Raw genomic sequence first — 103,259 nt, 5'->3', positions numbered from 1 at the left:
GCCCCAATCACTGCGAATATCGCCATCGCTATCTGGATTGAACAGGCGTGAACTCTGATCGAGACTGGCATCTGCAAAACGTTGACCATTTTTGATATCGTCACCGATGGCCTTCAGGCGAGACTCGCTCGAATCGTTGTTCCGGCCCGCCACCAAGCTACTGCCCAGCGCATTGCCGAATGTATCGACGTCAAACTCTCCGGCCCTGCCCTTCGCCAATAGATGATGTGCAGTCGCCTCGTCAGTCAGATCCTTTCCACCCTGCTTCGAATATCGGGAATTACTACCATCGTCCGCTTGATGCGCCGCCACATCTATATATCCTCGCTCCGCATCCCAGCCAGTCTTTATACCATCGCTGATCGCCTCAAGCGCCACCATCGCATAGTTGACCTTGCCTGGCGACAGCAGGGCCGTGGTCATCCGTCCTGCCAACCCAGCCATGGTGCCGCGCCTGAACCCTTCGTCAAAATCACCGGGGATCGTCGGAGACGAACCTGCTGGCGCTTTGGGCTTCATATCCTGATTCACCGCCGCATTCACAGCCGCCCCAGCCACTGCTGCCCAGCTAAAACTCTTCTGCATCCCCGTGGCAATCGATAAGCCCTGAATGAAAACGTTATTAACCACCGCATTGCCCACGGCACTTTTTGTCAGATCCGATCCGCCCAAGGCGCCAGAGACAGCGCCTATGCCGACGCTCTTCCATTCGATACCATCTTTTTTGCCAGCTGCTACAGAAGTGACTTCTGTAGCCAAGCTGGTCGCAGCACCAATGATAGCGCCCGAGATGATCGGTGCGGCAACGCTCGTCGTCCCCACCAGCGCAGTCGCCACGTTTGCCGCAAACGGTGTGACGATGTAGACCGCCACCAGCACGACGAAAACCAGCAACATTGCGAAACCGTAATCCTTGGGCGTCGGCGGAGCCGGCAAGTTCGGCGACAGATTGCCGATCAGCTTACCATTGTTGAAAGTCAGCTTGCTGTCGATATCGGTCGCCGTCGCTGGCGTCACCAGCACCTGCCCGCCTTTCAGCACCGTCCCGAAACCGAGATTATTGGCGTCGGCCAGCAAATGCCAGTCGTCGGCATTGCCGTAAACGCGCAAGGCCACGGCGCTCAGCGTCTCGCCTTCCATCGCTTCCACCGCACCGCCGCTGGCCGCGCTCTCGCCCGATGGACGCAAGCCATGCGGCGTCAGCGCACTCTGGCTGGTGTCCTTGTCATAGATGTTCCAGAAGAAGTCTTTGATCTCGTCTTCGACATCCTTATGGAAGGAACCCACGTCCCTGCTGTAGCGCAGTTGCAAGTCGCCGCCGCTCAGGATCTGGCGCTGCTCCAGGTCGGGCGACTGGTGGTAGCCCTCGCGGCTGACCAGTATCGCCCCGCGCGCATCGGTAACGAACGATTTCTTCCAGATGCCCGTCGTTGGCTGCAGCCCGTTATTTTTGTACGTCAGCCCGATCAGCACGCCGTTCGCGTCGTAAATCGAGGTGTTGCTGGACGTGTCTCCCAGTTTGCCGGCCAGGTCGCCCGTGATCATGCGCAAGAAACCCGAAGAGGTGTCGATCACCAGGCCATTGGCGGTCATGCGGTACGTGTTGGTATAGGTGCTCAACACATGATCGCCCACCAGCGAGTCGACGTGATAGTTCTTCACGTTGCCGACGTGGTCGAAGCTATCGTTGGACACCTGGTTCTTGACGTGCCCGCTGTCCTGCAGCGCCTGCTCCTTGATCAGGCGCCCGAATGAATCGAACATGCGCAGATGGCGCTCGTAGCCGCTGGCGGCGCGCTGGACCTCGTAAATTGCCTTGTAGATAATCCCCTGCTTCTTGTGACTCTCCAGATCCTTCTCATAGGCTTTCAGCGCAACCTCGTACGCCTTGCGGCTGACCTCATACTGTTGCATCGCCTCCGGCGAACTGCCCGCTGGCGGCGCTGACGGAGGAAGCGGCGCCAGCGGTGCTGCCGGCCCCATGTCGATGGTCACTGGTGTATGCGGCTGTTCGGCATCGGCCACAGTGCGCCCCCAGCGGTCGTAGCTGGTGTTGAACGCCAGGACGTTGTTCACCTTGGTGGCGACCAGACGATTCATGGCATCGTAGTCGTAGATCTCGGTGCGCGCGCCGATGGTGGACGATGCCAGGTTGCCGGCGCTGTCGAAGGTGCGCCGGATCGATGTACTGTCCAGCCCACCGGCGGCATTGGTGGCATTCGTGACGATCGTGCGGTTGAGCGCGTCGAACATGAAGTAGCCGTCTTCATTGTGCTGTTTATCCTTACCCGGCGCGCTCGATGTGAAGCGGCTACGGTTGCCGAAGCCATCGTATTCGTACGACAGGGTCTGATGCAGACCCGCGTGATCGTCCGCAACCACACTCAGCAGGTGACGATACACATCGAAGCGCTGCAGGTTGTCCTGGAACGTCACGCCGTCGACCATGGTACGTTCCACTGTGCGGTTGCCCACCAGGTCGTACTCGTAGATGGACAGCTTGCTGTAGGCAGGCAACGCTTTCGGACCGGACACAATCTCGCTGATCACCGTCATCTGGCCGATCGCGTCGTAGTCATACGTGATGACCTGCCCATTGAAGGCCTTGGTTGCGCTGATCAGCTGGCCCGCGTTGTCGTACGCAAAAACCGTGGTCGAATTGTCGCGGTTGTTCGACGTGGCAATGCGGCCGTAGCTGTCGTAAGTCCAGCCCGAAATCGTGCCGTTCCCGTCTTGCTCATAGTACTTCTTGCCGGCGTTGTTCCAGCGGGTGGTCGCCAGTGTCTTGCCGGGCGCCTTCGTTTGCTCCACATTGCCCCGGATATCATGCAGGTAGGTGGTGACCTCGCCCGCTGTATTGGTAGCGCTGACCACGTAGCCTAAGGAATCGTACGTGTAGCTTTCCGTCATTGCACGGCTCCCCAAGCTCACCAACTCGAGCGGGGGGAACGATGGGCCCAGGTTAAACAGCCGGTCGAACATCGTATTGCCCTGCTTCGGGGTACCTTCCACGACCGTGAATACTTCCACCGGAAGATGCGTGACGGTTTTCACATGACCGAGCAGGTCGTAGGTGTAGATCGTCATCTTCGACGGATCGAGTTCGTCGGTGCGTAACTGGTCGAAACTGTCGTAGGTGTGCCGCTCTTTCATCAAACCATTGGTGACCGAGGTGAGCAGTTTGCCGGCCGGCGTATACGTGTCGTTCGTCACGCGCCAGCGCGCGTGCATGGCGTCGTTGGCGGACGGACCGGTAACGTCGGCGCTTTCGCGGTCGACCGTCTGGCGCCCCACCAGCGTGCCCTGCATACCGAAGGTGTAGGTGTAATCGCGCACCCGGCCGCCCGCGCTGCCGTCGGCGCGCGAATTGCGCTCGCTGGTCATGCGGTTCTGCATGTCGTAGGCATAGGTCGTGGTCGGCCCCGCCGCAGCGGTCGGCCCCGGTTCGGTCTTGCTGAGCAGGTTGCCCCAGCGGTCGAACTGCTGCGTCACGCGCGCGCGTCCGGCCGGAGTCTCCGGCATCAGGGTCTCGATCATGCGCCCGGCAGCGTCGTAGCGGTACTCGATGCGGCGCAGGTCGGCGTACTGCAAGGTGTCGGCGGCGCTGGCGATGGTGGTCAGGTCGCGGTCGCCATGTCCCTTGCCGCCGCTGTTGATCGCCTGGACCATGCGGCCCTGCAGATCGTACAGGCGGATCTGGTAGGCCCCCTTTTCATTGGTGCGCCACATGTGGCCGGCGTTGTCGTACTCGTAGGTGGTGACATGGTTGCCCACCGTTTTGCGTACTACTTCGCCGAACGCGTTGTAATCCAGCTGTTCGCCCGTTTCATTGTCGACGGACAAGCGGCTAAACAGGTCGTAACCATTGCCGGCGCCGTTGTGAGGGTAGGTCGCCTCACTCCCCGGAGCGGGCTTCTTCATGTGCGATTGCCAGCTAAGATTGCCGCGCGAATCATAGGTAAAGTCGTGCCGGTTACCTTCGGCATCGATCACGCGGATCGGCTTGCCCTGCTGGTTGTATTCGCTCAGGGTGATGCGGTCTTCCGGGTCCGGCTGCGCCGGCACCGGGCTGGGGCGGCTTTGCGAACCCTTCGCAAACCGGGTTTCCAGCGTGACGTTGCCATACATATCGTACTGGAAGGTGGTCAGGCCGAGCCCGTTGCCGATCACGCGGCTGCCATCGAGCACCGCCGTCACGCGCCCGAGCACGTCGTAGAACATGCGCGACGGCGAATCCGAATCGCTGGCGCCCGGCCCCCACGACTTGACCGAGGTCACCCGGCCAAGGGTGTCGTACTCGTTGACGCTGACGTGCGCGTTGCCGGCGCCATCGGCCCTGGTCTCGCTCAGCACCAGGTTGGCCTTGTTGTAGGTCCTGGTAACGATGCGGTCGCGCGCATCAAGCTGGGCCTGCGGCGCCTGCTCTTCCTTGCCGGTCCAGCCGGCTACTGCCACGGCGGACTCCACCGTCGTCGTCAGATTGCCCGCGAAATCGTAGTCGTGCGTGGTCAGGTAACCGCTGGCGTCGACGGTGGCGAGCAGCTGGCCGCGCTGGTCGTAGTAATTGTTCACCACGCTCCACTGGCCGGTCACAGGATTGACCAGGGTGGCGACGCGCGTGGCTTCGCCGAAACTGTTGTAGGTATTGCGCGTGACTGCGCCGGCGACGAAGCTGCGCTGGGCGGGGTCGCTGGCGGCCGCATCGATCACATATGCGGACGGCTGGGTCACTTCCAGTACCCGGCCGGCGTGATCGTAACTGGTGACGATGCTGCGGTCCTGGCTGTGATCGCGGCCGGCCAGCAGCGCTTCCATGTCGGCCGCGCTTGGCCGTATGTACTGGTCGAACGTGATCGGCTGGGCGTAGCGCGTCAGGCGCGTCACCTCGCCGAACGCATTGCGCTCGTAGCCGGTGACGTAGCCCTTGACATCGATCTCGAAGCGCAGCATGCCGCTGGCGTCATACATGCTGTTGCTGACCGAATTGAAGATGTCGGTCTTCTTGATCGCCTGGCCCAGGCCGTTGTACTCGATCTTGCTCTTGCCGACCGGATCGTTCTGCTTTTCAACCCAGGTGACATACCTGATGCTGCCACCAAAATTGATCTCGACCTGTCGTCCAAAGTTGTCGTAGGTGTAGCGCGTATCGCGCGGCGCACCACCGCCAGTCTCCCGGCGGATCAGCACACGACCGAGACCATCGTGCCACGTCGTCACTACTCGTTGGTATGGCCCGTCCGGTCCCTCTACCGTCGGTCCGGTTTCGGTGTTCAGATAGCCATTGCCATCCCAGGTATAGGTCCACAGGCCGCCGTGCTTGTCGAGCAGGGTGACTTTCTGGCCGGAGTTGTTATAGGTCGTCGTTTCAGTGGCGCCCAGCGCATCCTGGTGCCATACCACGCCGCCCATCGGACCGTAGCGGAACAGTTCGGTGCGATCCTTGCCTTCGTCGGCGACGACCAGCTTGTCCAGCGCCGCCTGGCTGAAGTCGTTGCCCTTGTATGGCGTGGCGAACTGGGTGGTCGATTCCAAGTTGCCGAACAGATCGTAGATGTTTTTCTGCACATGGCCGAGCGCATCGATGCTGTAGGCAAGCCGGTTGCGCGCGTCGAACGCCTGGTGGCTGCTGCGGTCCTCGGCCGCGTTGGCCAGGGCTTGCGCCCGGTGGGCCACGCTGCCAAGGTCGTAGTCACCCGCCAGTGCCAGGGCCGCCACATCGATCCGCTTGGCAAACAGCGTCACGCCGGTCATGTTGCCGTAGGCGTCGAACTGCTGGTGACGCAGCACGCCTTCGGGGTCGATCGAATAGATCAGCTGCCTGTCCTGGTTGTAGGCCATCAGGCTGACGCGGTCGTCCGGACTGCTGGTCACGGTAGCCGGGTCGGCCCCCGGGGCGATCCTGGTGGCGTACTGGATCTGCTTGGCCAGGTTGCCAGCGCCATCGTAGCCGTAGCCGGTGACGACGCCGCCGCCGTCCACGCTGGAGATGAGGTGGTTCAGCTCATCGTACACATAGCGCACACGCAAGTCGTTGTGTTTTCCGGCTTGCACGGTAAAGGCAACCAGGGCCTTTTCGTTGATCGGCGTGTTGGCCGGGAAGGGCCGTTCATAGGTGATGCGTTCGATCACATTGCCGCGCGCGTCGAAGCGCTGCTCGACCACATTCTCGTAGTTGTCGATGGTGAAGATCGGGCGATAGGCGGCGTCGAAAATGGTGCGCAAGCCGACATCGCTATCCAGACCGCCATCCGGGGCGTTGTACCAGTTGGAGGCGCCACTGCCGGACGGCCGGTTCACGGTAACGATGACCTTGCCATTGGCATCGTAGCTGACGGCACTGTCCGCGCCGCGCGAGCTGTGCGTGGTTGTCAGGCGTCCATCGGTATCGTAGGCCTGCAAGACATGGTTGCCGTCCGGCGTGATGCGTTCGATCTGGTTGCCGTGCGGATCATAGGTGTAGCGGGTCACACCGCCGTTGGCATTGGTCGACGTCGCCATGCGGCCGCTGCCGTCGTAGGTTTCGCGCACGTAGTTGTCGCGCGCCACATCGGCCACCTTGGCCGCCGCCTCGCTCAGCGCGGCCACCGTCAGCGCGGTATCGGCGCCGATGGCGACTGCGTAGGCGATCCGTTCGACCACATTGTCCTTGTAGCGCCAGGCGATCAGGGCGCCGTTCTGGTCCAGGCGGAACAGTTCGCGCCCGAAGTTGTCGAACACGCTGCGCACCAGCTTGTCGCGCGCGGCATCGGCGGCCGGCATGACGAAGCCGGCATCCAACGCGGCACTGCGGGCGTGCGGACGCGCCACGCGGTTGGCGTAGCTGGCCTGCTCGACCAGGCGGCCGCGTGCGTCGTAGACCATGCGGCTGACGTAGCCGTCGCCATCGACCGTGAGCACCGGCCGGCGCTCGGCATCGTAGGCGGTCAGGGTGACCCGGTCCTGTGCCGACTCGGCCACGCTTTGCGGCGCGGCGCCGATCGCTACAGGAATGCCATAGCGTACCTGCTTGATCAGCTTGCCCTCGGCGTCGTAGCTGTACGAGCTCACCATGCCGGCGGTATCGGTCTCCCAGGCCAGGCGGTTGAACGCGTCGAACACGCGCACGCTGCGCGCATCGCGTCTTGCGTCGGCGCGCACGGCGGCGCTGACCGCGGCCGTGGTGGGCGCGGTCGCCGGATCGATCGGCGTGGCGTACGCCAGGCGTTCGATCACGTTGTCGTACATATCGTACTTCAGCGCCACCACGTTGCCGTTGTTGTCGACGGTGAAAACCGGCCGGTTGCGCGCGTCGAACATGGTGTGCAGGATGCTGTCGCTGTCGAAGTCGGGAGTAAACGCCGTGCTGGCCTGACTTGGCGCGCTCCACTGAGGCTCCTGCCCGTAGTGCCAGGCCGTTGCCATGTGGCCGTTACTGACCACTTTATCGGCCAGGTTACCCTTGCCGTCGTACCGGTATTGCATGATCAGGCCGGTACCGTCGACGGTCACGGCAAGGCGATTGGCCGCATCGTAGACGTAGTCGTAGCGGGCGTCATAGACCTTCTGGAACAGGATGCTGTTGAGCTTGTCGGTTGTCAGCTCGACGCCCGGCTCGACCTTGCGCATGTACGTCAGCAGCGTCGACAGCTTGCCTGCCGTGGTGTAGGCGTAACTGTTCACGTCGCCCGCCGCGTTCACGCTCCATTCGAGCAAGCCGGACGCATTGTAGGCGTAGCGCACATGGTCGTCGCTGGCGGCATTGGCGACCAGCGCCACCGCGGCCGCAACCGATGCTGTATCCGGCACCGCAGGCACGGCAATACTGGCCGCATACGTGATCTTGTCGGTCATATTGCCGCGCGCATCGTACTGGCGCACGGTGGCCCGGCCCAGCGCATCGATGCTGACAGTCTCGCGGTCGGCGGCATCGTACAGGCTGAACGACATCTGGTCGTTGGCGCCGTCGGGCTTGACCAGGGCGGCGATGGCCGCGCCGGTGGCGCTGCTGCCGGCCACTGGACGCGCGGCCAGCGCGTTGTAGCTGATGCGCTTGGTGATATTGTCGTGCGCGTCGTAGAACAGCTGCGTGATCTGGCCGTGCTCGTCCACCTTGTATTTGAGGCGGTTGTCGGCATCGTAGCACATCAGGCTGACGCGGTCCGAAGCGCTGGTCTGGACGCTGTCGAGCGCGGCGCCTGGGCCGATCGGCGCGCTGTAGCGCACCTGGCGCACCAGGTTGCCCTGCACATCGTACAGATAGGCTTCGACGAAGCCGAAGCTGTCCGCTTGCAGCGCCACCCGTCCGGCGCTGTCGTAGGCATAGCGTTCGTGCATGTCACGCACGCTGTCGGGTTTGAGCGCGGCATTGATTGCCGCGGCCGTGGCGGCGGTCGACAGCGCAATCGGTTCGGCGTAGCGCAGCTTGTCGCTGACCTTGCCGTTGCTGGCGTAGGCGTAGCGCACCACCATGCCAGTGCCGTCCACGCTGAGCACAATCCGGCCGGCGGCGTCGTAGACGCTGCGCTGCACGCTGTCGCGCGCGGCATCGGCCACCACCGCCGGGGCGGAACCGATGGCCCACTTGCTGCGGTCGATGCGGTTGGCGTAGCTGGTCTGCTCGATGACCTGGCCGTTACCGTCGTAGCCGAAATGCACCACGCCGCCGTTGCCGTCGATGGTCCATTCCAGGCGATTGGCGGCGTCGTAGATGCGATAGCTGGCGATATCGCGGTCGTACGTATACGTCGATGGCACGAACTTGCCTTGGAAGCGCGACAGGTCGAGGCGTTTGTTCGACAATACACTTGAGGTCAGGTTGCCCTTCACGTCGTAGTGGAACTCGGTCAGCGCGCCAGTGCCGTCGTAGGTCCACAGCAGTTGGTTCTGCTTGTCGTAGACGCGCACTTCCTTGCCGTCGGCGCCTGCGGCGGCGGCAAGCGCCGCCGCACTCAAGGTCGTGTGGTTGTACTGCGCAAGGCTGGCCGGAAGGGCCTTGGCGTACTCGGTGCGGCCAAGCAGCTCGCCCATGTGGCCGTAGCTGTAAGCGGTGAGGTTGCCCTCGCCTTCCACGCTCCATTGCACCAGGCCGTTGGCGTCGTACACGAAACGCGCGTGATTGTCGCGTTTGGCATCCTTGAGCAGCGCCACCGCCGCACCGAGGTCGGCGGCGGTCATCTTGACCGAGGCCGCCACTGGTGTCGCGTAGACAATGCGCTCTGTCACATGGCCGCTGGCGTCGTAATGCTGTTCAGTGACGGCGCCGACGCTGTCGACGCGGTACAGTTCGCGGCCGATGGCGTCGTACACGCTCCGTACGGTCTGGTCGCGCGCCGCGTCGGGGACGACGGTGGCGGCCAGCGTCACTGCATCGGCCGGGACCTTGCCCGCCGCCGGCATGGCGACGCTGTTGGCGTAAATGGTGCGGCTGACCACCTTGCCGGCGCGGTCGACGCTCTGGCGCGTGACTTGCCCGGCCTGGTCTATCTGCACCACCATGCGGTGGGCGGCGTCGTAACCCATCAGGGTGACGCGGTCGCCCGCGCCGCCCTGCACTGCCGACGGCAAGGCGCCGGCGGCCAGCGGCCTCGCGTAGCGGATCTGGCGCAGCAGGTTGCCGGTGCGGTCGTAGCTGTAGCCGGTGACCTGGCCCAGCCCGTCGACTTCCCAGGCCAGGCGCCCGGCCTTGTCGTAGGTGTAGCGCACATGGATGTCGCGCGCGGCATCGGCACGCGTCTGCAAGGCCTGGCGCAAGCCGGTGACGGTGAGCGCGACAAACGAAGGCATCGCAGCGGCATAGCCGATCCGCTCGCTGACCTGGCCGTTGCCGTCGTAGCGCAATTCGCTCAGCGCACCGGTGCCGTCGATCGTAAACATCGGGCGGTTCGAGCTGTCGTAGACCGTGCGCAGGCTCTGGTCGCGCAGTGCATCGACGACCACGGGCGGTACCGTGCCCGGCACCCACTTCGACATCACGATGCGGGTGGCATAGGTGGTACGCTGCCCGACGTTGCCGTTGGCGTCGTAGGCGAAGGCGGTCACGCCGCCCAGGCCGTCGACGTCGAAGGCCAGGCGGCCATCCTTGTCGTACAGGTGGTGCACCAGCGTATCCTCGGCGGGCAAGGCCACCTTCTCGACCAGGGCCCTGATGGCCTCGAGGCTGGCATCGCTGCCGAGCTTGACAGACTTGACGTAGTTCACGGTGCGCGTCAGCCGCCCTTCGGCGTCATAGCTCTGCTGCGTGACGTAGCCGAGCGGATCGACCGTGTACACCGGACGGTCCAGCTTGTCGTAGGCAACTTGCGTGCGGTTGCCGCCCGTATCGACTTTGGAGACCAGGTTGTCGTTGCTGTCGTACTGATAGGTTTCGGTCAGCTTCAGCCCGTCAGGGTCGACCACGCTGGACGTGCGGCGGCCTAGGGCATCGTAGGTATGCACGGTGACCACGCCGGCGGCGTCGGTCACGCTCAGGGCGGCGCCGCGCGCATCATGGGTGTAGCGGGTGACCAGCTTGAGCCCTTGCGGATCGACGGTCTGGGTCAGCACCTGGCCGAGCAGGTCGAACTCGGTGAGCGTCACGGTGCCGGCGGCATCGGTGGCGCTCACGCGCTGGCCCTTGGCGTCGTAGCTGTAGCGGGTCACCAGCGCCAGGCCGTCCTGGTCCTGGGTGCGGGTGAGGATGCGGTTGACGGCGTCGTAGGTATAGTTGACCTCGTTGCCTGCGGCATCCTTGGTGTGCGCCAGGCGCCCGGCGGCATCGTAGTCGCGCGTGCTGTGGCCGGACGGCGTGATGGTGTCGGCCAGCTTACCGTCGGCGTCGTAATGGAAAGTGGTAGTGTTGCCTTTGCCATCGGTAAGGCTGTGGACCTGGCCGTGCGCATTCTGGCGCGTGACCGACTCGACCTTCTCGGCGGTGCGCACGGTGGTGCTGCGCGTGGCCGTGTCGTAGCTGTACTGGGTAATGTTGTTCAGCGCATCGGTAACACTCAAGGTGCGTCCGAACGCATCGTAGGACTGCTGGCGCACGCCATTGGCGGCATCGGTGGTCTTGACGACCTGGCCCATGCGGTCGTAGGCGAGCGTGGTGACGTTGCCGTTGCCGTCCACCGAACGGGTCAGGCGCCCGAACAGGTCGTAGGCCTGGCTCTCCCGGATATACAGCTTGTCGCCGCTGCGTGCCACGGTCAGCTGGCGGCCCATGTGGTCGTAGGTCGTGGTGGTGACGGTCGCGCCGTGGCCGGCGGTCGCCGGCGCGGTGAGGCTGGCCACGGCGCCGAACGCGTCGTAGCTGGCGCGCGTGGCGGCGCCGAGCGCGTCGGTCGTTTGCACGACCTGGCCGCGCACGTCGTAGCGCATGCGCGTGACGCTGTTGTCGGCCGGCCGGGCGTTGGCCGCCGTGACCAGTGCCGCCACGTCCGCCATGTTCGCCACCGACGCGATCAGGCCGCCGCGCAGGGCGGCGCGCGCTGCGGGCGGGAGCGCCGTGGCGTAGCGCAGCACGGCGTCGAGCCGGCCCTGGGTATCGTACTGGTTTTCGGTCACGCCGCCTTCGGCATCGACCGTGTAGCGCACCCGTCCGCCCTCGTCGTGGAAGAATACGGCACGGTGACCGAGCGCATCGGTGCTGCTGGTGCGCTGGCCCGCCGCGTCGTAGGTGTAGGCGGTGGCGTGGGCGGCCCAGATGGCGTCGACCTCGGCGGCACTCTGCTGGCCCGTGATCAGGGCGCTGCCGATGCCGCTCAGTTCGGCCTTGACGCGGCCCTGGACGTCGAAGCGGCGCAAGACCGTGCGCGCTTCGCTGGTGTCGCGCGCGCTGGTGCTGGCGACCATGCGCCCTTCGCTGTCGTAGGTGTAGGACGTGATGGTGCCGTCGGCGCCGGTCTGGCTCAGCAGGCGGTCCTTCAGATCCCAGCTGCGGCTGGTGCTCTGGTCGGCTGGATGAACGGCGGGACGCAGCGCCGCGACGGTCGATTGTGGCGTGACCGGGGTGCGCGCGGGCGTCGCATAACGCGTGCTGCCGGTCAGTCGTCCAGCGGCGTCATAGGTGTATTCCGACAAGTAGCCTTCGCCATTGACCTCGGCGATCTTCTGCCCCAGGCTGTCGTAGTACATATAGGTATGCACATCGGTCGCGGACGGACGCGGCAGCCAGCCGGTGATGTTGGCATACTGATTCGCCACGCCCTCGACTTCGCTCCTGAGCACCATCATCATGCCTTGCATGGGGTCGGCAAATGCAATTGTCTTCACCATCCGGTTGGCGGCATCGTAGAAGTACTCGATATAGCCGCCCTCTGCATCCAGGGTGGCGCGCACATTGCCGTCGCTATCCATGAACTGGCGCGTCTTGCGATCGGCGTCGCTAACCCCGACGACGACCGATTTGACGCCGGCCTGAACGATCTGCTGGAGCGGCGCCGAGAGTGCGGGCGGATTGTCCGCATCGCCGGCAAACGAGGCGGAGACGGCCATCGTGCCGATGTCGAAGGCGTTGCTGGCCAAGGTCAGGGTCGCCACGCCATCGGTCACGCGCGCGGTCCCCAGCACGGTTTTACCACTCAGAAAAGTAACCATGCCGCTCGGCAGCTTGCCTGTGACGGTCGCCCGGAAGGTGACCGACGCACCCTGGCGCACCGGTCCCGACCCGCTCAGTGCGACGCCGACCACGGTGCCTGGCACCTCCTGGTGCACCACCGCCGACATGCTCGACGCCGACAGCGCATCGCCCAGATAGACCGCTACCAGGCGGTTGGCCCCGGCCGGCAGCGACGCCAGCTTGAGCGAGGCGTTGCCGTTGACCGCGTCGACGGTGCCAAGCAGCACCGAGCCGCTGTAGAAAGCCACCTTGCCGGGCGACTGGCCCGTACCGGCAACGGTTGCCGCCAGCACGATGCCGTCGGCAGTGCTGCGCACGGCCAGTCCCGTGCCGGTCGGGGCCAGCGGCGCAGCCACGCCGTGTTTGGTGATGCGGGCGCTGTTGTTCGCATCGCCGGCATACTCGGCGCTGACGCCAGCCAGACCGCCAGCCGGATCGGCGATGGTCAGACTGGAGCGTCCGGCCAGCATCACGCTCACGCCAAGAATGTTGCCGTAGCTATCCTTGAAAGTAATGCTGCCGTCCGGGTTGTTGCCTTTGACGACCGCCTGCAAGATCACCATGCCGGCCGCGGCCGGGCTGCTGGTCAGGCTCAGCGTGGCCGCCTCGGGTACGATGACATCGCCGCCGACAATGGCAGGAAGAGTGTACATGAGCGGTTTGCCCGCTGCGTTGTAGGCGTCGCCGGAGTACACGACGCTCACCGTGTTGTTGCCGGAGCGCAAGGCGGTGAGCGGCACGAGGACGACGGCCACGCCGTCGACCACCGTGCCGGAGCCAAGGCGCAGGCCGGGGTCGGCACCGAACAAGGCGACGGTACCGGACGGCGCCGTGCCGTTGACCTTGATGGTGATGCGGGCAAAGCGCGCCAGCTTGGCCTGCTGGTCGGTCAGTTCCTTGCCTGCCGCATCGACCAGCACGCTTTTGCCTTCAAGAATTGCGGGCGGATTGTTGACTGTGTAGAGAAGCACTTCCGAGCTCGACGCTGCGATCCAGCTGCCCGGGTTATCCGAGTACTCGGCGCGGAACTGGTGCGTTCCGGCAGGCAGGAAATCGAGCACCAGCTTGGCGCCCCACACGTCGGGCTCTACGCTGCCAAGCAACACATTTCCGTCGAAGAAGCTGATGGTACCGCCCGCCATCGACTTCGGAAAGCTATTTCCCGGAACTGTGGCCGTCAGCGTCACGGGGAGGCCGCCCGGTGTCTTCGCACTGCTTGTCAGGGAGACCGGCATGGTGGAGCTGTCGGGCAAGGTGATAGCCAGCGCTACGGAAGTGCCACCCATCTTTTTATAGCTGCCGTCGTCGTAGACGGCCGTGAGGTTACCGCTCTTCAAACCGAAGACGTCCAATCCGCGGAGCATCGCAATGCCATCTTTTACTTCAACCCGTTGTGGCCCCTTGCCATCAAAATGGAACGTGACGAACGTGTTTCTATTACCCTCAAGCAACTTTGCAGCGCTCCCCTGAGGATAATTTATGATCGCCAACAAATCGATAACCGGCTTGTTGTCCACCATGCGCACCACTGCCGACACCAGCGGATCGACGGTGATGCGTTCGAACACAACCGGCAACTTGGTCACGTCGACCATACTGGTCGGCGCATTGGCGTCGTCGCCCGAATAGACCGCGTACACGTTTTCGGCGACGTCCGAGCGGTTCGACCAGTCCAGGGTCGCGACCCCGTCGATCAGTTGGGCACTGCCCAGCAAATCGCGGTCGTTATAAAAAATCACTGCCCCACGCGGTGCCTTGGAGCCGGGCGCTCCCTTCACCGTCGCCGTGAGACGGATGGCGTCGCCGAATGCAACCTTCGGCGGCGTGGCGGAGAGCGACAGGCTCGATGGCGTAGTGACCGGCGCCGGCACCGGTGGCGCGGCCGGATTTTCCGATACGCTCAGGGTCAACTTGCTGCGCAGGCCGCTCGTGCCGGCATTGCGTGCGTCGCCCGAATACACCGCATACACCTCGACACTGCTTGCGGTGGGAACCCGGTAGGTCAGCCGAGCGACGCCGTCGATCAGCATGGCGGTGCCCAGAACGCCCTTGTCGTTGACGAAGGTGACCAGCCCACCGGGGCCGACTCCGGCGTTGCCGCTGACGCTGGCGGTGAAGATCACCTCGTCGCCGCGGCGCGCGCTGGTGCGCGACATCGACAGCGCAATGCTGGTCGGAAGCGGCGCTTGCCTCACTGTCAGGGCAATCGCATCGGAGCGTGCCGCGCGGTTATTGGCGTCGCCATCGTAACGCGCGCTGAGCACGTGGCCGCCAGAGGCCAGATTTTTCATCGTGAGCAGTGCCACCCCGTTGAACAGGGTGGCACTGCCGATGGCGGTGGCGCCGTCATAGAAGGTGACCGTGCCGCCCGGATAGCCGCCGCCAAGGTGCTCGACGTTGGCAGTCAGGATCAAGGGCGTTCCTTCATCGACCGTAGCGCCATTGGTACTGAGCGTGGTCGCGGTCTGGGCCTGGGCCACGTCCTGCACCAGGCTAGCCACTTCCATGGCATGCCCTTGGTCACCCTGATAAACCGCGGAAATGGTGCGCTGGCCGGCAGGGAGGTCGTCCACGACCAGGCGCGCGACGCCATCGACAACCTTGGCCGAGCCCAGGAACTTACCTGCATCACTGAAGAACCTGATCACGCCCTGGGCCTGGCTGTCGCCGAGCGTCGCGCTCAGCGTCAGCGCCGTGCCGAACGACACCGAGGCCGGCGAGCCAAGCAGGGCCAGCGAGGTGCGCTGTCCCGGCACGGCGGCTGGGCCGGCAACGCTGACGGCGTTACTGGCATCGCCGCTGTAACTGGCGCTGACCACTCCCCTGCCCTCGACATAGCCGTCCAGCGTCAGGACGGCCCGGCCCAGGCTGAGCGAATCGCTGTCGCTGATAGTGGCGATCCCCAGCACGGTGCCGAACTGGTCGAAGAAGGTGACGCGTCCACCGGGACGGACCCCGGTCACGGTGGCCGTGACGATCTGGGTGGCGCCGCCCGCGCTCTGCACGATGCGGCTGTCCAGCGCCGTGGTGGTGGCAACGGCAACCGTACGTCCGTTCGGTTTATCGCTGGTGGCCGAGACATCCTTCGATGCATTGTTGTTGGCATCGCCCGAATAATACGCGCGCACCACGCGATTGCCCTGGGTGGTGCTGCGCGTCACCAGGGTGGCGACCCCGTCGACAACCAGTGCCGATCCGAGCAACTCGCCGTTCTCGTAGAATTCCACCACGCCGCCAGGATGGTCACCGCTCACGCTGGCAATGAGCGCGACCTCGGTGCCGATCAGCGCTACCGGCGGCTCGGGGCGCACGACCGTGCTGGTCTTGGCCGCAGCCCGCACCATCACCACTGTATTGCTGGCGCTTCTGGCCAGGTCGTTTTCGGCCACGAACTGGGCTTCGAACCGATGTGGGCCCGAGGTCATGACCGGAGTGCTCCACGTGAATGTGCCAAAGCCACCGGAGGAGAACGAGCGTCCGACGTTGACGCCGTCGCAGAACATTTCGACCCAGCCGGTACGGTACGCGCCGTGGACGGTGAATTTGATCGAAAGCTGCCCGCCGCTGACGAAATTTTCAGGCGCGCTCAGCAGCACCTCGGCGTCGGCATACGGCGCCTGCGTTGCCAGCGCTTCGCCGCTCGATGGCGCATGCAGCGCGTCGCCGGAGTAACTGGCGGACAAGCTTGCCAGGCGACTGTTCGGCACCGGCACGCTCAACTCGGCGACACCATTGACGACTCGTGCACTGCCGAGCAGGACTTGCTTGTCGAAAAAGCTGATGGTACCCGACGCGGCTGGATCGCCGATCCTGGCACGGATGATCAGACGATTGCCGAAGGGCGTCGCCAGCGTCGAGGTGCTCAGCACCGGCAAGCTCACCGGCCGGGTATCGGAGGCACGCACGCCGTCGGCATTAATGTACGGTCCATTAGCTTGGACCGAAGGCGCGTTGGCGGCATCGCCCGAATAGCTCAGGCTGACGTAGCCGGTCGCCTTGCCTATGTCGTTGCCCGACAGAACCAGGGTTGCCACGCCATTGAGTACCTTGGCCGTCCCCAGCGTGCGCAAGCTGTTGCCAAGCATGAAGCTGACGACGCCGGAAGGGTTGCTGCCGCCGGCGACCGTTGCAGTGAGTGTGATGCTGCCACTGCCATTGGCGTTAAGCGTCCCGCCGCTTGGCGCCATCGCCAGGGTGGTGGCCTGGAGCTGGGGCGGAACCACAACATTGAACGCCACCGGCGTGGCCGGTAGGCCATGGTAAGAGTCGCTGGCATAGCGCGCGCTGATGCTGTGGGCGCCGGCAGACAAGCGGGTAAGCAGGCGCGCCGAACCATCGACGCCGAGTTCGCTCGTGCCGATCAAGGTAGTGCCTTCGTACCACTCCACCTTGCCGGCGAGGGCCGCATTGCCGTTCGGCGTGACCTGGGCCGAGAGGATGGTATTGTTACCGTTTGAGACTGTGGTCTGCGCGGCATTGACCAGCAAGCTCGCCTGGCCGGGCGACACCGTGTGGATGATGGCCGGCGACACCGCCGGGGTGTTAAAGCCGTCGCCCAGGTAACTTGCGCGAATCGTGTAGCTGTCGGGAATCAGCGCAAGCGGCACCACCAGGGTCGCGACGCCGTCGACCACCGGTACCGGTATTAGCTTGTAGAATTCGTAGCGACCTCCCGAGAAGGAAAAGACCACCATGCCGCCAGGCTGATTGCCGCTGACCGCGACTCGCACGGTCAGCGGGTCGCCATAGGTGGTGGCCGGCGTGGCACTCATGCTGATGCTGGTGTTGACCGCAAGTAAATTCAGTGCGACGGTCGCGGAGACACTGGCCGCAGCCTTGCCGTCGCCGTCGTACACGGCGCGCACATCGGCGCTGCTGGCCACCAGGCGATCGAGGCTGAGCCATGCCTGTCCGTCGACCAGGCTGGCGGTTCCGATCAGCAGATTACCGCTCATGAACTTGACCGTACCGGTAGCGCCTGGCTCTGCCATGGTCACGTTCAGGCGCAAAGGCGAGGCAATGTTGCCCTGGCCGCCGTTCGAGATCAGCACCATGCCGCTGGCGGGACGGGTGACCGACTGCGCCAGGACGGCGGAGGCGGCCTGGCGATTGTTGACGTCCCCGCAATATAGGGCTGTCAAGCGGCGCGCGCCGACCTGCACATTGTCGACTTGCAAAGTTGCAAGGCCATTGATCACATTTGCGCTGCCGAGCAACAGCTCGCCATCGAAGAAATTGACCGTGCCGTGCGGGGTGGAACCGTTCACCCGGGCGCTGAGCCGCAGCGGTGCGCCCACGACGCTCGCGGCGGCGGCGGAGCTCAGATCGACCGTGACGGAATCGTTGAACACCAGCGCGCCCAGGTTGTCCGCGACGCTGGCGGCACTGGCGGCGTCGCCGGCATACTCCGCGCGCAGGCTGGCAGGACCGCCGGCCAGGGTTGCGTCGAGCCTGGCGACACCATTGACCAGCGCAGCCTGCCCGACCAATGTGTTGCCGTTATAGAACTTAACGATGCCGGTGGTAAGCAAGGTGCCGGTCACTTGGGCGATCAGGGCGTAGCGGTCCTTGGATGCGCCCGGCAAAGGCTGTGCGCTCAGCAAGGTGGTGCTGGCAGCGGCGCGCACGGTCACGCCGTGTGCGACCGACTCGCTCTGGCCTGCCTCGCCGTAGCCGGAGTAGACTGCGCTGAAGGCATAGTCTCCCACCGGCAGTTTGCCCAATTGAAGATAGGCGTCGCCGGAGCGGTAGTCGGCCACGCCGATCAGCTGGCTGCCGCTATAGAAGGACACAGTACCGTACTGGACGCCCTCGCCGCTGACCTTCACGTGCAGGGTCAATGGCTGGTCGGTGCCGGCAAGGTTCGTCTCGACGCTGCCGCGCTCCAGCAAGAGCACGGTCTTGCTCGGCTTGCCCTGCTTGATGGCAGGCGGATTGCTCACCGCAGTGACGTTGACGGCCACCGTATTGGTCGCAGCCTGATTGTCCACCTGCCCGGAGTACGGGCTGGAGCGAACGAAGACCGCTTGCACCGGCGTCACGCCCACGCTGGCCAGACTGGTGGCCAGCGTGGCCACCCCCACCACCGTACTGGCATAACCCAGGTAGGTCTTGCCGCTATAAAAATACACGTTACCATTGAGCAGTTCCGGCTTGTTCAGGCCGTCGGCAGTGCCGATCCTGGCAGTCAGAGTCAGGCTCGCCCCCTGGGCAACCGTGGCGGCACTGGCCGTGATCTGGGCGACCGGAATCGAGGCCGGTGCCTGCTGGACGTTCAGATTGCCGCTGTGCGTCGAAGCGGCGTAATGCTGGTCGCCTTTGTAGCGCGCCCCGATCGACTTGGTGCTCGCATAGGAGTCGAATTGCGCGCCCATCGAGGCCACGCCATTGACCAGCTTGACCGTGCCGATGATCTTGCCGGTGGCCGATTCGACAAACTCGACCTCGCCGCTTGGCGTAACGCCGGGATTGCCGGTCACTTTCGTCGTCAGTACCACGGTCTGGCCTGTCAACGCCTTCCCGTCTGTAATGTTGTTGAGTGTCAGTACCGTGGTGCTATTGGCTGGCGATACCTTGAGCGCCATTTGCGACGCTGCGGCCGTATTCGTGGCGTCCCCCGAGTACAGCACGGTCAAGGTATTGGCGCCAGCTGGCAGAGGATAATTCTTGATGTTGAACGTAATCGATTTCGCCGCCGGCACCTGGCGGATCAAGCGCCCCTGCGCATCGATCAGCGAGACCGTACCGCCCGGATTGACCGCCGCCAGGGTGTAGATAATCTCGGCTTCGCCAAACGCGGTCATTTCCTTGGTGGCACTGGTGAGCGTCAGAACCGCAGCCTGGCGCGGGTACGGGAATACGCGCGCGACGCTGTCGGCATTGTTGGCATCGCCCGCATACACCGCCAGCACCTGCTCGCCGGTGACTGTCGGATTAACCAGATACAAGGTGGCCAAGCCCTGCACCACGGTCGCGCGGCCAAGCAGCACATTGTTCGCATCGAAAAAACTGACCTGGCCGGTCGGACTGAAGCCGCGCACTTCCGCGACCAGGCTGAGCGCCGTGGCGGTCCCGCTGGTGGTGGTGTTGGCAAACAGGGTGGTCTGGCTCAGCGCGCCGGCGACCGGCGCGGACAACACTGCTGAGGTGCTCCCCGCATTGTTCGGGTCGCCCGAGTACACGGCTTTCAGTTCAGCGGTGCCGGTGGCCAGGTTGAGCACCACCAGGGTCGCCACCCCATTGATGACCATCGCGCTGCCGAGCAATTGGTCGTTGCGGTCGTAGAAGCTGACCGTGCCGCCAGGGCGGTAAGCCTGCACCGTCGCGCTGAGCGTGACTTGATCGCCGGTGCTCGGGTGCAGGTCCGACGCGCTCAGCACGACCGAGGTCGGCGCGATCGCGACCGCCTGTTCCAGTACCACCGAGGTGCTGGCGGCGTTCACATCGTCGCCCAGGTAGGCCACGCTCAGGCGGTTGGCGCCGAGCGGCAGCGACGGCAAGGCCAGGGTGGCCACGCCATTGACGACCGACGCATGGCCGAGCAGGCTCGTGCCGTTGTAGAAGGCCACCATGCCGGACGGATTGACCCCACTGACGCTGGCGCGCAGGGTGGCGGCGGAGCCGACCACGGGCTTGGCCAGATCGAGCGCCAGGGTGACCGCGCTCGGCGCGCCCGGCAGCACGTCGGCGCCGATCTCGTTCGAATTGCTGCCGACGTTGGCGGCGTCGCCCGAGTACACGGCCGTGATCTGGTGGTGCCCGGCCAGCATGCTGCCGGTGGTGAAACTGGCGGTATTGTTGACCAGGGCCGCACTGCCTAACAACATGCCGTCGGCGAAGAAACTGACGGTGCCGCTGAGCGCGCGCGCGGCGTCAGCCGCGCTGGCCACCGCCACGAAGGTGCGCGGACTGTGCGGACCGGCGGGGACGCCGCTTTCGCTCAGTCGCACGGTGGTGCTGCTACCAGCCAGGCGCAGCATGACCGCGCTGCCGTCGCCCAGCAAGGCAGTATCGAGCGGAGTCGCCAGGCGATTGGTGGCGTACTGTTTGCCGGTGGCGTCATACAAGGTCTGGGTGGCATAGCCGAGCGCATCGACCTGCCATGCCGGGCGCCCCGCGGCGTCGTAGATACTCCAGGTCCTGGCGTCCTGCGCTGTGGCGCCCGGACGCAATCCGTCCAGACCCAAGCCCAGCAAGCTATGCAGAGAGGCGGCATTGGCGGCCACGCTCAGATCGCGCGATGCGCTCATGGCGACGCCGGCATCGACCCGGGCGGCATAGGCGATGCTCTGGGTACGGCGCCCGCCGAGATCGTAACGATACTCGCGCAAGGCTCCACTGGAATCGAGATCGGCGATCTGGTTCCCGGCGCCGTCGTACCACAGCATGGTTTTGGCGCCGTTGGCGTTTTGCGTCAGACGCAGGCGTCCGCCGGCGTCGTACCAGAAGCGGGTCTCCCCCAGCGCCGCGCCTGCGCCGGTGTCGATCCTGGCAATCAGTTCACCGGCTCGATTGAATACCGTGGTGCTGACCATGCCGCTGCTGAGGGTGGTGCGCACGGCATTGCCAGCATCGTCATAGACATTGATCGCCGCCATACCGGCATTGTCGTGGACGTTGAGCGTGCGGCCCAGGCCATCGTAGGCATAGCTGGTCACCAGGCCGGCGACGCTGATGCTTTGCAGCAGTTGCCCGCGCTGGTCGTACACCATCTGCGTGACTTGCTGAAAGCCATCAGCAACTCCGGCACCGCTGCTGTCGAGCGCTCTCCAGGCGATCGTCTTGCTGACTTGGCTGCGGAAATCGTAGCTGATATCGGTACGCTGGCTGCGCGACTTGTCGGCGATGCCCGCAGCCCAGCTCATGAAAGCCGCTTCGTTATTGGCGCCGCTGAACAAATCGACGCTGTAGTCGATCACGCTGGTGCGGTTGCCGAAGCCATCGTAACGAAACTCGGTGACCCTGCCGTCCGGGCTCCGGGTGAAGCGCAGGCGTCCCGCGCTGTCGTGCGCATAAGAGGTTTCACGATTGGAATTTGAGCTCGCGCCACTCCACGATGCCGTTTCCTTGATCAGCAGATTGTTCTCGCTGAAGTAATGGTTGAAAAGATTACCGAGCTCGTCGTAAGTTTTGATCAGATTGCCGCGCGCGTCGTATTCGTAGCGGCTGACGTTGCCCGCGCCATCTGTCCGCGAACTCACACTGCCGCTGGCGTCGTAGGTAAACCGCACGCCGCTCGAGACGCCGCCGACGGCCGGGCCATCGGCCGCGACCAGTCGGCCAGCGCTGTCGCTGGTGATGGTCGTGACGTTACCGAGCGCATCTGTAATGCGGGTTTGCGCACCCGAGGCCGGCGCCTGGGCATAGTGCAAGATCGCCGGAACATTGGCGAGCTGGGCACCTGCCAGCAGCACCTGGCCACCGAGGAGAGTACGCAGCGCCTCGGCGGCGCCGGCATCGCTGGTGCCGTACAGGGCCGCCGTGACGCTGGCCCAGGTATCGCCTTCGCGCACGCGGTAGTAGGGTGCCACCGGCACCCCGGTGGCGGTAACGTCGTAATGCAGGGTGGCGGGCACACCGGCCAGCTTGACTCCCGCGGCAAGCACCGGATTGCCGAGCGCGCCGCGCAAGGCGGCAACGGCGTTGCGGTCGTCCGTGCCGAACAGGGACAGCGCGATGGCGGCCCAGGTATCGCCTGCCTTGACCACGTAGGTGGCGTCGAGCTTGACAGTGGTAGTGGTACTGTAATTGACGGTCGACGGCAGATTGCGCAGCGTCTTGCCCGGCGTGAGTGCATCGGCCGCGTAGCCTGCCTTGACGCGTTGGACCAGACCCGCATCGTCGCTACGGTACAGCGCCAGCACAATGCTGCTCCAGGTATCGCCGCTGCGCACCACGTAATATGGCGCGACCGGCGTGATGACGTCGAAAGCGAGCTTGGCCGGCAGACCGGTCAGCTTGGCGCCCGGCACCAGTTCCGGATTGCCCAATGCGAGGCGCAAGGCATCGCCGCTCGCCGGCTCATTTGTGTTGTAAAGCAAGGTCGCGATGGAGAACCACGTCGCTCCTTGAGGAATACGGTAGTAGGCAGGTACCGTTACCGCACCGATCGTGTAATTGATTCCGCCCGGAAGCGATTCTAGCTTGGCTCCGGGAACCAGCGCCACATTGCCCATGGCCGACTGCAAGGCCTTGGCGCCTTCGGCTTCGGTCCTGCCATACAAGGCGGCAAAGATGCTGGCCCAGGTGTCGCCGCTCTGGATGCGGTAATACGGCGTCACCGCCACGGTGGTTGTGGTGTAGGCCAGGCTGGACGGCAAGCCGGGCAGCTTGGTGCCCGGCATCAACGCCGGATCTCCCAGCAGAGCCCGCAGCGCGGCCCCCGCTTCCGGCGCGCTGGTGCCATACAGCCTCTGCGCAATGCGGATCCAGGTATCGCCGCTGCGGATCCGGTAGTAGGCCGGTACCGCCACTGTCACCTGGTAATCGAGCGTTGCCGGCAGCTTGCCCAAGGTGGCATCGGTCAGCAAAGTCGGGTTGCCCATGGCCGCACGCAGAGCCGCGACCGCATCGGCATCGCTGGTGCCGTACAGCTTCTGGGTGATCGCGCTCCAGCTGTCGCCCAGCACGATGCGGTAGTACGGCGCTACCGTCTGCGTTGTCTTGACGTCATAGCCGAGCGTCGAGGGGAGAGCGGACAGGGTCGCGCCTGCGCTCAGGGTCGCGTTGCCCATCGCCGCCTGCAGCGCAAGCGCCGCCTCGGGGTAGGCGCTGCCGTACAGGCGGCTCGACAGGCTGGCCCAGGTGTCGCCGGCCTTTACCAGATAGGTGGCCGGGCTCTGGGTCGTCAGCGCGGAGCTGACCAGGGCGGCGCTACGCCGGTCGACCTGGGTGGTCGTGGTCGACAGCTTGGCGGCATCGAGCGCCAGGCTGTTGGTGTCGCCTTGCGCTTCCCTGAGATCGAGCGCCGAGGTATCGAGCGCGGCCTGGTGATCGGCGATCAGCGCTTCCATGCTCGTCAGGCTCGCCTGCTTGAGCGACGCGTAGCCGGCGCTGGTCGGCGTTTCGCTGGTGGAGAGGCGGTCGGTGAGGATGCTGGCGCTGCGCGGCTCGGTCAGCGTATCGATTGTCACCAGCTTGCCGTTATCGATGCTGGCATTGTTGTTCGTGACAACCGTCTCGCTGGTCGTCAGGCGCGACGGATCGAGCGGCGCGCTGGTGCCGATCACCTTGTCGCCGATCGTATCGAGCTTGCTTTCATCGACCTGCGCACTGGCGGGCAAGGCATTGTTCAGGTCGGCGTAATCGAAGCGCGTGGTGCGCGCTAGGCCATCGACCGTCTGGCTCATGCTGGCGATCTGCCAGCTCGCGCCAACCTGCTTGTAAGTGAAGCTCGCGTGGGTGCCGTCGCTCTCGAGGACGCTGGCGAGGCGCTTGCTGTCGCCATCGTAGCCATAGGTGGTGACGTAGCTGCGGCCGTCGGCGATGCTGTTGTCTTCCGGGCTCAGGTCGACCGTCACGCTGCTCAAGCGCCCAAGGGCATCGTAACTGTAGCGAGTGCGGGTCTGGATCGCGCCGCCGCGAGCTTCGGTATGAATCTGGCGCAGCTTGCCATCGGCATAGTCGAGCACCATTTTCTCGCCATCCTGGTCGGTCACCGCGACCAGGCGCTCGCCGTCGTACGTGAAATCGATGAAATTGCCGCTGCGGTCGGCCTGGCGGATCATCTTGCCCTTGCCGGATGTCCAGTCATAGGTCTCGACCGCCCTGGTATCCCCATCGATCCAGGTAAGCCGCTTGCTGGTTTCGTCGTATTTGAGCAGGTCGTACGCGCCCGCACCTTCGCGATGGACGTAGGCTTTCAGGTTGCCGTCGTACAGATATACCGTCTGAGCGCCATCGCCATCGGTGCGCGTGATCGCGCCATCCGTGTTGAAGGTCCCGGTCACGTTGCCTACGCTGCGGTAGAACCCGATACGCCAGTTATCGGCGCTGCCTTCCCCCTGAAAATTGCCTTGGCTGTTATAGCTGCGCACGACGGTAGCGTCCAGCCCCTGCCCCATCAGGCGATCGTCACGGTTCTGCAACACCAGGTTGCCGTTGGCACTGTTCACATACACCTGCTGGCCATTGCGGCCGAGTGCGGAGGACCCGCTGCTGCCGTTTTGGCCCAGGGTCGACAGTGAGGTAAGGCTCAAACCCAGAGTGTTGCCGCTGACGATCGCTACCATATTAGATGTATACCTTGCGTTTGGATGGCCATCACCGGATAGCCGAAAATTTTGGACGGAGGTGGTCGTTTGCATTGCCAACAAATCAATCGGCGGCTTCGTTGCCCGCTATGGCACGTATTGACAAGCATTCGACTTACGGCTCAACACACCGCTTCTACCAATACATCTGAGGAATGGCGCGAAAGTTTAGGACTTTTTAGGAAATTTCTGACTTTGTATCGATACGTCGCGGCCGGCATGCGGCTTCGAGCAGGGGTTCAGCGATTGCGACCTGGTATGTAGCGTGAATCGCTGTCAGCCACGATATGCCGAACCGTCTACGTCAACTGGCAGGAACCAATCAACACGGTTCACCGGGTGATCGGCATATGGAATACCTGCTCTCGACCGACGTGACGGCGGCGCGCCGGCACGAGGCCAACCTGAAGACGCTAGCCCATACCGACACCCTGACCGGCCTGCCGAACCGGCGCAGCTACGAAGCCGAACTGGAAGCGGCCCTGGGCCGCAGTGTGCGCAACCGCAGCGGCATGGCGCTGATGTTCCTCGATATCGACCGCTTCAAGCAGATCAACGATACGCTCGGCCACGCCGGCGGCGACGAGGTGCTGCGCGAATTCGCCCGGCGCCTGCTGCGCACCGTGCGCAAGACCGACACGGTATCGCGCCTGGCGGGCGACGAATTCACCATCATTCTGGAATGCGTGCGCTCGCCCGAGGAAAGCGCCAGGGTCGGCGCCAAGATCGTCGAGGCCATGCGGCCGCTGTTTTCGGTGGGCGAGATGGCGCGCCAGGTCTCGACCAGCATCGGCATCGCCTGGACCAACAGCGCCGCCCACGATGCGCGCGCCTTGTCGACCCGGGCCGATGCGGCCCTGTACCAGGCCAAGGAGGCCGGACGCAATCAGTTCTGCGTGGCGGCGGCGCCCAAATAGACGCGGATGCTGCGGCCCAGCCTGTGCGGTGCGGCGCATTCGATGAAGCCGGGCGTCGAGCAAAAGATCGAGGCCAGGTTCGCGCGATTGCGCTCGATCAAAAGAAAATCCCGCTACGGGCAAACGCCTGTAGCGGGATTGATGACGATCACGACACTAACGTGAAAACTGAACTAACCCTTCGTCGCCACCGTCGCGCCATCGCTTGCCTGCCAGCCGCCGCCAAGCACCTTGTACAAGGTGACCCGGCTGGTCTGCTCGGCCAGTCTGACCGAAATCAGGCCCTGCTGCGCCGCATACAGCGCGCGCTGGGCGATCAACGCATTCTGGAAGGTATCGGCGCCGTTTTTATAGCGCGCCTCGTAGATGCGGTAGCTCTTGTCGGACGCTTCCACCAGTTGCTGCTGGGCGTTCAGGCGCTCGTCGACCGTGCCGCGCTGGGCCAGCGCATCGGCCACTTCGCGAAACGCCACCTGGATGGTTTTCTCGTACTGCGCCACCCCGATGTCGCGGCTGACCTTGGCCACTTCCAGGTTGGCGCGGTTGGCGCCGCCATTGAAGATCGGCAGGCTGATCGAGGGCGCAAAACTCCACGCGCCCGAGCCGCTGTCGAACAGGCCCGACAGGCTGTTGCTGGCGCTGCCGGCCTGCCCGGTCAGGGTAATGCGCGGGAAAAACGCCGCGCGCGCCGCGCCGATATTGGCGTTACTCGCTTGCAGGGTGCGTTCGGCGGCCAGCACGTCCGGCCGGCGGTACAGCAAGTCGGACGGCAAGCCGGCGCCGACCTCAAGCAGCGCGGTCACGCCGGTCAGGCCGGACGGCGGCAGCAGCTCTACCGGGATGGCGGCACCGGCCAGCAGGGTCAGCGCGTTCCGGTCCTGCGCCACCTGCGCCGAGTAGGCGGCCGCATCGGCGCGCGCCGTTTCCACGGTGGTGCGCGCCTGGTACAGGTCCAGCCCGGCCGCGGCGCCGGCCTTGACCCGGCTCTCGCTCAGTTCGAGCGAACGCTGCTGGCTCGACAAGGTCTGGCGCGCCAGGGCCAGCCGTTCCTGGTCGGCCATCAGGGTCAGGTAGGCGCTGGCCACCTCGGCCACCAGCGCAATCTGCACGCTGGCGCGCGCTTCCTCGGTGCCCAGGTAGGTTTGCAGCGCCACTTCCGACAGGCTGCGCACGCGCCCGAACAGGTCGACCTCCCACGCGGCCACGCCCAGGTTGACGCCGTATTGCCGGCTGACGCCGCCCTGCCCGCCCACGCTCAGATTATCGGCCGAACGCTGGGCGTTCTGGCTGGCGCCCAGCGCCACCGACGGCAGCAGCGCGGCGCGCTCGATGCGGTACTGGGCGCGCGCCTTGTCGATATTGAGCGCCGATACGCGCAGATCGCGGTTGTTGGCCAGGGCCAGGGCGATCAGTTTTTTCAGGCGCTCGTCGGCGAAGTAATCGCGCCAGGCGATCTCCGCCGCAGGCGTACCCTGGGCGCCCTGCGCCGGAGTCGCCGTGCCGGTAGGCCAAGCCGCAGCGACCGGGCTTACCGGCTGCTGGTACTTGGGCATCATTGTGCAGCCGCTGATCACGGCTGCGAGTACGGTCAGTGTCAGGGTCGAACCCATCACGCTTGTCATCACACTCGTCCATTGCTTGTTCATCTTAATGGCCTTCCACGGTAGCGGCGGCAGGCACGGGCGCCGCCTTGTTTTTGCGGACCACGAACGCGCGGACCACCACGAAGAACACCGGCACGAAGAAGATGCCCAGGAAGGTCGCGCTCAGCATCCCGCCCAGCACGCCGATGCCGATGGCGTTCTGGCTGGCCGAACCGGCGCCGCTGCTGATCGCCAGCGGCAACACGCCAAGGCCGAAGGCGATCGAGGTCATCAGGATTGGACGCAGGCGCAGGTGCACCGCTTCCAGGGTCGCTTTCTTCACGTCCATGCCGCCGTCTTCCAGTTCCTTGGCAAACTCGACAATCAGAATCGCGTTCTTGGCGGCCAGGCCGACCACCGTCAGCAGTGCGACCTGGAAATACACATCGTTCGACATGCCGAACACCATCGTGCCGAGCACGGTACCGAGCACGCCCAGCGGCACGACCAGCAGCACCGAGAACGGAATCGACCAGCTTTCATACAGCGCGGCCAGGCACAGGAACACGATCAGCAGCGACATCGCGTACAGCATGGTGGTCTGCGAACCGGCGGCGCGCTCTTCGATCGAGACGCCGTTCCACTCGTAGCCGATGCCCGGCGGCAACTTGGCCACCAGCGTTTCCATTTCCAGCATGGCGTCGCCCGAACTGAAGCCGGGTGCCGCCTCGCCCTGGATGTTCAGCGACGGCGTCCCGTTGTAGCGTTCCAGGCGCGGCGAGGCGTTGATCCACTTGCCGGTGGCAAAGCTCGAGAACGAGACCATCTCGCCTTTGGCGTTGCGCGCGTACCATTTGCCGATGTCTTCCGGCGCCATGCGCGCGTCCGGGATACCCTGCATGTAGACTTTCTTCACGCGGCCGCGGTCGATGAAGTCGTTCACATACGCGCCGCCCCACGAGGTCGACAGCACGCTGTTGATATCGGCCACCGACAAGCCCAGCGCGCTGGCTTTTTCCTGGTCCACTTCCAGCTTGTACTGCGGCGAGTCTTCCAGGCCGTTGGGACGGACCTGGGTGACGATCTTGCTTTGCGCGGCCATGCCGAGCAACTGGTTACGCGCGCCCATCAGCGCGTCGTGGCCGAGGCCGCCTTCATCCTTGAGCATCAGATCGAAGCCGTTGGCGTTACCAAGCTCCATCACGGCAGGCGGGGCGATCGCGAACACCATCGCATCCTTGATCTGCATGAAGCGGCCCATGGCCTTGCCGACCACGGCCGGCGCGCGCAGGCTGTCGTTGCCGCGCTCGTCGAAGTCCTTGAGCTTGACAAACGCCATGGCCGCGTTCTGGCCGTTACCGGCAAAGCTGAAGCCGGCCACCGAAAACACCGATTCCACCGCGTCCTTCTGGTCGTTCAGATAATGCTGCTCGACTTGCTCGACCACCTTGAGCGTGCGCTCCTGGGTAGCGCCGACCGGCAGTTGTACCAGGGTGTACAGGATGCCCTGGTCTTCCGCCGGCAGGAACGAGGTCGGCAGGCGCAGGAAGCCGACCGCCATCACCAGCGCCAGGATGGCGTACACGACCAAGGTGCGGCCGGTGCGCGCGATCAGCGTGCCGACCCAGCCCTGGTAGCGCCGGCTGCCCTTGTCGAAACTGCGGTTGAACCAGCCGAAAAAGCCGGTGGAAGCGGCCTTGTGGCCTTTTTCGACCGGCTGCAACAAGGTGGCGCACAGGGCCGGCGTGAAGACCATCGCCACCAGCACCGACAACACCATCGCCGAGACGATCGTGATCGAGAACTGGCGGTAAATCACGCCGGTCGACCCGCTGAAGAAGGCCATCGGCACGAACACGGCAGACAATACCAGCGCGATGCCGACCAGGGCGCCGGTGATCTGGCCCATCGATTTCCTGGTCGCTTCCTTGGGCGAGAGCCCTTCTTCGCTCATGATGCGTTCGACGTTTTCGACAACGACGATGGCGTCATCGACCAACAGGCCGATCGCCAGCACCATGGCGAACATGGTGAGCGTATTGATCGAATAGCCGAGAATGCTGAGCACACCGAAAGTACCGAGCAGCACGACCGGCACGGCCATGGTGGGAATCAGGGTGGCGCGGAAATTCTGCAGGAACAGGTACATCACCAAAAAGACCAGCACGATTGCTTCGACCAGGGTCTTGACCACTTCCTCGATCGACAGCTTGACAAACGGCGAGGTGTCGAAGGCAACCACGGCTTTCATCCCGGCCGGGAAGTTCTTTTCCATCTCCGCCATGCGGGCCTTGACCTTGGTGGCGGTATCGAGCGCGTTGCCGCCGGTGGCGAGCTTGATGGCCACGCCGGCCGCCGACTTGCCATTGAAGCGCGCCACGATGCTGTAATTCTCGCTGCCGAGTTCCATCGTGGCCACGTCGCGCAGGCGCACCACGGCGCCGTCGGCCCGGGTTTTCAGCAAAATGGCGCCGAACTGTTCCTTCGTTTGCAGGCGGCTCTGGGCCGACACGGTGGCGTTCAGCTGCTGGCCGGGACGCGATGGCGCGCCGCCCAGTTCGCCAGCCGACACCTCGGCATTCTGGGCGCGGATGGCGTTGCTGACGTCATCGGGTACCAGCTGGTAGCTGAGCAACTTGGCCGGATCGAGCCAGATGCGCATCGCGTACTGGGAGCCGAACTGGGTCACTTCACCCACGCCATCGACCCGGCTGAGCGAATCGACCACGCTCGACGCCACGTAGTCGCCCAGGTCGGCTTCGCTCATGGCGCCGTTTTCCGAAACGAAACCGAGCACCATCAGGAAGTTCATGGTGGCCTTGCTCACCACCAAACCCTGCTGCGTGACAGCGGCCGGCAGCAGCGGCGTTGCCAGTTGCAGCTTGTTCTGCACCTGGACCTGGGCGATGTCGGGATCGGTGCCGTTCTTGAAGGTCAGCGTGATGCCGATGGCGCCACTCGAATCGCTACTCGACGACATGTATTGCAGGCCGTCGATCCCCTTCATTTTTTGTTCGATGACCTGGGTCACGGCGTCTTCCACCGTCTTGGCGGACGCGCCCGGATAACTGCCGCTGATCGAAATCGACGGTGGCGCAATGCTCGGGTACTGCGACACCGGCAAGCCGAAGATGGCCAGCACGCCGCCCAGCATGATCACCAGCGCAATGACCCACGCGAAGATCGGACGGTCGATAAAGAAACGGGCCATGGTTATGCTCCCGCCGGGGTGGTGCCGCCATCCGTGCCGGCGCCAGCGGGGGCGCCGGCTGCTGCTGCGCCGCGTGCCGGAGCGGCCGGGGGGACGGCCACGGCGGGCGCGCCCGGCTGCACTTGCTGCAAGCCTTCGACGATCACGCGCTCACCCGGCGCCAGGCCGGCGTTGACCACCCAACGGTCGCCCACGGCCGCGCCCGTGCTCAGCACGCGCTGCTCGACCTTGTTTTCCTTGTTCAATACCAGGGCGGTCGCTTCGCCGCGCTGGTTGCGCGTCACCCCCACCTGCGGCACGGTGATGGCCTTTTCGTCGAGCCCACTATCGAGCACGGCGCGCACATACATGCCGGGCATCAGTTCGCCTTTGGGATTCGGGAACAGCGCGCGCAAAGTGACGTTGCCTGTGCCGGCATCGACACTCACGTCGGCGAACTGCAGCTTGCCCTGGGCGGCGTACTTGCTGCCGTCGGCCAGCAGCAGGCTGACCGAGGCCTGGCCGCCATCGGCCTGTTTCAGTTTGCCCGATTCGAAACGGCGGCGCAGCGCCAGCAGTTCGGTGCTGGACTGGGTCACGTCCACATAGATCGGGTCGAGCTGCTGGACGGTGGTCAGCGCGCCGGCCTGGCCGGCGGTCACGAGGGCCCCGGCGGTCACATTCGAGCGGCTGATATGGCCGCTGATCGGCGCATACACATTGGTGTACTTCAGGTTGATATTGGCGACGTCGAGCGCGGCCTTGGCCGCTTCGACATCGGCGCGCGCCTGGGCGGCGCTCGCCAGCGCGTCTTCGTAATCCTGCTTGCTCACCCCTTCGATGGCCAGCAGGTCCTTGTAGCGTGCCGCTTTCGGCTCGGCCGCCAGTGCGCGCGCCCTGGCGCTGGCCAGGCTCGCCTTGGCCGAGTTCACCGACGCGACAAAACTGGCCGCATCGATCTGGTACAGCGCCGTACCGGCCTTGACGGTGGAGCCTTCCACGAACAGGCGCTTGAGAATCAAGCCGCCGACCTGGGGCCGCACTTCGGCCACCTGGTAAGCCGAGGTGCGCCCGGCCAGCTCGGTGGTGACCGTCATCGCTTGGGCCACGACCGTGTGCACCACGACTTGCGGCGGGCCTGGCGGTGGCGGTGCGGGCGGGGCTTTTTTGCCGCAGGCGGCCAGCAGGACGGCTATACCAAGGGCGAGAGCGACGCCGGCGGCTGGCTTCTCGCGGCGGAGAAATTGGTTCGATTGCATGTGGACTTTCTTTCGTTGAACGGTTGGTGCCTGTCGCGATCGCCTGAACTGCCGCTGGCGGCACCAAACAAGTGTTTCAAACAAGCGTTTAATACGACTGTATCAAACACCTGTTTAGTTGTCAACCAGAAAGTGCAGCGTGATAATGCGGCATGCCCGGCGCGCCAGCGGAAACGCATGGACAAGCCAGGGGCTGCTATGTACAATTCAAAAATCAGAAATTAAACACACGTTTAATTCGAAAAAACCAGGAGTGCCCTGAAACATGAAAGCTGACGACAACGATGTCCGCAATCGCATTATCACTGCGGCCACCGAGTGCTTTGCCGAGAGCGGCTTCAAGGCGACGTCGGTGCGCAAGATCTGCGAGCGTGCCGGCGCCAACCTGGCGATGGTCAACTATTACTTTGGGAGCAAGGACGGGCTGTACGTGGCGATCATCGACCGCGAAGGCGGCGCCGAGGAAATGGACGAGCTGACGGTGCCGGCACGCGACCAGTCGGTTCCCGCAGCGCGCCGCCTGGGCGACCTGATCGAGCGCCTGATGGTCGACATGATGACCGCCGGTCCGCACTCGCTCATTTCCAGGCTGATCAGCTGGGAACTCGTGGCGCCAACGCCCGCCCTGCGCCACATCGTCGACACCCTGATCCTGCCGCTGCAGGTGGTGATGCTCGAACTGGTGCGCGAACTCGCGCCGCCGGGCACGCGCGATATCGAGATCCGCAACAATCTGTTCAGCATCCTCGGTCAGTTGTTGTATTACGACCATTCGCGGCCGGTCAATGAACTGCTGGCGCCCGAGATGGTGTACGACGAAGCCGGCATCCGCACCATCGCGCGCCATGTGACCGCGTTTTCGCTGCGCGCGCTGGGCGCGGCCGATGGGGATCATGGAACACCTTGACGCCGCCAGCCTGCGGCAGCGCCCGGCGCCCGCCGCCAACACGCGCTTGCACCAGACGCACGCCACCGGCTCGCACACGCGCAAGCGCCTGCTGCTGGTCGCGCTCAAGCTGTTCGGCGAGCGCGGCTACGCCAACACCTCCACCCGCGCCATAGCGCAGGCGGCGCGCGTGAACATCGCCTCGATCAGCTACTACTTCGACAGCAAGGAAGGCCTGTACTGCGCCGCGCTCGACCAGCTGGTGTTCGCATCAAGGCTGGACGTGTCGGCATTGACCGCGCCCGGCCAGTCCATCGGCACCCTGCTGCACGATTTGTTTTCATCCCTCCTGGCTCCCTTGCGCAAAGGCCGCACGGCCGGCTTTGCCGTGCGCCTGTGCCTGCACGAACTGATCGCGCCGACGCCCGTGTGCCGCGACAAGATCGCCCCCGTGATCCGCGACAGCCACCAGGCGCTGATCGGCGTGCTGCGCAGCCACATCGGCGCCAGCGATGCGCACGAGGATGTATCACGCCTGGCGTTTACGATTCTGGGCATGGCGATCCAGCCCCTGATGATGCGCGACGTGATCGACGGCATTCATCCCGGTTTGCTGCAATCGGATGCGGCACTGGATAGTTGGATCGCGCGCATGGTGGAAGGTTCCACGGCGATGATCGCCGCCGAACAGCGCAGGCTGGCGATGTTGTCGGGGACATGACAGCGGAGCTCCCGCCCCGCCCTCTTGTTACGCCTCACAGCAGTTGCTCGGACCCCAGCACATGCACACCTGGCGTGGCACTGACGGCCGCTTCCAGCAAGGCCGCGGCAATCGCCGCCGCCGGATTGAGGCGGCAGCGGCGCGGCAGCACGGGGCCGAACAGCGCCAGCGAGTGCATCATCAGCCACTCGCCCGCACGCACCGTCTCGCGCGCGCCGCCGATCAGGCCCGGACGCGCGCAGGTCAGCGAGGCGAAGCCGAGGCTGGCCAGTTCGCGCTCCAGCTCCCCTTTGACCCGGTTGTAGAAGAAGCGCGACGACGGGTCCGCGCCGATCGCCGAATTCAACACATATGTGCGCGTGCCCGCCCCGGCAGCCAGGCGCGCCACGGCCAGCGGATAGTCGTAGTCGACGCGCCGGAACGCATCCTCGCTTCCGGCCTGCTTCATGGTGGTGCCGAGCGTGCAGATGACGGCGTCGGCGCGCCACCAGGGCGCGTCCGGCGGCAGATGGGCAAAATCGGCCATCGGCGCCGACAGTTTGGGATGCGGCGCCAATGCCCGCCGCGTTGGCGCCACAACGGACGCAACGCGCGCATCGTCCAGCGCCAGCCGCAGCACATGCCCGCCGACCAAGCCGCTTGCACCGGCAAGAAGTAGCTTCATCGTCCGTTCCCGATCATCGCAGCCCGCCGCACGCCGTCAATCCCACGCCAGTTGCGCATGCGGCCTCCGGCTCACTCTTTTACGTCAAGATATTGACCATTCCATCGCGCGCGTTCGAGCCAGGCGACATAGATGTCCATATATTCCGGGAAGCTGTTCGCCAGCAGGCGCTTGACATCCTCATCCCGGCCGAAGGCGATGACTTGCCCCGGCTGCCCGAGCAGATCGGGATCAAGATCGAGACCGACGTGATTGCCACCATAATCATGGGTCAGCGCAATCCAGGCGGGATTGGTGTACATGGGTTTGATGGTCCCGGCGGGCTCCGACCCCATCGAATCGGCGCAGTCGGCGTTCATCGCCTCTTCGTCGAGCTCACGCCAGCCATCCCACTGCTGTTGAATGCCGGCGATGGACAGCAGCGTATAGCCGTCAACCAGCCCGGTACCATCTTGCCCATCGTGAATGGCGAGAAAGCGTTTCACCGGATCGGGCAAGACGACGCCGAGATGCCGCTCAAGCTGCGCAATGGCTTGCGGGTCCGCTCCCGGACGCAAGGCCATCTTGTCCAGGCAGCCGAGTTCGGCCAGACGGCGCTCGATGCGCGCCCATAGTTGTTCCATCGTCATTCCCCAATGTGTGTGCCGGTAGTGAACAAGCGCAGCGATGCCGCAATTGCCAATTGGCCATTGTATCTTAGCGGTACGGATCAACAACAAAGTCAGGCGCCCCGATTTCCCGTCCCGCGCAGGAGATGAATGTATGACGACCCGCGTCCGGCCGCCTTGCTCAGCCGAGGATATGGTAGCCGGCATCGACGTACAGCGTGTTGCCCGTCATCGCGCTGGACCCGTCGCCGGCCAGGAACGCGCACAACGCGCCGACGTCGGCGATGTCGACCAGGCGCCGCATCGGCGCACGCTGCGCCGCCTGCGCAAGCAGCGCGTCGAAATGCGGTATGCCCGAGGCCGCGCGGGTGGCCAGCGGGCCTGGGGAGACGGCGTTGACCCGGATGCCCCCGGGGCCCAGTTCGGCAGCGAGGTAGCGCACGCTGGCCTCCAGCGCCGCCTTTACCGGCCCCATCAGGCCATAGTCGGAAATGACCTCTTCCGCGCCCACATAACTCATCGTCATCAGGCTGCCCCCCTCCTTCATCAGCGGCTGGGCCAGCCGCGCCATGCGCGCAAACGAGTGGCACGAGATATCCATGGCGCGCGCGAAGCCCTCGCGCGAGCTGTCGACTACGCGGCCGTGCAGGTCGCTTTTGGGCGCGAAGGCGATCGAGTGCAGCAGGAAATCGAGGCGCCCCCAGCGCGCGCCGATGGCGTCGAACACCGCCTCGAGCTGGCCAGGCTGCTCCACATCCAGTGCCAGCACGATGCCGGCGTCCACTTCCCGCGCCAGCGGCTCGACGTACGGACGCGCCTTGTCGTTAAACCAGGTGACGGCCAGTTCGGCCCCGGCCGCGTGGAACGCGCGCGCGCAGCCCTACGCGATGCTGTGCTCGTTCGCAATACCAACGACCAGGCCTTTTTTCCCCTTGAGCGAGAGCGCTTCGGTCATCTTGATTCCTTCCATTGTTAGTTGCAAACATTCAAGCAGGCGCGCATCGGGCTGCGCCTTCATCGTATACGACCGCTGTCCGGCATGCCGGTTCGGCACGGCGGCGCCGGTATTGTGCGCGTCATCGCTGCGAATGGCGTGCGGCTTGATGCACATCAAGTGGCAATTCCGATGGCAGGGCGTAAATTCGATCGAGTGACCTATTCACTTTCCAAGGAGCTGACGATGTACAAAACCATTCTGGTCCATGTCGATGGCAATGCCCGCTCGGCCGCGCGCGTGGAGTTCGCCGCGCGCTTCGCCCTCGCCAACGACGCCCATCTGGTGGGCCTTGCGCCGACCGGACTGTCGGCGTTGATGTATCCCCTCAGCGCCATGGGCGCGGCCATGCCACCGGTCGCGTTCCCGATCGACGAGATCCGTGACAGCGCCGAGCGTTCGCTGGACCTGTTCGACAGCCGCGCGCGCCAGCTGGGGGTGGCTTCGCCGGAGCGGCGGCTGGTCGACGAGGAGACCGGAGACGGCCTATGCCTGCAGGCCAGGTACGCCGACCTGGTGGTCATCAGCGCGCCGACGGCCGGCGACGCGGTCCTCTTCATGCGTCCCGATTACACCGAGTACGTCCTGCTCAACTGCGCCCGGCCGGTGCTGGTGCTGCCGGCCGCCGGCGCCGGCGGCGCGATCGGAAAACGCGTGACCGTGGCATGGAACGGCAGCGTGGAGGCGGTGCGCGCCATCAGCGGCGCGCTCGCCCTGCTGCAGGGTGCGGCGCAAGTGGACCTGGTCGTGGTCGGCAAGAACGACCAGCAAGACCTGCGAGGCGAACAGCCCGGCGCCGACATCGCGCTCTACCTGGCGCGGCACGGGATCAAGGTCGACCTGAGCACCGTCCACGGCGGTGGCGACGACGGCGAGGCGCTGTTGTCGTTCGCGGCCGAAAAAGGTTCCGACCTGATTGTCATGGGCGCCTTCGGCCACTCGCGATTGCGCGAATTCGTGCTCGGCGGCGTGAGCCGCACGGCACTGCGCTCGTCGCCGATACCGTTGTGGATGGCGCATTGAACAGCGGCGCGCGGCCGCCTGCCGCGCCTGCGCACCCCGGCCGCCCTACAAGCGCAGGCGGATCTGCTTCTCGATTTCGACGATGGCAAACAGGGCGATGCCCACGCCGACAATGAGCACGCCGTCGGCCACGCCGATGGCGCGCGTTCCGAACAGCGCTTGCATGGGCGCCAGATAGGTAATGCCGAACTGCGCCACGGTGACGATGGCGATCGTGATCCACACCGCCCTGGTGCCGCGCAGGGCCTTCCAGGTCAGCGAGGTTCCGTAAATGTTGCGAATGAAGAAGAGGTGGAAAATCTCCATCACCACCAGGGTGTTGAGCGCCATGGTACGGGCCAGTTCGATCGGATAGCCGCGCGCGAGCGCGTAGCTGAAGATACTGAACACCCCCGCCAGGAACAGCAGCGCGACGAGCACGATGTGCCATGCCAGCGCCGCTCCGATGAGCGACTCGCTGCGCCGGCGCGGGGGCCGGCGCATGGTGTTTTCCTCGGTCGGCTCGAATGCCAGCGCGACCCCGAGCGTGGAGGCGGTGATCAGGTTGACCCACAGGATCTGGATCGGCGTCACCGGCAGTGTCATGCCGAACAGGAGCGCGACGACGATGGTGGCGGCCTCGCCGGCGTTGGTCGGCAGGGTCCAGCTGATGACTTTCTTGATATTGTCGTAGACGGTCCGCCCTTCCCGCACCGCCGCCACGATGGAGGCGAAGTTATCGTCGGCCAGCACCAGCTGGGCCGCTTCCTTGGCCGCCTCGCTGCCTTTGCGTCCCATCGCGATGCCGGCGTCGGCGCGCTTGAGCGCGGGTGCGTCGTTGACCCCGTCGCCGGTCATGGCCACGCTCATGCCTTGCGCCTGCAGCGCCATCACCAGGCGCAGTTTATGTTCCGGACTGGTGCGCGCAAAAATATCGCAGGCCAGGACCGCGCCGCGCAGCGCGGCGTCGTCCATGCGATCGAGGTCGGCGCCGGTGAGCACCGCGCTGTGATGCACCAGCCCCACTTGCCTGCCGATGGCAGCCGCGGTTTTCGCATGGTCGCCCGTGATCATTTTCACGGCGATGCCGGCCAGGTGGCATTGCGCGATCGCGGCGACCGCTTCGGGGCGCGGCGGATCGATCATCCCGACCATCCCGAGCATGGTGAGCGCGCCCTCGACATCGGCATGCGCGAGCACCGTCTTGTCGTCCGCTACGGCCAGCGCGGCAAATGCCAGCACCCGTTGTCCGCACCCGGCAATCGCCTCGGCCCGGCCTTCCCAGTAGGCCCGGTCCAGCGCCTCGCTGGCGCCGCCGGCTGCGCGCTGGGCGCGGCACATCCCGAGAATGCGCTCCGGTGCGCCTTTCACGTACACCGAGGCGTGCTGCGCGTGATCATGCTGCAGGGTCGCCATGAAGCGGTGCCTGGCATCGAAGGCGATCGCATCGGTACGGCGCCAGGCGCGCCGCGCGGCGCGCCCCTCGACCCCGAGCTTGCCCGCGAACGCCAGCAAGGCCCCTTCCATCGGGTCCCCTTCCACCGTCCAGGCATCGTCGCGGCAAGCCAGTTCGGCGTCGTTGCACAGCGCCGCGGCCATGGCCAGTTCATCGAGGACGGCATACTCGGCGGCGTCGACCTGCGCCGTATCGAGCCGCAACACGCCCGCCGGCGCGTAGCCGTCGCCGTCCACGGTCAGCACGTGCCGGTCCGTGACGACCGTGGCCACCACCATCTCGTTGCGCGTCAGGGTGCCGGTCTTGTCGGTGCAAATGACCGAGACCGAGCCGATCGCTTCGATGGCCGGCAGGCGCCGCACGATGGCGTTGCGGCGCGCCATCGACTGCACTCCGAGCGCCAGGGTAATCGTCATCACGGCCGGCAAACCCTCGGGAATGGCCGCCACCGACAAGCCCACCACCACCATGAAAATCTCGCCGAAAGCCTGGCCGCCGACGACATAGCCGTACAACAGCAGCAAGCTGGCGACCAGCAGGATCAGGGCGGTCAGCCACCTGGAGAGCACGCTCATCTGTTCCACGAGGGGCGTGGCCGGCTGCTCGACCGCGCCGAGCATGCCGCCGATATGGCCGATCTGGGTGGCCGTCCCGGTGGCCACCACCACCCCGTGGCCCTGGCCGGTGGCGACGATAGTGCCGGAAAACAGCATGCAGCTGCGCTCGCCCAGAGCCGCGCCGGCGGCCACCGGGCCGCACTGCTTGTCGACCGTCGCCGATTCGCCCGTCAGGACCGCTTCCTGCACCGACACGCCGTGGGCCGTGAGCAGGCGCAGGTCGGCGGGCACCTTGTCGCCCGCTTCCACCAGCACGATGTCGCCGGCGACCAGCGCGTCCCCGGGCACGCTCATGCGCTCGCCGCCGCGCAGCACGGTCGCCACCGGCGCGAGCATCCGGCGGATCGCGTCCATCGCCTTTTCGGTCTTGCCTTCCTGGGCGAAGCCGATGACCGCGTTGACCAGCACCACCGCGACGATGACAGCGCTGTCGATCCAGTGCTGCAGCAAGGCGGTGATCGCGGCGCAGGCGATCAGCACATAGATCAGGGCGTTGTTGAACTGGCGCAGGAACACCATCAAGCGGCCTGGCCTGGCGGGGGCAGGCATGCGGTTCGGCCCGCACCGCGCTTGCCTGCGCGCCGCCTCTTCGATGCCCAGCCCGGCCGGGCCGGCGTGTAATTCCTCAAGAACCGCGGCCGTGGACATGGCGTGCCACTGTTTATCGGCGGGCAATGTCATCGTGGACTCCCTGGGTTGTGGTGCGGGCGCGCATGGCGCACACTCATCGGCGGCATCGGCCTGTTTTTACTGGGCATGTGGCTCATGACCGATGGCATGAAAACCGATGCCGGCCCCGCCCCGGACGAACTGCCCTGGGAGTCCGCGCCGGCATGCCGTCATGGCGTGCGTGCGGCGCCATCCGGCCCGGCGCCGGCGCCGGTCCAGCGCCAGTCCAGGATCTCCGGCAGGTCGATGCCGTATTGCTCGATATGGCGCCGGTGCGCGTCGAGCCGCTCGGCCACGAAACGGCGCGCCGCCGCGCGCGCCGGCGCCAGCGCCGCCACCCGCTCGACGATGGCGCCGAACAGGTGGAAGCGGTCGAGCCCGTTGAGCACCGTCATGTCGAACGGGGTAGTGGTGCTGCCCTCCTCGCGGAATCCGTGCACATGCAGGTTGGCGTGATTGGTGCGGCGGTAGGTGAGCCGGTGGATCAGCGCCGGATAGCCGTGATAGGCGAACACGACCGGCTTGTCGGCGCTGAACAGCGCGTCGAACTCCGGGTCCGGCAAGCCGTGCGGATGGGCGTGCGGCGGCTGCAGGGTCATCAGGTCGACGACATTGATCACGCGCAGCCTGAGCGCCGGGAAATGCTGGTACAGCAGTTGCGCCGCCGCCAGCGCCTCGAGCGTGGGAACGTCGCCGGCGCAGGCCAGCACCGCGTCCGGTTCCCCGGCGCCGGCGCTGCCGGCCCACTCCCACACCCCGATGCCGCGCCGGCAATGCGCGATGGCGGCGTCCATGGCGAGCCATTGCTCGGCCGGATGCTTGCCGGCCACGATCACATTGATCAGGTTGCGGCTGCGCAGGCAATGATCGGTCACGGCCAGCAAGGTATTGGCGTCGGGCGGCAGATACACCCGCACGATCTCGGCTTTCTTGTTGACGACATGGTCGATGAAGCCGGGATCCTGGTGGCTGGCACCGTTGTGGTCCTGGCGCCAGACGTGCGACGAGAGCAGGTAATTGAGCGAGGCGACCGGCCGGCGCCAGGCGATGCCGTTGGCCGCCTTGAGCCACTTGGCGTGCTGGTTGAGCATCGAATCGACGATGTGGATGAAGGCTTCGTAGCAGGAAAACATGCCGTGCCGCCCGCTCAGCAGATAACCCTCGAGCCAGCCCTGGCACTGGTGTTCGCTCAGCATTTCCATCACGCGCCCGTCGGGTGCGATGTACTCGTCGCCCGGAACGATCTCGGCCACCGAACAGCGCGGGCTCGCCTCCAGCACCGCATCCCAGCGGTTGGAAGTGGTTTCGTCGGGACTGAACAGGCGGAAATTGTGCATGTTTGCGCGCATCACCTCGCGCAGGTACTGTCCCTGCACCCGGGTCGACTCGGCGCGCAGCGCGCCCGGGCCGGCCAGGCTCAGGGCGAAGCGCGCCGGATCGGGCAGCACCAGGTCGCGCAGCAGCGCGCCGCCGTTGGCGCACGGGTTGGCGCTCATGCGGCGCGTGCCGGCCGGCGCCAGCGCGCGCAGCGCCGGGCGCGGCGCGCCGGCGGCGTCGAACAGCGCGGCCGGCGCGTAGCTTTGCAGCCATTGTTCGAGCAGCGCCAGATGCCCGGGGCGCGCCATGTCGGCGATCGGCACCTGGTGCGAACGCCAGCTGCCCTCGCTCGGCTTGCCGTCGACCTGGCGCGGGCCGGTCCAGCCCTTGGGCGAGCGCAGCACGATCATGGGCCAGCGCGGGCGAGCGCCGAAGCCGTGCGTGCGCGCCTCGTGCCGGATGGCGCGAATGCGCGCGAACACCGTATCGAGCGTGTCCGCCATCAGGCGGTGCATGGCGGGTGGATCGTCGCCCTCGACGAAGAAAGGCTCGTAGCCGTAGCCGGTCATGAGCGCGGCCAGCTCGGCGCGCGGTATGCGCGCCAGCACGGTCGGACCGGCGATCTTGTAGCCGTTCAGGTGCAGGATCGGCAGCACCGCGCCGTCATGCACCGGGTTGAGGAACTTGTTGGCGTGCCAGCTGGTCGCCAGCGGCCCGGTTTCGGCTTCGCCGTCGCCGACCACGCAAGCGACGACCAGGTCCGGATTATCGAAGGCGGCGCCGAAGGCGTGCGCCAGCGAATACCCCAGTTCGCCCCCCTCGTGGATCGAGCCCGGTGTCTCGGGCGCCGCATGGCTGGGAATGCCGCCAGGGAAGGAAAACTGCTTGAACAGCCGGCGCATGCCTTCGGCATCCTGGGCGATGGCCGGATAGACTTCGCTGTAGGTGCCTTCCAGCCAGGCGTTGGCCACCAGGCCGGGGCCGCCGTGGCCGGGACCGGCGACATACAGCACCGACAGGTCGTGCGCCAGGATGGCGCGGTTCAGGTGCGCATAGATGAAGTTCAGGCCGGGCGTGGTGCCCCAGTGCCCGAGCAGGCGCGGCTTGAGGTGGGCCGGCGCCAGCGGCACCCGCAGCAGGGGATTGTCGAGCAGGTAGATCTGTCCGGCCGACAGGTAATTGGCAGCCCGCCACCAGGCGTCGACGCCGTCCAGGGTGGCCGCGCGGGTGGCGGCGCCGATGTCAGTCATGGCCAGCCTCCCCGCGCCCGGCGGCGGCGCCCAGCCAGGCGCACGCTTCATCGGCCAGCATCGCTTCTTCGTCGGTGCGCATGACGCGCACGCTCACCCTGCCCGACGCGGCCGAGATGAGCGCCGCGCCGGCCTCGTTGGCGCCGGCGTCGAGCGCCACGCCCAGATGCGACAGGCCGGCGCACACGCGCGCGCGCACCTCGGCCGCGTGCTCGCCGACCGCGCCGGCGAAAATGAGGGTGTCCACGCCATCGATGGCGCCCGCCATCGCGCAGATGGTCTTGCGCGCCTGGTAGCAGAACATGGCGACCGCTTCGGCGGCGCGGCTGTCGTGCGCGGCGCTGGCGAGCAGCACGCGCAGGTCGGCGCTGGTGCCGGAAATGCCGAGCAGGCCGGACTGGTGATTGACCATGTGGTTGAAGCTTGCGGGACTCATCTGCTCGGTGCGGGCCAGCTGCCAGGCCAGCCCGGGATCGAGATCGCCCGCGCGTTTGCCCATCATCATGCCGCCGGCCGGCGTGAGCCCCATGCTGGTATCGCGGCTCAGTCCGTTCTCGACGGCGGTCACGCTCGCCCCGCCGCCAAGATGGGCGATGAGCACCTTGCCGGCCGCCGCCTGCGCTCCGGCCACGCGCGCCAGTTCGCCCATCAGCCAGGCACAGGACAGGCCGTGGAAGCCGTGGCGCTTCATGCCAAGTGCCTGGTAGCGGCGCGGAATCGGCAAGGTGGCGGCCACCGCCGGCATGCTCGCGTGAAAGTCACTGTCGAAACAGGCAATGTGCGCGCTGTCCGGATAATGGCGGCGCAATCGCTCGATCAGGTGCAGTTCCTGCGGCAGATGGCCCGATTCGCTCGACGTGGCCGCGTACAGGCCGGCCAGCGTGGCCGCGTCGAGCGCGCGCGTGGCCGTTGGGTCGGGTCCGCCGCAGACCACCCGGTGAGCGATCGCTCGCAGCGCCGCCGGGGGCAGGCGCCCGAGCAGCCATTCGACCAGGACATTGGCCGCGGTGACGTGATCGGGAATGGCGAAGCGGCGCTCGAAGCTGTCGCGCGCGCCGCCCTTGACGGCAAAGACGCTGGCGCTGGTGCCGATATCGCTGAGCGCCCCGCGGAACAGCAGCTCGCGTGCCGGGGTGGACTGAAACAGGGCGAACTTGATGCTGGACGTGCCGGCATTGATTGCCAGCAAGTGGGCGTTGTCGGGGGAAGCCATGCTGCTCCTCGGTTTGATGGATGCGGCGGCGGGCGCGGCGGCTGCGCCGTCCCGGCATGGCCCATCATAGGACGGAACGTTTTTCCCATTCTTTGATATACATCAAAACCGTACTAGCCAGCCGTTCCCTGCGGACAGACTTCCCACCGCACTCCCGACGCCAGCGCTACCGAGGCAGACAGCAAAATTGCACCCTGTGCGCCGGGGCGTGCTGCGCTGCGGGAGAAAACGCGCTTACTTCAGCAGAATCGCCTTGCGGTACGGCGCCATCGGCGGACGCGGGAACTGCACGCCGGTGTACGCGCTGCGGAAGCACGCTGCCTTGGCGTTCTCGACATCGGTCATGGTTTTGGTGACCTTGCCTTCGGCGTCGAGCACCAGCACGATCGTGACCGGATATTTCGACTTGCCGTGGCAATTGCCTTTTTGATCGAGCTTGCGCTCGTTGTTGAAGGCGATCGATTCGTTTTCGTACTTGGTCGCCTTGGCGTTCGGGAACTGGGCGTCGAACTTGGACATCTCGCCGGCAAAATCAGGATTCTTCGGCGACGGCGCTTCCACCGCGTTCGGGTCGGCCTGCTTGGTGCCGGTGGTTTCGCAACCTGCCATCAGTACCGCGGCGCACAGCATTGAAATTTTGATTAAGTGATTACGCAAGTTGTTTCTCCGGTGGTGATAGTGGAATCAACTGGGCTGATGCAGCCGCATGTTGTCGAATCGCTATTGTAGCCGTAAGTCATTTTTGCGATATTTTGATTCCCGCACGGAAACTATTCGGGCGTCACCCTGCCCTGCCGCGCCCGCATCGCCGCCGTGGCATGCACCCGGCCCTGGGCGTCGATCAGCATCACCTCGGACAGGCCCATCCGCGCGGCCATCGCTTGCCAGCCGGCCGGGCCGGTGATGAACATCGGTTTCGAGTTGCCGTCCGAACGCAGTCCGGCGTCCGTCCCGCCCGCCGTGATGATGGTGACCGAGGCCACCAGGTCGATCGGATAGCCGCTGCGCGGGTCGATGATGTGCGGGTGGCGCTTGCCGTCTTTCATGAAATAGCGCTGGTAGTCGCCGCTGGTGCCCATGGCTTCGTTGTCGCGCAGTTCCACCTGGGCCACGGCGCCGGCCGCGCGCGGGTCCTTGATGCCGACCCGCCATGGCCGCCCGCCCGGCTGGCCGATGGCGATCAGGTTGCCGCCCACATTCACCAGCGCCGCCTCGACCCCGCCGCGGCGCAAGATCAGCGCGGCGCGGTCGAGCGCGTAGCCCTTGGCGTAGCCGCCCAGGTCGATCATGACCGCCTTGTTGGTGCTCGACACCGTGTTGCCCTGGTAGCGCAGGTGCGCCATGCGCGGACGCGCGTCGAGCCAGCGCCGGATCTCGGCCGCCGGCGGCGCCTGGGGCGCGATGTCGCTGCTCTGGAAGCCCCACAGACGGATCAGGCGCCCGATGGCCGGGTTGAACAGGTTGCCGGAACGCTCGGCCAGCACAGTCGCCGATTGCAGCAGGCCGACCATTTCGGCGTCGGCGGCGAAGGGCTCGCCGCGCGCGATGGCGTCGTTGAGCGAGGTGAGCATGCTCGGCTGCCACGAATGGTACTTGTGATGCAGGCGGTCGAATTCGTTGAGTACCTCGCCGCTGAGCGCGGCCGCGCGCTCGGGCGAGCCGCCGTAGATGCTGATCTCGACCTTTGTACCGAACACGTGGCCGCGCGTGCGGTGCACGGTGCCGGCGCGCTGGCAGGCGGCCAGTCCCAGCAGGCACAGCGCCGCCAGGAACAACAATCGTTGAAAGGTGCGCATGGCGCTCTCCGTGACAGGGCGGCAGCGCCGCCCGGGGCGATCAGTGCGCCTTGCTGACCATGAAATCGACCACCGACTTGATTTCCTCATCCTTGAGGGCGGCGTTGCCGCCGCGCGCCGGCATCATGTTCAGGCCATTCGTGGCGTTGGTGTACAGCACGTCGATGCCCTTGGCGATGCGCGGCGTCCAGGAGGGCTTGTCGCCCAGTTTCGGCGCGCCCATGACCGCCGCGGCGTGGCACGAAGCGCACGAGGCGGTGTAGATCTTTTCGCCGGCGGCCAGCACGTCTGCGCTGGGAGCGGCGGGGGCCGGCGCAGTCGCCGCAGCAGGCGCGGGAGCGGGAGCGGGAGCGGGAGCGGGAGCGACGGCCGGTGCCGGGGCGACGGCCGTCGCGGCGGTATCGGGCGCAGGCGCCTTGTCGCCGCACGCGGCCAGCGCCGCAACCATCAGCAGGGAAAGCAAAGTCGTAGTTTTCATGATGTAGTTCCAGTCGTTAAAAAACGGACGGTCAATGGCGCATGTCGCCGCCGGCATGGCCGGTGTCGAGCATGGACGCCGTGATCTGGCTGTAGGGCAACACCTTGCCGCCCTCGGCTTTGGCGAAGGCGGCCGCCTGGGCGGGATCCGAGAAAGATCCGAAGGTCGGCCCCATCGAGCCCTGCTTCTTGCTGCCGACCACATACAGCGCCTCCTTGGCCGCGATCCAGGCGCCGCTCGGCTTGTCCCACGCCGTCTTGCCCATGTCCTGCACGAAGGCGCCGGCGATGCGGCGCTTGTGCTCGGGCGCGAGCAGGACCGTGAACAGTTCCATCAGGTCGCAATAATGATCGGCCTTGCCTTCGGCGTAATGGATCTGCGCCTTGGGTCCGGGAAAGTCGAGCAGCACCATGCCGTCCAGCGCGCAGGCGGTGTCCGCGCCAGGCTCCTGGGCGGTGGCGGTCAGGGCCGGCTCGCTGCACGCGGCCAGCAGGCCGGCGGTGGCCAGCGCCGCCAGCAGGCGGCTCATCTTGAGGGACATTTGAAACTCCAGTTGGCAAGTAAGAAGGGAAGCACGACCCACGCGGCCATGATCGCCAGCAGCGCGGCCGGCTCAAGCAAGCCGCCCGGCATGACGGTGGCCAGTCCGTACAGGCTCTGCGCCTGTTCCGAACTGAAAATATTGAGCAGCCGGAACACGTCGGCCGGATTGAGCATCAGCAGCGCCGCGAAGGTGTTGCTGCCCAGGCTGCCCTGGCTGAGCACCAGCGCACCCATCAGCAGCAAGTCGAAAATCAGCACGAAAAAGAACCACAGGCCGATCGCCACCCCGCTGGCGCGCACGCGGTCGAGCGCGAGCACCGACACCAGCATCGAGATGCTCAGGAAGGCCATGCCCATCAAAATCGCGCTACCCACGAAACCGGCGTAGTGGTAGCCGTCGCGCACGGTCAGTTCGGCCGCCAGCGGCAGCAGGCCGGCGCCAAAACCGAGCACGGTGGAGCTGGCCAGCGCGGCGGACAAGCCGCAATACTTACCCAGCAAAATCTCGAAGCGGGTGATCGGCATCGACAGCATCAGTTCCAGCGACCCGCGCTCGCGCTCGCCGACGATGGCGTCGTAACCGAGAATGAGTGCGATCAGCGGCACCAGGTAGATCACCAGGCTGACCAGGCTGGCCACCGTGACGTCGATGCTGCGAAAGCCCACCTCGCCCTGCTGCGACGCGCCGAAGTAGGCGATCGCCAGCGCGAACAGGGCGAAGATGACGGCCACGGCCACCACCCAGCGGTTGCGGATGCGGTCGCGGAATTCCTTGGCGGCGATCACGCGCACCTGGCCCCACTCAATGCGCGCGTGCATGCTGGCCTCCGTAACCGAGAAACAGGTCTTCCAGCGACGGTTCGCGGATAGTCACATCAAGCAGCATCGGGGCCAGCGCGGCCAGTACCGGCGCCTTGAGCGCGGCGGCGCAGGCGATGCTGGCGCAGTCGCCATCGACGATGATGGTCAGCCCGGCCAGGTGCGCCAGCGCCGGCCCGGCCCGGTCGCCGCAGCCGGGCAGCAGCCGCGCCTCGATGTGCGAGGGCAGCACCTGGCGCGCGCGCAGCTCGGCCAGGGTGCCGAGCGCGGCCACCTTGCCGGCGTCGAGAATGACCAGGCGGTCGACCCGGTCCTGGATTTCGGCCAGGATGTGCGAGGTGATCACGATGGTGGCGCCGCGCCCCTGCGCCTCGCGCAGGATGCTGTAGAAATCGGCGATGCCTTCCGGGTCGAGCCCGTTGGTCGGTTCGTCGAGGAAGATCAGTTCCGGGTCGCCCAGCAGCACTTGCGCAAAGCCGAGCCGCTGGCGCATGCCTTTCGAATACGTGTGCAGGCGGCGCCCGCAAGCGTCGGCCAGGCCGACCCGGCGCAGCACCCGGCCGCATTCGGCGCGCGCAACCCGCTTGAGGTCGGCGAACAGGTGCAGCACTTCCAGGCCGGTCAGGTTGTCGTAGCTGACAAAACTCTCCGGCAGATAGCCGATGCGGCGCCGCACCTGGCGAAACTGCGCGCTGGAGGTTGCCACGCCGTTCATGCGCACCGCGCCGGCGCTGGCCGGCAGCAGGCCGAGCATCAGCTTGAACAGAGTGCTCTTGCCGGCGCCGTTGTGGCCGATCAGGCCGAACATCTCGCCCTGGCCGATGGTCAGCGAGACATTCCGGATCGCCTCGACCGGGCCGAAGGATTTGCTCACGGCCTCAAGTTCAATGGACATGTTTGTCATTCCAACGTTGCCATTCAAGATTATTTGGCCGCATGCGCGGATGCTTGTCGACCACGCTGGGCGCGCGCAGCACGGGAAACTGGCGCGCCACGAAGCGCAAGGTGCTCACCGACGGACTGGAGAGGAGCAGCTTGACCAGCGGGTATTGCCAGTTGAGGCGGTCGACCAGGTCGTTCGCTTCGTAGGGCACGTCGCCGGCGCCGTCGCCGCCCTGGTCCCAGCCGTTGTAGCCGCTCCAGTAATTGCCGCGCGTGCGGCCCCATGCCACATCGCGCGCGGCCACGAACTTGACCGCCTCTTCGTTGCCGATGAAGTCGTTGCCATCGACCGCGTTGTTCGACGATCCGGCCGACAGGTGCACGCCGGTGCGGTTGTTGATGACCACGTTGTTGCGCAGCACGTTGTACTCGGCGTCGTAGATGAAAAAACCGCGCCCGTTGGCCGCCACGACATTGTTTTCGATCACGGAATCCTGGATGGTGCGCAGCATGATGCCGTGGTCCTCGTTGCCCCAGGCCACGTTGTTGCGCACCACCAGGTTGCGCACTTCCATCAGCGCCAGTCCGCCCCGGTTCTGGTAGGACTCGTTGTTTTCCCAGGTGCTGTGGTTGGTGTTCATGTAGTGGGTGCCGTAGCGCAGGTGGTGGATCTTGTTGCCACGGAACAGGGCGTGACGCGAGAGGTCGACGTAGATGCCGTCGCGCGCGTAGCTGATGTTGTTGTCGATCACGTCCACATGGGCGCTGTTGTAGACCTGGATGCCGTTGCCGCGCGCGGCCGATTGCAGGTCGCGCTTGCCGGTGATGGTGTTGCCGCTCAGCGTGGAATGGTCCGATTTATCCAGAAAGACGCCGAACAGGGTGTAGCTGAGCACGCAGTTGCGCAGGACCAAGCGGTCGGAACCCGGCAGCACGTGCACGCCCGCGTTCTGGCGGTCGAGATCGGCGCCGCTGTCGCGCAGGATCAGGCCGTCGATGGTGACATCGCTGCTGGCGACCCGGATCACGTCGCCGCTGTTCTGGGCGCTGATGGTGGGACGCTCCTGGCCGCGCAGGGTCAGCGGCTTGTCGATCAGCAGGCGCTCGTTGTAGAGGCCGCGCGCGATCAGAATGGTATCGCCCGCCGCCGCCGCCCGCACGGCGGCGCCGATCGACTCGCCCGCGCGCACTTGCAGCACGGCGGCGCAGGCGCTGCCGGCGCACAGGGCCAGCAGCAAACCGAAGGCGGCGCGCATCATCACGGCTTGTCCTCGTGCGACGCCGCCCTGGCCTTGAGCGCACCGCGCACCGAATCGAGCGAGATGAAGTAGCCGGCCGCATTGATCGGCGTGAGCGCATCGCCATTCTTTTCGCGCAGCTTGCGTTCCTTGACCAGCGGCGGGCAGGCGTGGTCGTCGTAGTACAGGATCATGCAGTCGAGACAGAGCATGCATTCCATCTGGTCGATGCGGCCGGCGCTGTCGATCGCATGCGAGCCGCAGCCGGCGGCGCAGGCGTGGCAGGTCTGGCATTCAGCCTTGCGCTTGAGTCCGAACAGGCGGAACTTGCCGGGAATGGCCAGCCCGGCGCCAAGCGGGCACAGGTACTTGCAATACGGCCGCTCGCTCAGGAACGACCAGCCCAGGATCGCCCCGATGAACACCCAGAACGGCCAGGTGCGGTTCCACACGCCAACGATGAAGGTGGTCTTGAACGGTTCCACCTCGGCCAGTTGCTCGGCCATTTCCATGGAATAGAACGACACTCCCAGCAGAATCGCGAAGATCGCGTACTTGATCCACTTGAGCTTGTCGTGCAGCGGTTTCGGCAACAGCTTCTGGAAGCGCGCCAGTCCGACCGCCTTGCCAAGGCTCAGCGCCAGTTGCTGCAAGGAGCCGAACGGGCACAGCCATCCACAGAACACCCCCCTGCCCCACACCAGCACGCTGGCGATAATGAACCACCAGAACAGGAAAATGAAGGGGTCGGACAGGAACAGTTCCCATTTCCACTGATGCAGCAAGGAATGGAACCATGTCAACACCTGGGTGATGCTGGGCTGGGCCTTGAGGTAGAAGCCGAGGAACACCACGCTGACCAGCCACAGCACATGGCGCGGCCGCGAAATCCAGGGCTTGTGCTTGCGTCTGGAGGCGCGCACCAGCCTGTCGCGCTGCGAATACATGACTGCGGTAAAGGCCAGCACCAGCAGGAACAGTCCGATCTGGACCATCTTGCTTTTCCAGATGGCACGCCAGCTCGCCTCGGGCTGGACGATGTGCGGACGCCCGCCTTCCAGGTAGCGCGCAGGCAGCCAGTATGGGGCGTTGAAGTGGACGAAGGTCTTGGCGCCGCTCTGCGGATCCGCCTTGTTGGCAAGAAAAGTCAGCTGCCACGGCCAGGCCGGATTGAAGTTGGCCGAGCGCACGATGAACACGGCCGACTCGGTGAACGCCGGTGCACCGGGCGCGTGCACGCCGTACAGGTTCAGGTAATCGGTATCGCGGAAGGTGAAACTTTGCGGGTCCTGGCGCACCTGGATGCGGTCGTAGATGCCGCCGCGCACGAATCCCGATCCCTTGAACGAGGCTTCACCGTTGGCGATGATGAAAATGGCTTGCTCGTCCGGCTTGAGGTCGGCCATCAGGCGCCGGTACACCGGCTCGCCCAGCAGGCTGATGCCGACCGTGGGCACGTTCAGGTGGCCGAAATACATGTCGATGTAGGTGGCGTCGCCCGTCAGTCCCACGTCCTTGCGCTGCAAGGGGAAGCGCATCACGCTGCCTTCGTCCAGCAATTGCTGCCAGCTCAGGCGCTCATCTAACGGGGTGTAGCGCGGCGGCGGCCGCACTTCGCCCTTGAAAATGCCGACCTGGCGCCCGATCTCGTAGGCGCTGCGCGAGATGACCTGGTTTTCGGCGATGACGGTGACGGTGGCGCCGCTGATCGCATCCAGCCCCACCGTGCCGCCCGCTTCGTCGCCATGGCCGATTTCGAGCTTGGCGTCGCCGGACTTGCCAATGTACTGATGGATAAATTTGAGCAGCGTGGATTCGTCGATCCCCGCCAGCAGAATGGGTTCGGAGTGCTTGAGCACGCGCACCCCGGTGATGATGCCGCGCGTATCCATGCCGATCAGGGTAATGATCGGCTTGCCGGAATACGCGGGAATGTCGACCACGTCGGTCGACAGGAACACATAGCCGACCACGCGCTCGCTCTTGTCCGGCGCGACCGCGATGGCCTCGACATAGCTCGGCTGGCCCTTGCGCACAGAAAACTTCTGCGCCTGCGGCATGACGTCGCGGCAAGGCGCCTCGGCGCACAGGTCGGGACCATGCAGCAGTTGCTCGGACAATTCGGCCGAGTAAACCGAGGCGCGCGCAGCCCCTGCCGCCAGCAAGGTCAGCAACGTCAGCAACACCGCGGCAAACAGGCGCGGGAGAATGGCCAGGGCGCGCATCGGTCGCCTTTCTTACGCTTCGACCAGCAGGCGGCTGCGCATTTCCAGGTGCAGCGCGTGGCAGAAGTGGGTGCAATAGATCCAGTACGCACCGGCTTTGTCGGTCTTGAAGGTCACCGACTTGGTTTCCTGCGGATTGACGATAAAGTTGATGTTATGCGTAGGAATCGCGCAACCGTGGGTCAAGTCTTCCACCTTGTCGTAGTTGGTCAGCGTGAGCGTGACCTCGTCGCCCACCTTGACTTTAATGATCGGCAAGCTGAACGATGGCGCCTGCGACATCATCCGTACCTGCACCTTGTTGCCCTTGCGCTCGATGCCAGCCGTTTCCGGCGTGACTGCATTCGGGAAGTCGGTCATGGTGTGGATCTGGCGCGTCTTGACCACATCGCGGCGCACGATGATGCCGTCGTGCGGTTCCGGGTACGCGGTATGGTCGGCCATCAGGCTCATCTTGGCGCCGCTGATGTCGATCAGCTGCTCGGTTTCGCAGTGCAGCGGCCCGACCGGCAGGAAGCGGTCTTTCGAGAACTTGTTCCCCGAGTTGAAATACTTGCCGTCCGCTTCCTTGGTTTCGCCCATGGAGGCGTAGCCGTGGCCCGGCTGGTAATGCACGTCGATACGGTCGAGCACCACCTTGGCCGTCTTGTCGCCCTTGAACTGGGCAATCGACGCGTCCACGTTCCACTTGACCACGGCGCTATCGAGAAACAGCGAGGTAAAGGCATTGCCCTTGCCGTCGAAGGCGGTGTGCAAGGGTCCCAGGCCCAGTTCGGGCTCGGCCACCACGCAATCGCGCGGCAGCTTGACTTCGCCGCCGAACCAGCCGAGTACTTTGCTCAGTTCGATCACGGTGGCGGTCGGCGACAATTTGCCGGCGCACACGAAATACTTGCCGTCCGGGCTGGCGTTGACGCCGTGCGGGTTCTTGCCGACCGGCACGTAGCAGGTCAGCGCGGTGGCGGGGTTGTCGCTGGCGGCCTTGCGGCCGTCCACCACCGGCACCTTGGATGCGCCGATGGTGCTCGCCTTGCCATCCTTGATGGCTTGCTCGATGCGCGCCACGTTGAAGAAGATGCAGGCGTCGCGTTCGGCCGACATCATGCCGGCCAGGTCGGCGCCGCCTTCGGTGTTGTACTGGGTGGCGGCGGCCAGCTTGCCGTCGTAGGACGATGCGACCAGCTCCATGTTGCCGTCGATGCGGCACTGCCAGCGCACTTCCATGCTGGCCGCGTCGACGCAGGTGAACAGGCAGCCCCACTTGGTCGGATCGTCCAGGTCGCGCCCGTCGTTCGGCAGCGGCATGTGGAATTCGGTGCCGCAGAACACGCGCGTGGTGTAGTTGATGGACGCGTCGACCGGGTCGCGCTTGTCCGGGAAAATACCGTGGAAGCCCATCACGTTCGGCAGGCTGGTGATCTTGTCGCACTCCATCGTATCCATGCGGATGCGGGCCAGGCGCGCGTTGATCTTGTCGTTGACGAACAGCCAGCGGCTGTCGTAGGTGCCGTCCTTGTAGCTGCCGTGCACGTGGTGGGTGTCGCCGGTGGTGTATTGCAGGCTGCCGTCGGGCTTGGTGCCGATGATGGCCTTCGATTCGTTGGTGATGCCCCAGCCGACCATGCAATCGGTATTGAAGACGGGAATGCGTTTCAGGGTGCGGCCCGACGGCAGGCCCAGCACGCGCACTTCGCCGCCGTGGCCGGCGCTGATGAAGGCGTAATAGGTGTCGAGCTGGCCGGGTTTGATGTGTTCGCCGCTGTCGGCGGGTTTGGCCGGCGTCGCCGGTCCGGCGGCTTTGCCTGGCGCGGCCTCTTCCTTGCATCCCGTCAGTCCGATGGTGGCGCCTGCGGTCACCAGGCCCGCCAGGGCGCTCTTGCCGAGGAAATCGCGGCGGCTGCCGGTGGTGGCGGGGCTGGACGTTTCTGGACTGTTCTTCTTCATGTTTTCACTCTCCGGTTCGGGTTCAATCGCCCGGGGACCTCGACCAGCCGTAGCGAGCGGCGCAAGTTTCGTCCGAGAAGCGCAGCCGTACGAAGGTACGGTGAGCATCCCCGGACGAAAATTGCGCCGCGTAGTAGGTTGGTCGCGGTCCCCGGTTTGCGTCGACCTCGGGGATACCTATGCCGACTGAATAAGTGTAGGGACAGGACTGGGCAATGCCTATGGGCAAGAAGGGCGAACGGGAAGGGAAAAAGGCGTAGGCGGACTAGGCCGTCGTGCGTATGGCGCGGGGTTGCGGATCGGCGTATGGACGATAAGAAGCCCGCCGGATGTCGCCGGCGGGCCGTTACTGCGTGGATGGCTTACATCGTGATCGTGACCGCCTTGCCGTCGTAGCTGACTTCCTTGTCGGCCTTGTCGAAATCATCCGAACTCGATACGCCCGCCTTGATGAAGCGCACCTTGAACTGGCGCTTGGCGACCATGCCCTTGTACTGGCCGGTGCGCGCGCCGATGGTCACGGTCCTGGTGCTGTCGTCGTAACTGAGCGGGATGCGTGAGAATTCGCCACGGGTGTAGGCGTTGGTGACGCCGTCGTCCTCGTACAGGCTGAATTTGCCGTCGGCGCCGGTGTAGATGTTGAGCGTGACCGGCGCGTCCGGCTTTTCATCCACATACTGCGTCACGGGACCTATCGGCAGAATCGCGCCGGCCTTGACCAGCAGCGGCATGCGCGCCGCCGGCGCGGCCATCGTCACCGACTTGCCGCCCTGGTGCAGCGCGCCGGTGTAGAAGTCGTACCAGCTTGCTCCTTTCGGCATGTACACGCTGCGCTCGCGCGCGCCGTACACATGCACCGGCGCCACCATCAGGTCGCGCCCGAACAGGTACTGGTCCTTGATGTCCTTGACCTGTTCATCCTTCGGAAAATCCATCACCAGAGCGCGCATCACGGTGCCCGAGTGATAGTAGATATCCGAGGCGGTCGCGTAAATGTAAGGCATCAGGCGATAGCGCAGCTTCAGGTACCAGACCATCGAGTCCTGCATCTCCGAGCCTTCGGGCGCGATGTTGTAGATCTCGCGCTTGACCACTTCGCCGTGAGAGCGGAACAGCGGCGTAAAGGCGCCGAACTGGAACCAGCGCAGGTTCAACTCCTGCCATTCCTTCATGTCTTCCGGATTGACGACGGCGGCGCCGGTGCTGCGGTTTTCCTGGGCCGAACCGACATCGCCGCTCTGGAAGCGCACTTCCTGCGCGTAGCCGCCGATATCGTGGGTCCAGTTCGGAATGCCCGACATCGAAAAATTCACGCCGGCCGAAATCTGGTCGTACAGGTTGTTCCAGCGCCCCACCGTATCGCCGCTCCACACCGCCACCGCATTGCGCTGGATGCCGGCGAAGCCCGAGCGCGACAGGATCAGCTGGCGCGTATCGGGCTGGTCGCGATTGAGGCCCTCGATCAGCGCCTGCGTGTGCGGCAGGCTGTAGGTGTTGTAGGTGATCTCGCCGGCGCCATGCACGGTCGGCCCGATCAGCTTCTTGAAGTCCTCGGGACGGGTGTTCGACAGCACATCCGGCTCGCTGTTATCCATCCACCACGAATCGAAACCCAGGCCACCGAGCTTGGTTTTCACCTGGCGATAATAGATATCGCGCGCTTCCTGCGTGTACGGGTCGTAGTGGGCGTTCTTGTAGCCCGGCCCGACCCAGTCAAGGTCGCCGTTCTCCACGTTCCTGGTCCACATGTGGCCCTTGGCGGCGAATTCCTTGTAGTTGTCGGTGTCGGCGTAGAACTTGCCCCAGATGGACAGCATCACACGCACATTGTTCTTGTGGATTTCGTCGACCATGCCTTTCGGATCGGGAAAGCGGCTCTTGTCGAAGTCGTGCGAGCCCCAGCCGTTTTCGGGCCAGTAGAACCAGTCCTGCACGATGTTGTCTAACGGCCAGCCGCGCTTGCGGTATTCGCGCACCGCACCCAGGATCTGGTCCTGCGTTTCGTAGCGCTGGCGCGATTGCCAGAAGCCGTAGGCCCACTTGGGCATCATCGGCGCCTGTCCAGTCAGGTGGCGGTAGCCGGCGATCACGCTGTCCATGTTCTCGGCGTTGATGACGTAGTAGTTCACCGCCTGCGCGATCTCGGACGAAAACGTCAACGAATGGCGCTCGGCATGCGGCAGCGGGTCGTTGTGGGTGATGCCGATCATGCCGCCGGTGGGCTTCCATTCCAGGTGCAGCTTCACCGGCTTGTTGGCGGCGAATTTGACCTCGAAGTTGTGGTACCAAGGGTTCCAGCCCTGGCGCCACACGTCCAGCACCTGCTTGCCGTCCAGCGTCAAGGTGGCGTAGTCGGACGAATACAGCTGCATCTTGTGCACGCCGGCCTTGGCCGAACTCATGGTCCCTTCCCAGACTACCTTTACGTCTTTGAGGTCCTTGAGCGGACCGAGTTCCTTCGGCCAGTTTTCGGCCACGTCCTTGAGGTATTTGTAATCGATGTCGGTCTCAATGCGGGTCAATGCCAGTTTGCCGCCGACGTAGTAGCGCGCGGTCAGGCCGCCAGCCTTGCCGCTGGCGTCGACCAGTTTCAGGTCGCGCTTCATCGGACCGTAGGGCTTGGGATCGCCGAAGCGCGAGATCGCGTTGTTATCCCACAGGACGCCGTAGTTCTTATCGGAGATCACGAACGGCACCGCCACGTCCATATTGTGCTGCGCCAGCAGGACGTCTTCGCCGTTCATGTTCATCTGGGCGTTCTGGTGCTGGCCCAGGCCGTAGTAAGCGTCTTTCAGGCCCGGATTGAAGCCCTGCTTGATCGCCAGGAACGGCTTGCCATCGACCTTGATCGGCGTGAGGCTTTCGGACGACTGGGTCAGGAAGACTTCACCTTTGGCGTTATAGAACTTCACCAGCCCGGTCTTCAAGGAGACCCTGGCCGAGATTTTTCCGGCGTTGAGGGTGACCACGTCCTTGCCGGCATCGCTGACCGTGAACTGGCAGGCGCACGGTTTGGCCACCGTCATCATCGACGGCGTCAGTTCCTTGCCAGGCTCATCAAGCTTGACGACGTGGATGATATTCTCGCCCATCACCTCCAGGCGCACTTCCTTCGCCGCACCCTGGTCGGGTTTGACGACGACGCCGCTGCCGGTTTTTTCAAACGTGCCCGCGAGGGCGTGGCCTGATGCAATCAGTGCCAGGCAGGACGCCGTTCCCACCAGTGATTTAAGACGCATTCTGTGATCTCCAATAGTGATTAGTAGGTGCCGATTCTGATTTTCAGGACGATGGGCTTGGCCGGCAGGTTGATGCCGTAGTCGACCTGGTCGCCGTTCCAGTTGCGCTCCATGATCCACTGGCCGGATGCATCGAAACTGCCCTCCTCCACCCGCGCCAGCATGGTCGGCTTGCCCTCGTTGCTGCCGGCGCCGTCCAGGCGCAAGCGCACCTGCTGGCCGATGACGATGAATTCGTTCTCCGCGATCTGGGCAATCGAGACACCGCCACTGGGGTTCTTGGTATTCGCCGGTTCATCCTTGATCTCCGGATTCCAGTGCTTTTCGCCGAAGCGCCACTGGCGGAACGACACCGTGGCCTTCCAGTTTTTCATCGGGATGGTTTGCTCGGTGCGCTCGTCGCTTTCGGCCACGCCGTAGGTGCGGCCTTCGAACGCCCATGTGGCCCACTGGCGCTCCATCGGCCGGAACACGGCAAAGATCGATCCGAACGGCTCGACCATCGTCTTGTCGGTCAGCTTGGACCCGAGTGGAAAATTGCTGTAGTCGGCGTAATCGATCCCGAACGGCGCAAACCCCAGCGCGCCGCGTCCCAGCACCTGGTAGGTGTAGCGCGCATAGGTGGCGGCGTTGCCCAGTTCCGGCACCATCAGCGGATTGTCGGGGCGCTGGAAGCGGTCCAGCGTGCCGGTAAACTTGGCCGACTGCGGCATGTAGATGTCCGGCGCGGCAAAGTCGATGGCCGGTGCGGCCGCCTTGTAGATGTCGATCACATCGTAGGTCGGCCCGCCGCTGGCGAAATTGCCCTTCCACGGCGCCAGCGGTTCGAGCGGATCGCGCAGGGCGTTGTTGACGTACATCGGCAGGTCGTAGACCGCGCGCCCGGCCCTGGCGATGTCGCCGATGTAGCTGGCAATCGCCCAGGTATGGAAATACTGCTCCGCGTAGTCGCCATAGACCTCCGGCCAGGTGCCGCTGGCGGCCAGCTTCACCGGCGCCTTCTGGCGCGCCAGCACCGCCTGCGGCACCGGCTGCGCGAACGCCGCCTGCGCCTTCGCGCCGTAGTCGCGCACCAGGCCATAGGTACCGACCTCGTTCTGCACCTGCATCATGATGACCGTGCGATGCGCCTCGTCGATCTTTTTGATGTGGGTCATCAGCGCCACAAACGCCTTTTTGTCGGCCTTGAGCGTCTCTTCCCCGAACGGCGACATGCAGTAATTGAGCTTGCCGTCCTTGTCCACCATGCGCGGGAAGCGCTGGTTGTTGAACTTGACCCATTCCGGGCTGTATTGCGGGTTGGTGTTCTTCCAGGTAGCGAACCACAGCAGCACCAGGCGCACCTTGTTCTTGCGCGCCTCGGCCACCAGCGTATCGACATAGCTGAAATCGAACTTGCCCTCGACCGGCTCGATCTGCTCCCACGCAACCGGAATCTCGAGCGTGTTGGCGTGCATGTCCCTGACCGCCGGCCAGACCTTTTTCAGCGCCGCCGGATAGTTACTGGAATTGTGCGCCTGGGCGCCGAGCATCACGAACGGCGCCCCATCGACCATCAGCGCATGGCGCCCGTCCTTGTGCACCAGTTGCGGCAGCGGTGGCGCCGCCGCCGTGACACTGGACGCGGCCAGTGCCAGCACCGCGAAGACATGGCGCGCCATCAGAAGCTGTAGCGCATCTGCGCCGTGTAGCGTGGACCGGTGACGAACCAGGCGCGCCCCTTGGTGCCGATGGTCTGGTCCATCTCCTGCCTGAACTTGGCATCGTTGATGTTCTGCGCTTCCAGGCCGAACGAGAGTTGCTCGGTGATCTTGTAGAAGACCGACGCGTCGAGCTGGCCGTATGCCGCCGCCCAGGTAGGCAAGCCATAGCTCACATTGTGCTGGCCGACGGTCGGGCTGGCCGGATTGGAATCGAGGCCGTCGCCGCCCTTGGTGCCGTTCACGTTCACACCCTGCAGGCTGCGCGAACGCCAGTTGTAGGCCAGGCGCGCCGACAGCGGGCCTTTGTCGTACATCAGCGCCAGGTTGTACGAACGGCGCGACTGGTTATACAGCGGCAGGTTGCCGAAAGAGCGGCCGTTGGTGTCGCAGCCGTTCATGTTCAGGTTCAGGTTGGACGCGCCATTGCCGGCGCCACCGGTGCAGTATTCCTGGAACACCGACTGGTACATGGTCTTCTTGCCGTCGACGAAGGTGAAGTTGGCCTGCACGCCCAGGCCGGACAGCCATTGCGGCAGATTGTCGAAATACTGCTGGTACGCGAGCTCGAAACCGCGCGCCCTGCCCTTGGCGCCGTTGATCGGTGCGGTCACCGTGAAGTTGTTCATCACGCCGTTCACGTCGGGCAGCTGGAAATTGTAGCTCTGGTCGACGATGATGTTCTTGAGCTGCTTGTTGAATACCGCAAGCGTCAGCGAGCCGGCCGGGGCGAAATACCATTCGGCCGTCAGGTCGACCTGGCGCGACGTCACCGGCTTGAGGGCCGGATTGCCGGAGCCTTCGCCAGTGAGTGTCACGCTGTTTACGCGCACGATGCCGGCGGCATCGTCGGAGGTGGTTTTCACATCCTGCGTCAAGGTCGTATAGCCCTGCAACTGCGAAAAATCCGGGCGCGACACGGCCGAGGAGGCCGCAAAGCGGAATTGCAGTTTTTCGCTGGCCTTCATGCGCAGGTTCAGGCTTGGCAGCACGTTACTGTACGAGTTGCTGTAGTCCTGAGGGCGCACGAACGCCGGGATGTTCGGAATGGCCGGGCCGATGGTCTGGTAGCCTGCCGGGATGGTCGGGCGGGTGTAGCTGAACACCGTGTAGCCGCTCGCCTTCATGTCGGTCTTCACGTAGCGCACGCCGATATTGCCGTCGATCGGCATCGGCAAATCGTCGAAACCGAAGCGCGCCTGCGTGTACAAGGCGCCGGTCTTTTCGGTCTGCTCGTTCGAACCCGCCGGATCGGTGCCGTAGGATGCCCTCTTCCATGGCGCGCAGTCAGGCGTGGCGCCTTTGGAGGCGGCCAGTTCGTTACACAAAATATCGTGGTACTTGTGCAGTCCCGCGTAGCTGTCCGGGTAACCCGTGGCCAGCGAGGTATTCGGCACCACCAGCGACGGCACCGCGACTTTACCGCCGAAGAAATTGTTGAAGTTGTGGACGCGCGTATTGCCGGAAAAGCGCGGGTCCCCCAGCGACGCCAGTTGGCCGATATTCCAGCCCAGTTGCCACGGCTGCGAAATGGCGACCCAGTTGTAGTCCGGATTGGTCTTTTCGGTGACCGCGTCACGCTTGGTCAGGCGCACCCCGAAGCGGATATCGCGCATGACCTTGTGATCGAAATCGTACTGGGCGTCGCCCTTCCACGCGGTTCCCTTGGCTTTGCTGCGGTCCGCGTGCTCCTGGGTGAAGGCCCAGTAATAGTTATTCGGATTGGCCAGGTAGGCCAGGTCGTCGCTGTCGAAGATCAGGTTCGGCCTGCCGCCGCCCAGGTCGAGCTGCTGCTTGGGCATCTGCACCCCGGTGGCGACGGTCGAATCGAGATTGGCGGTCTTGGCGCGGATGCTTTGCAGGTCCGACTTGAAGGTCCAGCTGCTGGTCGGACGCCACACCAGGTTCCACGACACGTCCGTGGTATCGGACTTGCGGTTCGCAATGCGCGTATCGCCGCCGTAGTTGATGCCCTTGTCGGCCGGGTCGGTCAGGGTGCCGCTCACGAACGCGCCCTTGCCATCGTAGGTGGCGCCGGGATCGACCAGGATGTTGTAGGGATTGGAGGCGGCAAAGATGGCCTGTTCGTCCCAGTCCATTTTGTAGCGCGACTTGAAGAATGTCAGCGAGGTGTTGATGTCGCGGTTCGGGCGCCATTGCAGTGCGCCGTATGCGCCTTCGCGCTGGCGCTCGAAATTGAGCGTGCGCCACGACGCCCCCTTCGGAATCCAGACGGTTTTGCCGGGGACGACATCGTCGCGTGGAAAATACGGATCGACCTGCAAGGCGTCGGTGCGGGTCGCGCTTTCGGAATAGGCCAGGTCGACCAGCACGCCAACTTCGCCGATGCCGGTCTTCCAGCGGTTCGAAAACAAGCCCGAGGCCGACGGCGAGCTGCGGCCCTTTTTCAGGTCGGAGTAGGTGGTCTGTGCGGACAGCGCCACCTTCATGCCCTTGTAATCGAAGGGCATGGCGGTGCGCAGGTTCACCAGGCCGCTGATGGCGCCTTCGATCTGTTCCGCCGAGGGGTTCTTGTAGATGTCGACGCCGGCCATCAGTTCGGGCGGCACGTCCTCGTAGTTGAGCGAGCGCCCGCCATTGGCCGAGAACGAATCGCGGCCATTGAGTTCCGAGCGCACGTAATTGAGGCCACGGATCGACACGCCCGAGCCTTCCACCGAAAAGTGCTCGGGATCGGCCTTGCTCATGGTGCGGTCGATGGTCACGCCCACCACGCGCTGAAGCACTTCGGTGACCGAGCGGTCGGGCAGCTTGCCGATGTCGTCGGCGACGATCGAGTCGACGATTTCGTCGGAATTCTGTTTGACCTTCTGCGCCGAGTTCAGTGCCGCGCGCTGGCCGCTGACCACCACCACGGCCGGTTCACCGGTCGCGCTGTCCTGGGCTGGCGCGCCCCGAGCCATCGCCGCGCTGCCCGACAGCAGTGCGATTCGTGCGACTGCCACGGCAATCGCTGTTTGCTTATAGTTGTTCAACTTGTCTCCTCTTTTTCCGATCGGATTACTGCTGCTCTTCATGGTGGTGCCGGCAGTGCTGTGGCATGTCGTTCATCGATACAGGCAAGCCCTCCCCAACACGGTTGTCGAAAGGCGCAAAGGCATACGGAGACAGGGCCGCGCGGGCCTGCGGTTGATCATCATGGAGTGCGTCTCGGTTGAATTCTTATACGCGTCGGCTGGTGCCGCGCTGGTTTGTGTATTGATTTTCCGAGCTACGCCAACCCGCCGCAATTACGAAAATGACCAAGGCGCGGAATGATATTCAGGAAACAACGTTTATATGGTGCGTTGCTATACGCACCTGTCGCCATCGCGGCGCAAATGCGTCATCCAAGGCATACCGGCTCACTTTTTCTTGATGGCGAGCGTGGCGCCGAGGCGTGTTTCAGCGCCCGGTTGCAGCTTGAGCGCGACGACTTTGTCGCCATAGCGAACCGTCCCGCCGCCCTGCCCCGCCATCGAGCGGATGGTGGCGCTGGCCAGCTTGCCGCCGGCCCAGGCGATATCGACTTCGAAGCCGCCGCGTGCGCGCAAGCCCTTCACCGCGCCGTCAGGCCACGACGACGGCAGCGCCGGCAGCAGGTGCAGTTCGCCCGTGTGCGATTGCAGCAGCATTTCGCACATGGCGGCGGTGGCGCCCAGGTTGCCGTCGATCTGGAAAGGCGGGTGGGCGTCGAACATATTGGCGTACGTGCCGCCGGCGTTGTTGGTTTCGGTGCCGGGGCCGGCCTGCTGGGCGGCGCGCGCGCCGGGCTTGGCGAGCTGCCCGCGCAGCATCTTGTAGGCGTGGTCGCCGTCCAGCAGGCGCGCCCAGAACGCGGTCTTCCAGGCCATCGACCAGCCGGTACCGGCGTCGCCGCGTCCTTCCAGCGACTTGCGCGCGGCCGCCGCCAGCGCCGGGGCTCTGGTCGGCGAGATCTGCCGGCCCGGGAACAGGCCAAACAGGTGCGAAACGTGCCGGTGCGTGTCGCCGGGCGTGTCCAGCACCGGGTCCTTTTTCTCGTCCATCCATTCGAGCAGCTGGCCCCAGCTGCCGATGCGCGGGGCCGCGAGCTGGTCGCGCATGGCGGCGATCCGCTCGCGGAAATCCTTGTCGGTGCCGAGGACGTCGGCCGCTTCCACGGTATTGTTGAACAGGTCCCAGATGATCTGCTGGTCGTAGCTCACGCCATCTTCAATCGGCCCGTGCTCGGGCGACCAGCCGTTCGGCGCGACCAGCCGGCCATCCGGCAGGCGCTTCAGGTGGTCCTGCCAGAACGCGCACACTTCCTTCATCATCGGGTAGGCCACCATGCGCAGGAACTCGCGGTCCTGGGTGAAGGCGTAGTGCTCCCAGAAATGCTGCGCATACCAGGCGTTGCCGGTCTTGTTCCAGATGTAGGTGGTCGCGCCAAACGGATTGGACTCGGTGCGCAGCGTCCAGCCGCGTACCGGCTTGTTCTGCGCGGTGAGGAAGGTCTCTTCGCCGGCCTTGGGCGGCTGCGCCAGTGCGCCGGCGGCGGTATCCAGGATCAGCTGGCGGTACACGGGGGCGACGCCGGTCACGAAATCGAAGAACGGCATCGCGGATTCGGACAGGTTGGCCGGTTCCGCCGGCCAGTAGTTCATCTGGATGTTGATGTTGGTGTGGTAGTCCGAATTCCACGGCGGCGTGAGGCTGTTGTTCCACAGCCCCTGCAGGTTGGCCGGCAGCGAATCGCGCGAACTCGATATGAGCAGGTAGCGGCCGAACTGGAAGAACTGCGCTTCGAGGCCCGGGTCCTTGCCTTCGGCGGTATAGGCCTCGATGCGCTGGTCGGTCGGCAGTGCGCGCCGCGCCGCCGACGCCTGGCCGAAGTCCACGCTCACGCGGGCATACAGGCGCTTGAAGTCGTGCTGGTGCGCGGCGAGCAGTTGCGCCCACGGTTGCGCCGCCGCGGCGCTGACCTGCGTCGACACGCGCGGCAAGGGATGCCCGCCCTGGAAGCGCCTGGCGGCATCGTTGACGTAGCTGGTCCCGGCGCCGAGCACCAGCACCAGCGCATCGCAATTGGTGAAGACAATACGCTTGCCTTCCACCGACAGGGTGCCGCCCTCGTTGATCACCTGGACCTGGCTGGCGTAATCCATCACGTTCGATGTCGCGGGCTGCGAGAAGCCGGCCAGCGAACCGGTGGCATGGAGGCGGTTGCCGGCCACGCCGATGCGCGCATCGTGCATGTCGGTCAGTTCGATAGAACCGCTGTACTTGCCCGGCTGGCTGGCGCTAAGGCGCGCCACGATGGCCTGCGCCGGATGGCTGGCGAACATCTCGCGCTTGAACGTGACGCCGGCGTGCTTGTAGGTGACGCTGTGCAGGCTGTTATCCAGATCGAGCGTGCGCGTGTAGTCGCTGCTTCCGGCGGCATGGCCCGGCAGGTTGACGAACACGTCGCCGAAGGGCTGGTAGGCGCCCAGGGTCTTGTCGTCGCCGGTCCACAGGGTGATGTCGTTGAACTGGATGCGCTCGCGCGCCACCTGCCCGAAAATCATCGCGCCGATGCGGCCATTGCCGATGGGGAGCGCCTCGCGCTCCCAACCCTCGTGCGTGTCGGGCGCCGGGCGGTCGTAACGCAGGGTGCGGTCGCTGGCACTGGCACTGGCACTGGCACTGGCACTATGCACGACGGCGACGAACAGGAGCGCGCAGCGCAGCGGCGTTTTCATCTCATTGCCCCATCAGGCGCTGCAAGGCCGGCTGCATCGCCCTGGCCCACGCTTCGTAGCTTTGTTCGTTCAGGTGCAGCAGGTCGGGCATGACCTCGCGCGACAGAGAGCCGTCCGCCGTCAGAAAGGCCTGGTTGATGTTCAGGTAATGGATGCGCTCGCCGTCGTCGAAGCCGGACAGGATCGAGTTGACATGGTCGTTGATGCGGCGAAGTTCGCTGTCCGCCTTTTCGTCGCGCGGGAAGATCGCCAGCAGCAGGATGCTGGCGTTCGGCAGGCGCTGTTGGATTTCATCGATATTACGCCGCACGCCTGCTGCGGTGGTCACCGGGTTTTCGCGCCGGTCGCCGGTATTGTTGGTGCCGACCATCAACACCACCACGGTCGGATCGAGTCCGTCGAGGGCGCCATGCTGCAATCGCCACAACACGTTTTCGGTATGGTCGCCGCCGAAGCCCAAGCCCAGCGCGTTGTATCTGGCGTAGTAGCGCTGCCAGACCGGCGCGCCGGTTTTCTCCCAGCCTTCGGTGATCGAGTCGCCGATGAAGACGATGCCGGTCTTCTCGCCGGCGGCGTTGCGGCGTTTGACTTCCGCCTTCTTGCCCTCGTGGCGCGGCCCCCAGTGGTTGATCGACCAGGATTGATTGAGCATCTCGGGCGTGACCGACTGCGTTTTGTAATCCGGGCAGGCCGCGTTCGGCGTGCCGGATGCGAGAAACCGCACATGCGCGATGCCCACCCGGCCGCTGCCGCTGCCTTCGAGCGCAAACGGCATGCTCACGGCAGAAAAGTCGTCGCCTTCGCGCATGACGCCTTCGCGCATGACGCCTTCGCGCATGACGCCTTCGCGCATGAAGCAGCGCATCGAGAATGCCAGCGGCTGCCAGCCCTTGCCGGCCATGGCGCGCGCCGGCATCAGGAACGGCACCTGGCGCTCGCACCCCGCGCCGCAGCCAACCTTGAACGACACGCCACCTTGCGCCAGTTCCTCCACGTTCAGGTCGAACGCCAGCACGCCCGCAGGCACATAGGCGCGCAGGTCGAGCGGCGCACCAGTTTCGACGCGCAGGTTGGCGTACCACGCGTCCTTGAAGTGCAGGGTCATCGCTTCCTTGCCGACGTCGACCCCGACCCGGCTCTGCGCCACCTTGGGAACCGCCGGCTTCGGTACCAGCACGGACGCGCCATCGACGCGCTGCGATTTTTCGAAATCGGCGACGACCACGTGCGCGCCAAAGCGCGGTCCGGCTGCGTAGATGCTCAGTTCATCGCCCTGTTTGCCCGGTGTGGCGCAGGCGCCGACGGCCATCAGCATCGAAGCCGCGAGCGACAGCCGCAAAGCTGGATTCATCAGTGTCATGGCGGATCCTGTTCAATCAACGGCGGCCGGAGCGCGTCACCACATCCACCCACACCGCCAACGTGAGGATGGCGCCCTTGACGATCATCTGCCAGTAGCTGTCCACATCGAGCATGGACATCCCGTTATCCAGGCTGGCCATGACCAGCGCGCCGATCAGGGCGCCGTACACGGTGCCCGAGCCGCCGCGCATCGAGGTGCCGCCTATGAAGCAGGCCGCGATCACATCGAGTTCGCCCGAGGTGCCGGCCGATGGCGAACCGGCCGCCAGGCGCGCCGTGTTGATCAGCCCCGCCAGGGCGCACATCAATCCCATCAAGCCGAAGATCCACAGTTTGACGGCGCGCACGTTCACGCCCGACAGGCGCGTCGCTTCCATATTGCTGCCAACCGCATAGATGCGGCGTCCGAATACCGTTTGCGTGGCCACGTAGCTGAACACTGCCAGCAGCACCAGGAGCAGCAGCACCGGCAGCGGAATGCCTTCGTAGCTGTGCAAGGTGCGCACCACCGAATACAGCACCGCGCCAATCGCCAGCAGCCGCACGCCATCGCGCACGGCGCTCGGCACCGGCAAGCCGTGGTGCGCCAGGCTGACGCGCTGGCGCCAGGTCAGCACCGCCGCCAGCACGAACAGCAGCACCCCAAGGCCGATGCTCAGGTCGGGCGACAGGTAGCCCTGCCCCAGGTAGACCATCTCGGACGAGACCGGCGCCACCGTGGTGCCGTCGGTCACCCCGAGCACGATGCCGCGATACGCCAGCATGCCACCAAGTCCCACGATAAACGACGGCATGCCGGCATAGGCCACCAGGTAGCCGTTGAAGATACCGAGCACCAGCCCGCACGCCAGCACCAGCAGCACGATCAGCGGCAGCGGCAGGTGGTGGCTCACATCGAGCACCGCCGCGACGCCGCCCAATAGCCCGAGCAGCGAGCCGACCGACAGGTCGATCTCGCCGGCGATGATGACGAACACCATGCCGCAGGCGAGGATGCCGGTAATGGCCATCTGGCGCATCAGGTTCGACAGGTTGCGCGCCGAGGTGAAGCCGCCCTCGGTTTTCAAGCTGAAGAACAGCCAGATAAGGGCGATCGCGGCCAGCAGGGCCAGGATTTTGTACTGCGTGAAGATTTGCTTGAATTTGATGGGGTTCATTTGGTCTGTCGCGAAGGTGGAGTCGTTCAGTGCGCAGCGTGGTCGAGGGCCGCGGCGAGCAGGGTTTCCTGGGTCAGGTTCCGGTTGACGAAATCGCCCCGCAGTTTGCCCTCGCCCATCACCAGAACACGGTCGGAAATGCCCAGCACCTCGGCCAGTTCGGATGACACCATGATGATCGACATGCCCTGCGCGGCCAGCTCGAACATCAGCTTGTAGATTTCGTACTTGGCGCCCACGTCCACGCCGCGCGTGGGTTCGTCGAGGATCAAGACCTGCGGCTTTGTGAGCAGCATTTTCGACAGCACCGCCTTTTGCTGGTTACCGCCCGAGAGGCTGGTAATCGGCAGGAACGGGCTGGCGGTTTTCAGGCCCAGGCGGTTGATCTGGTCCTGCACGGTTTTCAGTTCGGCCTCGCGGTCGATGCGGGTCAGGCGCGCGAAGGAATCGAGCACGGTCAGGGTGATGTTCCGGCCCACGTCGAGGTCGCGCACGATGCCGTGCTGCTTGCGGTCCTCGGGCACCAGCGCGAAGCCGGCGCGGATCGCCTTGAGCGGCGTGCCGGTATCGACCACGGCGCCGTGCAGGCGCACCTCGGCCTCGCTGGCACCCGGATAGGCCCCGAACAAGGCGGACACCAGCTCGGTGCGCCCCGCTCCCACCAGGCCGGCGATGCCGAGGATTTCGCCTTTGCGCAGGGTGAAAGAGACGTTGTCGACGCGTTTGCGTTCGGGTTTGTCGATGTCGTAGCAGGTGACGTTGCGCGCTTCGAAAATCACCTCGCCCAGCTGACGCTCCTGCTTGGGATAGAGCTGGTTCATCTCGCGCCCGACCATTTGCGCGATGATGCGGCTGACATCGAGTTCGGCCATCGGCGTGGTGGCGATGTGTTTGCCGTCGCGGATCACGGCGATGGTGTCGCAGATGGCCGCCACTTCATCGAGCTTGTGCGAGATGTAGACGCAGGCCACGCCCTTGGCCTTGAGCTTGCGGATGATCTCGAGCAGGATCTTGATTTCGGCGGCGGTCAGGGACGCCGACGGTTCGTCCAGGATCAGCAGCTTGGCGTCCTTGTTGAGGGCCTTGGCGATCTCGATCAGTTGCTGGTGACCGCCGCCGTAGTTCATCACCGGCAGCACCACGTTCACGTCCGGCAGGTTCAGGTCCGCCAGCAGCTGTTCGGCGCGGCGGTTCATGGCGGGGTAGTTCATGCGCCCGCCGAAGCCGGTGATTTCGTTCCCGAGGAAGAGGTTTTCGGTCACCGACAGTTCGGGCACCAGCATCAGTTCCTGGTGGATGATGATGATGCCGGCCGCCTCGGTCTCGCGGATCGAGGCGGCGCGCAGCGGCTGGCCCTCGAACAGGATGTCGCCGTCCCACGTGCCGTGCGGGTAGACGGCGGAGAGCACCTTCATCAAGGTCGACTTGCCGGCGCCGTTTTCGCCGCACAGGCCCACGCATTCGCCGGCGCGGATCTGCAGGTCGATGCCGTCGAGCGCACGGACGCCGTCGAACTGTTTGACGATGCCCTTCATTTCAAGCAAATAGTCGGACATACTGGTTCTCGCGTTTGAAAACGTTTTCACAACAGAGGCGTTCTCCGCCCACCCATCCGTCGTTCCCGCGCAGGCGGGAACCCAAGTTCGCATGTAAGCCAAAGGCGGAGCTAAAAACCTGGATCCCCGCCTGCGCGGGGACGACGGTTTTGCGGCTAAACGCCTGGACTGACTTCTCTGGAACGACGGCTGTGCGGCTGTAACCCTTGCGCTTACTTACCCGCGATCTGCGCCTGCGTGTAAAACCCGTCCGTCACCAGCAGATTGATATTTTCCTTGGTCAGCGCGGTCGGCTTGAGCAAAATCGTGCTGACCTTTTTGAAACCGTTGTCATACGCGCCGTTAAAAGCAGGCTTCTCATTGCGCACCAGCTGCACCGCCAGCTTGGCCGCCTCGCCCGCCAGCAGCTTGAGCGGTTTGTACACGGTCATTGCCTGCGACCCGGCAATCACCCGGCGCACCGCCGCGATATCGGAATCCTGCCCCGACACCGGCACCTTGCCATCGAGTTTTTGCGAAGCCAGCGCCTGGATCGCGCCGCCCGCCGTTGCATCGTTCGACGCCACGATGCCGTCGATCTTGTTGTTATTCGCGGTGAGCGCATTTTCGACAATCGCCAGCGCCTCCGACGGGCTCCAGTCCTTGACCCACTGCTTGCCGACGATCTTGATGTCGCCCTTGTCCACCAGCGGCTGCAGCACGGCCATCTGGCCTTCGCGCAGCACCTTGGCGTTGTTGTCGGTCGGCGCGCCGCCCAGCAGGTAGTAATTGCCCTTCGGACGCACCTTCACCACGCCGGCGGCCTGCATCTCGCCCACCGCCTTGTTGTCGAAGGAAATGTAGGCGTCCACATCGGCGTTGAGCACCAGGCGGTCGTACGAAATGACCTTGATGTTGGCCTTCTTGGCCTCCTTGATCGCGTTATTGAGCACGGTCGCGTTGTACGGCACGATGACCAGCGCATCGACCCCGCGCGAAATCAGGTTCTCGATCTGCGCGATCTGTTTTTGCTCGTTGGCGTCGGCCGACTGCACGAACACCTTGGCGCCGAGCTTGTCGGCCGCGGCCACGAAGTAATCGCGGTCGCGCGCCCAGCGCTCAAGGCGCAGGTCGTCGATCGAAAAGCCGATCTTCGGGTTTTTGGCATCCGCGCTGGCCTGGCCGCTGGTGAGAATCATCATGGCCGATACGACCGCAACACTCAGAATCTTTTTCATCTTGTTTGTCTCCATTATTGTTATACGACGTGGATGCTACCCGGCGTGGCGCCGTGTTTTTGGCAACAGAATAGCGGACTTTTGCCATTCGTTGCCATATTTACATTAACCTTATCAATGGTTATGGCGCGGCAGATCGTGGCCCACGCCACGGTACGGCAACGCCATTTCCATGCAGCCGCCCTGCTCCAGCTGCCCGACGGTGGAACGGTACAATTCCTGCCAAGGGGTCTGGCTCGGCGGCGTGGGCGGCAGCGGTTCCTTCCTGCGTTCGGCAAGCACCTCGTCGGCCACCAGCATGTCGCAGCGGCCGGTGTTCAGGTCGACGCGGATGATGTCGCCGCTGCGCACGTACGCCAGCCCGCCGCCGGCCGCGCTTTCGGGCGAGGCGTTCAGGATCGACGGGCTGTCCGAGGTGCCCGACTGGCGCCCGTCGCCCAGGGTCGGCAGGTTCAGGATGCCGCGCCGGATCAAGGCGTCCGGCGGCTGCATGTTGACCACTTCGGCCGAACCGGGCCAGCCGATCGGACCGGCGCCGCGAATGACCAGCATGCAGCCTTCGTCGATATCGAGCGCCGGATCGTTGATGCGGGCGTGATAGTCGCCCGAGCCGTCGAATACCACGGCGCGGCATTCGAACACGTTTTCATGGCCTGGCCGGCACAGGTAGCGCGCGCGGAAGTCGGCCGAAATCACGCTGGTCTTCATGATCGCAAAGTCGAACAGGTTGCCCTTCAGGACAAAGAAGCCGGCCTTGGTCCTCAAAGGCGCGTCATACGGATAAATCACTTCGCGGTCGACGCTGGCGCGGTCCTGCAGGTTGACGGCCATGCTGGTGCCGGTCACGGTCAGGCGATCCGAGCGCAGTTTGCCGGCCTGTTGCAGCTCCCACATGATGGCCGGCACGCCGCCGGCGCGGTGGAAGCGCTCGCCGAGGAATTTACCGGCCGGCTGCATGTTGAGCAGCAGCGGCACGTCGTGGCCGTATTCCATCCACGCGGAGGATTCGATCTCGATGCCGGCGTGGCGCGCCATCGCCATGATGTGCGGCTGCGCGTTGGTGGAACCGCCAATGGCGGCGTTGACCACAATCGCGTCCAGAAAAGCGTCCTTTGTCAGGATCTGCGACGGCCGCACATCCTGGCGCGCCAGTTCGACGATGCGCCGGCCCGTCTCGTAGGCCATCTGCCCGCGCTCGCGGTACGGCGCCGGAATGGCCGAGCAACCGGTGAGCGACATGCCGAGCGCCTCGGCCAGCGCGTTCATGGTCGAGGCGGTGCCCATGGTGTTGCAGTGGCCTGCCGACGGCGCCGAGGCGGCCGCGATTTGCAGGAATTTTTCGTTGTCGATGTCGCCGGCGGCGAGGCGGCGGCGGCCGTGCCAGATGGCGGTGCCGGAGCCGGCCAGTTCGCCCTCGAACCAGCCGTCGAGCATCGGACCGCCGGACAGCACGATGGCGGGAATGTCGACCGTCGACGCGGCCATGATCTGGGCCGGGGTGGTCTTGTCGCAGCCGGTGGTGAGCACCACGGCGTCGATCGGGTAGCCGTGCAGGATTTCGACCAGGCCCAGGTAAGCCAGGTTGCGGTCGATGGAGGCAGTCGGACGGCGGCAGTTTTCGAAGATCGGGTGCAGCGGGAATTCCATGGCAATGCCACCGGCGTCGCGGATGCCGTCGCGCACGCGCTTGGCCAGTTCCAGGTGGATGCGGTTGCACGGGCTGATGTCGCTGCCGCTCTGGACGATGCCGATGATCGGCCGGCCGGCGCGCAGTTCCTCGGCGGTGATGCCGTAGTTCATGAAGCGCTCCAGGTAGAGCGCGGTCATGTCGATGTGGTCGGGATTGTCGAACCAGTCCTGCGAGCGGTAGCGGCGTGGCGGAGTTGAATGGGTGCTCAAGCGATGTCCTGTTGCGAAAAAGTGTGCTGGGGCAGACCCGGCGTGCCGGTGCGGAAGGTGAACAGCGCGCCAGCCAGCGGTTCGCGCGCGCGCTCATCCATGCTCAACCCTTTCCAGGCGGTGGTGACGAAAGCGGCGCGCAGGTCGGGGCCGCCGAAGGCCAGTTTGGTGATGTTCGAGACCGGGAAGGCGATCGTGCCGGTCAGCTGGCCCGCCGGGTTGTAGCGGTCGATACGGGCGCCGCGGAACATGGCTACCCAGAGGTTGCCGTCGGCATCGACCGCCATGCCGTCCGGGTGGCCGGGGGCTGCGGTGGCGATGAACAGGCGCTTGCGCGTGGCCGTGCCGTCCGGGGCGACATCGAAGGCGTGGATTTTTTTGCCGAGGGTGTCGGTGTGGTACAGGGTTGTGCCGTCCGGGCTCATGGCCGGGCCGTTGGTGATGATGTAGCCGCTGTCGACGGTGGACAGGCGCCCGCCCGGGTGCAGGCTGTAGAGGGCGCCGGTGGGGTCGGTTTCGCCGGCGTCCATGGAGCCGAACCAGAGGGAGCCGTCGGCGGCGATGAAACCGTCGTTGAAGCGGTTGCCGGGCTGGTCTGCTTCGATCGCGCGCAGGAGGGAAAATGCCCCGCTTGCGGGGTTGAACTGGTGCAGGCCGTCGTCAAGGCCGACAATGAAGCCATCACCGTCGTTCCCGCTACCACCGTCGGTGCTGAGGACCGTAACCGCTGGCACAATAAACCCCGGCCTCCCCGGCGCGTCCCATGATTGACGCTGCGTGCCATCCGGCGCGCAGCGGTGTAACCGCCGCCCGCGAATATCCACAAAATACACCGACTCGCTGGCCGCGTGCCATAACGGCCCTTCGCCCAGCTCCGCGCCCACCGGCCACAAACAAACAGGCTGCTCCATGCTCACGCTCCGTACCAGCCGGCGTCGACGAAATACTCGCGCCCGGTACAGCGCGCCGCGTTATCCGACGCCAGGAACAGCGCCAGCGCCGCCACATCCCGCACCTCCACCCGCTCGCGCAGGCATTGCCCGGCCAAAATCTTGACCTCCTCCTCCGGCGTGTGCCACAGCTGCTCCTGGCGCGGCGTGCGCACCGCCCCTGGAATGATGCAGTTGACCCGAATCCCGTCCACGCCCAAGTCGCGCGCCAGCCCGCGCGTCAAGCCTTCGATGGCGGCCTTGGCCGTCATGTACAAACTCAGATTCGGCAAGGCCAGGTGCCAGGAAATCGATCCCATGTTCAGGATCACGCCCTCGCCCTTGACGCGCATGCCCTCGGCCGCCGCCTGCGCGCAAAAGAACTGGTGGCGCAGGTTGACCGCCATGCGCTGGTCCCAGTAGGCCGGCGTGACCTCGGCGATGCCATGGCGGTCGTCGTTGGCGGCGTTATTGATCAGTATGTCGACCGCTACCCCGATCCGCGCAAACACGGCGGCCAGCGCGTTCAGGTCGGTCAGGTCGCATGGCAGGAACACCGGTGGAGGCGCGCAATCGGCCAGCGCGGCAACCAGCGCCAGCGAGGCTTGTTCGGCGATATCGACGAAAAACACGCGCGCGCCCTGGCGGGCAAAGGCGCTGACCATCTCGGCGCCAATACCGCTGCCGCCGCCCGTGATGAGCACCGTTTTCCCTGCCAGATCGGGGTAGATCGCGTAAGTCAGCTGTCGTTGTTTGCTCATTGGGTGATTTTCAGCAGGCCACGACGGGCCAGGTTGTCGAACAGGGCGCGCACCCCGAAGGTCCATGGCGCGACCTGGTCGCTGCGCCGGACTTCATTGACGAGCGTGCCCAGCGATGGTGTCGAGATGCTGACGCGGTCGCCCAGGTGATGGGTAAAGCCGCCGCCGGCCGCGTCGCGGTCCTTGATCGGCGAGAACATGGTTCCCAGAAATAGCATGAAACCATCCGGATATTGATGATGCGTGCCGTACACCTGGCCGACCAGGTCGAGCGGATCGCGGCTGATTTCACGCATGCGGCTCGCGCCCGCCAGATGAAAGTCGTCATCCGCGCCTTCGATCAGCATGCTGACCTCGGCGTTGCGGATGGTGTCGATCGTAAAGTGCTCATCGAACAGGCGGATGAACGGGCCGATCGCGCAGGACGCGTTGTTGTCCTTGGCTTTACCGAGCAGCAAGGCGCTGCGGCCTTCGATATCGCGCAGGTTGACGTCGTTGCCCAGGCTGGCGCCGCGCACTTCGCCCCGGCTGTTGACCGCCAGCACGATTTCCGGCTCGGGATTGTTCCATTTGGAATCGGGATGCAGGCCGACATCGGCGCCGTAGCCCACCGCCGACATCGGCTGCGACTTGGAAAACACTTCCGCGTCCGGGCCGATGCCCACTTCCATGTAGGGCGACCAGAGGCCGCGCGCGATCAGGTCTTGCTTGAGTTTGTCGGCAGCGGGCGAGCCGGGCTTGATGGCCGAGAGGTCGTCGCCGATGCATTCCTGCATCGCGCCGCGCAATTCGCCGGCGCGGGCCGGGTCGCCCTTGGCTTGTTCTTCAATCACCCTTTCGAGCAGGCTAACGGCGAAGGTGACGCCGCAGGCCTTGATCGCTTGCAGGTCGCTCGGGGCCAGCAGGCGCGTGCCCTCGGTGTTTTTTGCGTTGGCCAGCAGCTCGGCCAGCGTGCCCAGCGCATCGCCGGGGGCGTTGCGGGCGATCTCGGGCGCTTCGGCGCGTTCGAGCAGCTCGGCCATGGTGGCGGAATGCGCGCTGACGTCGATGACCTGGCCAGCGCGCACCACCACCACCGACGGGCCGGCGCCGGCGCGCCAGGCGCGCCCGACCAGCAAGGCCCGTTCTGCATCGACCGGCAACATCGATTTGTCTGAATCTGTCATGTCTCTCTTCCCGATTGGACTCGATGCCGGCCGGGAATCTCCCCTTGCCCAGCATCACGAGACAGATGGTGCACTGAGTGTTGAGTTTTTTCTATTATGAAATCGACCAAGGGGGATCATGATTATCAGCAGCGGGGCCTGTTTTCAGTGTTGCTTATTGAGCAGAATAGTCGTGCGGCGTTTGACACAAGTTTCCTGTGAGCATAACCTTCCTGAGCGCCCATGCTGGTGCAAAGGAACGACGTTCGAGTATTCCGTGCGTTGGCCGCACATCGCACCAGCCGTCAATCCACTCCAGAGGACCGCCTTGAACGACTACTTCCGCTCCAGCCAATCGCGCTTCACGCTTTTGTTCTCCGCAATTTTCGTCGCCTTGCTGGTCATTACGCTGGCGGCGATTACCCTGTTCATCACGCCGGAGCTGAAACGCGCCGAAGGCCAGCTGATCGGCGATGATGTCAACAACATCGCCGTCAAGATCACCGAGCAGCTCAAGCAGGTCGAAGCGCAGCAGCGCGCCATCACCCAGACCGTGGCGCTGATGGACAGCGCCGCCATCGACACCCTGCTGCCCGGCCTGGTCGATCAGTACGGCGACTTGAACGTGTTTGGGGGCGGCATCTGGCCGGTACCCAAAAAGCGCGATCCGGAAAAGGAAAAGTTCAGCACCTTTTACGCGCGCGACGCGGCCGGCAAGCTGCAGGTCAACACCCACTGGAATTCGCCGGAGTCGCTGAAGTATTTCGAGCAGCCATGGTGGCTGGGCGGCGCCAAGGCGCCCAAGGGCCACTGCGCCTGGGCCAAGGCTTACAAGGACGACGCCAGCCCGCAGCCGCGCACCAACTGCGCCATGGCGATCTACAAGGGCGATGAACTGTTCGGCGTCTCGACGGTCGACGTCACGCTGGGCTTTTTCAACCGCCTGGTGGCCGATATGGAAGCGGCCGTGCACGGCCAGATCCTGATCCTGGAACATGACGGCAAGGTCGTCAGCAACAGCAGCTACATCAAGAGCGAGATCGTACTCAAGAACATCAGCGACCTGGCCTCCACCTCGCCGTTCGCGGCGCAGCTGGCCAAGGTGCTGCCGCAACTGGGCGACAAAGCCGCGCTCGAATCGTCCTACAGCAGCGACGGCACCGGCCATACCCTGTTCGTCGCCACCATTCCGGGTAGCCCATGGCTGCTGGCCACCGGCCTGCCGAACCATCTGCTGAGCCAGCAGAGTGACCGCATCCTGCACACCCTGGGCCTGGTGCAGATTCCGATCGCCATCGCCATGCTGGTGCTGATCGTCCTGGGCATCCGCATGATCATGCGCCGCCTGGCCGTTTTGAAGGGCAACATCGACGCCCTGTCGGCCGGCGACGCCGACCTGACCCGGCGCCTGCCGGCCGGCGGCGGCATGGAGTTCGACGCCGTCTCGGGCAGCGTCAACGGCTTTATCGAGCGCCTGCAGAGCATGATGCAGCAAATCGGCATGAGCACCCAGTCGATCGCACTGGCCTCGCGCGAGATCGCGGCCGGCAACCAGGACCTGTCCGCGCGCACCGAGGCGCAGGCCAGTTCGCTGGAAGAAACGGCGGCGTCGATGGAAGAGCTCACCAGCACCGTCAAGAACAACGAGGACAACGCCAGCCAGGCCAACCGGCTGGCGCGCGAGGCCTCCAGCGTGGCCGCGCAGGGCGGCAGCATTGTGTCGAGCGTGGTGACGACCATGGGTGCGATCGAGCAATCGTCGCGCAAGATTGTCGACATCATCAGCGTGATCGACGGCATCGCCTTCCAGACCAACATCCTGGCGCTGAACGCGGCGGTCGAGGCGGCGCGCGCCGGCGAGCAGGGACGCGGCTTCGCCGTGGTGGCCTCCGAAGTGCGCAACCTGGCGCAGCGCTCGGCGGCGGCCGCCAAGGAAATCAACGCGCTGATCGGCGAGTCGGTGGCCGGGGTCGACAAGGGCGCCGCGCTGGTGGCCGAGGCCGGCACCACGATGCAGCAGATCGTCGCCAGCACCGACAAGGTGGCCAGCATCATCGGCGCCATCATGGGCGCCAGCGCCGAGCAGAACCTGGGCATCGGCCAGGTCAACCAGGCGATCGCCGAGCTGGACGACACCACCCAGCAAAACGCCGCCCTGGTCGAGCAAGCGGCGGCGGCGGCGTTGTCGCTGCAGCAGCAGGCCGCCAACCTGGAACAGATCGTCGGCGGATTCAAGGTGTAAGGCGGGGCGCGGGCTGATGTGTGTGGTTAATGAAAACCGCTAACAGCGATCCTGATCAGCGGCATTCCTGCTTGCATGGGTCATCGGATACCGGGATGCCGTTCCACGCCCGACGCGCGGCAAACGGCTGTGCGCGGGTCGTTTTGCCCAGTTCATAGATCTGCGCCGCGGTGGTGACGGCCAGCGGTGTCCAGCTCTTGCCGTTATCGCCGGAGATGCTCTGGACCACGCCAACGACCTTGCCTTTCGTCTGGCCGGCAACACTGGTGAGGGGGATTTCATACACCAGGCGGCCGCCGCGCGGAACCAGGAAACCGTGGTCTTCACTGGCTTCGGCGTGCAGCGCCACGATCTGCCCGTACAGTGCGGGGGCATTCTTTTCCGGCATATGGAGCGAGAATGCGTCGGGCAGGGTTGCGCTGTCGAACCAGGAGCGATTGGGTTTCAGGTAACTTTTGTTCACTACCGGAGTGCCATCGATCACCCCAAGCTGGTGGCAGTGTGCTTCGTTCAAGGAATGCCGCTTCAAGTACCCCGGCGCCTTGATCTTGTTGTACCACCTGGTCTGGTAATGAATTTGCCAGTTCTGCTGCTGCACGGTCAGGGCACGCTTGTCCGCCATGAACGAGGTTCCCCACGCACCACCGTTGCGGGTCTCGGTCTGGAGGTAAAAGCGCTCGCTCGCCGGCCCGGCGCATTCGAGCTTGTAGGTGTTGGCGAAGGCGGTGACGGGCGAGAGCGTACCCGCGGCGGCGACGAGGACGGCGCAAGAAAGGCGCATGCTGGCGGCGTTGATCATTGTTCTTCTTAGTAAGTTAGCAAGCCGCATACTACACCACGGCGCCAGTCGTGCTCCTTCACCAATGCACTCCAACGCTATCCCAACAGCTGCTGCTTTTCGCGCCAGGTTTCCTGGACCGCCGGATCGGCCACGCAGTACAAGCCGTGCGCGCGTCTCAGGATGAGGTTCGACGCCATCAGTTCGTTCACGACGGGCCCGATCTCTTCCACCTTGACCTCGCGCCCGAGCGCGCGACTGTAATGGGCCGCCGCCTCGGCCGAAAAGACGCCTTTGGCCTCGCCCTGCGCCGCCGCGATCCGTTCGAACACAACGCTCGCCAGCTGGCCGAGTTGTTCGACCTTGGCCAGTTCGATGTCGGCCGCCGCTGCGCGCAAGGTGGCGGCGACGACCGGCAGGTAGCCATCCGGATCCTGGCCCGCCGGCGTATGCAACTGCACCTGGCGCAGCGCCTTGAGCAGTTCCTCCGGCCGGTGTCCCAAGGTGCGGAATGCGGCCAGCACGACCTCATGCGAGGGCACATTGGGCACGCCGGTGTGGTGCAGGCGAGCCAGCAGATCGGCTGTGTAGTCGGCGTCGAGCACCGGGTACGGAATCGACTGCGCACCGCTGAAGGCCTGGGTTCGCCGCGCGGTCAGCTCGCTGACCATCGCGCGATGCGATCCGGTACCGATAGAAATGAAATGGCCGGCGGTACCGGGACGCGGGTTGACCGCGTCGCGCGCCGCCTTCAACGCAAGCAGCAACTGCTTGCCCTCGTCGGTCGTGATCGCTTGCTGCACCTCATCGACAATCAGCACCACGTCGCAGCGGGCTTGGTCGACCAGTTCGGTAATCGCCCGGGATAAGGGCGTGCCGCCCGTTTCGCCAATCTTCTCCAGTTTGAAACCGAATTTGAAACTCAAGGCGCCAACATCAACCCCGCTGACCCGCGCTAGCCGAGCCAGCAAGGACGAACCCGGTGTTTGAAGTTGCGCAAGCGCATCGCGAATGGCATCGCGCACCAGCTGCGCCGGGTTCGCCCTGGTGTCGCTCCACAGGTCGACATAGATCACCAGGGCGCCCTCCCGCTCCAGTGCCGGGATCAGATCGTTGTGGAGGAAGGTGGTTTTGCCGGTGCGCCGCTGGCCCGACATGAACAAACCGGAGCGAAACCCCTCGCTCAGGACATCGGGATGGATCAGCTGGCGCGCCAGGGACGACGCCAGCATCGGGCGCGCAAAATAGTGGCTCATGGATGTAGCTCCAACGATGCGTCTCCAAGCAAGTGTGCAGAGATGACGAGAATTTGTGCGCACTTACGTAGCATTATAGGGACGGCATCACTGGAACCAAGCAGGTTTTCGCCGCGCCGCCTCAGGCCCGCTTGCGCCGGCCCACCACCCCCACCACGCCCAGCCCCAGGCCGAACAGCGCCATGCTGCCCGGCTCGGGCACTGCCATGGCGCTGGCGTCCACGCGCAAGCCCTGGTCCAGGCCCAGGCCGGCGGCGTCGTACCACTGGCCGCCCTGTTCCAGCGCATAGCCGGCCAGCGGCTTGTCGGCCGCGCCGGGCATGCTGGCCTGGCTGGCACTGTCCCAGGTCGAGGTAAACCCGATCCAGTAACTGCCCTCGCCCACCGCCCAGTCGAGGCCGGCCAGCCCGCGCCAGGCGGCCTCGCCCACGCCGGTGGCAAAGCTGGCCGAACGCAGCATGCTGCCCGGGATGAAGCCGCCCTCGCCGTCCGCGCTGTTGCCGAACAGGCTGATGCCGACTTCGCCCGCATCGGTGCCGAAGTAGCCTTCGACGCTGTTGATGGTCATTGCGCCGGGCACGGTAAAGCGGCCGGCGTAACTGTGGCCGCTGTTGAAGGCCCAGCCCGCACCGATGCCATTCGTCGGCGTGCCGGTGTCGGCCACCAGCGCCGCCTGCGCCGGTAAACAGGCGAATGTACAAAGTAAGACGACAGTTAAGCGCAATCGTTCAAACAACATGGATGCCTCCGTATCGGTATGGTGGTGTGATTACTTGAGCTTGCCGGCGCCTGCTTGCAAGGGCACGGCGGCCAGGGTCGACGTTGCCGTTTGCAGCGCATACAGGTACGGCGGGGTCCACAGATCGGCCGCGCTTGGCCGCGCCATGCCGCACTGGCCGTCGACCGCGTTGGTGCCGGCCCGGTCGCTGGTGAAGATGTGGCCCGACGAGCGAAAGCCGATGAAGCTCTTGCCCTTGATGGCCTTGCCGCAGAATTCCGAGAGCTTGAGGCCGGCGAGCTTGTAGTAGTTGTTTTCGATCAGCATGTTGGAGCGGTAGCGCGCGTCGGTGCCGCTTTCGAACTTGACGTCGCCCTCCGTTGTGATCACGTTGCCGGTGACCAGGTTGTTGAACATGTGTACCAGCCCGTAACGGTTGAGCGGCAAGCGTGCCGCCACCGAACTCCACCAGTTGCCCGAGAAGGTCACGCGCAGGCGTCCCTCGTCGCTCCAGGCGCGCCCGCCGTCGCCGTTGCCGACCAGGGTGGTCTTGTGGTGATTGGCGAAATAGCTGTTGGCGATGGTCACATAATCGCTGCCGCGCACCACGTCCAGCGCGCCGTCGTGGCGCGTCTTGTAGGTGCCGGTGGCGAGCGACTCGGGCGTGTCGCCATCGCTCACGCTCAGGTGGCCGAGGAAAATGTTCTGCCCGCGCGAGACGGTGATGCCGTCGGCGTAGGCATTGCCCGCATCCTCGGGATTGACATCCCACGGCGTATCGATCACCAGGTTGCGCACGATGACGTTGCGGGTCCAGGTTGGATAGTCTTCGCCATCCTTGCCATCCTTGATCCACTTCTTGAAGTCGGCTTCCGGATCGCCTCCTTGCGCCAGCGCCAGCTCGCCGCCGATCAGCAGCGAGATGCCGCTCATGCGCGCCGGCCGGCCCTGGGCGTCGTTGATGCCGACCAGGGTCGTGTTCGACGGCAGGTTGATCGAGCCGCCGTATTTCTGGTCCGAATAGCTGGTGTACTCGCGGAACACCGTGTTGTTCTCGCTCCAGCGCAAGTCGATATGGCCGACCACGCGAATGATTTTCGGCTCGTTGCCGGCTTCCCTGATGGCGGCGACCAGTTGCTGGCCGTTGAACACGGTATAGACGCGGTCAAGGCGCGCCGCCCCGCCCCCGCTCAGGACCACCTTGCCCTTGCGCGAAAAGGTATGCCAGCCGGTCGCTGGCGCGGCCTGGCGTTCGAAGGTGAGCCCGCCGCCGGTCGGGTCGACCCGGGCGAACTGCCACGCCGGCAGCCTGGGGGCGGCCAGGTAGTTGGCCGGGTCGTGCAAGCCCTTCACCAGCACCGGAGCGGAGTAGTTGCGCACGCCGTACAGGGCCGTTTGCAGGGGCGTGCTGGCGCCGACGAAGGTGCTGGCGTCGAGCGTGGCGGCGTGGGCGGTGGAAGCGACAGCCAGCATGACGCTGGCAGCAAGGATAGTATTTTTCATGGTTGTCTCCAATGAAGAAAAATAGAAAAGGCGCGCGTTCTTTTGTCGAACGCTTTGCGCCGCGCATGGCGATGCCTGCCCGCGTGCCGGGGCCTTGCCTGAGGCAATGCCACATCGGCCGCGAACGCGACGGCGATGGCGCGGCGCAGGGCGATGGGTCCGGCAACGGGGGTAGGGAAAAACAATCAGCATCCGACAGCGATGTCTGAGACAGATACCTCGCGTACCTGTCGCCATTGCAAGCACGGCGGGGAGCCGGGTCGCGCAGGTCGGGATCGGCGCCAGCAATCCCAAGCGGGATTGTTACGACGGCGACGAATCGATACTACGCTTGATAGGATGATTAAACAATCAGCAAGTTGTACGATGTGGTTTTCGGGTTGCGCATCGGCCTGCGCCGGGCCGCTCGCGGGCCGGCCCATCGACATCCAGGCGCCGGCAACAGCATTGCCAAGTCAACAGGCGGTCACAAATGATCAGTAGCATTTACGTGCGCCATGTCTGGTTTCAACCCGACCCGGCGTAAAAAAGCACCGGCAGGCTTCACGAAATCCCCCGGCATTCGCAATCCTTCAAGGCGCATCCCATGAAAAGAAAATCGCATTCCCTCGTTACCAAAAAATCGGCGTGGCTCAAGGCCGCACTGGCGTCCTGCATGGCCTTGAACGCCGTGGCGGCACAGGCCGACGACTTTCCGAAGTGGAATGCAGCGATCACCAAATACAATGAAAAGCAGGTAAGGAACTTCCATCCGAAGTTCGACTTCGATTCGGATGGCTGCTACCCGGCCACCCCATTTCACCGCAACGAGAACCTGCGCCAGAATCCGGGCAAGAACGCAACCGGCAGCGTATCCGGTGCATGCAGGGACGCCGACTGGACCGCCTATGCCAACACGCTTCACCGGCAAATATGCAAGGCCAGCGTCGAAGGCGACGATAAGATCGAACGCTGCGCGCACTTTTACGAGCTGTATTTTGAAAAAGACCAGGCCATCGGCCTGACCTTCCTCGGTGGCCACAAGCACGATGCGGAAACCGTGATTGTCTGGACCGGCAAAGTCAACGGCCAGCCCGATTTCATGTCGCATGTCTCCACCAGCGCCCACGGAAAATACACCACGCGCCCGATTGGCCAGCTGCAGACCCATAACGGCCACCCGCTGGTGGTCTATCACAAGGACGGCGCCGGCACCCACGCCTTCCGCTTCGCCAGCGCCGACGACAAAAACCGCGTCGAGTTTCTCGGCAACTGGGGCGAGTTCCACGCGCCGGACATCATCAGCCATTACAGCGCGGTAGTGGAGTGGAACAGCGACGAAACCGTGCGCTATCAGGCCAACCGGCAGTACCGGCTGGCGCTGGAAGCGTCCAATTTCGGCAGTGCCTCGTTCAAGACGCGCAACGACAACGAGATCGCCAACGTCGCCAATAACACCGTGCCGCGCAGCGACGCATTCTGGCAAAACGCCTCGTTCTCGCTGGACGACGTGTGGAGCACCCGTGCGAACGAGTTCAGAGCGAACTATCCGCAGACCTACCCGCAAATCAGGGAATAGCGGCATTGAGGCGGCGGCGGCGGCCGAATACGGCGCCGCCACGCAGGCTCACGGCCTGGAAACAGTGCGTTCGAGCGCGCACATATTTCTACCCATCAATCCAAGTTTTTTCTGGCGCTTCCGGACTTATCGTTCAGTTGGCCGTCTGATATCCATGTACAGCCATCTGCCCAGGCACCCGGCAAAGGAACTGAAGATGCCGCTTGTCGAAAGCGTGAAAAAGCAACTCAAGTTAAAGTGAAACGTATCAGCGAGCAAGTGGCAGACCGGCAAGCGCACGACACAGATTTTTTGGAGAGATGAGGATATGAAATACCCTGCGCATTTCCTGCCTGATACCGGTGGATTCGTCGTCACGTTTCGCGACCTCCCGGTACGACGCGCCAGGAAGTCAATCGCCTGATCGACCTGAACCACACCACGCGCATTGATCGCATCGAAGACGCCCTGATGGCTCTCGGCCGGGATTTGCATCTTTCAGTCACCTGAGCACGGTGCGCGGGAATGGCCTAAGCGACCCGGTGGACGAGAGAAAAACGATGTCGCCATCGCCAGCCGTCTGTCGGACTCGAAGAATGTTGGTATTTTTATCACAAAAATGATACCCTTGCACCTGCACTGGCGCTTAGACAACATTATGTGAGGAATGCAATGACCGACTACGAGAAGTGGCAGCATGGGCTCGTAACCTATTGCGGCAACGCTACTGGCAGATCTACGACTGCGACGTGAAAGCCGCGTTAGGTGAATACAACCGCCATCTGAGCAGCACGCCCGGGTATGCACCAATGGACTGGATGCTCATCAAGGCTATGCTGTGGACCGAGTCCGGCGGCGAGGACCCCCAATGGAAGATCAAACCGATGCAGATCGGCGTGGGACCGGACGCGGGCATGAATGCTGTGCTCGGAGACAAGGAAGTCGGCGAGCTGATCATGCCTCCGGCACTGCGCGCCAGCATCAACCCCTCCACCCTGCGCACCAACCCTGCCCACAATATTCGCGGCGGCATCGGCTATCTGCTCATGCGCATGGCGGACTATGCGCACAAGAGCATCCGCGAGCCGAATGCACCCATCGAACAAATCAAAGTAGGCAAGGGTGAGATTCTCGAAAGAATCGCCAAGCGCGTGGGCAGCACGGTCGAGGTGATGCGCGAACTGAACCGGGGCGTGAACGTCCTGCACGAAGGTGATGTACTCAAGTTCCAGAAGGCCAAGGTACAGAAGGTGATTACCGGCTGGCGTCCGATCAACACCGTTGCCATCGCGCGCTACTACAACAGCGGAGGCGACAGCCGCTATCTGACCAAACTGGAATTCGCACTGCGTCTGGTACGCGCCAAACAGGGTGCCACATGCGAACAATAAGCATATTTTCTCTCGCGCTGCTGGTCGCTTCACCCGTGTTTGCGGCGCAGGCCGACGCCGTCGAAACCGCTCCCCATGCCGATGCCGCCAAGGAGGTGCCGCAATTCGACGCGGCAGAAAAATGCGACCAGTTCTCGCAGGCCGCCCGCCATCGTTGCCTGACCGAAATGGCGGCCGACAGTGCCGTCACGCTCAAGCAGGCTGAAACCAAGGCGGTCCAGATGATCGACCAGTGGTTCGAGAACGCCACTTTCAAGACTCTGGCAAAATCGAAATTGAAGGCATCCAGCACGGCCTTCGCCACGTATCGCCAGGCTAAATGCGCATTTGCCGACTCACTGCGGGGCGGCGCCATCGGCAGCGCCCATGAAATCAGCCGACTGGCCTGCATCGCCGATACCAATGCCCAACGCGCATTGGAATTGACCTACGCGACGAAAGACATGCCGCCGCCATAATTGCACCCGCGAGCGCGCAAGGGTGCCGGTATTTGAAGCCGACGTTCGTTGCACGCCATACTCAGGCCTGCAACGACAACCGGTACACCGTGGTCTGCCGGTACACCTGCCCCGGCCGCAAAATCACGGCCGACGCGCACTGCCCGTTCAACTGGTCCGGATACGCGTGCGCCTCCAGGCAAAACCCGTCATGCCTTGCATACGGGCGCCCCGCCCTGCCCTGCACGCCATCGAGCGAATTGCCGCTATAAAACTGCAGCCCCGGCTCGGTGGTCGACACCTGCAAACGCCGCCCCGATCCCGGGTCGTATACGCGCGCCACTTCGCGCAGCGGCCCGGTGCGGCCCATCGCATGCGGCTTGACGCAGTAACAATGGTCGAAGCCGCCCACCAGGCGAATCTGCGCGTCCGGCCAGCCCAGGCGCGGCCCGATCGCGGCCGGCTGGCGGAAGTCGAACGGGGTGCCGGCCACCGCCGCCACGCCAATCGGAATGCCGCGCGGATCGGTCTCCATGTAAAAATCGGCGTCGATCTGCAGCATATGGTCGCCCACGTCGGCGCTGCCGCCGTTCAGGTTGAAGTACGGATGCGCGGTCAGGTTGACCGGCGTGGGCGCGTCCGCGACCGCCTCGAAGTCGATGGTCAGGCGGCCTTCGTCGTCGAGCCGGTAGTGCACCTGCACGTCGAGCTTGCCGGGAAAGCCGCCGTCGCCGTCCGGCGAACTCAGGCGCAGCGACACGCCCGCGTCGGACGCGCTCAGTTTCCAGCGCGCCCGGTGAAAGCCGGCGTCGCCGCCGTGCAGGTGGTTGCCGCGGTCGTTCACGGCGGCCTGCACCGGCGCGCCGTCGAGCATGAAGCGGCCCTGCGCGATGCGGTTGGCCCAGCGACCGATGACGGCGCCGAAGTAGGCGCTGTTGTCGGCGTAGCCGTCAGGGTCGCGATAGCCGAGCAGCACGTCGGCCACCTTGCCGTAGCGGTCGGGTGCCCACCACGACACCAGCGCCGCCCCGCGCTCGCTGATCGTCAGGCGCATGTCGTTGCCGTTGCGCAGGGTGAACAGCTGGTCGGCGGCGCGCAGCGGAGGAGTGGCGATCGTTTGCTTGGTGGTCATTAAGAATCTGCGTGGTGGAATTGAGAAGCCGCCGCCGGCTCGGCCTGGCCTTGCAGGGCCTGGTCCTGGTAGGCGCGCGGGGTGCAGCCGAGCTCGCGCTTGAAGACCGAATGCATGTACTGGCTCGACGTGAAGCCGCAACTGAGCGCCACGTTGGCCAGGTTGCAGTCGCCGCGCCCGAGGATGGCGATGGCGGCGTCGAGGCGGAAGCGCAGGATCTCGTCGTGCACGCTGCAACCGAGCTCCTGGCGGAAATACGATTCCAGCGACGAGCGCGATATGCCGACGTAATCGGCCACCTGGCCGGTCTTGATGCCCTGGCAGGCGTACTGGCGGATGAAGTGGCGCGCGCGCATCACGTGCGGGTGCTTGGCCGGTTCGTGCTTGCTCGAGGCCAGCACGTTGATGCCCGCCGGCGGCACCAGGATGCGCGTCGTCGACAGGCGCGCGCCATGCAGCATCTGGTCAAGCAGGTGGGCGGCGGCGCGCCCCATTTCCTGCGCGCCCTGGATCACCGAGCTGAGCGGAATGCGGGTGAGCATGCGCGCCAGCGGGTCGTTGTCGATGCCGATCAGGGCCACCTGTTCCGGCACTTCGATGCCGGCGATCATGCAGGCCTGCATCAGCTGGCGGGCTCTGGCGTCGGTGACGGCGATGATGCCGCACGGTTTGGGCAGGCTGTGCAGCCAGTTGATCTGCTGCTGGACGGCCTCGTCCCACGAGGGCGCGCTGGTGCCCTGGCCACGGAACACCTCGGCATCCATGCGGTCGCGCCGCATCAGGCTGCGGAAGGCGTTTTCGCGTTCCTGGGCCCAGCGGTTTTCCTGGGCTTCGGGCAGGCTGAACAGGGCGAAGTGGCGCAGGCCGGCTTCGATCAGGTGTTCGTAGGCCAGTTTGATGAGTTTGAAATTGTCGGTGGCCACGTAGGGCACGCCGGACGGGTAGGCGTCGACATTTTCATACGAGCCGCCCACGGCCACCACCGGAATGCGGCTGCGCGCGAGCGCGGCGGCGACTGCCGGGTCGTCGAAGTCGGCGATCACGCCATCGCCCTGCCAGTCTTCGATACCGGGCAGGCGCAGGCGGAAATCCTCTTCCAGGAACAGGTCCCACGAGCTGCGCGTGCTCGACAGATAGGCGGCGATTCCTTCAATTACTTCACGATCGAAAATTTTGTTCGCGTTGAACAGCAGTGCGATTCGATGCGATTTTGGCATCAACATGCTTGATTGTCTCCTGTAGCCCCGCTGGCGCCCCTCATTTTTGGGAGCGCTTCATTTGTTTATTGTATAACTAAAACAAATTACTTCAGTATCAATGGACAGGTGCGAGGCTGCGGCTTATTCTGCAAGCAACGGGGTGGAAGTTCAATTATGAAAATCACCAAGGAGCGGTGCGATTCTGGGGGAGGAATCGCCCTCGCGGCAGCACACAGTCGACCAGCCAGACCAAAAACGAAAGCCAACATGCTCAAGCACGGCCCGATCCGCACTCTCGGCGCAATCGCCCTCCTCGCCGGCGCCATCGCCGTGCCCCTGTACGCCGGCGACAAGCCCAGGCACCCGCAAACACCGGCGGCCGCCGTCCCCTACGCCGAGACCGCGGTCAGCTTTGCCAACCCGTCCGGTCCCAGCCATCTGGCCGGCACCCTGACCACGCCACCCGGCCCCGGCCCGTTCCCGGCCGTCGTCATCGTGCCCGGCTCCGGCCCGGTCAACCGCGATGGCGACTTGTTCGGCCACCAGTTCTACCGCGTGCTGGCCGACGACCTGACCCGGCGCGGCTTCGCCGTGCTGCGCAGCGACAAGCGCGGCCTGGGCCAGTCGAACGGCAGCGTCGACACCGCCACCACCGCCGATTTCGCCACCGGCATCGAAGCCGGCGTGGCCTTCCTGCGCAGCCGCAACAACATCGACCCGCAACGCATCGGCCTGATCGGCCACAGCGAAGGCGCCATCATCGCGCCGATGGTGGCCGGCAAGGACCCGCGCATCGTGTTCGTGGTGATGATGGCCGGAAACGGCATTCGCGGCGACCAGATGCTGCTCGACCGCACCCGCAAGCAGCGCATGGCCGGCACGTCCGCCACCGAGACCGAACGCGAGCTGACACTGCAAAAGGCGGTCTTTGCCGCCGTGACAGCCGAGGCGCCGGCGGCCGAGCGCGAACGCCGTGCCCGCCAGGTATATCTGGACGCCGAGAAAACCCACGGCCGCCCCTGGTCGCCGGACGAACTGGCGCCCCTGCTCACCCCGTGGATGCGCAGCTTCCTGGCGTCGGACCCGGTGCCGGTGCTGCAAGGCCCGCGTTGCGCGGTGCTGGCCCTGGTCGGCGACAAAGACCAGGTGGTGATGGCGGAAGAAAATATTCCTGCGCTCACGCGCGCGCTGGCAGGCAATCCCAAAGCAAGCGTGCGGCGCATGGCCGGCCTGAACCATTTCTTCCAGACCGCAACGACGGGCGCGTTTTCCGAAGTGGCCGGGATTGAAGAAACCATCGCTCCGGGCGCACTCGAACTGATTGGTTCGTGGGCCAGGGCCCATGCCCGGCCCTGAGCATCAGGCCCGGGCGGCCAGCGCAAGATCCGGGTCGCTGTCGAACAGCGCCATCAGCCAGCCGGCGAAGGCGGCCAGCTTGGGCGCCGCCATCCGCCCCTGCGGATACAGCAGCGACACCGGCATCGGCGTCGGCGGCGTGTCCGCCAGCACCTGCACCAGCGCGCCGTCGGCCAGGTGGCGTCGCACCTGATACGTGGCGACCTGGGTCAGTCCCAGCCCCTGCAAGGCGCAGCTGAGATTGGCATCGGCATCGTTGACCGCGATCGGCCCGCTGATGGCCACCTTGACCACCGCCTCGCCGACCACGAAATCCCAGTCGAACGGGCGCCCCGTGCGCGCCGAAAAATGCACCACGCTGCGGTGCGCATGCAAGTCGTCAATCGCCCGCGGCACGCCATGGCGCGCAAAGTAGGATGGCGCGGCGCAGGTGACGAAGCGCATCTCGCCGATCTGGCGTCCGATCATGGACGAATCCTGCAACTGCCCGACCCGCACCGCGCAGTCGATGCCATCCTGGATCAGGTCGACCAGGCGGTCGGTGATGCTGATGCTTAGCTCGACCTCGGGACAGGCGTCGTGGAAGGCGGCGATGTGCGGCAGGATCAGGTGCCGCGCCAGCGCCGACGGCAGGTCGATCCGCAGCTTGCCCCTGGGCCGCGCCGATTCCGCGCCAAGGAACGGTTGCTCGGACGCATCGATCGCAGCCAGGATCTCGATGCAATGCGCGTAATACTGGGCGCCGTCGGGCGTGAGCGAGAGCTTGCGCGTGGTGCGCTGGAGCAACTGGCGGCCTAAAAAGGCTTCCAGGTTCTTCATGGTGGCCGTCAACGAGGCGCGCGGCAGGTTCAGGCTCTCGGCCGCGCGCGAGAAGCTGTTGGCTTCCACGATGCGCACGAATGTTTGCATTGCCTTGACCTTGTCCATGGGTGTTTCCCTATCGATTGTTCATCTATTCTGAAAAGTATGAGTGCATTATGAGCATATAATCGCCCGACCGGTTTTGTCTACAATGGCATCACTTCAACGCAAGTTGATTAACAGAGGATGCAATATGAAACCGAACACCGAACACACAGGCGATATTTCGTCCGGCATGGTGCTGCTGCTGGCAGTGGCGGCGGGCCTGATCGTGGCCAATCTTTACTACGCACAAACCCTGGTCGGGCCGATCAGCCGCGCCACCGGCCTGTCCGCCGCGGCCGCCGGGCTGATCGTCACCCTGACCCAGGTCGGCTACACCATCGGCCTGCTGTTCATCGTGCCGCTCGGCGATGTGCTGGAAAACCGGCGCCTGGTGATCGGCGCGCTGCTGCTGACCGCCGTGGCGCTGCTCACGGCCGCCTTCAGCACGAGCGGCTGGGTGTTCCTGGCGGCGGCGCTGGCCATCGGTCTCGGTTCCGTGGCGGCGCAGATCCTGGTGCCGATTGCCGCCCATCTGTCGCGCGAAGCGACGCGCGGCAAGGTGGTGGGCCAGGTGGTCAGCGGTTTGCTGATGGGCATCATGCTGGCGCGTCCGGTCGCCAGTCTGGTGGCCGATGCCAGCAACTGGCACGTGGTGTTCGGCGCCGCCGCCGTGCTGACCCTGATGCTGGCCGCCGTGCTGCGCGTCAAGCTGCCGCAGCGCATGCCAACCGCCACGATGCCGTATGCACGCCTGATCGGCTCGATGTGGACCTTGTTCAAGACCACCCCGGTGCTGCGCCGCCGCGCCGCTTACCAGGCCGGCCTGTTCGGCGCCTTCAGCCTGTTCTGGACCGTCACGCCGATGATGCTGTCCGGGCCGCAGTTCCACATGTCGCAGACCGGCATCGCGATTTTTGCGCTGGTCGGCATGGCCGGGGCGATTGCCTCCCCGGTCGCGGGGCGCCTGGCCGACGCCGGCAAAACCTTGCCGGCCACCGGCGTGGCGCTGACCCTCGGCGTGGTGGCGTTTGCCCTGCCCTTGCTGATTCCAGGGTCGCGCGAGGTGGCGCTGGGCGTGCTGGTGGTGGCCTCGATCATCCTCGACATGGGCGTGGCCGCCAGCTTGGTGCTGGGCCAGCGCGCCATTTTCGGCATGGCGCCGGACGTGCGCAGTCGCCTGAACTCGGTGTATATCGCGCTGTTCTTCGCCGGCGGCGCGCTCGGCTCGGCGCTCGGCGGGTGGGTGTTCGCCACTTGGGGCTGGCATGCGGTGTTGCTGGCGGGGATGGCGTTTCCCGCGCTGGGACTGGCACTGTGGCTGTCGGAACCGCGCCCGGTGGCGGCCATCGAAGCGCGCAGCTGATGCAAGGGCGCGCATTCCCGTCCGACTCCATACCACAACCCCGGCGCGCAGGCGAGCTAGCGCGATAGACGCAGATCGTGTTGCGTGAGCGTCAGGCGCCTAGGCTGTGGGTGTACGCCGCCTCTGTTTTATGCGGCGACAGGCTGGTCCGGTGGCCTCGACACCGGGCACCAGTTTCCTCATCCCACCTTGCGCGCCGCCGCTTCCCGGCCTATCTGGCTGCCGGCACCACATGGTCGTTGATGTACGGCATCGGCACCCAGCGGTAGCCATCGCCATCGGCGCGCAAGCGGCCAACGCCGGGGAAGGCGACATGATCGCCCGCCACCAGGTATTTTTCCGCAGCCGCGTCGGCAAAGGCGCGCTTGCGTTGCGCCGCCGCCGCCTTCGCATCGACATCGAACACGATCGTCACCGACGGGTCCGGCATCTGGACTTCAGCCACGTGCAGCAGGTCGCCCCAGAACACCAGTTTCTGCCCGCCGCTTTCCAGCGCATAGAAGCTGTGCCCCGGCGTGTGGCCGTAGCTCGGGATCGCTCGGATACCCGGGAACAGCTGCGTGGCGCCATCGAAGGTCTTGACCTTGCCGGCATCGACGTACGGTTTCACCTTCATCAGCGCCTGGTCGAACAGTGCGCGCCGGGACTCGGGCGCTTCGCTGCGCCTGGCGGCGCTCATCCAGTAGTCCAGCTCGCGCTTGTCGAGGTGCACGGTGGCGTTGGGGAAAACCATGCGCTTTCCATCCATCAGCCCGCCGGTGTGGTCGGTATGGATATGGGTGACCAGGATGTCGGTGATCTGTCCCGGCTGGTAGCCGGCCGCTTGCAGGGTGGCGACCAGCTTGTTCAGGGTCGGGCCGTACAGTTCGCCGCTGCCGGTGTCGACCAGCAGCAGCCGCTCGCCGCTCTCGATCAGATAGGCGTTCACGGAAGCGTCCACATGGGTGCCCTGGAAGGTGGCCGCCAGGCGCGCTGCGACTTGCGCCGGCGCCACGTTGGTCAGCAGCTCGCCCGGCGGAATCGCCAGGGTGCCGTCGGACAGCGCGGTGACGTTCACATTGCCGACCTTGAAATGATGGTAACCGGCCTGGACCTTGTTGATGCGGGTGCTCGCCGCCGCCTGGGCGAATGCGCCGGGCGCGGCCGCACCAAAGGTGAAGAAGGCGGCCGCCAGAGCGCCGATCAGGACAGTATTTTTCATGCTGCTTCCTTGAAAGTGGTAAGGCGATCGATTATATTTATTTCACTTTCATTGATACATGGGCTAAAAATACAATGTCTATCTACCCAAGGTTGATAATCGCATGATCGACAACATTCTCGACCTGAGCATTTTTGCGCGCGTGGTGCAGACCGGCAGCATGACCGACGCCGCCGGCGAACTCGACTTGTCATTGGCGGTGGTGAGCAAGCGCATGGCGGCGCTGGAAGACCGGCTTGGCGTGCGCCTGCTCAACCGCACCACGCGCAAGCAGTCGCTCACCCAGGAAGGAGCGCGCTTTCACCAGCGCTGCATCCGCATCCTGGCCGAAGTACAGGATGCCGAGGCCGACATGACCGACAGCCGCACCAGCATCGCCGGCCTGTTGCGGGTGGCGGCGCCGCGCGGCTTCGGGCGCCGCTATCTGAGCGGCATCGTGGCCGCCTTCCAGCGCCAGCATCCGGCCCTGTGCATCGAGCTGAGCCTGGACGACGCCTACGTCGATATGGTCGAGTCGGCCATCGACGTCGCCCTGCGCTTCGGCAACCTGAACGATTCGAGCATGATCGCGCGCCCGATCGCCACCGGCTACCGCATCATGTGCGCCTCGCCCGGCTATATCGAACGGCACGGCGCGCCGCTCACGCCGGAAGACCTGGTGCGGCACGCCTGCATCGTGTACCGCGCCGACTCGACCCGGCACTGGGTGTTCGAGCGCGACGGCAAAGCGGTCACGGCCGCCATCACACCGACCTTCTTCTGCAACGATGGCGATGCGGCCCAGGGCATCGCGCGCGAGGGCGGCGGCATTTTCTACAAGGCGCTGTGGGATGTGAGCGAGGATCTCGATAACGGTACGCTGGTGCGCGTGCTGCCGCAGTACAGCGCGCCGAGCGAGCCGCTGCAGGTGGTGTATCCGCACGCGCTGCATTTGTCGCCACGGGTGCGCCAGTTCGCTGAATTCGCCATCGAACGGCTGCGCGCGCAACTGCCCTGATTTTTCCTGGCGCAGGCGTGCATCGACGACGACGGGTATGTGCGGCTCGGGCAGCACGAAGCGAATCTTGATTAATAGTCAAGGCGAGCGGTTAAAATATCAGACTAACTAGCGGTCCGCGCTGACCGCCTCCACTTGAAAGAAGCACCGACCATGCCGACCCATCCGATCCTGATCCGCAACCACCTGCAGGCTGGCGATGGCCCGCGCGAAGTGCTCCTGATTCACGAAGGCCGGGTGATGCCGACCTCGCCCGCCCTGCTCTCTGTCGGGGGGCTTCCGCGACGACGGCAAGGGCGGCCTGATCGCCCCCGCCAGTGCCATCGGCGGCGGCGCCGGCTACATCGATGCGGGCGGCCGCTGGGTGGTTGCGCCCGAACTGGAGCGTACCCACCCCTTCTACGACGGCCTGTCGCCGTTCCGCAAGGACGCTCTGTTGGGTTACATGCACGTGGACGGCACAATAGCGGTCGCGCCGCGCTTGACCGGCGGGCGGCATTTTCATGGGGGCCTGGCGGCGGTGCTGGTCGCGCCGGACACCTTTCGCTACATCGACAAGCACGGCGAGTTTGCTTTCGATGGCGAGTTTTGCGAGGCCGGCGATTTCGGCGAGAACGGCCTGGCGGCCGCCAGGATCGGCAAGCGCGACCAGGCCGGCTATCTGAACAAACAGGGCGGCTGGGCGATTGCACCGCGCTTCGTCAAGGCACTGCGTTTTTGCGCCGATGGCGCGGCGCCTGTCTCGGTCGGAGAAAACCAGTATGGCCTGATTGACCCGAGCGGCGCATGGATCGTGCAGCCCGGGTACCGGTTTATCGACGACTTCAATGCCGGCGGCCTGGCATTTTTCGGGCACGGGGAAAGCAGCTGGGATTACGACACGGGCTTCCTCGATGCGCGCGGCGACAGATTCTTCCCCGGCGCACCCACTGGGTGCAACGAGATGGTCGACGGTGTGATACGCGAAAGCGACTATTACTACGTCACGCGGCATGGCAAATTCCACGTCGACGGCATGGACTGGGGCGGCGAAATCAACGAGCACGGGTTCGCCCTGGGACGCACCGCGCATGAGGACCAGCGCATCGAGGGACAGCCCAATCCTCCAGCCACATGGGGCATCCTGGACATCGAAGGCGAATTCGTCGCGGTGCCTGCCAACGCGCTCGAACCGCTGACGGACGACGGCGGCATGTTCGAAGAAACGGAAACGGACACGCCGCTGGCCGTCTTCTTCGGCGACGACGACGATCTGCTGATGCTCGACCGCGAGGCCCGCATCGCCTACCGCCTGCGCCGCGAATCGTGCGCCGAAGGCCAGTACGCCGCGCTGTACGACGCCGAGGCGCGCCTGCTCTGGACCAGCCCCGTGGGCGCGCCGATCGCACTGCCGGAGCGTTTCTTCGTGGCCCCGCCGCACACCCTGATGGACAAGCTTCCCTCGCCCGACGCTCTGATCGACTTCGCCAAGGCGATGCTGCTCGACACCGAACGCAAGCTCCAGTTGTTCGCGCTCGAAGGCCAGGTCGACGACGAAAACGAGGGCGAAGACGACGAGGATGACGAGGACCAGGATGAGGATGACGACGCAGCCATCGCCCGGTACCTGACCAGCCGCAGCCGCATTGTCCGGTTCTACCTCAACGAAGAACTGGTCGGCTACTACCAGTTCCTGGCAGAAGAACGCAGTGCGCTTCTGCAGCGGATCAAGGAGGACTGCGTGGCGCGCCTGAGTGCGCAATTCGGCCCGCCCGATAACGAGCCCGACTTCGCCGGCCAGCCGCACAATACCTGGTACTACGCGTGGCAGCTCAGCCTCGATACTCCCCTGCCCGGCGCCGGCGGCGCCCCCGAGGCGAACCGCCTGTGGCTGGCCCTGAACTGGAGCGGCGACACCGGCGACGGCGACGAATGGGGCGACCTGTGGCTGACCTGCGCGCCGAGCCTGGCGACGCTGGAACTGGCGATCGAGGCTGCCTCAAGCCTGGACGACGATGACGACGACGACGACGATGTCCTGCTACGTCTTGTCACCGGCTCCCCGGACGGCATCCTGGCCCTGGCCGAAGACCAGGTCACTGCCGCACTGGCTGACGCCGCGGCCCTCGCCAACGCCGCCGCCCTGGCGCACCTGCCCGCGCGCTACCAGACCAGCGCGCGGCTCGAAGCGCTGATCCGCAAGAATGTCCACTCGGCCTACCAGATCCCGGCCGTCTGCATGAGCGCGGAGGGCCTGGCGCTGACCCGTTCCCTGTACGGCCGCGACAAGCGCTGGAGCCGCCTCGACGCCCAGCGCTCCACGCCGCCCGAGCGCTGGGACGCGCACAGCCTGGCCGGGTATTGGGGCGCCCTGCTCGACGCCGCCGCCTGCGAGCGCGCGGTGCGCGCCGGCGCGCCGCTGTCGTCGATTCCACTGTGGCTGCGCACCCCGGCACTCGACGCCATCGCGGGGCGCTGACGGCGCCGCGCGGCGCGGCAAAAAACGCCCAGCCGAAGACGATATCACGCCAGGCGCGCCAGCGGCCCTGTGTTGCAAATTTGGCCTCGCGATCAACATTTGTCACAGAACCGAAACTATCGTCATGCATGCTATTTGCTGCCCTGCGGTAAAGATCGGAAGCGATTCCCCGTCAAACCAGCCTCTCCGATCGACCGGCGCGCACATGGGTACCGGCTGGCCCGGCGCCTTCCCCACAATGCCTGAAACAGGAGAAGTAAATCGACTAAATCAATCTTTGCTCTGCTTTTGTTGTCCCACTCGCTGTATGCAATCGCTTCGGAACAATCGACCTGCACCGCGAACAAAGGGGCCTACATCACAGGCACCGTGGTCAGCGCGCCCAAGTTTGCGTCCGCATCGACCACCATCCGTTCCGGCGAGGACTTGTCGGCCGACGAGTTTGCCGGCGCGCTGGCGCTCGGCGAGCAGCTGGGCGGGCAGCGCCGGCATCAGCAGCCGAAGTCGTCGCGTGCCACCCTGGCGCTGGGGCGTTTTTTGCCAGTCCGCAAGGAAATGCCGTGCTGAAGTTTGGTCAAGGCCGGGAAGCTGATGCGTTTGCAGCTGTTCGCCACCCAGACATCGCCGGTCAGCACATTGACCGCGCAATGGCCGTGCGTGAACGACATCGCATTCTTGGGGTGGCTGTACACAAGGGCAAAGCTGCGATAGCCCGGATACAGGCCATCGCGGCCACGGAATGGCTCGTCGATCCACCAGGCGCTGTCGCTCATGTCGACGCGCTCGTGTTTCAGCACCACCATCAGGAGCCGCTTGGCTTGATTGACAGTCAAGCCGGTCGGCCGGACCTTGTCGACGTCGAGTGGCCGCGCAAACGCCGGCCCGCAGGACAGCAGGCCGGCGGCGATCAAGGTGGCCAGCCGGTTTACGATGCGCATTGCATGCACGCTTTCATTTTTGGCGAGCTAGCGAGTATCCTTGACCGCGATGTCGACCAGTGTCTTACCGTCGGCACTCAACTTGCAAGTGGCCAGCATGGTCACGGCGGTGCCCGATTCATTCTTGGCGGACAGTTTGATCGAGATATCCATCTGGCCATCGGGGCCGCGCGTGACAAGGCTGGGCGTGCCGGAGAGATAGGCAATCGACTTGGGATTGGTGGCGCGCGCTTCGATGGTATTCATGCAGGTGCGCCGCGCCATGGCCTCGAGCGGCGTGTCCGGTACGGCAGGTTTGCTGCAGGCCGCCAGGGCCAGGATGATTGGTAGTAGCGTCAGTTTGTTCATCGTGTCCCCGTGAAGTCGGAAAATGATACACGAGCCGGACGCTGACGGGCAAGCATCGCCGTGGCGCGATAATCCACGTAGAATTGCAATTTCGCCAATTGACTCCCCTCGCCATGAAAGCACCTTCCGCATGAACCCTCTGCTGACCCGCACCCTGCTCGCCGCCGCATTGACAATCTCGTTCAGCGCCCGGGCGCAAGCGCCCGCTGCCAGCCCGCAGACGCTGGCCGATTTCGCCAAAGCCGCACCGCACCTGCTCGCCGCGCTCGAATGCAAGAAAAAACTGGTTTATACGGATGCGGTCAAGACCTTTGTCAAAGACCCCAACAGCTTCGACGACGTTGTCCTGCCGGCGCCGCTGACCGTGTTCGGCCTCAAGACCACGGCGATCACCGTGACCGAGGACGACCAGAACGGCGGCGGCGGCTACAACGCCAAATTCCCGGGCCTGTCGCAGAAAGATGCCGCGAAGGCAGCCAAGGTGAAGGGACCGAACTACAAGCGCAACGTCAAGGGCGGCGGGATGATCGAAGTGGGCGCGCCAGGCGATGGCTCGGCCTACATCGCCTGCCTCTACGGCGCCGGCGAAGGCTGAAACCGGCCAGCCGTCAGCGGCCGCCGAGGATGCGCGCCACCTGCTGGCCGGGCGCGCTGCCGATGTCGAGCAGCACGCCGGCTTCGTCGGGCTGGAGCGGTTCGAGGTCGCGCAGCTGGCTGTCGAGCAGCGAGGGCGGCATGTAGTGACCGGCGCGCGCCTGCATGCGCGCCGCGATCAGTTCGCGCGGGCCATCGAGGTGGGCGAAACGCAGTGCCGGATCGCCCTGGCGCAGCAGGTCGCGGTAGCGCCGCTTGAGCGCCGAGCACGACAGCACCAGGCCAGCCCCGCGTTCGCGCGCCTCGCGTATCTGCGCTTGCAGGGCGTGCAGCCAGCCGGCCCGGTCGTCATCGTCGAGCGGCACCCCGGCCGACATCTTGGCCACGTTGGCGGCCGGGTGAAACTGGTCGCCTTCCACGAACGGCACATCGAGCTCCCGCGCCAGGGCTTGCCCTACCGTACTCTTGCCGCAGCCGGACACCCCCATCACCACCCAGCGCATCCCGTCACCCTGATCGACCATCTTGCCCCCAAAAGTTAGCGCTAACATCAGGACTCGAAGTCTAGCGAACTGGGCGGATTTGTAAAGATGTTTTGGGGGCCCAGGGCCAATGCCCGGCCGTGCTGTCCACAGTTGCAAACAAATTCTGTGGATAAGTATGTTAACAAGCCATGCGAGAGGCTGGCAAGTGCTTGGTTTTAAAGGAAAAAATGGCACTGCCCGATTTTAGGGCACTGTGGACAGTTGCCGTCCAGATTGAAGTTGCAAACAGAATCTGTGGATAAGTTTGTTAACAAGCGCGCCGCCCGCACGCTAAGTCCTTGCTTCTAAACATAAAAGTGTACCTGCGTGCTTTTCGGGCAGGGATTCAGGGAAGCGGCGCCAGCGGCGTGACCGGCCCGACTTTCATGCCGCCCGCGCGGATCGCAGCGTCGAGCGCATCGATGCGCTGCTGCATGGCCGGATGCGAGGCGACGTAATGGGACAATCCGGTCGGGTCGGCGTCGCCTTCTTTCAGCGAGGCGAACAACTCGGTGGCCCCGCCCGCATGGCCGTAGCGGCAGTTCAGGATGCGCAGGGCCGCCGCATCGGCGGCCGCCTCGCGCGTGCGCGAATAGGTGGCGTCGCCCAGTTTCCCGACTGGCGCGAGCAAGTCGCTCAGGCCCGAATCGCTGCCGGTCAGCAGTGCCGACATGCCGAACAGCACGATGCCGCGCCCCAGCGCCCGCAAATGGTCGCGCTCGGTGATGTGCGACAACTCATGCGCCAGCACGAAGGCCAGGCCGTTTTCGGACTTCACCTCGTCGAGCAGGCCGGTGAACACGACGATATTGCCGCCCGGCAGAACCGCCGCGTTGGGCGTGTCCGACTTGTGCAGGCTCACATTGGCCGGCAAGCGCAGGCCGGCGCAGGCGCGCATGCTCTCGACCAGCGCCTGCACCTGCGCCTGGCGGGCGCGCTCGGCCGCTTCGGTGGGGATCGGCTTGGACGGCAACAGCGCGTACAGGCGCGCCTCGCTCTCATGGTCGAGGTGCTCGACCGCCGTGTCGACCGCCAGCGCCAGCGCCCAGAACAGCAGGGCCGCGCCCGCCAGCAGCCACAGCCCGATCACGAAAAAATCCTTGAGCGGATGCTGGTCGGAGATATTGTCGTTATGTGCGGGCAGCGACGGCTGGTATTTCATGACGTTTTACTTGGCGAAGTAGATGGCGGTGCCGTAGGCCAGCACTTCCACCGAGGTCACGCTGCCGGGCCGCTTGCCGGAAATCGACATCGCTTCCAGGCGGAGGTTGACGATCTCGTGCGCGTCGGGGCAGCTTTCCTTCAGGCGCAGCACGGCTTCGCGGCGGGCGCGGTCGATCAGCGTTTCGTGCGAGGTGACGGCGCCGCCGATGAACGAGCGCAAGCCCAGCACAGCCTGCTTGAAGTAATCGATCGAGACGACCACGTTGCCGTACACCAGCTCACTGCGTTCGACCGGACGGGCCGGATCGAGCAAGGTCTTGAGCGAGGTCGACGGCAGATGCAGCCAGGTTTTTTCGCGGCTGTGGATCGATTCGTAGTGCTTGGCCTCGGCGGCGCGGCCGAAAAAATAGCCGACCACGACCAAACACAGCCAGAATCCGAGGATGGCTAACTCAGCCATCGTCTCAGCCCACGGTGACGGCGGTGCCGTACACGTAGATTTCGGCGGCGCCGGCGGCCACCGAGGACGTCGAAAAGCGCACGTTGACGATGGCGTTGGCGCCCATCTGCCTGGCCTGGGCCTGCATGCGTTCGATCGCACTGTCGCGCGATTCATTGAGCAGCTCGGTGTAACCCTTGAGCTCGCCGCCCACGATGTTTTTCAGGCCGGCCATGATATCGCGCCCCACGTGCTTGGCACGCACGGTGCTGCCCGATACGACGCCGTGGCAGGTCATGATGTTTTTGCCCGGAATGGTTTCGATATTCGTCATTAACATGAGTTACGTTCCTTGCTACTTTAAATGGAAGTCAATTATAGTTGCAATCCTGCTAATCAGATAGCTTTTCCGCGCCTTTCACAGGGTGACTGCGCATGCAGTCCGGGCGAAAACGCAACAGCGTCGACGGGCTGGCGATGCGCCCGCCGCGCGCCGCGCGGGCGGCGGCATGCATGGCGCATGCACCCGCTGTTGCGGGCGCGCCGCGATGCGCGAGCCGCCCGAAGGCTTCCCTCCCATGCCGCACGACCTGCCCGCCGGCCGCGTCGCTGCCACATGAAACTATTGAGCTTTCGCCACGAACTGCGTACAGTGGAAAACTTGTTAAATACTCACATGCGTGTCAGACAGCCATCACCTTGACCAACAAACCCTCTTTTTCTGCTCCGCAAGCACCACTTCCTGCCGCCGGCAGCAGAGACGGTTTCGGAATATCGTGGCCGACATGGCTGCCCTCAACGCCAGTGGCGTCACCGCACTTCCCTCATCCTCACGGAGCCTCCAGCATGCGCAAGCAAGACCGCCCCAATCCCCAATTCCTCCCTGTTTCGCGCCTGACCCGCGCCGTCCGCGGGGCGCTGCACGCGAGTGCCTGCGCCGGCCTGCTGGCCCATGGCGCCGCTTCGGCTCAGACCAGCGAGGCGCCGCTGCCGAAGGTGGAGATCACCGGTTCGGCCATCAAGCGCATCGTCACCGAAACCCCGCTGCCGGTGCAGATCGTCACGCGTGAAGAAATCGAAAAGACCGGCGTGACCACCGCCGCCGAACTGATGGCGCGCATCTCGTCCAACGTGGGCGGGCTGACCGACGGCGCCAGCATCAACGTGGGCGGCGACCAGCGCGGCTTCAACAGCGCCAACCTGCGCGGCATCGGCACCTCGTCGACCCTGGTCCTGCTCAACGGCCGGCGCATGGCCAACTTCGCTTCGCCCGGCGACGACAGCGGCGTCGACCTGAACAATATTCCGGCGGCGGCGATCGCGCGCGTCGAAGTGCTGCTCGACGGCGCCTCGGCCCTGTACGGCACCGACGCGGTCGGCGGCGTGATCAACTTCATCACGCGCAAGGATTTCAGCGGTGTCGAAGTGAACGCTTACGCCCTCGGCACGAAAGAAGGCGGCGCCGGCAAGCGCGCCGCCACCCTCAGCCTCGGTACCGGCGAGCTGGAAAAAGACGGCTACAACGTGTTCGCCGTGCTCGACGTGCAAGGCACCGAGCGCCTGAACACCTCGCAGCGCAAGTTTGTGGGCGAACTGCAGATTCCGCAGCGCCTCGGCCATTTGCTGTCGAGCTTTACCAGCCCGGCGAATATCCGACTCTCGTCGACCCAGCGCGACCATTTGCAGGACACCGGTTTCCTGCTCAACGGTCGCTTGATCACCAACCGCCAGATCAACCTGTCGATCCCGAACTGCGCGCCGCCGGCCAATCTGTACCTGCCCGCCGGCACCGGCGGCGTCGACGCCTGCACCTACGACTACATGGGCGACACCGAGCTGTATCCCAAGTCGAACAAGCAGAACCTGCTCAGCCGCGGCGTGATCAAGCTCGGCGCCGATGCCCAGGCCTATGCCGAAGTGGCCCTGAGCCGCTCGCGCACCAACTACGTCGGCTCGTCGGCGCGCGTGATCGGCTACATCGATTACCGCAAGATCCCGGCCCTGGCCAACACCGGCCTGGACCAGCTCGATGACGACATCCCCGGCGAAATCGAACTGCGCATGCGCCTGAACGAGGCCGGCATGCGCGCCAGCGAACTGACCAGCGAAAGCCAGCGCTTCGTGGTCGGCGTCTCCGGCATCGCGGCCGGCTGGGATTACGACGTCGGCTTCAACCACAGCGTCAACACCGTCAAGGACAAGGATACCCACGGCTATGTGCTGTACGACCAGCTGCTCGCAGGCATCGCCGACGGCCGCATCAACCCGTTCGGCCCGTCGAGCGCGGCCGGCACGGCGCTGCTCGACAGCATCCAGGTCAACGACGTGGTGCGGCGCGCGCGCGGCACCATGGATTCGTTCGACTTCAAGGCCTCGCGCTCGCTGATGAAGCTGGCCGGCGGCGACCTGGCCATGGCGGTGGGCGCCGAAGCGCGCCGCGAGCGCACCGATTTCAATCCGTCGGCCCTGCTCATGAGCGACAACATCAACAACGATCCCGCGCCCGAAGGCGGCAAGGCCACCAGCGACCAGCGCAAGGTGGTCGCCGTGTTCGGCGAAGTGCTGGCGCCCTTCACCAAGGAATGGCAGGGCCAGTTCTCGGCGCGCTACGACCGCTACCAGCAGGTCGGCGGCGCCCTGAGCCCGAAAATCGGCCTGGCCTACACCCCGAGCAAGGCGCTCACCGTGCGCGCCTCGGCTGGCAAGGGCTTCCGCGCCCCGACCATGTCCGACCTGTACCGCCCGACCGTCTACAGCAGCACCGCCACCCTGCCCGACCCGGTCTACTGCGCCACCGTCGAAAACAACTACGCCGACTGCGCCGACCTGTGGGATACGCGCCGCTACAGCAACGTGAACCTGAAACCGGAAAGCAGCCGCCAGGTCTCGGCCGGCATCGTCATCGAGCCGAACAAGCGCTGGAACGCCAGCCTGGACTACTGGAAGATCAAGCGCACCGACATGATCAGCGAGATCGGCGACGACATCATCCTCGGCAACCTGGACAAGTACGGCAGCCTGGTGCACCGCGACGAAGACGGCATGATCGAGTACATCGAACTGCACAAGGAAAACCGTGGCGCCCAACTCGCCAGCGGGCTGGACCTGGTGGTGAACCTGCGCAGCGCGAATACCAGCCTGGGCCGCTTCGGCGCGCGCCTGAACGGCACCTACGTGCTCGATTCGAAGATCCAGACCAGCCCGGGCGACCCGTACATCAGCAACCTGAACAAGTTCGTCACCGACAGCGTAGTGCAGCGCTGGCGCCATACGGTCAGCCTGGACTGGGAACAAGGCCCGCTCTCGGCCACCGTGTCGAACAGTTTTTCGGCCAGCTACGACGACCAGAACTCGGCCATCAACGTCGACAACGGCACCGTGGTCGCGCCCAACCGCGTCAAGGCCTACTCGCTGTGGGACATGTCGCTGGCGTATGAATGGGGCCAGAACCTGAAACTGCGCGCCGGCGTGCAAAACCTGTTCGACAAGGCGCCGCCGTACTCGAACCAGGCCAATTTCTTCATTTCCGGCTACGACCCGACCTACACCGACCCGCGCGGACGGCGCTTTTATGGCAGCGTGAATTACGCCTTCCGCTAAGTAAGTGCGGATGTTGTGGGTGCCTGTGGCCGGCACGGTGATACTGGCGTCGTACCTCGGCCTGTGGCCGGTGCCGATCGCACCGGTCAGCTGGGACGCGCCCGCCGCGCCCGGCTACGTCGGCGCACACGCCGCCAACAGCAAGCTGGCCGGCGTGCAGCGCATCGACCTGCACGGTGAAGTCGGCCCGGAACACGTCGTCGCCGGACCGGACGGCAGGCTGTACACGGGCGTCAGGAGCGGCAACATCGTGCGCATGCAGCCCGACGGCAGCGCCCAGGAAGTGTTCGCCTCAACCGGTGGACGTCCGCTCGGCATGGCCTTCGCCGCCGACGGCAGCCTGGTGGTGGCGGACGGCATCAAGGGCTTGCTGTCGGTCGCGCCCAACGGCCAGGTGTCGGCGCTGGGCGATGGCCAGGCGCGCTTCCTCAACGCGGTGGCGATCGCCGCCAGCGGCAAGATCTACGTGAGCGAATCGTCCACCCGCTTCACCCCTGCCCGCCACGGCGGCACCGTGGAAGCGGCCACGCTCGATGTGATGGAGCAGTCGGCCACGGGACGGGTACTGGAATACGATCCGGCGACGAAAGCGCTGCGGGCGGTGGCAACCGGCTTCTCGCTGGCCAACGGCATCGCCCTCAGTAACGATCAAGCGAGCCTGTTCGTCAGCGAGAGCGGGCGTTACCGGGTGTGGAAGATTGCGCTCGATGCCGACCGGCTCGATGTCGGCAAGCAGTCGCCGCAGGCCCAGGTGCTGTTCGACAACCTGCCCGGCTATCCGGACAATCTGACCCGCGCGCCCGATGGCACGCTGTGGCTGGGTTTCGGCGGCCAGCGGAACGACCTTGACAAGATGGCGCGCAGACCCTTCCTGCGCAGCATGGTGCTGCGCATCCCGCGCTTTTTGTGGGCCGCGCCCAAGCCGTACGGGCACGTGATGGCGTTCGGCGAAGACGGCAAGGTACTGGACGACCTACAAGACCCGGGCGGCACTTCGCCGCTGACCACCGGCGCCACCGTCAGCGCGGGACGTCTGTACATACACAATGCCGATGGCGACGCGCTCGGATGGATTGCAAAAAAAATCCCTCGGCGCCCTAACCTGAATTTTGCATAAAAAAGAGCAAGAATGCCGTAAGTGATTGATAAAATGTGAGTTATCCCTAAAACACAATTTCAACACGAACGCACCTTGCCCGGCATGAATTCTACCTCAGAGCAGCTACGTTTTGCATCGATTCCAGCCCACAGCGTCCGCGCCGATTTCGCCGGTGGCGGTTTGTCGTCCGATCTCGGTCCGGTTCTGCTGCGCGGTGTCGACCTGCAGATCGGTCTGACCAAGCGCCTCGCGGCGGCTTTGCCGGACCGTCGCCATCAGAGCTACGTCACTCATTCCCATCACGATCTTCTGACCC

General features: G+C 64.8%; 61 protein-coding genes and 1 pseudogene. 16 read left to right on the top strand and 46 right to left on the bottom strand.

Annotated features, from left to right (window positions below):
* The coding region (locus tag F2P45_RS17485) for an Ig-like domain repeat protein (protein WP_166877729.1) at positions 1 to 24,768 on the bottom strand (24,768 nt) is incomplete at its 3' end.
* Positions 24,769 to 25,172: 404 nt separating this feature from the next.
* Here F2P45_RS17485 and F2P45_RS17480 point away from each other — a divergent pair.
* Positions 25,173 to 25,739, top strand: coding sequence for a GGDEF domain-containing protein (locus F2P45_RS17480; protein WP_166877726.1), 567 nt, complete (start codon positions 25,173 to 25,175; stop codon positions 25,737 to 25,739).
* Here F2P45_RS17480 and F2P45_RS36780 read toward each other — a convergent pair.
* From F2P45_RS36780 to F2P45_RS17465, 4 genes are all read right to left on the bottom strand, one after another.
* Positions 25,709 to 25,840, bottom strand: coding sequence for a hypothetical protein (locus F2P45_RS36780; protein ID WP_267877354.1), 132 nt, complete (start codon positions 25,838 to 25,840; stop codon positions 25,709 to 25,711). The two genes, F2P45_RS17480 and F2P45_RS36780, sit on opposite strands and share 31 nt — an antisense overlap.
* Before the next feature lie 72 nt (positions 25,841 to 25,912).
* Positions 25,913 to 27,361 (bottom strand): AdeC/AdeK/OprM family multidrug efflux complex outer membrane factor, encoded by a 1,449-nt coding sequence (gene adeC / locus F2P45_RS17475; protein ID WP_166877744.1) that lies wholly within the window; start codon positions 27,359 to 27,361, stop codon positions 25,913 to 25,915.
* 25 nt (positions 27,362 to 27,386) lie between these two features.
* On the bottom strand, positions 27,387 to 30,533 hold the full coding sequence (locus tag F2P45_RS17470; protein WP_166877724.1) for an efflux RND transporter permease subunit: 3,147 nt from the start codon (positions 30,531 to 30,533) through the stop codon (positions 27,387 to 27,389).
* 2 nt (positions 30,534 to 30,535) lie between these two features.
* Positions 30,536 to 31,771, bottom strand: coding sequence for an efflux RND transporter periplasmic adaptor subunit (locus F2P45_RS17465; RefSeq protein WP_166877721.1), 1,236 nt, complete (start codon positions 31,769 to 31,771; stop codon positions 30,536 to 30,538).
* A 265-nt stretch (positions 31,772 to 32,036) separates the two neighbouring features.
* Here F2P45_RS17465 and F2P45_RS17460 point away from each other — a divergent pair, with 265 nt between their 5' ends.
* Together F2P45_RS17460 and F2P45_RS17455 are read left to right on the top strand one after the other, a co-directional pair.
* Positions 32,037 to 32,678 (top strand): CerR family C-terminal domain-containing protein, encoded by a 642-nt coding sequence (locus tag F2P45_RS17460; protein ID WP_166877718.1) that lies wholly within the window; start codon positions 32,037 to 32,039, stop codon positions 32,676 to 32,678.
* Positions 32,665 to 33,378, top strand: a complete 714-nt coding sequence (locus F2P45_RS17455) for a TetR/AcrR family transcriptional regulator (RefSeq protein WP_166877715.1) — start codon at positions 32,665 to 32,667, stop codon at positions 33,376 to 33,378. The genes F2P45_RS17460 and F2P45_RS17455 overlap by 14 nt, the downstream gene beginning before the upstream one ends.
* 34 nt (positions 33,379 to 33,412) lie before the next feature.
* On the opposite strand, the gene F2P45_RS17450 is transcribed toward F2P45_RS17455, so the two are convergent.
* The 3 genes and pseudogenes from F2P45_RS17450 to fabI all read right to left on the bottom strand — a co-directional run bounded on the left by F2P45_RS17450 (position 33,413) and on the right by fabI (position 35,605).
* Positions 33,413 to 34,042, bottom strand: a complete 630-nt coding sequence (locus F2P45_RS17450) for a Rossmann-fold NAD(P)-binding domain-containing protein (protein WP_166877713.1) — start codon at positions 34,040 to 34,042, stop codon at positions 33,413 to 33,415.
* Between the two features lie 71 nt (positions 34,043 to 34,113).
* A complete protein-coding gene (locus tag F2P45_RS17445) occupies positions 34,114 to 34,665 on the bottom strand; it encodes an SMI1/KNR4 family protein (RefSeq protein ID WP_166877710.1) in 552 nt (183 codons plus the stop codon).
* Positions 34,666 to 34,831: 166 nt separating this feature from the next.
* Positions 34,832 to 35,605, bottom strand: a pseudogene (fabI, locus tag F2P45_RS17440) (enoyl-ACP reductase FabI).
* Positions 35,606 to 35,830: 225 nt separating this feature from the next.
* Between fabI and F2P45_RS17435 the strand changes: the two are divergent.
* On the top strand, positions 35,831 to 36,667 hold the full coding sequence (locus F2P45_RS17435; RefSeq protein WP_166877707.1) for a universal stress protein: 837 nt from the start codon (positions 35,831 to 35,833) through the stop codon (positions 36,665 to 36,667).
* A 45-nt stretch (positions 36,668 to 36,712) separates the two neighbouring features.
* Here the strand turns inward: F2P45_RS17435 and F2P45_RS17430 are convergent, their stop codons facing one another.
* From F2P45_RS17430 to F2P45_RS17315, 24 genes are all read right to left on the bottom strand, one after another.
* Complete coding sequence (locus F2P45_RS17430) at positions 36,713 to 39,400, bottom strand: HAD-IC family P-type ATPase (protein WP_166877705.1); 2,688 nt, start codon at positions 39,398 to 39,400, stop codon at positions 36,713 to 36,715.
* A 158-nt stretch (positions 39,401 to 39,558) separates the two neighbouring features.
* Complete coding sequence (locus F2P45_RS17425; RefSeq protein ID WP_166877702.1) at positions 39,559 to 41,955, bottom strand: phosphoketolase family protein; 2,397 nt, start codon at positions 41,953 to 41,955, stop codon at positions 39,559 to 39,561.
* A complete protein-coding gene (locus F2P45_RS17420; protein WP_166877699.1) occupies positions 41,948 to 43,168 on the bottom strand; it encodes an acetate/propionate family kinase in 1,221 nt (406 codons plus the stop codon). Before F2P45_RS17420 ends, F2P45_RS17425 begins: the two co-directional genes overlap by 8 nt.
* 234 nt (positions 43,169 to 43,402) lie before the next feature.
* Positions 43,403 to 43,777 (bottom strand): hypothetical protein, encoded by a 375-nt coding sequence (locus tag F2P45_RS17415; RefSeq protein WP_229505133.1) that lies wholly within the window; start codon positions 43,775 to 43,777, stop codon positions 43,403 to 43,405.
* Between the two features lie 161 nt (positions 43,778 to 43,938).
* A complete protein-coding gene (locus tag F2P45_RS17410) occupies positions 43,939 to 44,964 on the bottom strand; it encodes an FAD:protein FMN transferase (RefSeq protein WP_166877696.1) in 1,026 nt (341 codons plus the stop codon).
* A 40-nt stretch (positions 44,965 to 45,004) separates the two neighbouring features.
* The gene (locus F2P45_RS17405) at positions 45,005 to 45,442 is read right to left on the bottom strand and encodes a c-type cytochrome (protein ID WP_166877693.1); all 438 of its coding nucleotides are present in this window, start codon (positions 45,440 to 45,442) and stop codon (positions 45,005 to 45,007) included.
* A gap of 31 nt (positions 45,443 to 45,473) precedes the next feature.
* The gene (locus tag F2P45_RS17400; protein WP_166877691.1) at positions 45,474 to 45,983 is read right to left on the bottom strand and encodes a nitrous oxide reductase accessory protein NosL; all 510 of its coding nucleotides are present in this window, start codon (positions 45,981 to 45,983) and stop codon (positions 45,474 to 45,476) included.
* Positions 45,968 to 46,804, bottom strand: coding sequence for an ABC transporter permease (locus F2P45_RS17395; RefSeq protein ID WP_188130171.1), 837 nt, complete (start codon positions 46,802 to 46,804; stop codon positions 45,968 to 45,970). Before F2P45_RS17395 ends, F2P45_RS17400 begins: the two co-directional genes overlap by 16 nt.
* Positions 46,788 to 47,699, bottom strand: a complete 912-nt coding sequence (locus F2P45_RS17390) for an ABC transporter ATP-binding protein (protein WP_223164769.1) — start codon at positions 47,697 to 47,699, stop codon at positions 46,788 to 46,790. Before F2P45_RS17390 ends, F2P45_RS17395 begins: the two co-directional genes overlap by 17 nt.
* On the bottom strand, positions 47,689 to 48,942 hold the full coding sequence (locus F2P45_RS17385; RefSeq protein ID WP_166877736.1) for a nitrous oxide reductase family maturation protein NosD: 1,254 nt from the start codon (positions 48,940 to 48,942) through the stop codon (positions 47,689 to 47,691). Before F2P45_RS17385 ends, F2P45_RS17390 begins: the two co-directional genes overlap by 11 nt.
* A gap of 2 nt (positions 48,943 to 48,944) precedes the next feature.
* Entirely contained in the window at positions 48,945 to 51,149 is a 2,205-nt protein-coding gene (locus F2P45_RS17380; protein WP_166877686.1) for a 4Fe-4S binding protein, read from the bottom strand.
* Between the two features lie 12 nt (positions 51,150 to 51,161).
* Complete coding sequence (nosZ, locus tag F2P45_RS17375; protein ID WP_166877683.1) at positions 51,162 to 53,093, bottom strand: TAT-dependent nitrous-oxide reductase; 1,932 nt, start codon at positions 53,091 to 53,093, stop codon at positions 51,162 to 51,164.
* A gap of 362 nt (positions 53,094 to 53,455) precedes the next feature.
* The gene (locus F2P45_RS17370; RefSeq protein WP_166877681.1) at positions 53,456 to 56,332 is read right to left on the bottom strand and encodes a TIM-barrel domain-containing protein; all 2,877 of its coding nucleotides are present in this window, start codon (positions 56,330 to 56,332) and stop codon (positions 53,456 to 53,458) included.
* 20 nt (positions 56,333 to 56,352) lie between these two features.
* The gene (locus F2P45_RS17365; protein ID WP_166877678.1) at positions 56,353 to 57,993 is read right to left on the bottom strand and encodes a GH35 family beta-galactosidase; all 1,641 of its coding nucleotides are present in this window, start codon (positions 57,991 to 57,993) and stop codon (positions 56,353 to 56,355) included.
* Positions 57,993 to 60,998: a TonB-dependent receptor gene (locus F2P45_RS17360; protein WP_370663267.1), complete on the bottom strand. Its 3,006-nt coding sequence runs from the start codon at positions 60,996 to 60,998 to the stop codon at positions 57,993 to 57,995. Before F2P45_RS17360 ends, F2P45_RS17365 begins: the two co-directional genes overlap by 1 nt.
* Before the next feature lie 399 nt (positions 60,999 to 61,397).
* Positions 61,398 to 63,737 carry a glycoside hydrolase family 95 protein gene (locus F2P45_RS17355; protein ID WP_166877672.1) on the bottom strand — a complete coding sequence of 780 codons (2,340 nt, stop codon included), beginning with the start codon at positions 63,735 to 63,737 and terminating at the stop codon, positions 61,398 to 61,400.
* A gap of 1 nt (position 63,738) precedes the next feature.
* Positions 63,739 to 65,097 (bottom strand): GDSL-type esterase/lipase family protein, encoded by a 1,359-nt coding sequence (locus tag F2P45_RS17350; RefSeq protein ID WP_166877669.1) that lies wholly within the window; start codon positions 65,095 to 65,097, stop codon positions 63,739 to 63,741.
* Positions 65,098 to 65,113: 16 nt separating this feature from the next.
* Positions 65,114 to 66,256, bottom strand: a complete 1,143-nt coding sequence (locus F2P45_RS17345) for a sugar ABC transporter permease (protein ID WP_166877667.1) — start codon at positions 66,254 to 66,256, stop codon at positions 65,114 to 65,116.
* Between the two features lie 26 nt (positions 66,257 to 66,282).
* Positions 66,283 to 67,812: a D-xylose ABC transporter ATP-binding protein gene (gene xylG / locus F2P45_RS17340; RefSeq protein ID WP_166877664.1), complete on the bottom strand. Its 1,530-nt coding sequence runs from the start codon at positions 67,810 to 67,812 to the stop codon at positions 66,283 to 66,285.
* A gap of 212 nt (positions 67,813 to 68,024) precedes the next feature.
* Positions 68,025 to 69,029 carry a D-xylose ABC transporter substrate-binding protein gene (gene xylF, locus F2P45_RS17335; protein WP_166877661.1) on the bottom strand — a complete coding sequence of 335 codons (1,005 nt, stop codon included), beginning with the start codon at positions 69,027 to 69,029 and terminating at the stop codon, positions 68,025 to 68,027.
* Positions 69,030 to 69,143: 114 nt separating this feature from the next.
* Positions 69,144 to 70,928, bottom strand: a complete 1,785-nt coding sequence (locus F2P45_RS17330; RefSeq protein ID WP_166877658.1) for an IlvD/Edd family dehydratase — start codon at positions 70,926 to 70,928, stop codon at positions 69,144 to 69,146.
* Positions 70,925 to 71,839: an SMP-30/gluconolactonase/LRE family protein gene (locus F2P45_RS17325; protein WP_166877655.1), complete on the bottom strand. Its 915-nt coding sequence runs from the start codon at positions 71,837 to 71,839 to the stop codon at positions 70,925 to 70,927. Before F2P45_RS17325 ends, F2P45_RS17330 begins: the two co-directional genes overlap by 4 nt.
* A gap of 2 nt (positions 71,840 to 71,841) precedes the next feature.
* Entirely contained in the window at positions 71,842 to 72,618 is a 777-nt protein-coding gene (xylB, locus tag F2P45_RS17320; protein ID WP_166877652.1) for a D-xylose 1-dehydrogenase, read from the bottom strand.
* Positions 72,615 to 73,784: a fumarylacetoacetate hydrolase family protein gene (locus F2P45_RS17315; RefSeq protein ID WP_166877650.1), complete on the bottom strand. Its 1,170-nt coding sequence runs from the start codon at positions 73,782 to 73,784 to the stop codon at positions 72,615 to 72,617. Before F2P45_RS17315 ends, xylB begins: the two co-directional genes overlap by 4 nt.
* Before the next feature lie 307 nt (positions 73,785 to 74,091).
* Between F2P45_RS17315 and F2P45_RS17310 the strand changes: the two genes are divergently transcribed.
* Entirely contained in the window at positions 74,092 to 76,005 is a 1,914-nt protein-coding gene (locus F2P45_RS17310; RefSeq protein ID WP_229505131.1) for a methyl-accepting chemotaxis protein, read from the top strand.
* A gap of 55 nt (positions 76,006 to 76,060) precedes the next feature.
* Here F2P45_RS17310 and F2P45_RS17305 read toward each other — a convergent pair whose 3' ends face one another.
* The 4 genes from F2P45_RS17305 to F2P45_RS17290 all read right to left on the bottom strand — a co-directional run bounded on the left by F2P45_RS17305 (position 76,061) and on the right by F2P45_RS17290 (position 80,260).
* On the bottom strand, positions 76,061 to 76,804 hold the full coding sequence (locus F2P45_RS17305) for a hypothetical protein (protein ID WP_166877644.1): 744 nt from the start codon (positions 76,802 to 76,804) through the stop codon (positions 76,061 to 76,063).
* Positions 76,805 to 76,881: 77 nt separating this feature from the next.
* Positions 76,882 to 78,039 carry an AAA family ATPase gene (locus F2P45_RS17300; protein WP_166877641.1) on the bottom strand — a complete coding sequence of 386 codons (1,158 nt, stop codon included), beginning with the start codon at positions 78,037 to 78,039 and terminating at the stop codon, positions 76,882 to 76,884.
* A 121-nt stretch (positions 78,040 to 78,160) separates the two neighbouring features.
* A complete protein-coding gene (locus F2P45_RS17295; protein ID WP_166877638.1) occupies positions 78,161 to 78,778 on the bottom strand; it encodes a PEP-CTERM sorting domain-containing protein in 618 nt (205 codons plus the stop codon).
* A 30-nt stretch (positions 78,779 to 78,808) separates the two neighbouring features.
* Entirely contained in the window at positions 78,809 to 80,260 is a 1,452-nt protein-coding gene (locus F2P45_RS17290; RefSeq protein WP_166877635.1) for a pectate lyase family protein, read from the bottom strand.
* A 586-nt stretch (positions 80,261 to 80,846) separates the two neighbouring features.
* Between F2P45_RS17290 and F2P45_RS17285 the strand changes: the two genes are divergently transcribed.
* The 3 genes from F2P45_RS17285 to F2P45_RS36775 all read left to right on the top strand — a co-directional run bounded on the left by F2P45_RS17285 (position 80,847) and on the right by F2P45_RS36775 (position 83,646).
* Positions 80,847 to 81,818 (top strand): NPP1 family protein, encoded by a 972-nt coding sequence (locus F2P45_RS17285; RefSeq protein ID WP_166877632.1) that lies wholly within the window; start codon positions 80,847 to 80,849, stop codon positions 81,816 to 81,818.
* A 728-nt stretch (positions 81,819 to 82,546) separates the two neighbouring features.
* Positions 82,547 to 83,188 (top strand): LysM peptidoglycan-binding domain-containing protein, encoded by a 642-nt coding sequence (locus F2P45_RS37005; RefSeq protein WP_166877629.1) that lies wholly within the window; start codon positions 82,547 to 82,549, stop codon positions 83,186 to 83,188.
* A gap of 35 nt (positions 83,189 to 83,223) precedes the next feature.
* Positions 83,224 to 83,646 (top strand): lysozyme inhibitor LprI family protein, encoded by a 423-nt coding sequence (locus F2P45_RS36775; RefSeq protein ID WP_166877627.1) that lies wholly within the window; start codon positions 83,224 to 83,226, stop codon positions 83,644 to 83,646.
* A gap of 61 nt (positions 83,647 to 83,707) precedes the next feature.
* Here the strand turns inward: F2P45_RS36775 and F2P45_RS17270 are convergent, their stop codons facing one another.
* Together F2P45_RS17270 and F2P45_RS17265 are read right to left on the bottom strand one after the other, a co-directional pair.
* Entirely contained in the window at positions 83,708 to 84,757 is a 1,050-nt protein-coding gene (locus tag F2P45_RS17270; protein WP_166877624.1) for an aldose epimerase family protein, read from the bottom strand.
* On the bottom strand, positions 84,757 to 85,980 hold the full coding sequence (locus F2P45_RS17265; protein WP_166877621.1) for a XylR family transcriptional regulator: 1,224 nt from the start codon (positions 85,978 to 85,980) through the stop codon (positions 84,757 to 84,759). Before F2P45_RS17265 ends, F2P45_RS17270 begins: the two co-directional genes overlap by 1 nt.
* Before the next feature lie 243 nt (positions 85,981 to 86,223).
* On the opposite strand from F2P45_RS17265, the gene F2P45_RS17260 reads away from it, so the two are divergent.
* Positions 86,224 to 87,312: an alpha/beta hydrolase family protein gene (locus F2P45_RS17260; protein WP_166877619.1), complete on the top strand. Its 1,089-nt coding sequence runs from the start codon at positions 86,224 to 86,226 to the stop codon at positions 87,310 to 87,312.
* 3 nt (positions 87,313 to 87,315) lie between these two features.
* Here F2P45_RS17260 and F2P45_RS17255 read toward each other — a convergent pair whose 3' ends face one another.
* On the bottom strand, positions 87,316 to 88,239 hold the full coding sequence (locus F2P45_RS17255) for a LysR family transcriptional regulator (protein ID WP_166877616.1): 924 nt from the start codon (positions 88,237 to 88,239) through the stop codon (positions 87,316 to 87,318).
* A 127-nt stretch (positions 88,240 to 88,366) separates the two neighbouring features.
* Here F2P45_RS17255 and F2P45_RS17250 point away from each other — a divergent pair, with 127 nt between their 5' ends.
* The gene (locus tag F2P45_RS17250) at positions 88,367 to 89,581 is read left to right on the top strand and encodes an MFS transporter (RefSeq protein WP_229505130.1); all 1,215 of its coding nucleotides are present in this window, start codon (positions 88,367 to 88,369) and stop codon (positions 89,579 to 89,581) included.
* A 211-nt stretch (positions 89,582 to 89,792) separates the two neighbouring features.
* Here F2P45_RS17250 and F2P45_RS17245 read toward each other — a convergent pair whose 3' ends face one another.
* Positions 89,793 to 90,782, bottom strand: a complete 990-nt coding sequence (locus F2P45_RS17245; protein WP_166877611.1) for an MBL fold metallo-hydrolase — start codon at positions 90,780 to 90,782, stop codon at positions 89,793 to 89,795.
* A 103-nt stretch (positions 90,783 to 90,885) separates the two neighbouring features.
* Here F2P45_RS17245 and F2P45_RS17240 point away from each other — a divergent pair, with 103 nt between their 5' ends.
* Together F2P45_RS17240 and F2P45_RS17235 are read left to right on the top strand one after the other, a co-directional pair.
* On the top strand, positions 90,886 to 91,779 hold the full coding sequence (locus F2P45_RS17240; protein ID WP_166877608.1) for a LysR family transcriptional regulator: 894 nt from the start codon (positions 90,886 to 90,888) through the stop codon (positions 91,777 to 91,779).
* Positions 91,780 to 92,044: 265 nt separating this feature from the next.
* Positions 92,045 to 94,237, top strand: coding sequence for a WG repeat-containing protein (locus F2P45_RS17235; RefSeq protein WP_308613595.1), 2,193 nt, complete (start codon positions 92,045 to 92,047; stop codon positions 94,235 to 94,237).
* A gap of 491 nt (positions 94,238 to 94,728) precedes the next feature.
* Here the strand turns inward: F2P45_RS17235 and F2P45_RS17230 are convergent, their stop codons facing one another.
* On the bottom strand, positions 94,729 to 95,175 hold the full coding sequence (locus F2P45_RS17230) for a Tgi2PP family T6SS immunity protein (RefSeq protein ID WP_166877602.1): 447 nt from the start codon (positions 95,173 to 95,175) through the stop codon (positions 94,729 to 94,731).
* A gap of 27 nt (positions 95,176 to 95,202) precedes the next feature.
* Positions 95,203 to 95,523: a hypothetical protein gene (locus F2P45_RS17225; protein WP_166877599.1), complete on the bottom strand. Its 321-nt coding sequence runs from the start codon at positions 95,521 to 95,523 to the stop codon at positions 95,203 to 95,205.
* A gap of 130 nt (positions 95,524 to 95,653) precedes the next feature.
* Between F2P45_RS17225 and F2P45_RS17220 the strand changes: the two genes are divergently transcribed.
* Complete coding sequence (locus tag F2P45_RS17220; protein ID WP_166877596.1) at positions 95,654 to 96,118, top strand: hypothetical protein; 465 nt, start codon at positions 95,654 to 95,656, stop codon at positions 96,116 to 96,118.
* Positions 96,119 to 96,131: 13 nt separating this feature from the next.
* Here the strand turns inward: F2P45_RS17220 and F2P45_RS17215 are convergent, their stop codons facing one another.
* From F2P45_RS17215 to F2P45_RS17200, 4 genes are all read right to left on the bottom strand, one after another.
* Positions 96,132 to 96,605: a gluconokinase gene (locus tag F2P45_RS17215; RefSeq protein WP_166877733.1), complete on the bottom strand. Its 474-nt coding sequence runs from the start codon at positions 96,603 to 96,605 to the stop codon at positions 96,132 to 96,134.
* Between the two features lie 382 nt (positions 96,606 to 96,987).
* A complete protein-coding gene (locus F2P45_RS17210; protein ID WP_166877594.1) occupies positions 96,988 to 97,803 on the bottom strand; it encodes a M48 family metallopeptidase in 816 nt (271 codons plus the stop codon).
* A gap of 6 nt (positions 97,804 to 97,809) precedes the next feature.
* Positions 97,810 to 98,265, bottom strand: a complete 456-nt coding sequence (locus tag F2P45_RS17205; protein WP_166877591.1) for a YbjQ family protein — start codon at positions 98,263 to 98,265, stop codon at positions 97,810 to 97,812.
* 4 nt (positions 98,266 to 98,269) lie between these two features.
* The gene (locus F2P45_RS17200) at positions 98,270 to 98,584 is read right to left on the bottom strand and encodes a YbjQ family protein (protein WP_166877587.1); all 315 of its coding nucleotides are present in this window, start codon (positions 98,582 to 98,584) and stop codon (positions 98,270 to 98,272) included.
* 506 nt (positions 98,585 to 99,090) lie between these two features.
* On the opposite strand from F2P45_RS17200, the gene F2P45_RS17195 reads away from it, so the two are divergent.
* The 3 genes from F2P45_RS17195 to F2P45_RS17185 form a co-directional block, all read left to right on the top strand.
* Positions 99,091 to 101,844, top strand: a complete 2,754-nt coding sequence (locus F2P45_RS17195) for a TonB-dependent receptor (RefSeq protein WP_166877584.1) — start codon at positions 99,091 to 99,093, stop codon at positions 101,842 to 101,844.
* A gap of 10 nt (positions 101,845 to 101,854) precedes the next feature.
* A complete protein-coding gene (locus tag F2P45_RS17190) occupies positions 101,855 to 102,961 on the top strand; it encodes an SMP-30/gluconolactonase/LRE family protein (RefSeq protein WP_166877582.1) in 1,107 nt (368 codons plus the stop codon).
* An 84-nt stretch (positions 102,962 to 103,045) separates the two neighbouring features.
* Positions 103,046 to 103,259, top strand: a 214-nt coding sequence (locus tag F2P45_RS17185; protein ID WP_229505134.1) for a transposase, incomplete at its 3' end; no start/stop codon positions are given.

It is taken from the genome of Massilia mucilaginosa (assembly GCF_011682145.1).
In the GTDB taxonomy this organism is placed as follows: Bacteria; Pseudomonadota; Gammaproteobacteria; order Burkholderiales; family Burkholderiaceae_D; genus Telluria_A; species Telluria_A mucilaginosa.
Note: the sequence above shows the minus strand (reverse complement) of the source record. Positions and strands in the feature narration are given on the sequence as shown.

What these genes read in the sequence shown, in the direction of transcription:
- F2P45_RS17480 (WP_166877726.1), top strand. Translation starts at nt 25,173, where the DNA reads ATGGAATACCTGCTCTCGACCGACGTGACGGCGGCGCGCCGGCACGAG.
- adeC (WP_166877744.1), bottom strand. Translation starts at nt 27,361, where the DNA reads ATGACAAGCGTGATGGGTTCGACCCTGACACTGACCGTACTCGCAGCC.
- F2P45_RS17470 (WP_166877724.1), bottom strand. Translation starts at nt 30,533, where the DNA reads ATGGCCCGTTTCTTTATCGACCGTCCGATCTTCGCGTGGGTCATTGCG.
- F2P45_RS17465 (WP_166877721.1), bottom strand. Translation starts at nt 31,771, where the DNA reads ATGCAATCGAACCAATTTCTCCGCCGCGAGAAGCCAGCCGCCGGCGTC.
- F2P45_RS17460 (WP_166877718.1), top strand. Translation starts at nt 32,037, where the DNA reads ATGAAAGCTGACGACAACGATGTCCGCAATCGCATTATCACTGCGGCC.
- F2P45_RS17455 (WP_166877715.1), top strand. Translation starts at nt 32,665, where the DNA reads ATGGAACACCTTGACGCCGCCAGCCTGCGGCAGCGCCCGGCGCCCGCC.
- F2P45_RS17450 (WP_166877713.1), bottom strand. Translation starts at nt 34,042, where the DNA reads ATGAAGCTACTTCTTGCCGGTGCAAGCGGCTTGGTCGGCGGGCATGTG.
- F2P45_RS17445 (WP_166877710.1), bottom strand. Translation starts at nt 34,665, where the DNA reads ATGGAACAACTATGGGCGCGCATCGAGCGCCGTCTGGCCGAACTCGGC.
- F2P45_RS17435 (WP_166877707.1), top strand. Translation starts at nt 35,831, where the DNA reads ATGTACAAAACCATTCTGGTCCATGTCGATGGCAATGCCCGCTCGGCC.
- F2P45_RS17430 (WP_166877705.1), bottom strand. Translation starts at nt 39,400, where the DNA reads ATGACATTGCCCGCCGATAAACAGTGGCACGCCATGTCCACGGCCGCG.
- F2P45_RS17425 (WP_166877702.1), bottom strand. Translation starts at nt 41,955, where the DNA reads ATGACTGACATCGGCGCCGCCACCCGCGCGGCCACCCTGGACGGCGTC.
- F2P45_RS17420 (WP_166877699.1), bottom strand. Translation starts at nt 43,168, where the DNA reads ATGGCTTCCCCCGACAACGCCCACTTGCTGGCAATCAATGCCGGCACG.
- F2P45_RS17415 (WP_229505133.1), bottom strand. Translation starts at nt 43,777, where the DNA reads ATGGCAGGTTGCGAAACCACCGGCACCAAGCAGGCCGACCCGAACGCG.
- F2P45_RS17410 (WP_166877696.1), bottom strand. Translation starts at nt 44,964, where the DNA reads ATGCGCACCTTTCAACGATTGTTGTTCCTGGCGGCGCTGTGCCTGCTG.
- F2P45_RS17405 (WP_166877693.1), bottom strand. Translation starts at nt 45,442, where the DNA reads ATGAAAACTACGACTTTGCTTTCCCTGCTGATGGTTGCGGCGCTGGCC.
- F2P45_RS17400 (WP_166877691.1), bottom strand. Translation starts at nt 45,983, where the DNA reads ATGTCCCTCAAGATGAGCCGCCTGCTGGCGGCGCTGGCCACCGCCGGC.
- F2P45_RS17395 (WP_188130171.1), bottom strand. Translation starts at nt 46,804, where the DNA reads ATGCACGCGCGCATTGAGTGGGGCCAGGTGCGCGTGATCGCCGCCAAG.
- F2P45_RS17390 (WP_223164769.1), bottom strand. Translation starts at nt 47,699, where the DNA reads ATGTCCATTGAACTTGAGGCCGTGAGCAAATCCTTCGGCCCGGTCGAG.
- F2P45_RS17385 (WP_166877736.1), bottom strand. Translation starts at nt 48,942, where the DNA reads ATGCGCGCCGCCTTCGGTTTGCTGCTGGCCCTGTGCGCCGGCAGCGCC.
- F2P45_RS17380 (WP_166877686.1), bottom strand. Translation starts at nt 51,149, where the DNA reads ATGCGCGCCCTGGCCATTCTCCCGCGCCTGTTTGCCGCGGTGTTGCTG.
- nosZ (WP_166877683.1), bottom strand. Translation starts at nt 53,093, where the DNA reads ATGAAGAAGAACAGTCCAGAAACGTCCAGCCCCGCCACCACCGGCAGC.
- F2P45_RS17370 (WP_166877681.1), bottom strand. Translation starts at nt 56,332, where the DNA reads ATGCGTCTTAAATCACTGGTGGGAACGGCGTCCTGCCTGGCACTGATT.
- F2P45_RS17365 (WP_166877678.1), bottom strand. Translation starts at nt 57,993, where the DNA reads ATGGCGCGCCATGTCTTCGCGGTGCTGGCACTGGCCGCGTCCAGTGTC.
- F2P45_RS17355 (WP_166877672.1), bottom strand. Translation starts at nt 63,737, where the DNA reads ATGAAAACGCCGCTGCGCTGCGCGCTCCTGTTCGTCGCCGTCGTGCAT.
- F2P45_RS17350 (WP_166877669.1), bottom strand. Translation starts at nt 65,097, where the DNA reads ATGACACTGATGAATCCAGCTTTGCGGCTGTCGCTCGCGGCTTCGATG.
- F2P45_RS17345 (WP_166877667.1), bottom strand. Translation starts at nt 66,256, where the DNA reads ATGAACCCCATCAAATTCAAGCAAATCTTCACGCAGTACAAAATCCTG.
- xylG (WP_166877664.1), bottom strand. Translation starts at nt 67,812, where the DNA reads ATGTCCGACTATTTGCTTGAAATGAAGGGCATCGTCAAACAGTTCGAC.
- xylF (WP_166877661.1), bottom strand. Translation starts at nt 69,029, where the DNA reads ATGAAAAAGATTCTGAGTGTTGCGGTCGTATCGGCCATGATGATTCTC.
- F2P45_RS17325 (WP_166877655.1), bottom strand. Translation starts at nt 71,839, where the DNA reads ATGGAGCAGCCTGTTTGTTTGTGGCCGGTGGGCGCGGAGCTGGGCGAA.
- xylB (WP_166877652.1), bottom strand. Translation starts at nt 72,618, where the DNA reads ATGAGCAAACAACGACAGCTGACTTACGCGATCTACCCCGATCTGGCA.
- F2P45_RS17315 (WP_166877650.1), bottom strand. Translation starts at nt 73,784, where the DNA reads ATGACAGATTCAGACAAATCGATGTTGCCGGTCGATGCAGAACGGGCC.
- F2P45_RS17305 (WP_166877644.1), bottom strand. Translation starts at nt 76,804, where the DNA reads ATGATCAACGCCGCCAGCATGCGCCTTTCTTGCGCCGTCCTCGTCGCC.
- F2P45_RS17300 (WP_166877641.1), bottom strand. Translation starts at nt 78,039, where the DNA reads ATGAGCCACTATTTTGCGCGCCCGATGCTGGCGTCGTCCCTGGCGCGC.
- F2P45_RS17295 (WP_166877638.1), bottom strand. Translation starts at nt 78,778, where the DNA reads ATGTTGTTTGAACGATTGCGCTTAACTGTCGTCTTACTTTGTACATTC.
- F2P45_RS17290 (WP_166877635.1), bottom strand. Translation starts at nt 80,260, where the DNA reads ATGAAAAATACTATCCTTGCTGCCAGCGTCATGCTGGCTGTCGCTTCC.
- F2P45_RS17285 (WP_166877632.1), top strand. Translation starts at nt 80,847, where the DNA reads ATGAAAAGAAAATCGCATTCCCTCGTTACCAAAAAATCGGCGTGGCTC.
- F2P45_RS17270 (WP_166877624.1), bottom strand. Translation starts at nt 84,757, where the DNA reads ATGACCACCAAGCAAACGATCGCCACTCCTCCGCTGCGCGCCGCCGAC.
- F2P45_RS17265 (WP_166877621.1), bottom strand. Translation starts at nt 85,980, where the DNA reads ATGTTGATGCCAAAATCGCATCGAATCGCACTGCTGTTCAACGCGAAC.
- F2P45_RS17260 (WP_166877619.1), top strand. Translation starts at nt 86,224, where the DNA reads ATGCTCAAGCACGGCCCGATCCGCACTCTCGGCGCAATCGCCCTCCTC.
- F2P45_RS17255 (WP_166877616.1), bottom strand. Translation starts at nt 88,239, where the DNA reads ATGGACAAGGTCAAGGCAATGCAAACATTCGTGCGCATCGTGGAAGCC.
- F2P45_RS17250 (WP_229505130.1), top strand. Translation starts at nt 88,367, where the DNA reads ATGAAACCGAACACCGAACACACAGGCGATATTTCGTCCGGCATGGTG.
- F2P45_RS17245 (WP_166877611.1), bottom strand. Translation starts at nt 90,782, where the DNA reads ATGAAAAATACTGTCCTGATCGGCGCTCTGGCGGCCGCCTTCTTCACC.
- F2P45_RS17240 (WP_166877608.1), top strand. Translation starts at nt 90,886, where the DNA reads ATGATCGACAACATTCTCGACCTGAGCATTTTTGCGCGCGTGGTGCAG.
- F2P45_RS17230 (WP_166877602.1), bottom strand. Translation starts at nt 95,175, where the DNA reads ATGCGCATCGTAAACCGGCTGGCCACCTTGATCGCCGCCGGCCTGCTG.
- F2P45_RS17225 (WP_166877599.1), bottom strand. Translation starts at nt 95,523, where the DNA reads ATGAACAAACTGACGCTACTACCAATCATCCTGGCCCTGGCGGCCTGC.
- F2P45_RS17220 (WP_166877596.1), top strand. Translation starts at nt 95,654, where the DNA reads ATGAACCCTCTGCTGACCCGCACCCTGCTCGCCGCCGCATTGACAATC.
- F2P45_RS17215 (WP_166877733.1), bottom strand. Translation starts at nt 96,605, where the DNA reads ATGGGGGTGTCCGGCTGCGGCAAGAGTACGGTAGGGCAAGCCCTGGCG.
- F2P45_RS17210 (WP_166877594.1), bottom strand. Translation starts at nt 97,803, where the DNA reads ATGAAATACCAGCCGTCGCTGCCCGCACATAACGACAATATCTCCGAC.
- F2P45_RS17205 (WP_166877591.1), bottom strand. Translation starts at nt 98,265, where the DNA reads ATGGCTGAGTTAGCCATCCTCGGATTCTGGCTGTGTTTGGTCGTGGTC.
- F2P45_RS17200 (WP_166877587.1), bottom strand. Translation starts at nt 98,584, where the DNA reads ATGTTAATGACGAATATCGAAACCATTCCGGGCAAAAACATCATGACC.
- F2P45_RS17195 (WP_166877584.1), top strand. Translation starts at nt 99,091, where the DNA reads ATGCGCAAGCAAGACCGCCCCAATCCCCAATTCCTCCCTGTTTCGCGC.
- F2P45_RS17190 (WP_166877582.1), top strand. Translation starts at nt 101,855, where the DNA reads ATGTTGTGGGTGCCTGTGGCCGGCACGGTGATACTGGCGTCGTACCTC.